Origin of the sequence: Rhodococcus sp. 05-2254-6 (genome assembly GCF_002258565.1) — a bacterium.
Lineage (GTDB): Bacteria > Actinomycetota > Actinomycetes > Mycobacteriales > Mycobacteriaceae > Rhodococcoides.
In genome coordinates, this window is record NZ_NOZF01000174.1 from 9,148 (window position 1) to 100,793 (window position 91,646).

83 protein-coding genes are annotated in these 91,646 nt (G+C 65.7%); 52 read left to right on the forward strand and 31 right to left on the reverse strand.

The features are described 5' to 3' along the window. Positions 1-307: hypothetical protein (locus CH256_RS28385; RefSeq protein WP_218829157.1), on the reverse strand; the 307-nt coding region annotated here is incomplete at its 3' end. A 161-nt stretch (positions 308-468) separates the two neighbouring features. On the opposite strand from CH256_RS28385, the gene rfbD reads away from it, so the two are divergent. From rfbD to CH256_RS23685, 3 genes are read left to right on the forward strand one after another with little or no spacing between them, the layout of a single operon-like run. Further along, complete coding sequence (rfbD, locus tag CH256_RS23675) at positions 469-1,323, forward strand: dTDP-4-dehydrorhamnose reductase (RefSeq protein WP_094670823.1); 855 nt, start codon at positions 469-471, stop codon at positions 1,321-1,323. A gap of 34 nt (positions 1,324-1,357) precedes the next feature. Then, positions 1,358-2,269 carry a glycosyltransferase family 2 protein gene (locus CH256_RS23680; RefSeq protein ID WP_094642323.1) on the forward strand — a complete coding sequence of 304 codons (912 nt, stop codon included), beginning with the start codon at positions 1,358-1,360 and terminating at the stop codon, positions 2,267-2,269. After that, entirely contained in the window at positions 2,259-3,353 is a 1,095-nt protein-coding gene (locus tag CH256_RS23685) for a sugar phosphate nucleotidyltransferase (RefSeq protein ID WP_094670825.1), read from the forward strand. The genes CH256_RS23680 and CH256_RS23685 overlap by 11 nt, the downstream gene beginning before the upstream one ends. A 12-nt stretch (positions 3,354-3,365) precedes the next feature. Here CH256_RS23685 and CH256_RS23690 read toward each other — a convergent pair whose 3' ends face one another. The 3 genes from CH256_RS23690 to cofD form a co-directional block, all read right to left on the reverse strand. After that, positions 3,366-3,827, reverse strand: a complete 462-nt coding sequence (locus tag CH256_RS23690; protein WP_094642495.1) for an NUDIX hydrolase — start codon at positions 3,825-3,827, stop codon at positions 3,366-3,368. A gap of 91 nt (positions 3,828-3,918) precedes the next feature. Continuing rightward, positions 3,919-5,298: a coenzyme F420-0:L-glutamate ligase gene (locus tag CH256_RS23695; RefSeq protein ID WP_094670827.1), complete on the reverse strand. Its 1,380-nt coding sequence runs from the start codon at positions 5,296-5,298 to the stop codon at positions 3,919-3,921. Then, positions 5,295-6,269: a 2-phospho-L-lactate transferase gene (gene cofD / locus CH256_RS23700; RefSeq protein ID WP_094670829.1), complete on the reverse strand. Its 975-nt coding sequence runs from the start codon at positions 6,267-6,269 to the stop codon at positions 5,295-5,297. The genes CH256_RS23695 and cofD overlap by 4 nt, the downstream gene beginning before the upstream one ends. Before the next feature lie 732 nt (positions 6,270-7,001). Here cofD and CH256_RS23705 point away from each other — a divergent pair. Next, positions 7,002-7,235: a WhiB family transcriptional regulator gene (locus CH256_RS23705; protein WP_027496498.1), complete on the forward strand. Its 234-nt coding sequence runs from the start codon at positions 7,002-7,004 to the stop codon at positions 7,233-7,235. A gap of 42 nt (positions 7,236-7,277) precedes the next feature. On the opposite strand, the gene CH256_RS23710 is transcribed toward CH256_RS23705, so the two are convergent. Continuing rightward, positions 7,278-7,757 carry a metallopeptidase family protein gene (locus tag CH256_RS23710; RefSeq protein ID WP_094642321.1) on the reverse strand — a complete coding sequence of 160 codons (480 nt, stop codon included), beginning with the start codon at positions 7,755-7,757 and terminating at the stop codon, positions 7,278-7,280. A gap of 72 nt (positions 7,758-7,829) precedes the next feature. Here CH256_RS23710 and CH256_RS23715 point away from each other — a divergent pair, with 72 nt between their 5' ends. From CH256_RS23715 to secA, 14 genes are all read left to right on the forward strand, one after another. Then, positions 7,830-8,240 (forward strand): DUF3499 domain-containing protein, encoded by a 411-nt coding sequence (locus CH256_RS23715; RefSeq protein ID WP_176460497.1) that lies wholly within the window; start codon positions 7,830-7,832, stop codon positions 8,238-8,240. Between the two features lie 195 nt (positions 8,241-8,435). Next, complete coding sequence (locus CH256_RS23720) at positions 8,436-9,818, forward strand: phosphomannomutase/phosphoglucomutase (protein WP_068045741.1); 1,383 nt, start codon at positions 8,436-8,438, stop codon at positions 9,816-9,818. A 72-nt stretch (positions 9,819-9,890) separates the two neighbouring features. Continuing rightward, positions 9,891-11,033 carry a tobH protein gene (locus tag CH256_RS23725; RefSeq protein WP_068045700.1) on the forward strand — a complete coding sequence of 381 codons (1,143 nt, stop codon included), beginning with the start codon at positions 9,891-9,893 and terminating at the stop codon, positions 11,031-11,033. Continuing rightward, entirely contained in the window at positions 11,033-12,262 is a 1,230-nt protein-coding gene (gene manA, locus CH256_RS23730) for a mannose-6-phosphate isomerase, class I (protein WP_094642319.1), read from the forward strand. The genes CH256_RS23725 and manA overlap by 1 nt, the downstream gene beginning before the upstream one ends. Positions 12,263-12,421: 159 nt before the next feature. Beyond that, a complete protein-coding gene (locus CH256_RS23735; RefSeq protein ID WP_094670870.1) occupies positions 12,422-13,939 on the forward strand; it encodes an amino acid permease in 1,518 nt (505 codons plus the stop codon). Positions 13,940-14,208: 269 nt separating this feature from the next. Beyond that, the gene (locus tag CH256_RS23740; protein WP_082898577.1) at positions 14,209-15,312 is read left to right on the forward strand and encodes an alkane 1-monooxygenase; all 1,104 of its coding nucleotides are present in this window, start codon (positions 14,209-14,211) and stop codon (positions 15,310-15,312) included. Positions 15,313-15,436: 124 nt separating this feature from the next. After that, positions 15,437-16,921: an adenosylhomocysteinase gene (gene ahcY, locus CH256_RS23745; protein WP_068045695.1), complete on the forward strand. Its 1,485-nt coding sequence runs from the start codon at positions 15,437-15,439 to the stop codon at positions 16,919-16,921. 11 nt (positions 16,922-16,932) lie between these two features. Then, entirely contained in the window at positions 16,933-17,598 is a 666-nt protein-coding gene (locus tag CH256_RS23750) for a dTMP kinase (RefSeq protein ID WP_068045693.1), read from the forward strand. Between the two features lie 4 nt (positions 17,599-17,602). Then, entirely contained in the window at positions 17,603-18,280 is a 678-nt protein-coding gene (mtrA, locus tag CH256_RS23755; protein WP_027496508.1) for an MtrAB system response regulator MtrA, read from the forward strand. Further along, positions 18,277-19,962, forward strand: coding sequence for an MtrAB system histidine kinase MtrB (mtrB, locus tag CH256_RS23760; RefSeq protein ID WP_068045690.1), 1,686 nt, complete (start codon positions 18,277-18,279; stop codon positions 19,960-19,962). Before mtrA ends, mtrB begins: the two co-directional genes overlap by 4 nt. Next, positions 19,959-21,737 (forward strand): MtrAB system accessory lipoprotein LpqB, encoded by a 1,779-nt coding sequence (gene lpqB / locus CH256_RS23765; RefSeq protein ID WP_373454865.1) that lies wholly within the window; start codon positions 19,959-19,961, stop codon positions 21,735-21,737. Before mtrB ends, lpqB begins: the two co-directional genes overlap by 4 nt. 47 nt (positions 21,738-21,784) lie before the next feature. Next, positions 21,785-22,468 carry a ComF family protein gene (locus CH256_RS23770; protein ID WP_094670832.1) on the forward strand — a complete coding sequence of 228 codons (684 nt, stop codon included), beginning with the start codon at positions 21,785-21,787 and terminating at the stop codon, positions 22,466-22,468. Positions 22,469-22,668: 200 nt separating this feature from the next. Continuing rightward, the gene (gene hpf, locus CH256_RS23775; RefSeq protein ID WP_068045673.1) at positions 22,669-23,337 is read left to right on the forward strand and encodes a ribosome hibernation-promoting factor, HPF/YfiA family; all 669 of its coding nucleotides are present in this window, start codon (positions 22,669-22,671) and stop codon (positions 23,335-23,337) included. A gap of 307 nt (positions 23,338-23,644) precedes the next feature. Continuing rightward, positions 23,645-26,581, forward strand: coding sequence for a preprotein translocase subunit SecA (secA, locus tag CH256_RS23780; RefSeq protein WP_094670834.1), 2,937 nt, complete (start codon positions 23,645-23,647; stop codon positions 26,579-26,581). Between the two features lie 37 nt (positions 26,582-26,618). Here secA and CH256_RS23785 read toward each other — a convergent pair whose 3' ends face one another. Further along, entirely contained in the window at positions 26,619-27,194 is a 576-nt protein-coding gene (locus CH256_RS23785; protein WP_143536659.1) for an Rv3235 family protein, read from the reverse strand. 185 nt (positions 27,195-27,379) lie between these two features. On the opposite strand from CH256_RS23785, the gene CH256_RS23790 reads away from it, so the two are divergent. The 5 genes from CH256_RS23790 (at position 27,380) to CH256_RS23810 (ending at position 33,385) form a co-directional block, all read left to right on the forward strand. Next, positions 27,380-28,825, forward strand: a complete 1,446-nt coding sequence (locus tag CH256_RS23790; protein ID WP_068045666.1) for a WS/DGAT/MGAT family O-acyltransferase — start codon at positions 27,380-27,382, stop codon at positions 28,823-28,825. Positions 28,826-28,836: 11 nt separating this feature from the next. Next, positions 28,837-29,361 carry a DUF6912 family protein gene (locus tag CH256_RS23795; protein WP_068045663.1) on the forward strand — a complete coding sequence of 175 codons (525 nt, stop codon included), beginning with the start codon at positions 28,837-28,839 and terminating at the stop codon, positions 29,359-29,361. A 124-nt stretch (positions 29,362-29,485) separates the two neighbouring features. After that, positions 29,486-30,601, forward strand: a complete 1,116-nt coding sequence (locus tag CH256_RS23800; RefSeq protein ID WP_094642485.1) for a ferredoxin reductase — start codon at positions 29,486-29,488, stop codon at positions 30,599-30,601. Between the two features lie 108 nt (positions 30,602-30,709). Then, positions 30,710-32,011, forward strand: coding sequence for a fatty acid desaturase family protein (locus CH256_RS23805; RefSeq protein ID WP_068045660.1), 1,302 nt, complete (start codon positions 30,710-30,712; stop codon positions 32,009-32,011). Between the two features lie 123 nt (positions 32,012-32,134). After that, positions 32,135-33,385: a fatty acid desaturase family protein gene (locus CH256_RS23810; RefSeq protein ID WP_094670836.1), complete on the forward strand. Its 1,251-nt coding sequence runs from the start codon at positions 32,135-32,137 to the stop codon at positions 33,383-33,385. Between the two features lie 51 nt (positions 33,386-33,436). Here CH256_RS23810 and rsgA read toward each other — a convergent pair whose 3' ends face one another. Genes rsgA through ybaK form a run of 3 tightly spaced genes read right to left on the reverse strand, consistent with a single transcriptional unit; the run spans position 33,437 to position 36,237 of the window. Beyond that, positions 33,437-34,471, reverse strand: coding sequence for a ribosome small subunit-dependent GTPase A (gene rsgA / locus CH256_RS23815; protein ID WP_068045653.1), 1,035 nt, complete (start codon positions 34,469-34,471; stop codon positions 33,437-33,439). Beyond that, a complete protein-coding gene (aroA, locus tag CH256_RS23820) occupies positions 34,423-35,739 on the reverse strand; it encodes a 3-phosphoshikimate 1-carboxyvinyltransferase (protein WP_094670838.1) in 1,317 nt (438 codons plus the stop codon). The genes rsgA and aroA overlap by 49 nt, the downstream gene beginning before the upstream one ends. 6 nt (positions 35,740-35,745) lie before the next feature. Next, positions 35,746-36,237, reverse strand: coding sequence for a Cys-tRNA(Pro) deacylase (ybaK, locus tag CH256_RS23825; protein ID WP_094642310.1), 492 nt, complete (start codon positions 36,235-36,237; stop codon positions 35,746-35,748). 90 nt (positions 36,238-36,327) lie between these two features. Here ybaK and CH256_RS23830 point away from each other — a divergent pair, with 90 nt between their 5' ends. After that, positions 36,328-37,110: a sigma-70 family RNA polymerase sigma factor gene (locus CH256_RS23830; RefSeq protein WP_094642309.1), complete on the forward strand. Its 783-nt coding sequence runs from the start codon at positions 36,328-36,330 to the stop codon at positions 37,108-37,110. After that, positions 37,107-37,415: a mycothiol system anti-sigma-R factor gene (gene rsrA / locus CH256_RS23835; protein ID WP_255183292.1), complete on the forward strand. Its 309-nt coding sequence runs from the start codon at positions 37,107-37,109 to the stop codon at positions 37,413-37,415. Before CH256_RS23830 ends, rsrA begins: the two co-directional genes overlap by 4 nt. A gap of 76 nt (positions 37,416-37,491) precedes the next feature. Here the strand turns inward: rsrA and CH256_RS29055 are convergent, their stop codons facing one another. Continuing rightward, the gene (locus tag CH256_RS29055) at positions 37,492-37,566 is read right to left on the reverse strand and encodes a 50S ribosomal protein bL37 (protein ID WP_370878772.1); all 75 of its coding nucleotides are present in this window, start codon (positions 37,564-37,566) and stop codon (positions 37,492-37,494) included. 119 nt (positions 37,567-37,685) lie between these two features. On the opposite strand from CH256_RS29055, the gene CH256_RS23840 reads away from it, so the two are divergent. Both CH256_RS23840 and CH256_RS23845 read left to right on the forward strand, forming a co-directional pair. Further along, positions 37,686-37,901, forward strand: coding sequence for a biotin/lipoyl-binding carrier protein (locus CH256_RS23840; RefSeq protein ID WP_008717734.1), 216 nt, complete (start codon positions 37,686-37,688; stop codon positions 37,899-37,901). Between the two features lie 21 nt (positions 37,902-37,922). Further along, positions 37,923-39,401 carry a sensor histidine kinase gene (locus CH256_RS23845; protein WP_068045643.1) on the forward strand — a complete coding sequence of 493 codons (1,479 nt, stop codon included), beginning with the start codon at positions 37,923-37,925 and terminating at the stop codon, positions 39,399-39,401. 130 nt (positions 39,402-39,531) lie between these two features. Here the strand turns inward: CH256_RS23845 and CH256_RS23850 are convergent, their stop codons facing one another. Further along, positions 39,532-39,786 carry a WhiB family transcriptional regulator gene (locus CH256_RS23850; protein WP_032366305.1) on the reverse strand — a complete coding sequence of 85 codons (255 nt, stop codon included), beginning with the start codon at positions 39,784-39,786 and terminating at the stop codon, positions 39,532-39,534. A gap of 264 nt (positions 39,787-40,050) precedes the next feature. After that, positions 40,051-41,004: a diacylglycerol/lipid kinase family protein gene (locus tag CH256_RS23855; protein ID WP_094670872.1), complete on the reverse strand. Its 954-nt coding sequence runs from the start codon at positions 41,002-41,004 to the stop codon at positions 40,051-40,053. A 155-nt stretch (positions 41,005-41,159) separates the two neighbouring features. Here CH256_RS23855 and CH256_RS23860 point away from each other — a divergent pair, with 155 nt between their 5' ends. Continuing rightward, the gene (locus CH256_RS23860) at positions 41,160-41,588 is read left to right on the forward strand and encodes a hypothetical protein (RefSeq protein WP_068045638.1); all 429 of its coding nucleotides are present in this window, start codon (positions 41,160-41,162) and stop codon (positions 41,586-41,588) included. Positions 41,589-41,597: 9 nt separating this feature from the next. Here CH256_RS23860 and CH256_RS23865 read toward each other — a convergent pair whose 3' ends face one another. Together CH256_RS23865 and CH256_RS23870 are read right to left on the reverse strand one after the other, a co-directional pair. After that, positions 41,598-42,074, reverse strand: a complete 477-nt coding sequence (locus tag CH256_RS23865; protein ID WP_068045635.1) for a GNAT family N-acetyltransferase — start codon at positions 42,072-42,074, stop codon at positions 41,598-41,600. After that, positions 42,071-42,712: an acid phosphatase gene (locus CH256_RS23870; protein WP_068045632.1), complete on the reverse strand. Its 642-nt coding sequence runs from the start codon at positions 42,710-42,712 to the stop codon at positions 42,071-42,073. The genes CH256_RS23865 and CH256_RS23870 overlap by 4 nt, the downstream gene beginning before the upstream one ends. A gap of 181 nt (positions 42,713-42,893) precedes the next feature. On the opposite strand from CH256_RS23870, the gene CH256_RS23875 reads away from it, so the two are divergent. Together CH256_RS23875 and CH256_RS23880 are read left to right on the forward strand one after the other, a co-directional pair. Next, positions 42,894-44,360 (forward strand): DHA2 family efflux MFS transporter permease subunit, encoded by a 1,467-nt coding sequence (locus CH256_RS23875; RefSeq protein WP_094670874.1) that lies wholly within the window; start codon positions 42,894-42,896, stop codon positions 44,358-44,360. A 59-nt stretch (positions 44,361-44,419) separates the two neighbouring features. After that, the gene (locus CH256_RS23880) at positions 44,420-45,214 is read left to right on the forward strand and encodes a ParA family protein (protein WP_094670840.1); all 795 of its coding nucleotides are present in this window, start codon (positions 44,420-44,422) and stop codon (positions 45,212-45,214) included. Between the two features lie 21 nt (positions 45,215-45,235). On the opposite strand, the gene CH256_RS23885 is transcribed toward CH256_RS23880, so the two are convergent. Further along, positions 45,236-46,480, reverse strand: coding sequence for an Rv3212 family protein (locus CH256_RS23885; protein ID WP_094670842.1), 1,245 nt, complete (start codon positions 46,478-46,480; stop codon positions 45,236-45,238). A 9-nt stretch (positions 46,481-46,489) separates the two neighbouring features. Continuing rightward, entirely contained in the window at positions 46,490-48,163 is a 1,674-nt protein-coding gene (locus CH256_RS23890) for a DEAD/DEAH box helicase (RefSeq protein ID WP_094670876.1), read from the reverse strand. 286 nt (positions 48,164-48,449) lie between these two features. Here CH256_RS23890 and CH256_RS23895 point away from each other — a divergent pair, with 286 nt between their 5' ends. Both CH256_RS23895 and CH256_RS23900 read left to right on the forward strand, forming a co-directional pair. Next, positions 48,450-49,181, forward strand: a complete 732-nt coding sequence (locus CH256_RS23895) for a ferritin-like fold-containing protein (RefSeq protein WP_179272204.1) — start codon at positions 48,450-48,452, stop codon at positions 49,179-49,181. A 106-nt stretch (positions 49,182-49,287) separates the two neighbouring features. Further along, positions 49,288-49,515 (forward strand): DUF3107 domain-containing protein, encoded by a 228-nt coding sequence (locus tag CH256_RS23900; RefSeq protein ID WP_179272205.1) that lies wholly within the window; start codon positions 49,288-49,290, stop codon positions 49,513-49,515. A 73-nt stretch (positions 49,516-49,588) separates the two neighbouring features. Here CH256_RS23900 and CH256_RS23905 read toward each other — a convergent pair whose 3' ends face one another. Continuing rightward, on the reverse strand, positions 49,589-50,242 hold the full coding sequence (locus tag CH256_RS23905; protein ID WP_068046045.1) for a TetR/AcrR family transcriptional regulator: 654 nt from the start codon (positions 50,240-50,242) through the stop codon (positions 49,589-49,591). A 396-nt stretch (positions 50,243-50,638) separates the two neighbouring features. On the opposite strand from CH256_RS23905, the gene CH256_RS23910 reads away from it, so the two are divergent. From CH256_RS23910 to CH256_RS23920, 3 genes are all read left to right on the forward strand, one after another. Next, complete coding sequence (locus CH256_RS23910) at positions 50,639-51,622, forward strand: DUF3152 domain-containing protein (RefSeq protein WP_094642481.1); 984 nt, start codon at positions 50,639-50,641, stop codon at positions 51,620-51,622. Positions 51,623-51,712: 90 nt separating this feature from the next. Next, positions 51,713-52,879, forward strand: coding sequence for an adenylyltransferase/sulfurtransferase MoeZ (gene moeZ / locus CH256_RS23915; RefSeq protein WP_068046038.1), 1,167 nt, complete (start codon positions 51,713-51,715; stop codon positions 52,877-52,879). A 58-nt stretch (positions 52,880-52,937) separates the two neighbouring features. Further along, positions 52,938-53,792, forward strand: a complete 855-nt coding sequence (locus CH256_RS23920; protein ID WP_068046053.1) for a TIGR02569 family protein — start codon at positions 52,938-52,940, stop codon at positions 53,790-53,792. Here CH256_RS23920 and CH256_RS23925 read toward each other — a convergent pair. Beyond that, positions 53,782-54,471: a FadR/GntR family transcriptional regulator gene (locus CH256_RS23925; protein ID WP_068046035.1), complete on the reverse strand. Its 690-nt coding sequence runs from the start codon at positions 54,469-54,471 to the stop codon at positions 53,782-53,784. The genes CH256_RS23920 and CH256_RS23925 overlap by 11 nt on opposite strands. A gap of 81 nt (positions 54,472-54,552) precedes the next feature. On the opposite strand from CH256_RS23925, the gene CH256_RS23930 reads away from it, so the two are divergent. The 6 genes from CH256_RS23930 (at position 54,553) to CH256_RS23955 (ending at position 62,424) form a co-directional block, all read left to right on the forward strand. After that, a complete protein-coding gene (locus tag CH256_RS23930) occupies positions 54,553-55,794 on the forward strand; it encodes an MFS transporter (RefSeq protein WP_094642480.1) in 1,242 nt (413 codons plus the stop codon). 237 nt (positions 55,795-56,031) lie between these two features. After that, positions 56,032-57,423 carry a nitrate/nitrite transporter gene (locus tag CH256_RS23935; protein WP_094642478.1) on the forward strand — a complete coding sequence of 464 codons (1,392 nt, stop codon included), beginning with the start codon at positions 56,032-56,034 and terminating at the stop codon, positions 57,421-57,423. 61 nt (positions 57,424-57,484) lie between these two features. Beyond that, the gene (gene nirB / locus CH256_RS23940) at positions 57,485-59,980 is read left to right on the forward strand and encodes a nitrite reductase large subunit NirB (protein WP_094670846.1); all 2,496 of its coding nucleotides are present in this window, start codon (positions 57,485-57,487) and stop codon (positions 59,978-59,980) included. Positions 59,981-60,101: 121 nt separating this feature from the next. Then, on the forward strand, positions 60,102-60,494 hold the full coding sequence (gene nirD / locus CH256_RS23945) for a nitrite reductase small subunit NirD (protein WP_094642301.1): 393 nt from the start codon (positions 60,102-60,104) through the stop codon (positions 60,492-60,494). Between the two features lie 20 nt (positions 60,495-60,514). Next, complete coding sequence (locus CH256_RS23950) at positions 60,515-61,696, forward strand: uroporphyrinogen-III synthase (protein ID WP_255183303.1); 1,182 nt, start codon at positions 60,515-60,517, stop codon at positions 61,694-61,696. Further along, the gene (locus CH256_RS23955) at positions 61,696-62,424 is read left to right on the forward strand and encodes a sirohydrochlorin chelatase (protein ID WP_094670848.1); all 729 of its coding nucleotides are present in this window, start codon (positions 61,696-61,698) and stop codon (positions 62,422-62,424) included. The genes CH256_RS23950 and CH256_RS23955 overlap by 1 nt, the downstream gene beginning before the upstream one ends. On the opposite strand, the gene CH256_RS23960 is transcribed toward CH256_RS23955, so the two are convergent. From CH256_RS23960 to CH256_RS23985, 6 genes are read right to left on the reverse strand one after another with little or no spacing between them, the layout of a single operon-like run. Then, entirely contained in the window at positions 62,378-64,156 is a 1,779-nt protein-coding gene (locus tag CH256_RS23960; RefSeq protein ID WP_256989529.1) for an NTP transferase domain-containing protein, read from the reverse strand. The genes CH256_RS23955 and CH256_RS23960 overlap by 47 nt on opposite strands. A 13-nt stretch (positions 64,157-64,169) precedes the next feature. Beyond that, positions 64,170-64,616 (reverse strand): PaaI family thioesterase, encoded by a 447-nt coding sequence (locus CH256_RS23965; protein ID WP_256989530.1) that lies wholly within the window; start codon positions 64,614-64,616, stop codon positions 64,170-64,172. Beyond that, positions 64,613-64,954 (reverse strand): MGMT family protein, encoded by a 342-nt coding sequence (locus CH256_RS23970; RefSeq protein WP_068046009.1) that lies wholly within the window; start codon positions 64,952-64,954, stop codon positions 64,613-64,615. The genes CH256_RS23965 and CH256_RS23970 overlap by 4 nt, the downstream gene beginning before the upstream one ends. Further along, positions 64,955-65,731: an alpha/beta hydrolase gene (locus tag CH256_RS23975; RefSeq protein WP_094670880.1), complete on the reverse strand. Its 777-nt coding sequence runs from the start codon at positions 65,729-65,731 to the stop codon at positions 64,955-64,957. 23 nt (positions 65,732-65,754) lie between these two features. Beyond that, positions 65,755-66,531, reverse strand: coding sequence for an ABC transporter permease (locus CH256_RS23980; RefSeq protein WP_094670850.1), 777 nt, complete (start codon positions 66,529-66,531; stop codon positions 65,755-65,757). Next, positions 66,528-67,259 carry an ABC transporter ATP-binding protein gene (locus tag CH256_RS23985; RefSeq protein WP_094670852.1) on the reverse strand — a complete coding sequence of 244 codons (732 nt, stop codon included), beginning with the start codon at positions 67,257-67,259 and terminating at the stop codon, positions 66,528-66,530. Before CH256_RS23985 ends, CH256_RS23980 begins: the two co-directional genes overlap by 4 nt. Positions 67,260-67,395: 136 nt before the next feature. On the opposite strand from CH256_RS23985, the gene CH256_RS23990 reads away from it, so the two are divergent. The 4 genes from CH256_RS23990 (at position 67,396) to CH256_RS24005 (ending at position 75,952) form a co-directional block, all read left to right on the forward strand. Continuing rightward, positions 67,396-68,517 carry a sensor histidine kinase gene (locus CH256_RS23990; RefSeq protein ID WP_179272208.1) on the forward strand — a complete coding sequence of 374 codons (1,122 nt, stop codon included), beginning with the start codon at positions 67,396-67,398 and terminating at the stop codon, positions 68,515-68,517. Continuing rightward, complete coding sequence (locus tag CH256_RS23995) at positions 68,514-69,158, forward strand: response regulator (protein ID WP_094670856.1); 645 nt, start codon at positions 68,514-68,516, stop codon at positions 69,156-69,158. The genes CH256_RS23990 and CH256_RS23995 overlap by 4 nt, the downstream gene beginning before the upstream one ends. A 63-nt stretch (positions 69,159-69,221) precedes the next feature. Next, positions 69,222-72,539 carry an ATP-dependent helicase gene (locus tag CH256_RS24000; RefSeq protein WP_094670858.1) on the forward strand — a complete coding sequence of 1,106 codons (3,318 nt, stop codon included), beginning with the start codon at positions 69,222-69,224 and terminating at the stop codon, positions 72,537-72,539. Continuing rightward, positions 72,536-75,952 (forward strand): ATP-dependent helicase, encoded by a 3,417-nt coding sequence (locus CH256_RS24005; protein ID WP_094670860.1) that lies wholly within the window; start codon positions 72,536-72,538, stop codon positions 75,950-75,952. The genes CH256_RS24000 and CH256_RS24005 overlap by 4 nt, the downstream gene beginning before the upstream one ends. On the opposite strand, the gene CH256_RS24010 is transcribed toward CH256_RS24005, so the two are convergent. Then, on the reverse strand, positions 75,915-76,301 hold the full coding sequence (locus CH256_RS24010; RefSeq protein WP_094670882.1) for a DoxX family protein: 387 nt from the start codon (positions 76,299-76,301) through the stop codon (positions 75,915-75,917). The genes CH256_RS24005 and CH256_RS24010 overlap by 38 nt on opposite strands. A 105-nt stretch (positions 76,302-76,406) precedes the next feature. Here CH256_RS24010 and CH256_RS24015 point away from each other — a divergent pair, with 105 nt between their 5' ends. Together CH256_RS24015 and nudC are read left to right on the forward strand one after the other, a co-directional pair. Next, positions 76,407-77,474: a potassium channel family protein gene (locus tag CH256_RS24015; protein ID WP_094670884.1), complete on the forward strand. Its 1,068-nt coding sequence runs from the start codon at positions 76,407-76,409 to the stop codon at positions 77,472-77,474. Between the two features lie 24 nt (positions 77,475-77,498). Next, the gene (gene nudC, locus CH256_RS24020; RefSeq protein WP_094670886.1) at positions 77,499-78,401 is read left to right on the forward strand and encodes an NAD(+) diphosphatase; all 903 of its coding nucleotides are present in this window, start codon (positions 77,499-77,501) and stop codon (positions 78,399-78,401) included. Positions 78,402-78,408: 7 nt separating this feature from the next. Here nudC and CH256_RS24025 read toward each other — a convergent pair whose 3' ends face one another. Next, positions 78,409-78,678, reverse strand: coding sequence for a mycoredoxin (locus tag CH256_RS24025; protein WP_032398313.1), 270 nt, complete (start codon positions 78,676-78,678; stop codon positions 78,409-78,411). Between the two features lie 116 nt (positions 78,679-78,794). Here CH256_RS24025 and CH256_RS24030 point away from each other — a divergent pair, with 116 nt between their 5' ends. From CH256_RS24030 to CH256_RS24040, 3 genes are all read left to right on the forward strand, one after another. Beyond that, entirely contained in the window at positions 78,795-80,909 is a 2,115-nt protein-coding gene (locus CH256_RS24030; protein WP_373454866.1) for an ATP-dependent DNA helicase UvrD2, read from the forward strand. A 144-nt stretch (positions 80,910-81,053) separates the two neighbouring features. Then, the gene (locus CH256_RS27835; RefSeq protein ID WP_068045974.1) at positions 81,054-81,359 is read left to right on the forward strand and encodes a hypothetical protein; all 306 of its coding nucleotides are present in this window, start codon (positions 81,054-81,056) and stop codon (positions 81,357-81,359) included. A gap of 153 nt (positions 81,360-81,512) precedes the next feature. Then, a complete protein-coding gene (locus CH256_RS24040; protein ID WP_068045970.1) occupies positions 81,513-81,833 on the forward strand; it encodes a WhiB family transcriptional regulator in 321 nt (106 codons plus the stop codon). Positions 81,834-81,867: 34 nt separating this feature from the next. On the opposite strand, the gene CH256_RS24045 is transcribed toward CH256_RS24040, so the two are convergent. From CH256_RS24045 to CH256_RS24055, 3 genes are all read right to left on the reverse strand, one after another. Continuing rightward, complete coding sequence (locus CH256_RS24045; RefSeq protein WP_068045967.1) at positions 81,868-83,178, reverse strand: ABC1 kinase family protein; 1,311 nt, start codon at positions 83,176-83,178, stop codon at positions 81,868-81,870. Between the two features lie 91 nt (positions 83,179-83,269). Beyond that, positions 83,270-84,163, reverse strand: a complete 894-nt coding sequence (locus CH256_RS24050; protein ID WP_094670862.1) for a hypothetical protein — start codon at positions 84,161-84,163, stop codon at positions 83,270-83,272. Positions 84,164-84,285: 122 nt separating this feature from the next. Then, the gene (locus CH256_RS24055) at positions 84,286-85,683 is read right to left on the reverse strand and encodes a zinc-dependent metalloprotease (protein ID WP_094670864.1); all 1,398 of its coding nucleotides are present in this window, start codon (positions 85,681-85,683) and stop codon (positions 84,286-84,288) included. A gap of 146 nt (positions 85,684-85,829) precedes the next feature. Between CH256_RS24055 and CH256_RS24060 the strand changes: the two genes are divergently transcribed. Next, the gene (locus CH256_RS24060; RefSeq protein WP_094642292.1) at positions 85,830-86,855 is read left to right on the forward strand and encodes a YlbL family protein; all 1,026 of its coding nucleotides are present in this window, start codon (positions 85,830-85,832) and stop codon (positions 86,853-86,855) included. Between the two features lie 13 nt (positions 86,856-86,868). On the opposite strand, the gene CH256_RS24065 is transcribed toward CH256_RS24060, so the two are convergent. Next, a complete protein-coding gene (locus CH256_RS24065) occupies positions 86,869-87,447 on the reverse strand; it encodes a PPA1309 family protein (protein WP_176460511.1) in 579 nt (192 codons plus the stop codon). A 276-nt stretch (positions 87,448-87,723) separates the two neighbouring features. On the opposite strand from CH256_RS24065, the gene CH256_RS24070 reads away from it, so the two are divergent. After that, on the forward strand, positions 87,724-90,684 hold the full coding sequence (locus CH256_RS24070; protein WP_176460494.1) for a UPF0182 family protein: 2,961 nt from the start codon (positions 87,724-87,726) through the stop codon (positions 90,682-90,684). A gap of 147 nt (positions 90,685-90,831) precedes the next feature. On the opposite strand, the gene CH256_RS24075 is transcribed toward CH256_RS24070, so the two are convergent. Further along, positions 90,832-91,395 carry a transglycosylase family protein gene (locus CH256_RS24075; RefSeq protein ID WP_094670866.1) on the reverse strand — a complete coding sequence of 188 codons (564 nt, stop codon included), beginning with the start codon at positions 91,393-91,395 and terminating at the stop codon, positions 90,832-90,834. Positions 91,396-91,646: the final 251 nt, after the last annotated feature.

Here is a 91,646-nt window from a genome sequence, read left to right on the forward strand (position 1 = left end):
ATCGAGAACACTGCGACCGCGACGTGGGTCGCGGGCCATCGGGTACTGCCGACGCGAGGGCCCCTGCCGCCGGATCCGGGTCGCTCGACGCCACCGCGAGGGCTTCGCCGATCGGGACGACGCGATCTGGTCGCGCGTTCGCTGGGAGCGCCATGTCTGCGTTCTCCGGTGCGGCGTTCTTCGCGGTGTTCGTCGTCGACGTATCGGTGGGCGGCGCCCTCGCGCTCGCTGGAGCGTCCCGAGGTGCGCGCTCGGGGATCGTCGGATCGCCGGGGAGCGCTCCGCCTCGGCGGGGGAGTGCGCTCACCTCCGGGCGTGCCTGGATCTCGTGGCACCGTGACGACCCTCTCTCGTTTCCGGCCGGCCTGAAACCCGCCTACTTCGTTGTTCTCCCCCCGCCGTTCGAAGGTTACTTGTCACCGGTCGCTGCCTCGCCGAAGCGAACGCGGCGTGCCACACTTGGCAACCGTGAATGCGATCGTGGTGACCGGTGCACACGGCCAGTTGGGCCGCCGAGTGATGTCTCTGGCCGCCGAACGAGGTGACGGAGTCGAGGTGGTCGGATATTCGTCCGCCGACCTGGACATCACCGACCCCGACGCCGTGAACGCCGCGGTGAGCGCGGGGGCAACGGTGATCAACTGCGCTGCCTACACCGCCGTCGACGCCGCCGAGACCGACGAGGACCGGGCGTCGGCGGTCAACGCGAACGGCCCTCGAAATCTCGCGCGCGCCTGCGGGCGTGTCGGAGCCCGGTTGATCCACGTCTCCACCGATTATGTGTTCGACGGCACAGCAACCGAACCGTACGAGGTCGATGCGAAGACCGCACCGCAGTCGGCGTACGGACGCACCAAGCTCGCAGGCGAGCTCGCTGTGCACGAGGAGCTGCCCGAGGCCGTGGTCGTGCGGACCGCCTGGGTTTACGACAACACGGGCAAGAATTTCGTGACCACGATGCGCCGACTCGAAGGCGAGCGCGAAACGATCTCCGTGGTGAACGATCAGATCGGTTCGCCCACGTTCGCCCTGGATCTGGCGTCGGGCCTGCTCGAGATCGAAGCCGACCCTGCTGTGCGCGGACGAACGCTGCACTTCACCAATGCGGGGCAGGCCAGCTGGTTCGACCTCGCACGCGCGGTGTTCGCGGGGATCGGTGCCGATCCCGAGCGAGTCGAGCCGTGCTCGAGCGCCGAGTACGTGGTTCCGGCCCCTCGGCCCGCGTACTCGGTGCTCTCACCGACGGCGTGGGTCGATGCCGGCCTGACCCCTGCGCGGCCGTGGTCGGATGCGTTGACAGCAGCCTTGACGCAGTCGACATGAGGGTTCGACGCGAGATCGGGCTAGTCTTGCCCGCGTGAGTTCCGAGCTGGCCGTGGTGACGGTGACCTATTCACCCGGCGAATACCTTGACCAGTTCCTGACGTCTCTACGTGAGGCGACGACGCGTCCCCTTCGGGTGATCATGGCGGACAACGGCTCGGTCGACGGCGCGCCCGAGGCAGCGGAGGTCGCGTTCGAGGAAGCAGAGTTGCTGCGAACCGGCGCGAACATCGGCTACGGCGCAGCGGTCAATCGCGCGGTGGCCGAGATCGACCCCGACATCGAGTTCGTCGTCGTGGCCAATCCGGACGTGCGGTGGCATCCCGGATCGCTCGACGGTCTGCTCGACGCAGCGGCGCGGTGGCCACGGGCGGGTGCCCTCGGACCGCTCATTCGCGAGCCGGACGGCTCGCGGTACCCGTCGGCACGGTCGGTACCCGATCTCACGTCCGGTGCGGGCCACGCGGTGCTCGGCAAGCTCTGGCCGACGAACCCGTGGACTCGGCGGTATCGCCAGGAGAACGAGACCGTCAGCGAGCGGCCGGTGGGGTGGCTGTCGGGATCCTGTCTGCTGCTGCGGCGTTCGGCGTTCGATTCGATCGGCGGATTCGACTCGCGCTACTTCATGTACATGGAGGACGTGGATCTCGGCGACCGTCTGGGCAGAGCGGGCTGGCACAACGTCTACGTTCCCGACGTCGAGGTGACCCACTCGAAAGGCCATGCGGCAGGACGGCATCCGGAAGTGATGTTGCCCGCACATCACACCAGTGCGTACCGCTTCCAGGCCGATCGACACGACCGAACGTGGCAGGCTCCCTTACGATGGGCCCTGCGTGGCGGTCTCGGTCTTCGTTCGAAGATCGTTGTGGCCTCGGCGCTTCGGGCGCGAGCAGTTGACGGACGAGAATCGGACGAGAGAACAGAGGCTGGACATGCCGGATAGTCCCACATCGGTCGCCGCACGTACCGACGCAGTCATTCTGGTCGGCGGCAAGGGAACTCGGCTCCGGCCGCTGACACTCTCGGCACCCAAGCCGATGCTCCCCACCGCAGGCCTGCCGTTCCTCACGCACCTGCTGGCGCGCATCAAGGCCGCGGGTATCGAGCACGTCGTCCTCGGAACGTCGTTCAAAGCCGAAGTGTTCGAGCAGCATTTCGGGGACGGGTCCTCGATGGGCATCGACCTCGAGTACGTCTTCGAGACCGAGCCGCTGGGTACCGGTGGCGGCATCAGGAACGTACTTCCGCACCTGCGCGCGGACAACGTCATGGTCTTCAACGGCGACGTCCTCGGCGGCACCGATCTGACCGCGGTCCTCGACACGCACCGGAACACCGATGCCGATGTCACGTTGCACCTGGTTCGTGTCGGCGACCCGCGCGCGTTCGGCTGCGTGCCGACCGACGAATCCGGCCGAGTGACAGCGTTTCTCGAAAAGACGCAGGATCCGCCGACCGATCAGATCAACGCCGGGTGCTACGTCTTCAAGCGCGAGATCATCGAGTCCATTCCGGCCGGCCGTCCGGTGTCGGTGGAGCGAGAAGTGTTCCCGGCCTTGCTCGCCGAGGGCAAGAAGGTCTACGGACACGTCGACAGTGCGTACTGGCGCGACATGGGAACACCCGAGGACTTCGTCAAGGGCTCGGCCGATCTGGTTCGCGGCATCGCGCCGTCGCCTGCGCTGCACGGGGACCGCGGCGAATCGCTGGTACATCCGAGCGCGGGAGTGGCACCGGGCGCACTGCTGATCGGTGGAACCGTCGTCGGACGCGGTGCCGAGATCGGAGCGGGTGCCCGCCTCGACGGAGCCGTCGTGTTCGACGGTGCCGTCGTCGAAGCGGGTGCCGTCGTCGAGCGATCGATTCTCGGCTTCGGTGCTCGTATCGGACCCCGCGCTCTGGTGCGCGACGCGGTCATCGGCGACGGTGCCGACATCGGAGCCCGCTGCGAGTTGCTCCGCGGCGCGCGCGTGTGGCCAGGCGTCAAGTTGCCCGACGGTGGAGTCCGCTTCTCCACCGACGTCTGACCCAGGCGGTCCCTACCGGCGACGCGCGGCGAGCGAGACGAGGTGGTCGATCGTCTCGCGCTCCGCGTCGTCGGGCAGAGCATCGACCGGCCACCAGCGCAGATCCGTCGATTCCTCGCTGCGGACTGCTCGCGCTCCGTCCGGGGCCCGGACCAGGAACCTCAGGTCGAGGTGCCGCGTCGGCTTACCGAGCGAGCAGGTGATCGGATGTGTGTGCGCGGAGAGCATGATCGGGTCGACCGTCAGATCGGCGATCCCGGATTCCTCGGTGGCCTCCCGTAGCGCTGCGTCGACAACCGTGCTGTCCGACGGTTCGCAGTGGCCGCCGAGTTGAATCCACCGACCGACCTTCGGATGCAGGGTCAGCAGCACATGGGTACCCGACGTGTCGAGCACCAACGAGGACGCGGTGAAATGGCCGGCCTCGTTGGCCCGCAGGCAGGCGTCCGGGTTGCTGTCGAGAAACGCCAGCATCGTGTGTCGAAGCGACTCGTCGTTCGAATCGGAGGGTGCCCATCGGTCGAGTGTCGTGGCGACCGAGTGCCACAGTGTGGACGCCGACACGTCAGAGCTCCACCAGTGACGACCCGGGAACCACCCGATCCCGGACGGTCAGCGATTCGCTGGGATGCCCGATTGCGATGGCTCCCATGGCTTTCCAATCCGCGCGCAGGCCCAGTTCGGCGCGCACGGTATCGGCGGCGAAGATGGTGGAACCGATCCAGCAGCTGCCCAGTTCACGCACCGCGAGGGCGACGAGCAACCCCTGCACGGCCGCACCGACAGCCACGGTGAACATCGTGTCCTCCGCGGTTCGACGCCTCTCGTCGGGGTACGAGTGCGCGCCGTCGGGCACGCAGAACGGGATCACGATTTCCGGGGCGTCGAACAAGATGTCGCCGCGGCTCAGTCTCGCCGCGATCCGCTCCTCGCTCAGCCCGTCGCCGGCCAGGTCGGCTCGCCATTGCTCACGCATCGTCTCGAGCAGTCGACGCCGGACGGCAGGGGTTCTGACCCAGACGAATCGAACCGGACGGGTGTGGTGCGGGGCCGGGGCGGTGAGGGCATCGGCAACGGCCGCTCGAACGGCGTCGGGATCGACCGGTTCGTCGGTGAACGACCGCACCGAGCGTCGGCGCAGCAGCGCCTCGCGTCGACCGCGATCGAGTGCCTCGGCGGTACCGAGCCAGAACAGGTCGTCCTCGCCGCCGCGCAGAAGCGTCGCCGCGGTGGAACCGTCGTCGACGGGGGTCAGTCCGCGCACGACCGCGATCGGAACTCCGCCGAGCTTTCCCTTCACCAGATCGCCTGCGGCCGCGAGCTCGTCGGCGATCGCGACCTCGGTGACCACGAGCTCGTTTCCCTGACCGTCCTCGGCTCCGGCATACGCGTGGACGACGCCCAGGCCCGCCGCACCGATGGCGGCGTCGGTCTGGCCGATCCGCCACGCCCGTCCCATCGTGTCGGTGACGACCACGGCGACCGTCACCCCCAGCAGTGCGCCGAGGGCAGTGCGGAGCGCGGCGGCACTGGCGTCGGGGTTCTCGGGCAGCAGTGCCAGTTCGCCTCCGTCGACGTTGGAGCCGTCGATTCCCGACGCGGCCTGCACGATGCCGAGTCGGTTCTCGGTGATGAGGGTTCGGCCCTTGCGTGCGACGATGCGCACTGCTTCCTGTTCCACGAGGACTCTGCGGGCGGCGTCTCGCTCGTCCGCATCGCGAGGTGCCTGCACAAGACGGCCCTCGACCTTCGAGATGATCTTGCTGGTGACGATCAGGATGTCTCCGTCACGCAACCACGGCGCTCGGTCCGCAACGGTCGCGGCCAGATCGTCGCCCGGCCGGAACTCGGGGAGGCCGGTCACCGGCAGTATCTCGATCGAGCCGCCCGGAGCGTGATCCTCGGGTGCCGACGGGAGCGAGTCGGTATCGCGAGTGTCGGTCACAGGTCGAGTCCGGCTGCGCGCAGAGCGGTTCGGGCCATGACCGCTGTGGTCTCGGGGTCGGTCATCAGCAACGGAACCGACTGCACGTCCACCCCGTCGACGACCGCCGTATCGGTGGTATGCACCAGCCATGCGTCGAGAATGCCGGTACCGCTTCGGCTTCCGTAGTGACGGCCCACCGCCTGCGCCGTGGTCTCCACTCCGATGACGGACAGGCACTCGTCGGCCATGCCGCGCAACGGCTTACCGTCGACGACGGGGGAGAGGCCGACCACTTTGGCGGCCGTCGTGCGAAGCGCCCCGCGGATACCCGGCACCGCGAGGATCGCACCGACGCTCACCACCGGGTTGGACGGAGCGAGGACGACGGCGTCGGCCTCGGCGATCGCCTCGACGACTCCCGCTGCCGGAGTTGCCTGTTCGGCTCCGATGTTGGCGAAGCTGTGGGTCGGAATCTGTGCGCGGTACCGAACCCACCACTCCTGGAAGTGAATTGCGCGCTGCTGCTCCCCGGTCGGGTCGTCCGGATCGGTGACGACGACATGGGTCTCGGAGCGGTCGTCGGTGACGGGCAGGAGCCGAACTCCGGGTTGCCAACGGTTGCACAGCGCTTCGGTGACGGCGGACAGCGGAAAGCCGGTGCGCAGCATACGACTGCGGATCAGGTGTGTGGCGATGTCGCGGTCGCCGAGTCCGAACCAGTCGGGATCGGCACCGTAGGCTGCCAACTCGTCCCGAGCGTTCCAGGTCTCCGCGATGCGCCCCCAGCCTCGCTCGGTGTCGATTCCTCCGCCGAGGGTGTACATGCACGTGTCGAGATCCGGGCAGATGCGAAGACCGTGCATCCACACGTCGTCACCGACGTTGACCACAGCGGTGATCTCGTGCTCGGGCTCGTCGCCGAACAAGGTTTTCAGGCCCTGCAGAAACCGAGCGCCACCGACGCCACCGACCAGAACAGTAACTTTCACAACACGCGAGCCTAGTGGGGTTGCGGTGGTGCGGGGTGAGCGCCCACCCGTGGGCCGACGTCCGCGGGGACCGTTTGTGACCGGGAGAACCGATGCGACACGCACGGGACGGGCTTCGATCCGGGGAGAGCGCCGATTTCGGGCATGTGATGGTATTGGATTTGTGCGATCGGCTTGACCGCGACACACCTGGACGTGTCTAATCACAGGTATGTCATTCAGTGTTCGCAACACGAGTTCGATTGCAGCGAACCTGGTTTCGAACACTCGTTCCCTTCCTGTTCGTCCCTGACTGGACGTCGAGTAGAGGTCGAGAGTCGGATCGGCACGTTGGACCAGCTCGATCGAATACCGGCGCGGGGCAAGGTATTCGAGAACACGAGGACCGAAAGTATCTGCGCTACCACAGGTGAGGAGGCGGAAGCGATGTATGACCAGCACGTGACACGTGATCAGCGGGGCGGACCCACTGCACATCTCAGCGCTGTCGACGACGCGCCGCAAACCGAGTCCGGCATCGGCGCAGATTCGAGCGTCTCGATCGACGCGGGTTCTGCGTACGTCGGCCGAACGGACGAGTCCGACAACGACGTCGATGTCGTCGACGCCGAACTGGACTCGGATTCCGACACAGAACTCGATTCCGATTCCGACATCGACTCGATGCCGTTCGTCGCCGAGTCGGTTCCCCCGGCCAAGCCGTTCCTCAGTCTCGTCGCGGGTTTCGACGAGATGTTCGAGGAGATCGAGGATCAGTGGCAGGAGCGCGCTCTGTGTGCGCAGACCGATCCCGAGGCCTTCTTCCCGGAGAAGGGTGGCTCCACCCGCGAGGCGAAGCGCATCTGCCTCGGCTGTGAGGTCAAGGACGAGTGCCTCGAGTACGCGCTCGCCAACGACGAGCGGTTCGGTATCTGGGGCGGGTTGTCCGAGCGCGAGCGTCGCAGGCTCAAGCGCGGAATCGGCTGAGCGGTTCCGTTCGGTCTCGGTGATCGGAACCGCACGGATCGTTCATACCCCGGCCGGGTCGACCTCGTCGGGGTCGATGCCGAGGTACGTGGCCACTTGCTCCACCAGAACCTCGAACAACAGATCTTCCAAGTCCTCCGGGTGCTTCGCCCGCCGCTCGAGCGGCCGCCGGAACAGCACCACCCTGGCACGTGTCGTCTCTCCGCGCTTGTCGATGCCTGCTGGTACCAGTCGCGAGAGCGGTACCGGACCCTCTGCCACCACCTCGGGTGGCCACGTCACCGATTCCGGGTCCAACGCCCTGATCTTGGGTACCTCGTCCACGGCGATGTCGAGCTTCGAGAGCTTCTCGTGCCATCGATGATCGATCCGCGCGAACGCTTCGAGTACCAGCCGGTCGAACTTCTCCGCTCGTGAGCGCCTGGCCGGGATGTCCTCGGGCAGAACCGGTCCGCGGACGCCGCGTCCGTGCCGGGCCACGGACCGAGAGGTGATCCTGCGCGCGGATGAGAATCGAGGCATAGGGGGAGGTTATCGCGCTCGTCCGGTGTGTCGGTCGTTCGGTCGGTTGCACCCACCGGATACTCTGCACTCGTGAGATCACTGCGTGGCTGCTGCAGGCCTGGTTGCAACCGTTCTGCCGTTGCGACGCTCACATACGTCTACTCCGATTCCACCGCGGTCGTCGGGCCGCTGGCCACAGTCGACGAACCGCATTCCTGGGATCTGTGCGAGGTGCACGCGTCGACCACCACCGCTCCCAAGGGCTGGGAACTGGTGCGCTACGAAGGCGGCTACTCGACGTCGAGCCCCGACGAGGACGACCTGACGGCTCTGGCCGAGGCCGTCCGCGAGGCCGGCCGCGGCGATCGCGTCCGGTCCGAGGACCGCGAGAGCTCCGACCGCTCGAGCTCACGGCCGTCCGACACCGAACGCCGATCCGCTCCGGCCGTCCGAACGGGCAGGCGCGGGCACCTTCGAGTTCTTCCCGACCCCACGTCCTGAGCAGCCCGAGCACACCGAGTGTGGTGTGCGTCGGTCCGACTGGCCGGTCCGTCTGCCGTCTGGCAAGGTTCGACGAGCAGGACCGAAACGGACAGCTGCGGTATGCCGATACTCGGTGTGGATCGCACCGCTACCGACGCTCGATTCCGACGCCGATGTGCGGCGTCGTCAAGAACGATCACCAGGAGAATCTTCGTGGCCCGAACCGCAGAGTCCGTCAACGCCGTCATCAAGGCCTACGACGTCCGTGGCGTCGTAGGTGAACAGATCGACGAGGCGTTCGTGCGTGACGTCGGTGCATCGTTCGCGCGACTGGTTCGCGACGAGGTAGGGGCCGCGCGCTCGGTCGTCATCGGCCACGACATGCGTGATTCCTCGCCCGCACTGTCACGGGCGTTCGCCGACGGCGTCACCGCTCAGGGCCTCGACGTGATGCACATCGGGCTGGCGTCGACCGACCAGCTCTACTTCGCCTCCGGCATGCTCGATTGCCCGGGAGCGATGTTCACCGCCAGTCACAATCCGGCGAAGTACAACGGGATCAAGCTCTGCCGCGCCGGTGCCAAGCCAGTGGGCCAGGACACCGGCCTGGCCACGGTCAAAGCCGAATTGGTGGACGGGGTACCGGAGTTCGACGGGCCGTCCGGAACAGCGACATCGCGAGATGTGCTCGACGAATACGCGCAGTTCGTCCGAGACCTGGTCGATCTGTCGGGAATCGGATCCATGAAGATCGCCGTCGACGCCGGAAACGGAATGGGCGGTCACACGGTGCCCGCGGTGTTCGGGCCGTTGCCGGTGACGATCGAGCCGCTGTTCTTCGAGCTCGACGGCAGCTTTCCCAATCACGAGGCAAATCCGCTCGATCCGGCGAACCTGGTGGATCTGCAGCGTTTCGTCGTCGAGACCGGTGCCGACATCGGACTCGCCTTCGACGGCGACGCGGATCGGTGCTTCGTCGTCGACGAGAAGGGCGACCCGGTCTCGCCGTCCGCAGTCACCTGCCTGGTGGCCGAGCGGGAACTGGCCAAGGAACCGGGCGCGGTGGTCATCCACAATCTGATCACCTCACGCGCGGTTCCGGAATTGGTCACCGAGCTCGGTGGCACACCGGTTCGTACCCGAGTGGGGCACTCCTTCATCAAGCAGCAGATGGCCGACACCGGGGCGATCTTCGGCGGTGAGCACTCCGCGCACTACTACTTCCGTGACTTCTGGGGTGCAGACTCCGGCATGCTCGCCGCGCTGCACGTTCTCGCCGCACTCGGGGCACAGGACCGTCCGCTGTCGGAAATGATGGCCAGCTACGAGACCTACAGTGCATCGGGCGAGATCAACTCGACCGTCGACGACGCCGCCGAACGCACCGAGGCGGTCCTGGCGGCATTTGCCGATCGGACTGCAGGCATCGACCGACTCGATGGGGTGACGGTCGATCTTGCCGACGGTGCCTGGTTCAACCTCCGAGCCTCGAACACCGAACCACTGCTGCGGCTGAACGTCGAAGCACGCACCGAAGCGGACGTCGATGCGCTTTCGACAGAGATATTGAGCATCGTTCGCGCCGGACTGGAATAGTGGTTACCGAGGGTTCATGAGTGGGTATACAGCGGTTTCGCGCAGGGTGACGTAAGGGGAGGTGTCGCAGCCATGACGGCAGTGTCGTCTCTGGTCGATCTCGACGATTCGGATGCTCTCATCGCAGCCGATCGTGAGGGCTCCTTGCGTAGCGCAGCGCTGGCGGGCGCGCAGGTGCGCGCCGTCGCGACCGCGGTCGACGAGTCGGTCCTGGAGCGGTTGGCCGATCTGCGTCCCCGAAGTGTGGTGATCGTGACCGGCGACGGGCGGAGCAGCCGGGCGGCGTCGCTGCTCGTCGCCGCGCTCGGTGATCGCCTCGGGGTGCCCTTGGTCCGAAGCACCGGAACCCCGCCGTGGATCGGCCCACTCGATGTGGTGGTGGTGGCGGGCGACGACGCCGGGGATCCGCGACTGGCCGAGTCGGTGGACGCGGCAGCCCGGCGTGGGGCCGAAGTCGTCGTGGTCGCCCCGGAGGAGGGGCCCTTGCGCGCCGTCCGGGGAGCCAGAGTCATGTGGCTTCCGCCGCGAATCGCAGTTCGTGACCACAATGCTCTGATGCGCTACCTCGCGGCCTTCGTGGCCGTACTCGGGGCGGTTGCCGGCGGATCGTGGAAGACGTTGCTGCCCAATTTGTCTCGACTTGCGGATCTGCTCGACGCGGAAGCGGTACGAAACAGCCCGTCCAACGAGATGTTCCACAATCCGGCCAAGGCCCTCGCAAGTGGGTTGAACGGTCGGCGGGTGGTGCTGACCGGGGCCAGTCCCGCCGCAGTGGAGGTGGCTCGGCACGGCAGCGAGGTGCTGCTGCGGGTGGCGGGTGTCGTCGTCGGTGCGGGGGAGTTGGGCGACGTCATTGCCGCGTCCATCCGGGCGTCGGTTGTCGAATCGTCGCGCACACCACAGACATTCGACTCGTTCTTTCACGACGAGCAGCTCGACGGGCCGCCACCGGCGTTGCCGATGCGCGTCGTCGTCGTGGCCTCGGACGCCGATCGGGCGATGACCGAACGACGAATTGCCGGTGTTCCGGAATCGGAGTTGTTGCTCGCCGATTCGAGTGAAGCGCTGTTCGGCGGCGACCGCGCGAGATCCGAATTCGACAACCCCGCTCCGGCACCGGATCCGGATAGACTCTCGGTGCTCGACACGATGTCCGTGTTGGCGACGCGGTTGGACACCACTGCCGCGTATCTGCTGTTGATGGGCGGTAGCTAGTGCAGCTCTTGCGAGGCGCGGTTCGGTCCTACGCATGGGGTTCGCGAACAGCACTGGCTCGGATTCAAGGCCGGCCGGTGCCGTCCGATCATCCCGAGGCCGAGATCTGGCTCGGAGCTCATCCGGCCGACTCCGCGCACGTGGTGCACGAGGGTGGCAGTACGCCACTGCTCACGCTGATCGACGGAGATCCGGGTACTCACCTGGGCGGCTCCGCGCAGCATTTCGAGTCTCGTCTGCCGTATCTGCTGAAACTGCTTGCCGCAGAAGAGCCGTTGTCTCTGCAGGCGCATCCAAGCAGTGCTCAGGCCCGTGAAGGCTTCGCTCGCGAGAATGCCGCGGGTGTCCCCATCGATTCACCGGTACGGAACTACCGGGATCCGAACCACAAGCCCGAACTGATCGTCGCGCTCACGGAGTTCGAGGCGTTGGCGGGCTTCCGGCGGCCCACCGACACCGTCGAACTGCTCGACGCGTTGGCCGTCCCCGCCTTGGGCGGGTATCGAACCCTGCTGGCCGCTCAGCCCGATGCTTCCGGTCTGCGCACGGTGTTCACCTCGTGGATCACGTTGCCGGGGCAGGCATTGGACGACATTCTGCCTGCGGTCGCCCAGGGGTGCATCGACTATCTTTCCGGTCCCGCACGCTCGGACGGTGGACGATTCGCCGCCGAGGCCAGAACTCTGCTCGAGCTGGGGGAGTCGTATCCCGGTGACGCCGGAGTGCTCGCGGCGCTGCTGCTCAATCGGGTTACGTTGACTCCCGGCCAGGGCCTGTACCTCGACGCCGGAAACCTGCATGCGTACCTGCGCGGGACGGGCGTGGAGATCATGGCGAACTCCGACAACGTGTTGCGCGGAGGACTGACACCCAAGCACGTCGATGTCCCGGAACTGCTGCGCGTGTTGGATTTCGAGCCGGCCGATCTTTCTCCCATCACCCCGGGTGCCGACGATCGACCGACCTACCTGTATTCCACGCCTGCACCCGAATTCGCGCTGAGCCGGACTGCGGTGGCGGCGGGGGAGACGGTCGCCGTGCCCGGCTCCGGCCCGAGAATCCTGCTGTGCACGAGTGGCACCGTCGTGGCCGCCACGAAGGGCACCCAGTTCGGGCTGACGGTGCCGCAGGGCAGCTCTGCCTGGATACCCGCTGCAGACGAATCCGTCACCGTGACCGCCGAGTCGGGCGAGGCCGAGGTCTTCGTGGCCTCCGTCGGACGCGTCTAGATCGGGCAATTCGGTCATCGTTGCGCCGCTTGCGGTTTCGGACTGCGTAATTGTGCGAACGGTCCGCCCGGAGGCAATAGTCTGATGCCACAGTGAATCGAAGTGACGGATGAGTTCGGTGATCCGTCGACAGATGTGAAGTGGCGATACGGAGACCCGATGACCAGAGCAGACCGGCCCGAGAAGACCCCACGCACGACGGGTTGGTTCCGGACCAAATCGATCGAGCAGTCGATCCAGGACACCGACGAACCGGACACCAAGCTCCGGAAAGAACTCGGATCCTGGGATCTGACCGTGTTCGGTGTCGCCGTCGCCGTCGGTGCCGGCATCTTCACCCTGACCGCGCGGACCGCCGGAAACGTTGCGGGACCGGCAGTGTCGTTGGCCTTCGTGCTCGCGGCCATCGCCTGCGGCCTCGCGGCGCTGTGTTACGCGGAGTTCGCGTCGACGGTGCCCGTGGCCGGAAGCGCGTACACGTTCTCGTACGCGGCGTTCGGTGAGTTCATCGCCTGGATCATCGGATGGGATCTCATCCTCGAGTTCGGCCTCGCAGCCGCGGTGGTGGCGAAGGCGTGGTCGCTCTATCTGGGCGATCTGCTCGGTACGGCCGCTCCGGTGCTCGAGATCGGTTCACTGAACTTCGATTGGGGTGCACTGCTGATCGTGGTGGTCCTGACGGTGCTCATCGCATCGGGCACCAAGTTGTCCTCGCGGGTGTCGCTGGTCATCACCGCGATCAAGGTGATCGTCGTGCTGTTCGTCGTCGTACTCGGAGCCTTCTACATCAAGGTCGCCAACTACGACCCCTACATTCCGCCGTCGGAAGCGGGATCCACCGGCGAGGGACTGCATCAATCTCTGCTCTCGTACGTCACCGGCGCAGGAGGCAGCACGTTCGGGTGGTACGGACTGCTGGCCGCGGCGTCCCTGGTGTTCTTCGCATTCATCGGATTCGACGTGGTGGCGACGACCGCCGAAGAGACCAAGGAACCGCAGAAGGCACTTCCCCGCGGAATCCTCGGATCGCTTGCGATCGTCACCGTGCTGTACGTGGCCGTCACTCTGGTTCTGACCGGGATGGTCAAGTACACGGATCTGGCCGGTGACAGTTCCACGCTGGCGACGGCATTCGAACTGAACGGGCTGACCTGGGCCAAGAACATCATCTCGTTCGGCGCACTCGCCGGTCTGACGACCGTGGTGATGGTGTTGATGCTCGGGCAGACCCGGGTGCTGTTCGCGATGTCGCGAGACGGACTGGTGCCGCGTGCATTGGCACACACCGGAAAGAAGGGCACGCCGGTCCGGACGACGATTCTGGTCGGTGTCATCGTCGGCCTGCTCGCCGCTTTCGTTCCGCTCGGCACGCTGGAGGAGATGGTGAACATCGGCACGTTGTTCGCGTTCGTGCTGGTCTCTGCCGGGGTTCTGGTACTACGCCGAACTCGACCCGACCTCGAGCGTGGTTTCCGCGTTCCCTGGGTTCCCCTTGTGCCGATCCTCGCGGTCCTCGCGTGCCTGTGGTTGATGCTGAACCTGTCGGTCGAAACATGGCTGCGCTTCCTGGTCTGGATGGCCGCCGGTGTCGTCATCTACGTCGTGTACAGCAGGCGGCACTCGGTGATGGGACTGCGGGAAACCGAGAAGGCTCGTACCGACAGGTCGGGGAACTGACCCCGGCATCGGCGACGCGGATATACCGACTCACGTCCCAACCAGGGACTTTCCGCGCAATTTAGATAGCGTCACATCAAACCGCTGGAATGTTATACCCTCGAAAACAGACTTGGAGGACTCAAAAAGTTCGATGAGAGGGTGTTGCAACAGTGAGTGTGGACGGCCGAATTCCTTCGTTGGAGGGTTCGGGTGTCGCTTTCGGGGGGCGGGATTCGAAGGCCAGTGAGCGGTCGGTTCGCTGGCAGGACAACAAGCGATATCTATGGATGCTGGGGCTGCTGGCCCCGGCGTCGGCATTGCTGCCGTCGCAGTTGGTCTACTGGACGGGCATACCGCTGTTCTGGTGGAGCGGCGTGCTGGTGTTCTTCGTGATCATTCCGGTGATCGACGTGATCGCAGGCGAGGACGGGCACAATCCGGACGCTTCGGCCAGTGAAAAGCTGCAGAACGACCGGTACTACCGGTGGTGTACGTACCTCTTCCTGCCCGTTCAGTTCGTCGGGCTCTTCGTCGCCTGCTGGATGTGGGCGTACGGCGATCTGAGCGTGGTGGACAAGATCGGCCTCGCGGTCACAGTCGGTCTGGTGGCAGGTACCGGCATCAACGCGGCCCACGAACTGGGCCACCGCATCGAGCAGCACGAGCGGTGGCTGGCCAAGATCGCCCTGTCTCAGACGCTGTACGGACACTTCTTCGTCGAACACAATCGCGGACACCACGTTCGAGTAGCGACGCCCGACGACCCCGCGAGCGCACGACTGGGCGAGAGCGTGTGGAGCTTCGTGCCGCGCAGCACGATTCTCGGCCTCGGCTCCGCATGGAAGCTCGAGTCGCAGCGACTTCGGCGCAAAGGCCGCTCGGTCGCAAGCCCGACCAATGCCCTGCTGCACACGTGGCTGCTCAGCCTGGTGCTGTTCGGCACGCTGTTGATCGTGTTCGGCTGGTCCATCGCGCCGTACCTGCTGTTGCAGGCCGTCGTCGGATTCGTGCTGCTCGAGATGGTGAACTACGTGGAGCACTACGCCCTGCTCCGGGAAACCAACGATCGCGGCAGATACGTTCGGTGCTCGCCCCGCCACAGCTGGAACAGCGACAGGATCTGCACCAACATATTTCTGTACCACTTGCAGCGACACAGCGACCACCACGCCAATCCGGGCAAGCGTTACCAGACCCTGCTCTCCTACGACGAGGCTCCGCAGCTCCCTGCCGGCTACGCCTCGATGGTGATGCTCGCCGCAATTCCGCCGCTGTGGCGTCGGGTCATGGATCCGCGGGTACTGGCGCACTACCAGGGAGATATCACCCGAGCGAACATCCTGCCCCGCAAACGGGCTCGAATCCTGGCGCGAGCCGGACGAAACGGATAGCGCGGGTTCTCGACAATCGGTCGCAGGCGACAGGCTCCACCTCTGCACTTCCGGGCAGTCGAAGCCCGAAGCGTGCGGACCCGATAGCCTGGACGGCAGACACTCAGTCAACAGGAGAGGCAAGATGACGACCTCAGTTACGTCAGGATCGGCACTCACCGTGGAACACCGCGGTGGAATCGACTTCAAGGTCGCGGACCTGTCCCTCGCGGAATTCGGCCGCAAGGAAATTCGGCTCGCCGAGCACGAGATGCCCGGTCTGATCGCGCTGCGTCGCGAATACGCCGACGTACAGCCGCTCAAGGGAGCGCGAGTTTCGGGATCGCTGCACATGACCGTGCAGACCGCGGTGCTGATCGAGACGTTGGTTGCGCTCGGAGCCGAGGTGCGGTGGGCGTCGTGCAACATCTTCTCCACCCAGGATCACGCAGCAGCGGCCGTCGTCGTCGGCCCGTACGGCACCGTCGAGGAGCCCAAGGGCGTCCCGGTGTTCGCGTGGAAGGGCGAGAGCCTCGAAGAGTACTGGTGGGCGGCAGAGCAGATGCTCACCTGGCCCGATCAGCCCGCCAACATGATTCTCGACGACGGTGGCGACGCCACGATGCTGGTACTGCGCGGCGCGCAGTTCGAGAAGGCAGGCGTGGTTCCGCCGACCGACGACGATCACGATTCGGACGAGTACAAGGTGTTCCTCGGCCTGCTGCGTCGTTCGCTCGAGGCATCGAAGTCCAAGTGGACCGAGGTTGCCGAGTCCGTGCAGGGCGTCACCGAGGAGACCACCACCGGCGTGCTGCGGCTGTACCAGTTCGCAGCTGCGGGTGAGCTCACGTTCCCCGCCATCAACGTCAACGACTCCGTCACCAAGAGCAAGTTCGACAACAAGTACGGCACCCGCCACTCGCTGATCGACGGCATCAACCGCGGCACCGACGTCCTCATCGGTGGCAAGGCCGTTCTGGTCTGTGGCTACGGCGACGTGGGCAAGGGCTGCGCCGAGGCGCTCAAGGGTCAAGGTGCACGTGTGACCGTCACCGAGGCCGACCCGATCAACGCCCTGCAGGCGCTCATGGACGGCTTCGACGTGCGCACGGTCGAGGAGTTCATCGAGCAGGCCGACATCGTGATCACCTCGACGGGCAACCTGTCGATCATCACGTTCGAGCACATGCGCAAGATGAAGCACCAGGCCATCCTGGGCAACATCGGCCACTTCGACAACGAGATCGACATGGCCGGTCTGGAGAAGGCCCCCGATGTCACGCGGATCAACATCAAGCCGCAGGTCGACGAGTACCAGTTCAAGGACGGGCACTCGATCATCGTGCTGTCCGAGGGGCGTCTGCTCAATCTCGGCAACGCCACGGGCCACCCGTCGTTCGTCATGAGCAACAGCTTCTCCAACCAGGTCATCGCTCAGATCGAGCTGTGGACCAAGCCGGACGAGTACGACAACGAGGTCTACCGCCTGCCCAAGCACCTGGACGAGAAGGTCGCACGAATCCACGTCGAAGCGCTCGGCGGCTCGATCACCAAGCTCACCAAGGAGCAGGCCGAGTACATCGGCGTCGACGTCGAGGGCCCGTACAAGCCCGAGCACTACCGCTACTGACCGCACCGTCAGTGGGAAAACTGTTCGTCATCGAAGGAGTCGACGGAGCGGGCAAGAACACGCTCGCCCGTCGGCTCGTTTCGGCGTGGGAACGCCAGGGCCTGTCGGTCGAGCGCATCGGGTTTCCCCGGTACGACCGGTCGGTGCACGCCGATCTGGCGGCCGAGGCGTTGCACGGCGAGCACGGTGACACCGCGGGCAGCGTGCACGCGATGGCCCTGTTGTTCGCGCTCGATCGCCGGGACGCGGGCGACGAGATCCGAAAGTTGCTCTCGGACAACGACATCGTTCTCCTCGATCGGTACGTGGCATCCAATGCCGCCTACACCGCGGCTCGGCTGGAGCAGTCCGCGGACGGCGAGGCCGTCGAATGGATCAGGTCGCTCGAATTCGACCGATTCGCCGTGCCCGTTCCCGATGTCCAGATTCTGCTCGACGTCCCGGTGGCGCTCGCCGCCGAGCGTGCGGCGGCCCGTGAGAGTGCGGATGTCGCTCGAACCCGGGACGCCTACGAGAGGGACGGCTCATTGCAGAGCCGAACCTCGGCTGCGTACGGCAGGCTCGCTGCTTCGCACTGGGTGTCACCGTGGCGAGTCGTCACCGCCGACGTCGATCCCGATCGACTCGCCGCCGACATGTTCAATCAGCCATCAGGCGTTCGGAAAGTGACACCATAGGACCATGAAGCCTCGGATTCTGGTTGTGGACGACGATTCGGCTCTGGCGGAGATGCTCACCATCGTGTTGCGCGGTGAGGGGTTCGAGCCTTTCGTGGTCGGCGACGGTACCCAAGCACTGGCGGCCGTGCGCGAGAACCGGCCGGATCTGGTGCTGCTGGATCTGATGCTTCCCGGCATGAACGGCATCGACGTCTGCCGCGTCCTGCGTGCCGACTCGGGCGTGCCGATCGTCATGCTGACGGCCAAGACCGACACCGTCGATGTCGTACTGGGTCTCGAGTCCGGTGCGGACGACTACATCATGAAGCCCTTCAAGCCGAAGGAACTGGTCGCTCGTGTTCGTGCGCGCTTGCGCAGGACCGAGGACGAACCCGCCGAACTGCTGTCCATCGCGGACATCGTCATCGACGTGCCCGCCCACAAGGTCAGTCGCGGTGACGAACTCGTCTCCCTCACCCCGCTCGAATTCGATCTGCTGGTGGCACTGGCGCGCAAGCCACGTCAGGTGTTCACCCGAGAGGTGTTGCTCGAACAGGTCTGGGGCTACCGCCACGCAGCCGACACCCGGTTGGTCAACGTGCACGTGCAGCGTCTGCGCGCCAAGGTCGAGAAGGATCCGGAGAACCCCGAGGTGGTGTTGACCGTGAGGGGGGTCGGCTACAAGGCCGGACCGCCGTGATCCGTTTCTCCCATTCTCGGCGGCGAATCAACGGCAAGTTCTCTCCCGTACTGCGTTGGTTTCGTTCGCTGAGTACGTCGCTGGGCCATGCCTGGCGTCGATCACTGCAGCTGCGCGTCGTCGTGTCGACGCTGACCCTGTCCCTGGTGGTCATCCTCATCCTCGGGGTGGTGTTGACCTCTCAGATCACCGATCGGCTGCTCGAAGCGAAGCTGTCCGCCGCCACCGAGGAACTCGACCGCTCACGGACCACCGTCGAGGGCAACCTCGCCGGAGCCGACGATTCGAGCGGGCTCGCGACGCGCCTCGAACGGGCCAGGGCGGCGCTGACCAACCAGGATCTGGACGCCGCGTCGACCACCGGGTCTGCGGGATCGTTCGATCCGGTCCTGATCGTGGAAGGCGACGCCACCCGCGCGGAGGCCTCGGTGGGCCCGGTCGATCAGATCCCGAACAGCCTGCGCGACTTCGTCAAGAAGGGCCTGATCAGTTCGCAGTACGCGACGGTGACCGACAGTGACGGCGGGTACTCCGGCTCGGCGCTGATCATGGGATCGCCCACCGGATCCGACATCTCGGCCCTGCAGCTCTATCTCATCTTTCCGTTGGCCAGCGAGGATCGCACGCTCTCGCTCGTACGCGGCACGTTGTTCATCGGCGCAGTGGTGCTGTTGGTGCTGCTCGCGGCGATCGCGATGCTCGTCGCACGTCAGGTGGTTCTGCCCATTCGTTCGGCGTCGAGGATCGCGGTGCGGTTCGCCGACGGCAGGCTCAAGGAGCGCATGCCGGTCCGCGGCGAGGACGACATGGCCAGACTCGCGATGTCCTTCAACGAGATGGCCGAGAGTCTCTCCAAACAGATCACCCAGCTAGAGGAATTCGGTAACCTCCAGCGCCGATTCACCTCCGACGTCAGCCACGAACTGCGCACCCCGCTGACCACCGTCCGGATGGCCGCAGACCTCATCCACGACGCCAGCGACGACCTGGAGCCTGCACTCAAGCGATCCTCGGAGCTGCTGGTCAACGAGCTCGATCGGTTCGAGACCCTGCTCGGTGACCTGCTCGAGATCAGCCGCCACGACGCGGGCGTGGCCGAGCTGGCCGCCGAACAACTCGACCTGCGGATGTGCGCCCGGGCGGCAGTGTCGACCGTGCGGCACCTGGCGCGCGAGACCGGCACCGAAGTGATCGTCGACATGCCCGAGACGGCAGTCATCGCCGAGGTCGACCCCCGACGGGTGGAACGGATTCTGCGCAATCTGCTGGCCAACGCACTCGACCACGGCGAAGGCAAGCCGGTCCTGCTGCGGCTACGCTCGGATGCCGATGCGGCAGCATTCGTCGTGCGCGATCAGGGAGTCGGTCTGCGACCAGGCGAAGAGAAGCTGGTGTTCAACCGGTTCTGGCGCTCGGATCCCTCCCGCGTTCGACGGTCCGGGGGCACCGGCCTGGGGCTGGCGATCAGCGTCGAGGACGCCCGCTTGCACGACGGTAAGCTCGAGGCGTGGGGAGCACTGGGCGAAGGCGCATGCTTCCGACTCACTCTGCCGCTCGTGCGCGGGCACAAGGTGATCGGATCCCCACTGCCCCTCAAACCCAGCACCAAGAAGTTCGCACAAGGACAACCGATTCCCGCGATCACCGCAGCCAAGACAGCCACGTCGGAGCCCGCGACGTGATCTTCTCGTGCCGTCGCACCCGGGTGCTGGCGATGTGCGCGCTCGTCGTCGCCCTCGTGGGCGGCTGCGCCAGCCTGCCCGAGTCGTCCAGCCCCCAGGCCATCGGCACCCTGACCGCCGGTGCCGTGCCCACCAGCGCCCCGGCCCCCGAGCCGGGACGTGAGCCCGATCGACTGCTGGACGACTTCTTCGAGGCCAGCGCCGTCTCGGCCAACAGACACCAGGCCGCCCGGCAGTTTCTCACCGAGGAGGCGTCGGGAACCTGGGACGACGGCGCGCGGACGGTCGTGGCGGATCGAATCGACACCCTGTCCGGTCCACGAACCGCAGATACCGCGCAGTTCACGATCCGCTCGGCGACGGCCGGGATGCTGGCCTCGGGCGGCGAGTACCAGGCCGGATCGGACACCTTCGACGCTGCGATCGAGATGGCACGGGTGGACGGTCAGTGGCGGATCTCGAAACTGCCGCCCGGTGTCGTCATCGATCGATCCGCGTTTCTGAACACTTATCAGCAGCGATCGCTCTACTTCGTCGATCCGCTCGGTGGCGTACTCGTGCCCGATGTGCGGTGGACCAGCGGATCTCAGGACCAGCTCGCCAACCAGCTCGTACAGCTGCTCATCGACGGCCCCAAGTCCGCGCTGTCCGCTGCGGTGAGCAACGAACTGTCCGACGACGTGAGTATTCGCGGGCCCATCACCAAGGCCGATGGTCAGACCTCACAGGTGGGGGTGGGACTCGGTGGTATCAGAATCGATTTCGGCGGCCTGCAGAACAAAGGTGATCGCGATCGCGAACTGCTTGCCGCGCAAGTGATCTGGACCCTGGCCTCGGCCGAGGTGGCCGGGCCCTACGTGCTGCTCGCCGACGGTCAACCGATCGACACGACCAAGCCCGACGGGTGGACGACCGCAGGCGTGGACTCGTTCGATCCGCTGGGCAGTACCGGCGACGGTGTCGGACTGCACGCACTCGCGTCCGGCACATTGCTTCGCGTCGACGAGGCGGAGACCACGCCCGCTCCCGGGTACTTCGGGCAGGCCCGCAATCTGCGCTCGGTGGCCCTGTCCAACGACGGCACGCTCGTGGCAGGAGTTGCGGACACCGGACGGCCCGCCCCTGCGCCGTCGAGCACGCTCATGGTCGGCAGCTACGACGGCGGCGCGTTTCCCGTGGCCGAGGGACAATCGATCACTCGACCCACCTGGGGAGCCGACGACAACGCAGCCTGGGCGGTGATCGACGGCACCAACGTCATCCGGGCCGCCCGCGATCCTTCCACCGGCCAGGTGTCGGTGGTACCCGTCGAGGCCACCGCCGTCACGACACTCGGCAACCGGATCACCGAACTGCGACTGGCCCGCGACGGCGTGCGAGCTGCGCTCATCGTCGACGGCGTCGTGTACGTGGCAACGGTGGTGCGCGAGCCCTCGGGTGTGTACTCCCTCACCGAGCCGAGGGCCGTGGCCATCGGACTCGGTAGCGACGCCACGAGTTTGGACTGGAGCACCGGCGACACCATCGTGATCGCGCGGGTCGCGACCGACTCCCCGGTGGTCCAGGTGAGCGTCGACGGATCCCGGATGGATCCGTTGCCGTCACGCAACCTGACCACCCCGGTGTTGGCGGTCGATGCCTCGCCGGAAACGGAGTACGTGGCAGATGCACGGGCCGTGTTCGCCCTCAACAACTCCGATCCGGTCGGCGACCGGTACTGGCGTGAGGTCACCGGTCTGGCCGGCGTGAAAGCTGTGCCCATTCTGCCCGGCTGACGTCGGTCGCAGATCTCTGTCGGTGGGCCGGGGCAGACTCCGCATCCATGCGGACGCTCCTCGATCTGGTTCTGCCCCTCGAGTGCGCCGGGTGCGGTGTGCCGGGGGAGCACTGGTGCGGAGGGTGTTCTCTGGCCCTGTTCGTCCCGCCCGTTGCCGTTCGGCCACGAGTCGATCCCGGTGTGCCCTGCTGGTCCCTGGGTACGTACAGCGGGCCGCGCCGCAGTGGTGTGATCGCGCTGAAGGAGCGAGGTCGGCGGTCGGTGGCCCGGCCTTTCGGGCGAGCGCTCGCCGAGGCCGTCGGACATCTACGCGACGCGGGTGAGATCGATCCACCGGAGCTGAGTTCGCTGATTCTGATCTGCGCGCCCTCTCGGGCTCGTGCGGCGCGGGCTCGTGGAGGCGATCCCGTTCTGCGATGCGCTCGAATCGCCGCCGAGCAGTTGGCACCCGAGCGTGTGCTCGTTCCCGAGTTGCTCCGCATGACCGGTGGAGTACGTGATTCGGTCGGACTGTCGGCGGGACAACGACAGCACAACGTGGCAGGGCGGATCGAGGCCGTCGGGCTGGCTCGTTCGCACGCCGACGCACGCGTGACGCCATCGGCGGAATTCACCGTTCTGCTGATCGACGACGTCGTCACCACCGGTGCCACGTTGGCCGAATGTGCAAGAGTGCTAACCGATTTCGGAGTCCCGGTAGCCGGAGCGCTGGTGGTGGCGAGTGCGTGACGGCGGAGGGGAAGGACACGCCGACAACCAATTCGGGGTGAACGGTGGCACACGAGTCGATGACCGACTAACGTCGCGGACACGCACCGACTGGACCAGATGTGAGGTGATGCCCCGGACTTTGATGCCGGAAGGTTCCCCATTCGGCATGCACACTTGCCGCGTCCAACAGTGGGCGTGGCCGATATCGGGAGGTACGCGTGACGACCCCTTCACAAGCCTCGGTTTTCTTCGACGAGAAGCCCTCGGAAGAACCCGCCAAGAGCAATGCGGACGTCGTGGTCAAGGGCCGCAACGTCGAGATACCGGATCACTTCCGGATATACGTCTCCGAGAAACTGGCTCGCCTCGAGCGCTTCGATCCCTCCATCTACCTGTTCGACGTCGAACTGCAGCACGAACGAAATCGCCGCCAGGCCAAGGCATGTCAACGCGTGGAGATCACCGCGAAGGGCAAGGGCCCGGTCGTTCGAGCCGAAGCGTGCGCCGACAGTTTCTATGCCGCACTCGAAGCGGTGACGTCGAAACTCGAGAGCAGACTCCGACGCACCAAGGACCGTCGCAAGGTTCACTACGGCGAGAAGCGGCCCGTGTCCGTCGCCGAGGCCACTGCCGAACTCGCTGAGGACGACACGCTGGCACTCGACCCCGACACGAAACTCGACACCTTCGAGGACGACCAGAGCGGCCCGGGGCACATCGTGCGGACGAAGACCCACTCGGCCGCACCGATGAGCGTCGACGACGCACTGTACGAAATGGAACTCGTGGGCCACGATTTCTTCCTGTTCCACGACAGCGCAACCGATCGCCCCTCGGTCGTGTACCGACGGCACGCCTTCGATTACGGCTTGATCAGACTCACCTGACCGGACCGATCGGGACGGTTCGACACGTTCGCCGTCCGTGAAATCTTTTCACCGCTGCAGGCTCGACGCCGGAGACTCGATCCCCACGTCGAGCCTGCAGTGCTGTGTCGGTGTTGTCCGAATGGCCGACCGGCGATCTCCGACGACCGATAGTCGGGCTGCCGGGTTCACAGCGACACCGCCTACCATGGACGCGTTCGGGTTACCCGCCGCGCAGATGTCGTGGTGACGAACCCGTGAGCTCGTGCAGTATGCAGTGTTGTTAGTACCAGTACCCGTGAACCGAGGATCGAGGACGAGAAAGCCCGTGCCGTCGCTGTCGTTTTCCAAGCTGCTCCGTGTCGGTGAAGGTCGCATGGTCAAGCGGCTCAAGAGCATCGCCGACCACGTCTCGACCCTGTCTTCGGACGTCGAGAGCCTCTCCGACGACGAACTGCGCGGCAAGACCGCGGAGTTCAAGGAGCGGTACTCCGCAGGCGAGACCCTGGATCAGCTCCTGCCCGAGGCCTTCGCCGTGGCCCGTGAGGCGTCCTGGAGAGTGCTGTCGCAGCGGCACTTCGACGTGCAGGTCATGGGCGGTGCCGCTCTGCACTTCGGCAACATCGCCGAGATGAAGACCGGTGAGGGCAAGACACTGACGTGTGTTCTCCCGGCTTACCTCAATGCCATCTCCGGCGAGGGTGTGCACGTGGTGACGGTCAACGACTACCTCGCCAAGCGCGACTCGGAGTGGATGGGCCGCGTGCACCGCTTCCTCGGTCTCTCGGTCGACGTGATCCTCTCCGGCATGACCCCGGTGGAACGCCGCGCCGCGTACGCCGCGGACATCACTTACGGCACCAACAACGAGTTCGGTTTCGACTACCTGCGCGACAACATGACGCACTCGCTCGACGACCTCGTGCAGCGCGGCCACAACTTCGCCGTCGTCGACGAGGTCGACTCCATCCTCATCGACGAGGCCCGTACGCCGCTGATCATCTCGGGACCGGCCGATGCGTCGAGCAAGTGGTACGGCGAGTTCGCCCGTATCGCGCCGATGCTCAAGGTCGACACCCACTACGAGGTCGACATCCGCAAGCGGACCATCGGTGTGCACGAGGCAGGCGTCGAACTGGTCGAGGATCAGCTCGGCATCGACAATCTGTACGAGGCCGCCAACTCACCGCTGGTGAACTACCTCAACAACGCGATCAAGGCCAAAGAGCTCTACACCAAGGACAAGGACTACATCGTTCGCGACGGCGAGGTCATCATCGTCGACGAGTTCACCGGCCGCATCCTGGTGGGACGCCGCTACAACGAGGGCATGCACCAGGCGATCGAGGCCAAGGAGAAGGTGGAGATCAAGGCCGAGAACCAGACTCTGGCCACGATCACGCTGCAGAACTACTTCCGCCTCTACGACAAGCTCTCCGGCATGACCGGTACCGCCGAGACCGAGGCGGCCGAGCTCCACCAGATCTACGGTCTGGGCGTCATTCCGATTCCGACGAACCGTCCGATGGTTCGAGTGGACAACGGCGACCTGATCTACAAGACCGAAGAGGCCAAGTTCGACGCGGTCGTCGACGACGTCGTCGAGCGGCACGGCAAGGGCCAGCCGGTCCTCATCGGCACGACGAGCGTCGAGCGCTCGGAGTACCTGTCGAAGCAGTTCACCAAGCGCGGCGTCGCACACAACGTGTTGAACGCGAAGTTCCACGAGCAGGAAGCGACGATCATCGCCGAGGCGGGCCGGCAGGGCGCGGTGACCGTCGCGACCAACATGGCCGGTCGTGGTACCGACGTCGTGCTCGGCGGCAACCCGGACATCCTCGCCGACCTGAAGCTCCGGAAACAGGGCTTGGACCCGGTCGAGACCCCCGAGGAATACGAGGCCGCATGGGAGCCTGCGCTGGAAGAGGTCAAGGCGCAGGTCAAGGCCGATGCCGATACCGTGCGCGAGGCCGGTGGGCTGTACGTCCTCGGTACCGAACGGCACGATTCGCGCCGCATCGACAACCAGCTGCGAGGCCGCTCCGGTCGTCAGGGTGACCCGGGCGAATCGCGTTTCTACCTCTCTCTCGGCGACGAGTTGATGCGTCGATTCAACGGCGGCGCACTCGAATCGATCATGACTCGGCTCAACCTGCCCGACGACGTCCCGATCGAAGCCAAGATGGTGTCCAAGGCCATCAAGAGTGCTCAGACGCAGGTGGAGCAGCAGAACTTCGAGATCCGCAAGAACGTTCTCAAGTACGACGAGGTGATGAACCAGCAGCGCACCGTCATCTACGAGGAGCGCCGCCGCATCCTCGAAGGTGCGGACATGGAGGGCCAGGTCGAGGGCATGATCACCGACGTGATCACCGCCTACGTCGACGGTGCCACCGTCGAGGGCTACGTCGAGGACTGGGATCTGGAACAGCTCTGGACCGCGCTGAAGACTCTCTACCCGGTGGGAATCGACCACAAGGTCCTCTCCGGCGAGAACGAGGACGGCGAGAAGGGCGACCTGACCCGCGACGAATTGCGTGAGGCGCTGCTCGAGGACGCGCGATCGGCGTACGCCAAGCGCGAGGCCGAGATCGACGGTATCGCCGGCGAGAACGGAATGCGCGAACTCGAGCGTCGAGTTCTGCTGTCGGTTCTCGACCGCAAGTGGCGCGAGCACCTCTACGAGATGGACTACCTCAAGGAAGGCATCGGCCTGCGCGCGATGGCGCAGCGCGACCCGCTGGTCGAATACCAGCGTGAGGGCTACGACATGTTCCAGGGCATGCTCGACGGCCTGAAGGAGGAGTCGGTCGGCTTCCTGTTCAACCTGCAGGTCGAGGCCACACCGGCTCCGGCAGGTCCGGCAGCCTCTGCAGGTCTCGCAGTGGCTCCTGGACTGTCCTCTCCGGTGGGCTCCGGCCGCCCGGCAGCGACACCCGCCGCAGCACCTGCACCGACGGCACCTGCACCGACGGCACCTGCACCGACGGCACCTGCACCGACGGCTCCCGCACCCACCGCTCCGGCACCTGCTGCTCCTGCGGTGCCCTCGGCGCTGCGGGCGAAGGGTCTCGACGAGCAGGAAGACCAGAGACTGACCTTCTCCGGTCCGGCCGAGGGCGGCGGCACTGCCGTTCGTCGATCCGGGCCGACCCCGCCCGGCAGCGAGTCCGCGGCCGAGGGCACCCGCCGCGAGCGTCGCGAGGCGGCGAGAACTCAGAGCAAGGCCCCCAAGAAGGCAGCTCGCTCCAAGCGCAAGAGGTAGTACACGACGGTCGCGTCGCCGCGGGGCGACGCGACCCTCACCCCACTCGCAACGACGTGACCGTCCACCCGGGGCGGCGCGGGTCGATGGCGAGCTCGATTCGGCCCGCGAAGGCGAACATACGTGGGCCGCGAGTGTACGAGCCGAAGATCTCCGCCGAGACATCCGACTGATACGCCACATGAACTCGACGCACTGCGGCGAAACCGAGTCGCCTTCCTGGCGGTGGGTTTCGCACTATGGTCCGCACCAGGTCGATCATCGAGGCGGTGAACAACGGCGACAGCTGGTCTGCGCTGCGTCGACGATCGATCACCTCGATCATCATGCGCATCGCCCGGTCGGCACTCGAGCGCGCATCGGCGGGCACCGTCGGCCGGCCGGGAGGCTCGATGCGCCGTCGAGAACGGCTGCTGCGCACGGAGGGTCGGTGTCGGGCGGGCGGCGAATCGGTGATCGCCGCTGGATCCCACGTGTGCACGGCACCGGAGCTGAGCGGCGGCTCGAACGGAGCGGCACGCGAGAGAAAGCAATGATGTTCGGCGCGGAGTTGCGAGCCCGGGGCCGAGGTGTCCGCGATGTGCGGCGGGTCGTTCGATTCGATGACGCTCACACCGACATTGACGGTCCGAGCGCGCGTTCGGTTCCCGTCGAAACCCGGGAACAACACGCGACACGGTCCTCGAACGACCCCGAGACCGACATTCGTCCGCCACGTACTCTAGGTTCGAGCACACTGCGCGCTCGGCCACAGGAATCGGCGCGTACTTCACGCGAGGACGGGGACTGGAACACGCGATGGCGACCAGGCTGACAGCGCAGGATGCGTCGTTCTATTTTCTCGAGGCCAGTAGCAGCCCGATGCACCTCGGGTCGCTCGCCATCTTCCGGACTCCGCGCAGTGGATTCAGCTACGACCGTCTGCTGTCGTTGGTCGAGCAACGCCTGGCATTGGTTCCCCGGTACCGGCAGAAGGTGCGTGAGGTCGCCTTCGGGCTGGCCAGGCCGGTGTGGGTCGACGACGCGGATTTCGACATCACCTACCACATCCGCCGTTCGGCACTACCCAAGCCGGGTTCGGACGATCAGCTGCACGATCTGATCGCGCGGCTGACCTCGCGCCCACTCGATCGCACCCGTCCGCTGTGGGAGATGTACCTGGTCGAGGGGTTGTCGAAGAATCGTTTCGCCGTCTTCACCAAGTCTCACTCGGCGCTGGTCGACGGTGAACACGCGCTCGACGTCGGTCAGGTCATACTCGATGCCAGCAAGAATCCGCCGCCGATGGCCGAGGAACTCTGGATGCCCGCGCGCGAGCCCAAGGATTCGGCGTTGGTCATCGATGCTCTCACCGACTTGGTGGTACGTCCGGGGGAGAGCGTCGAGGCACTGCGCGGCGCGGTCCACGGCGCTGCCGGTGTCGCGGGTGGGGCCCTGCGGGCCGCAGCGAAGGTCGCGGCCGTGCTGCGCACCGCGACCCAGAGCGCGCCGTCGAGTCCGCTGAACGCCCCGATCTCGCGAAACCGCAGATTCGCGGTGGCCAAGACCGAGCTCGCCGACTATCGCAGAGTGCACAACAGGTTCGGCTGCTCGATCAACGACGTGGTGCTTGCTGTCGTCACCGGGGCACTGCGCAATTGGTTGCTCTCCCGAGGCGAGCCCGTCACGGCGTCCTCCACGGTGCGGGCCATGGTGCCCATGTCGGTGTACGTTTCGGTCGATCGGGTCGGTTTCGGAGATGCGGCCGATCGGCCGATCGATGCGACCGAGGAAGATCGCAGCGAGGTCTCGTCGTTTCTCGTCGACCTGCCCGTCGGTGAATCCAATGCCGTGGTGCGCCTCTCGCACATTGCGCACGCCACCGAGGCCCACTCCAAGCAGAGTCGCGGCGTCACCGCTCAGACCTTGATGCGGATCTCCGGATTCGCGCCTGCGAGCCTGCACGCGATGGGCGCGCGAGCGGGTAGTCGGCTGTCCCAGCGGGTGTTCAATCTGATCGTCACCAATGCCCCCGGACCACAGTTCCCGCTGTATGTGGGCGGTGCGCGCATGCTCGAGATGTATCCGGTGTCGCCGCTGTTCGAGAACCAGGCGATGAGCATCGGGCTGACGTCCTACGACGGCTACGTGTTCTTCGGGCTCAATGCAGATCGAGGTGCCATGCCCGATGTGGACGTCGTCACGGCGCTCCTGCACGAGGCGCTGGAAGAGTTGGTCGACGCGAGTAACGAATCGAGAGTGTGAGGTCTTCTGTCATGCGTGTCTACGTTCCGGCGACGCTGGAGTTCTTGAAAGTGCTGTCGGCGGAGGGCGAGTTCAGCCCGGTCTCGCGCACGGCCTTCGCGGTGACACCGACACTGCGTGAGGCCTATTCGTCCGGCGACGACGAGGAGCTCTCCGAGGTGGCGATGGGGGAGGCCGCCCGGGCCTCTCTGCGTTTGATCGCCGCAGCAGTCGACGACGAGACCGACACCGGGACAGTCGCCGAAGGGGTGGTGTACCGGAGGGCGGTGATCGCGGCCGATGTCGACGATCCCACTCTGCGTCCCGATCTGGACGACGCCGTCGTCCGCCTCAAAGAGCCGTTGCGGATGGATCAGGTCGCGTCGGTCCACGTCGATCTCGAAGGTGCCGAATCGGCGGTCGCCAAGGCCGTCGCCGCGGTCGATGCCGCGGACATGGGAGACGAGGATGCGGAGTTCGTGCTGGGAGATGCCGAGGATCACACGCTCGCGTGGTACGCCCCGCAAGAGTTGTCGTTTCTGCTCGAACTGCTGTGATTCCGTCGTGTTCGTTCGCGCACGATTCACACCGACACAGGTGTTCCCGAACCCGAACCTACGGTAGCGTAACCTCGATGACCGCAAGCGGTTCAGTATCTCGATCGAGGGGATGGAACACCCGATGGATCTGAAGAAGTGGCTGGAGGCTCCGGCGGCCGGAGTATCGGCCCCCAAGCGTCCGAGACTGAACATGGTGCGTGGTGCCTTCACCCGCATCACCACCCCCTTGTTGCCCGACGACTACCTTCATCTCGCGAATCCTCTGTGGTCGGCACGCGAACTCCGCGGCCGCATCGTGCGAGTGGAGAAGGAGACCGCCACGGCGGTGACCCTGGTGATTCAGCCGGGTTGGGGCTTCAATTTCGACTACCGGCCCGGTCAGTACATCGGGATCGGGTTGCACCTCGGCGGGCGATGGCACTGGCGGTCGTACTCGTTGACCTCCCCGCCGAACTGGGAAGACAAGCTGATCTCCATCACCGTCAAGGCGATGCCGGAAGGCTTCCTCTCCTCGCATCTGGTCGGCGGTGTGCCGCAGGGGACCATCGTTCGGCTGGCCGCCCCGAAGGGCAATTTCGCGCTGCCCGTGCCGCCGCCGAACAAGATCCTGTTCGTCACGGCCGGTAGCGGCATCACCCCGATCATCTCGATGCTGCGGGCCTTGGATCGCCACGGCGACATGCCCGACACCGTGCACATCCACTCGGCACCGACCGAGGACGAAGTCATGTTCGCGGCCGAGATCGCTGCGCTCGAGAAATCGCATCCGAACTTCACCTCGCATGTGCAGCTGACACGATCGGACGGCAAGTTCGCACTCGCCTCGCTCGACGAGCTCTACCCCGACTGGCGCACGCGCGACACCTGGGCGTGTGGACCGGCAGCACTGCTCGAGGAGATCGAGAAGACCTGGAAGCGAGAGGGAATCGAGGACCGGCTTCATCTGGAGCGGTTCGAGATCTCGCGCGCCGATACCTCCGGTGCCGGCGGCACCGTCACGTTCTCCAAGTCGGACAAGAAGACCACTGTCGACGGCGCGACCAGTCTGCTCGAAGCAGGCGAGAACGTCGGAGTTCAGATGCCGTTCGGCTGCCGGATGGGTATCTGCCAGACATGTGTGGTGCCGTTGACTTCAGGGCATGTCATCGACCTGCGTTCCGGTAAGGAACACAGCGAGGGCGACCGCGTCCAGACGTGCATTTCCGCAGCTGCGGGCGACTGCACATTGGAACTGTAGGTCTGTTTCTCGCACACTGCCTTCTCAGACTGTTCGGTTACGCTTACGTAGGTTGCCCACGTCGAAACCCGATATTTCGGGCACTGCACTCAACTGTTGGAGGACCCGGTGGCCATCACCGACATCAAAGAGTTCGCTCATCTCAGCGAAGCGGACATGGAAGCGTTCGGTCGCGAACTGGATTCGATTCGTCGAGACGTCGAAGACAGCCGTGGCGAGCGCGATGCCGCATACATCCGTCGGACCATCAGACTGCAGAGGTTGCTGGAGCTCGGCGGCCGCGCGGTGCTGCTCGGCAGCAAGTATCGGCCGGCGTGGATCGCCGGCACAGCGATGCTCAGTGTCGCCAAGATCATCGAGAACATGGAGCTCGGTCACAATGTGATGCACGGGCAATGGGACTGGATGAACGATCCGGAGATCCATTCCACCTCGTGGGAGTGGGACCAGACCGGGCCGTCCGAGCAGTGGAAGCGAGCCCACAACTACTCGCACCACACCTACACCAACATCGTCGGCATGGACGACGACATCGGCTTCGGCATTCTGCGCATGACCCGTGACGAGCCGTGGAAGCCGATCAATCTCGTTCAGCCGCTTGCCAACATCGTGCTGGCCACCACCTTCGAGTGGGGCATCGCGCTGCACGATTACGACGCGCAGAAGCAGCTGGACGGCGAGGACCAGAAGGGTCTGCTGAAGTCTCCGGCGAGCCGAGCCTTCGCGCGCAAGATCGCCAAGCAGGTCGGCAAGGATTTCGTCCTGTTCCCAGCACTGTCCGGCCCGGCCTGGAAGTCCACGTTGACCGCCAACGCGACGGCCAACCTGGTCCGTAATCTGTGGGCCTACGCGGTGATCTTCTGCGGTCACTTCCCCGACGGCGCCGAGAAGTTCACGATCGGGCAGTTCGAGACCGAGACACGCCCCGAGTGGTACCTGCGTCAGATGCTGGGTAGTGCCAATTTCGAGGCCGGTCCGGTCATGGCCTTCATGAGCGGCAACCTCTGCTACCAGATCGAGCACCACATGTTCCCGGATCTGCCGAGCAACAGGTACTCGGAGATCGCCGAGAAGGTGCACGCTCTGTGCGAGAAGTACGATCTGCCGTACACCACAGGATCACTCGGCAAGCAGTACTTGCTGGCGCTGCGGACCATCCACAAGCTGTCGCTGCCCGACTCGTGGCTGCGCGCCACGTCCGACAACGCTCCCGAGACGTCGTCCGAGCGACGATGGCGGGAGGGCGATTCGCCTACCGTCCACGCGCTTCGAATCGATCCGCTCACCGGGCAGCGCCGAGGTCTGCGTTCGGCAATGCAAGAGGCACGCGTGAGCTTGCGCAACGCCAAGAAGGAAGCCAAGCGTCAGGCCAAGAGCCTGCGTCGCTCGGGTGACCGCGTTTCGTTGTGAATCGTCACACAGATTTCCGCCACTAACCTACGGAACCGTAACTTACGATACGGTAGGTGACGGAATTGCACATGGCCTGATAACGCGAGCTGTGTGTTCACGACTGCCAGGAGGTTGTATCCCATGGCGATTACGGACGTCAAAGAATACGCGCATCTGACCGATGCCGACATCGAGGCGTTGGGCCACGAGCTCGACTCCATCCGACGTGACATCGAAGCGTCCCGCGGCGAACGCGATGCCCGGTACGTCAAGAACACGATCCGCCTGCAGCGATCCCTCGACATCGGTGGCCGGGCCGTGCTTTTCGCCAGCCGCAAGCGTCCCGCTTGGCTGGTCGGCACCGCCATGCTCGGGGTCGCGAAGATCATCGAGAACATGGAGCTCGGCCACAACGTCATGCACGGCCAGTGGGACTGGATGAACGACCCGGAGATCCACTCCACGTCGTGGGAGTGGGACAACACGGGCCCGTCGGCTCACTGGAAGCAGACGCACAACTACATCCACCACAAGTACACCAACGTGCTCGGCATGGACGACGACGTCGGCTACGGTCTGCTCCGCGTCACCCGCGATCAGCGGTGGAAGCCCTTCAACATCGGCAACCCCGTCTACAACCTGCTGCTGCAGTTGTTCTTCGAGTACGGAGTGGCGCTTCAGCACCTCGAACTGGGCAAGGTCGCCAAGGGTCGAGTGCCCCGCGAGGAATTCGAGCAGAAGCGGCGCGAGGTGCTCGAGAAGGTCGGCAAGCAGATCGGCAAGGACTACATCCTGCACCCGTTGCTGACCGGACCTGCCTGGAAGAGCACGTTGACGGCGAACATCGTCGCCAACATGATCCGCAACGTGTGGACCAACACCGTCATCTTCTGTGGCCACTTCCCGGACGGTGCGGAGAAGTTCACCAAGTCCGACATGGAGGGTGAGACGCAGGGGCAGTGGTACCTGCGTCAGATGCTCGGCAGCGCGAACTTCAATGCCGGTCCCGTCATGGAGTTCATGAGCGGCAACCTCTGCTACCAGATCGAGCACCACCTGTTCCCGGACCTCCCCAGCAACCGCCTGCGGGAGATCAAGGTTCGGGTGCTCGAACTGGCGGAGAAGTACGACCTGCCGTACACGACCGGTTCGATCGTTCACCAGTACTTCCTGTCCTGGAGAACCATCGCGAAGCTGTCGCTGCCGAACAAGTACCTGAGGGCGACCAGCGACGACGCCCCCGAGACTGCGTCCGAGCGTAAGTGGGCCGACGCGCCGGCGGGCCTGTTCACCGTCGATCCCGAAACCGGCAAGCGTCGTGGTTTGCGCACCGCCATCGCAGAAACGAAGAAGCGCAAGGGAATTCGCAGGCTGGTCGGTAAGGCCGCGTAAGTCCTGCACCGAATTGGAGCCTGGTGGCAACCGACCCCGAGCGGGTGGTTGCTACCAGGCTTCGTTCGTTCGAACGGCTTCGAGCAGGAGGCGCACCGCAGCAACACGTCGAGCTGCGTCTCCGGTGAGGGAGTCGAGGGCGCACTCGGGATCGGCGGGCGGGCCGAGGTGCGTGCATCCTCGGGGGCAGTTCTCGATCGTGTCGGCCAGGTCGGAGAACGCTGCGACGACGTTTTCGGGGGAGATGTGCGCCAGTCCGAACGACCGGATCCCGGGAGTATCCACCACCCAGCCGCCGCCGGGAAGCGGTAGCGCCACCGACTGTGTCGAGGTGTGGCGGCCCTTGCCGACGCCCGAAACCACCCCCGTGGCGCGATAGGCGTCGGGCACCAGCCGGTTGACGAGCGTGGACTTTCCGACGCCCGAGTGTCCGATGAGCGCGGTCACCGAGTTCGTCAGCATCGAGGTCAGCTCCGTGAGGTCCTCGGACTGGCCCGCCAGCACCACCGGTACGTCGAGATCGGAAAAGGCGGCGGTGAATTCTTCGGGGTCGGCCAGATCGCTCTTGGTCAGGCACAGAACGGGTTCGAGTCCGCCGACGTACGCCGCCACGAGTGCTCGTTCGACGAAGCCGGTGCGAGGAGGTGGATCGGCGAGCGCGGCGACGATGAGCAGCCGGTCGGCATTGGCCACCACGACGCGCTCGAACGGGTCGGTGTCGTCCGCGGTGCGACGCAACACCGTCCGCCGCTCGGCCACGCGCACGATGCGAGCCAGAGTGTCGACCTTGCCCGACAGATCTCCGACGATACCGACCTCGTCTCCCACCACGATCGGAGTTCGGCCCAGCTCGCGGGCGCGCATCGTCACGACCGGCCGTGCCGGGTCACCGTCGAGCACGCATCCCCAGCGGCCGCGGTCGACGGACACGACCATGCCTGCTTCTGCGTCGTTGTGCTCGGGTCGAGTCTTGGTCCGTGGTCGCGAACTCTTGCCCGGTCGGATCCGAACGTCGGACTCGTCGTACCGGCGCGCGGTCAGGAGCCGACCCCGCTCGGTGTCGGTGCGGACAGCATTGCGTCCCACAGCGTTTCGAAACCGGGGAGCGTCTTGGCGGTGGTGCTGATGTCGTCCACCTCGACCCCGGGTACCCGCAAGCCGACGATCGCGCCTGCGGTCGCCATGCGGTGGTCGGCGTAGGAGTGCCAGACGCCTGCGTGCAGCGGTGCCGGATCGATTCGGATGCCGTCGTCGGTCTCGACGGCGCGTCCGCCGAGTCGGACGATCTCGGTTGTCAGTGCAGCGAGTCGGTCGGTCTCGTGGCCACGTAGATGGGCGATGCCACGCAGAATCGACGGCCCCTCGGCCAGTGCGGCGAGCGCCGCGACCGTAGGGGTCAGTTCGCCGATATCGTGGAGATCGAAATCGATGCCCCGCAACGTATCCGGGCCCTCGACGGTCAGGATGCCTGCGGTCAGGTCGACTCGAGCGCCCATCAGGGTGAGTATCTCGCGGAATGCATCGCCGGGCTGAGTGGTCGATTCGGGCCAATTCGGCACGCGCACTCTGCCTTTCGTCACCACCGCTGCAGCAAGGAAGGGGGTGGCGTTGGACAGGTCCGGCTCGATGGCCCAGTCGATCGGCGCGACCGGGCCTGGGTGCACCCGCCAGGTGTTCGCGTCACCACCGGACTCGGGGGTATCGACTCGCACGCCCGCACGCCGCAACATCTCCACGGTCATGTCGATGTGCGGCATCGACGGAACGGGCTTGCCGATGTGGTGGATTTCGATTCCCTCGTCGAAGGCCGCAGCGGAGAGCATCAGACCGGAGACGAACTGCGAAGAGCCCGAGGCGTCGATCTCGACCGATCCGCCGCGCAGCGAACCGGTGCCACGCATCGTGAACGGCAGCGCGCTGCCGTCGATCTCGGCCCCCACCGCGCGCAGAGCGTCGAGGATCGTGTCGAGCGGTCGGATACGTGCCTGCTCGTCGCCGTCGAACGACACTTCGCCTGCGGCGAGCGCAGCCAGGGGTGGCACGAAGCGCATGACGGTACCTGCCAGCCCGCAGTCGACGGCTCCGCCGTGCAGCGGTGCCGGAGTCACCCGCAACGACGTCCTGTCGTCCTCCGCGGCCTCGATATCGATGCCCAAGGTTGTCAGGGCGTCGATCATGAGATCGGTGTCACGGCTGCGCAGGGCACCGGTGATCGTCGACGAGCCGGTGGCGAGCGAGGCGATGATCAGTGCGCGATTGGTGATCGACTTCGATCCGGGCAGAGTGACTGTCGCGTCGACGGGTGCGACGGCGGCGGGGGCTGTCCAATTGCTCACCCGTCCATCTTCTCTCATTCGGGATCAGCGCGCGGCGATGGGCGCGGATGTAGCGGCTGTGAGCCGGACGAGATCGGCCGGTGCGAGTTCGATCTCGAGTCCGCGCCGACCTCCACTGCACAGAATCGTCTCGAAACCGAGGGCCGAGACGTCGATCACGGTGGGCAGGGATTTGCGTTGGCCGAGAGGTGAGATACCGCCGAAGACGTACCCGGAGGAGCGCTCGGCGGCAGTCCTGTCGGCCATCGTGATCTTTCTGGTGGACAGCGCGGCGGCCGCGGCCTTGAGCGAGAGCGTCGTCGTCACCGGGACGATCGCCACCGCCAGCGAGCGATCCGCTCGTTCGACGACGAGAGTCTTGAAGACCTGTTCGGGCCGAACGCCGAGTCGTTCGACGAGTATCTGTGCCGCCTCCTCGCCGTAGGACTGCGCCCGTGCGTCGTGGTCGTACGAATGCACGGTGTGCGCCACTTTTCGTGCGGTGAGCAGCGCGAGAGCAGGTGTGGACGCAGCCATTCACGGGACTCTAGCGATCGGGCGGGAACACGGCGGCACGACGCCGTGTTGTGCAACAACAGATACGAATGCAGGTGGAAGGAATGACGAATGGCAGTGCTGACCGCGGGACGTCCCCTCGCGCTGAAGGGGGTGATCTCTTCGCAGAAGTCGACTTCGGGCGCGGTAGCCTGGGCGGTGGAAGCTATCGAAGGGATCAGCGTGACAGAAGCCAGCAATCCCGTCGCTGACGTGGACGACGAGAAGGCGATCGCGGAGCGCAGAGCTGCCGAGACCGAGGCGCAGTTGACCGAGCGCTTCGAGCGCGACGCGCTGCCGATGCTCGATCAGCTCTACGGCGCAGCTCTGCGTATGACGCGCAACCCCGCCGACGCCGAGGATCTGGTTCAGGAGACGTTCGTGAAGGCCTACTCGGCTTTCCGGTCGTTCCGTGAGGGCACGAACCTCAAGGCGTGGCTGTACCGAATTCTCACCAACACCTACATCAACTCCTACCGCAAGAAGCAGCGTCAGCCCGCTCAGTACCCGACCGACGAGATCAGTGACTGGCAGCTCGCCGCCACCGCCGAACACACGTCGACGGGGCTGCGTTCCGCCGAGGTCGAGGCTCTGGACGCGTTGCCGGACGACGACATCAAGGCGGCGCTGCAGTCTCTTCCCGAAGAATTTCGGATGGCTGTCTACTACGCCGACGTCGAGGGGTTCCCGTACAAGGAGATCGCCGAGATCATGGGCACTCCCATCGGCACGGTGATGTCGCGTCTGCACCGCGGACGCAAGCAGCTGCGGGGCCTGCTGGCAGGGGTTGCACGCGAGCGTGGTTTCAACCGGGACGGCGCAGTCGACCGGCACGAGCAGGAGGTAGTCCAGTGACGGGCACCGGAAAGATCGACGGCGGGAACGACGGCGACGCACAGTTCGAGCGCCTCGACTGCTCGGCGGTGATCGCGGACGTGTGGGTGATGCTCGACAACGAATGCGACGAAGCGAGCCGATCCCGTCTGCAGAAGCACATCGACGAATGCGGATCGTGCTTCGAGGCCTACGGAATCGAAGAGAAGGTCAAGCGGCTGATCTCACGCAAGTGCGGGGGAGACCAGGCACCGGCCGGGTTGCGCGAACGACTCAGCGTCGAAATTCGACGAACCGTGCTGATCCGCCAGACGGACTCCGAGTAGTCGCAGTTCCTACTCACAAACGACGAGGGGCCGAGAAGCAGTCGCTTCTCGGCCCCTCGCGGCTTGTGGCAAACCGTCAGCTGTTGGGACGTTTGCCGTGGTTGGCCTTGTTGCCCTTACGAGCACGCTTCTTACGTCCACGCTTTCCCATGATGGGCTCCTCTCGTTTGTTCACTACAGTCTCCCACGTGTGATTGGCTTACTGTGACGGGCCTGGTCTCATATGGGTGTCCAGCGCAGTTCGTGGTGACGTGAGAGAGGGGTTCGCCGATGTCCGAGGACGTTCGCGCGGAAATGGTGTCCACTGTGTTTCAGGTGGTCGTGGCGCGAGGCGATGCCGTCGAGGTCGGTGACACCCTCGTGATCCTGGAATCGATGAAGATGGAAATTCCGGTGCTGGCCGAGACCGCAGGGACGGTCACGTCGGTGGACGTCGCGGTGGGCGACGTCATTCAGCAGGGCGACCTCATCGCCGTCGTGTCCTGAGCAACGATCACGTGAGATCTCGTGTCGACCCTCAGTGACCTTCTGGCCGAGCACACCGACCTCCCCGGTGTTGCGGTGGACCATCTCCAACGCGTCGTAGGCGAGTGGCAGCTGCTGGCCGACCTCTCGTTCGCCGATGTGCTGCTGTGGGTCGGCACGGACGACGTCTCCAGTGGGACTGCCGACGTGCTGTGTGTGGCCCAGTGCCGGCCGACGACCGCGCCCACGGTCTTCACTCACGACATCGTGGGAACGACGATCTCCGAATCCGAGCACCCCGATGTGATGGTCGCGCTGCAGCAGCGGAAGATCGTGCACGGAGGCGTGGTGACGCGAACCGAGAGCATCCCGGTGCGTTGCGGAGAGCACGTCATCGCGGTGCTGACCCGCGATACCAATCCCGCGCAGCTTCGACCGCCGAGCGCCCTCGAGGTGGCGTATCGAGAATGCGCCGACGACCTGTGTCTGATGATCAGCGAAGGCACGTTTCCCACCCCCGAAGAGCGCACCGATGTGAACTCGTCCCCCCGTGCAGGCGACGGATTCATTCGCGTCGACACCGAGGGGCTGGTGGACTACGCCAGTCCCAACGCCCTCTCGGCGTACCACCGGATGGGATTGACGACCGAGCTGTCCGGCCGGGATCTGGCGTCGGTCACGCGGTCGCTGGTCACCGACCCTTTCGACTCGCAGGAAGTGGCCGATCACATCAGGTCGTCGCTCAACGGCAACGTGGGACATCGGATGGAGGTCGATGCCCGCGGTGCCACAGTTCTCGTGCGCACGCTGGCCCTGCAGCCGCGCGGAAGGTCTGCCGGGGCGGCCGTGTTGATCCGCGACGTCACCGAGGTCAAGCGCCGCGATCGTGCTCTGCTCAGCAAGGACGCGACCATCCGGGAGATCCACCATCGGGTGAAGAACAACTTGCAGACGGTGGCGGCGCTGCTCCGACTTCAGTCGCGCCGACTCGAGAACGAGGAAGCGCGCACGGCGTTGTCCGAGTCGGTCCGTCGAGTCACGTCCATTGCACTCGTGCACGAAATGCTGTCGATGTCGGTGGACGAGGAAGTGGACCTCGACGAGATCGTCGATCGATTGGTGCCGATCATGCTGGATATAGCCACGGTCAATCCGAGGGTGCGAGTGGTGCGCGAGGGCAAACTCGGAGTCTTCTCGGCCGAACGCGCGACGCCCTTGGTGATGGTGCTCACAGAGCTGGTGCAGAACGCGATGGAGCATGGATTCGACGCCGGGTCGGCCGGTGTCGTCCGAATCGGAGCCGACCGGTCCGCGAAATGGCTGGATGTGGTCATCCACGACGACGGGCGCGGTCTGCCCACCGGGTTCTCTCTGGAACGTTCGGACGGCCTCGGACTGCAGATCGTGCGCACTCTGGTCTCGGTGGAGCTGAACGGATCGCTGGGTCTGCATCCCGCGGCGGGTGGGGGAACCGACGCGATGCTGAGGGTTCCTCTGGGACGGCGTGTGCCCAGGCCCTGATGCACGTTCGGTGAACAGTGCGTAACGGGCTCTTCGACCGCCAGAGGGACGCTGGAGGCCCGTGGAACGCAGAAAGCCCGGTATCCGCTACAGCGGATACCGGGCCTCGAGCGTGTGCTGGTTTCGCGTCCTAGACGGAGCTGCGTGCGCGCGTACGTGCGTTGCGTCGCTTGAGTGCACGGCGCTCGTCTTCACTCATTGCGCCCCATACTCCTGCGTCCTGGCCGGATTCGAGTGCCCAGGACAGGCATTCAGCGGTGACGGGGCACCGAGTACAGACGACTTTGGCATCGGCGATCTGCGCGAGCGCCGGACCACTGTTTCCCACCGGGAAAAATAGTTCCGGATCTTCATCGCGACAAATAGCCTTGTGGCGCCAGTCCATCCTCTGCTCCTTACCGGGCGCCGTAGCGCCGTTTCGTTTCTCTTCTGTTCACGAGTGGGTAACCAATGTTTCCGCACTGTTGCTTGTGAATGCTTTCACGAACTCAGGTGAAGTCAAGGGGTACGCGCGTGACCGTGGTCAAGCTCACTCTGTTAGGCTCGCTTTAGCCTTCTGCGCTCCTTTGTACCCCGAGTGAACAGATTTCGCTCGTGATTTCACAGAAAGTGCGCTCTGCGCCTCAGTGTGGCTCGGCACACGATGCCCTCACATGCTCGGCGCAACCACCTGCAGCGCGTCGGGAGTGGAGAAGAACTCGGCCTCGGTGCGTTCGCCCAGGTAGTCGCCGTCCATCTGCAAACCGACCGGTTCTGTGGAGGAAATTCGGACGCTCGGTACATCGTCGATGCGAATCAGCTTGCGAGACTTCGGTTCTGCGCCTTTGGCAAGCAGCTGGCGAGAGACCCGCAACGTCGGGAACAACGCAGTCGAGCGCATACCGAACACTCCGAGACCCGAATCGAAACCGGTACCCGGATTGGTGTGCACCGGCCTCTGGTTCAAATAAGTCCACGGACTCGAATTCGACACGAACGCATAGTGGACTCCCTCGAACGGATCCCGACCCGGAACCTCCACCGTCAACCGAGCCGGCTGCCGCTTGTGCTTGAAGAACTCCTGCACAGCCGACCGCAGATACCGCGTCGCAGACACCGGCTTGCCGTCCTTACGGCCGGCATCGATCGCCCGACACACATCGGCATCCAGACCCATACCCGCGTTGAAGGTGAACCAGCGATTGTCGCAATGCCCCAACCCGATCGTCCGCCGCGCCCGTGCATCGAGCAGCCCGATCAACTGATTCGTCGCCGCCACCGGATCGGCCTCGATACCCAACGAACGAGCGAACACATTCGCACTGCCGCCAGGAACGACCGCGATCGGCGGAATCACACCGATCGTCACCGCCTGCATCGACGTCGGCAACGGCACCCCGAGCAAACCGTTGATCACCTCGTTGACCGTCCCGTCACCACCGTGAACGATCACCAACCCCATCCCGTCCTCACGGGCACCCCGAGCCAGCTCCGACGCATGATCACGATGAGTCGTCTGCGCAACCGTCACCCGCACCCGACTCGACAACGCATGAGCCAACAGATCCCGAGCCGCAGCAGTCGTAGAAGTCGCATTGGGATTGACGATCAGCAGCGCACGCACGAGCAATGACACTAACCGGGTCGTTCCGCACGCTCCACTCCGGTCACCTGGGTCGTTCCGCAAGCTCCACTCCCGCCCCTGGGTCGTTCCGCAGGCTCCACTCCCGCCCCTGGGTCGTTCCGCAGGCTCCACTCCCGGTTGCCTAGGCTGGTCGCGTGTCCACCTCACCCGAGAACCTCACCCCGCCGGCCACGTTTCGATCCGCCGGGGCGCTCGTCGCGGCGCAGGGCGTGGCGTCGTTGGTGGCCGCGATCGTCCTACTCGTCCGAGCGTTCTCCGGAGAGGGAGAGAACGCAGTGGCCAACGGGTACGGCACCGCCGGGTGGTTCGGTGTCCTGGGCATCGGAGTCGGCGCCGCAGGCGTTGCCCTGGTCCTCGGAAAACGCTGGGGACGATCCATCGCCACGGTCGTACAGCTGTTGCTGCTGCCCGTCGTGTGGTCGCTGTTGACCGGATCGCACCAGACCGTCTACGGCGTCGCCCTAGGAGTCGTGGTCGTCGGCGTGCTCGTCTTGCTGTTCAGCCCGCCGTCCTCTCGGTGGATGGCCGCCGAATACAGCGACGTCGACGACGACCTCCGCTGACGTAGTCGTTCAACGCGCCTGGATGGCCAACTCGGACAATGCATCCTCGGTCAGGCGGAACGTCGTCCATTCGTCCTGGGGATCTGCCCCGAGCGACCGGTAGAAGCCGATCGACGGGGTGTTCCAGTCCAGAACCGACCAGGCCAACCGCGTGTACTGCCGGTCGACGCATTCGGCGGCCAATGCGGCGAGCAGTGCAGTTCCGAAGCCTTCTCCCCGCGCGGCGGGTTGCACGTAGAGATCCTCCAGATAGATTCCGTTGACTCCGTCCCACGTGGAGAAGTTCAGGAACCACAACGCGCATCCCACCACCGTCCCCTCGTGCTCGGCGACGTGTGCGAACACCGACGGCTGCGCTCCGAACAGAGCGGCGCGAAGCTGCTCGTCTCGAACGGTGCACAGCGAGGACGACTTCTCGTAGGCGGCGAGTTCGTGCACGAGAGCGGTGACGGCGGGAACATCGGCCTCGGTGGCGCGGCGAATCATCCTGGGTTTCCTTTCGGTGCCGTGGCGGCGGTGAGGATCGACGGGTGCACGTTGTGCGCGACGAGCTGGCGGAACGAATGCTCGAAGCCGAGCAACGAGTACGCGGCGGGCGAGAGGGCGAAGCGTTTGCCCTCGGTGATGGGGGCCTCGGTCCAGCCGGCGATCAGTGCGCGCGAGAAGTGGCCGTGACCGACCAACACGACGTCGCGGCCGCTCAACAGCGGCAGGACGACCGAGAGCACCATGTCGACGCGTACGGCGATGTCACCGATGGACTCACCACCCGGACATGGATGCGTCCAGACGGTCCAGTGCGGCACAGTTTCGTGGATCTGCGTCGACGTGATGCCTTCGTATTCTCCGTAGTCCCACTCCGACAACGCATCCCACTCCCGATCGACCTCCAGGCCTGCGAGCTCGGCGGTTCGACGTGCGCGCTCTCGCGGGCTCGTGATCACCAGAGGATCGCGCAGGTTCAGTAATCGGAGCAGCGATCCGGCCTCGACGGCCTGTTGCTCGCCGACGCTGGTGAGGGGGACGTCGGTGTTACCGGTGTGCTTGCCGGCCAGAGCCCATTCGGTCTCGCCGTGCCGGAGTAGAACGACTCTGCCTGCCTCGACGCCGCCGTGTGTGGTCATGGAACGATCATGCCTGCCCGCGTGATGTGGCCCTTGTCATAGTCGACCTGCGGATGTGTCCGATTTGTCGATTGAGTACAGACCTACCGGCCGGTTACTCTCGTTCCGAATCGTCACTGCCATGGGCGACGCAGCTCTGTCCGTCGTGCCGCACAGCTCCTTCTCATCGACTTGGAGAACCATGACCGACCTGCAGAAGCCCGCGTCGCCCGATTCTCCGGAGAAGCTCGACGGCGCGTTGCTGAAGATCGCCGGGGTCGTCGTGCTCGGGGCCATCATGTCGATACTCGACGTCACCGTCGTCAGCGTCGCGCTCCGGACCTTCACCGACGTCTTCGAGACCACCTACGCCAATGCCGCGTGGACGATGACGGGCTACACGCTCGCCCTGGCCACCGTCATACCGCTGACGGGGTGGGCTGCCGATCGGTTCGGAACCAAGCGCCTCTACATCACGGCGCTGGTGCTGTTCGTCCTCGGTTCGGTGCTGTGCAGCTTCGCGTGGGACATCACCTCGCTCATCGTCTTCCGAGTGCTGCAGGGCCTCGGCGGAGGCATGCTGATGCCACTGGGCATGACGATCATGACGCGCGCCGCAGGCCCGGAGCGGATCGGGCGCGTGATGGCCGTGCTCGGTGTCCCGATGCTCATCGGGCCCATCGCGGGGCCGATCCTCGGAGGCTGGCTGATCGAGGCGGCGAGTTGGCACTGGATCTTCCTCATCAATCTGCCGATCGGCATCCTCGCTCTGATCGCGGCCGTGCTGATCTTCCCCAAGGACAACCCGACTCCGTCCGAGTCCTTCGATTTCCGCGGCATGCTGATGCTCTCGCCCGGCCTCGCACTGTTCCTCTACGGCGCGTCCTCGGTCGTCGAAACCGAAACCGTTCTCGCGGTGAAGGTGCTGGTCCCGGTCATCGTCGGACTCGTGTTGATCGTTCTGTTCGTGTTCCATGCACTGCGCGTGCAGCATCCCCTGATCGATCTACGGCTGTTCCGGAACAGGTCGCTCACCGTGGCCGTGATCACCACGACGCTCTTCATGGTCGCCTTCATGGGCGCGGGTCTGCTGTTCCCGAGCTATTTCCTGCTTCGTGGAGAAACGACGTTGACTGCCGGGCTGCTGCTCGCACCACAGGGCATCGGCGCGATGATCGCGATGCCGATCGCCGGAGTGATCGCCGACAAGTTCGGTCCCGGCAGGATCGTGCTGGTGGGGATGGTGCTCATCACCGCAGGGATGGCGGTGTTCACTCGGGTCGGCACCGACACCTCGTACACCTTGCTGATCGGTGCACTGTTCGTCATGGGACTCGGACTCGGTTCGACGATGATGCCGATCATGACGGCTGCGCTGCAGACGTTGACCGACGAGACGGTTGCGCGGGGCTCGACGTTGATGAACATCGTCCAGCAAGCGGCCGGGTCGATAGGTACCGCACTGATGTCGGTGGTGCTGACCGCTCAGCAGAAGCCCGCACTGACCGCAACCAGCCAGATCGAGGCCTTCGACATCTCGGCCAGGGCCTTCGGGACCACCTTCATGGTCGCGTTGGTTCTGATCGTCGTCACGTTCGTTCCCGCCTTCTTCCTGCCCCGGACGAAGCACGTGACCGAGCGGTCCGCGGCACCGATCTCGCTGCACTGACGCGCCCGAGAGATGCCGAACCCTCGCTCATCGGCTCGATGTAAGCAAGGATCAGGGCCGTGACGACAATTCTCGCGGTTGCGAATCAGAAGGGCGGCGTCGCCAAGACCACCACGGTGGCTTCGCTCGCGGCGGCGCTGCATGCTCTCGATCGACGAGTCCTGGTGGTCGACCTCGACCCGCAGGGCTGTCTGACGTTCTCTCTCGGACACAATCCCGACAAGCTCGATTCCTCGGTGCACGAGGTGCTGACCGGGGATGCGAAGGTCGAGGACGTGCTGATCGAGACTGCGGAAGGAATCGTTCTGCTTCCGGCGACGATCGATCTCGCAGGTGCGGAAGCCCTGCTGCTGATGCGCGCGGGTCGTGAGTTCGCGCTCAAGCGTGCACTCGCGCCGATCCTCGCGGACTTCGATGTCGTCGTCATCGATTGTCCGCCGTCGTTGGGGGTGCTGACCCTCAACGGCCTCACCGCCGCACAGTCGGTGCTCGTGCCCCTGCAGTGCGAGACTCTCGCTCATCGCGGGGTCGGGCAGTTGTTGCGAACGGTGTCCGAGGTGCAACAGATCACCAACCCCGATCTGACGCTGCTCGGTGCCCTTCCCACACTGTTCGACGCCCGCACCACGCACAGCAGGGATGTGCTCGGCGACGTCTCGGACCGCTACTCGTTGCCGGTTCTAGCACCGCCGATTCCGCGGACCGTACGCTTCGCCGAGGCCAGTGCCTCGGGCGCGACGGTACTCTCGGGACGAAAGAACAAGGGCGCACAGGCCTATCGAGAACTTGCCGAGAATCTGCTGGCGTACTGGGACGGTCAAGCCGATCTGAAGACCTATGATCCGGCGGAGTAGAACGAAGCCCGTGCCGGCGGGTCAGCCGAGAGCGACCACGTCGGAACCGCGTTGCTCGACGACCACATCGCCGATCACCGACATCTGTATCGGGCCGTCGTAATCGCCTCGGTCGACCGGAATGTCGGCCACCCTGACACCGGTGGAGAGATCGACCACCGAGATGCCGTCGGGCACCGGTAACAGGAGTCGGCCTGCCATGACCGCTCCACTTCCGAGGGCTCCGGGGACGGTCCAGAGAGGGCTCAGGTTGTTGGAATCGAACGCCTGGACCCCCGTGCCGGTGAACCAGGTGAGAGCCGAACCTGCCTTCGTCGCAGGAAGATCCGGGGTAGGGGAGGAGCCGGTCGGAAGAGTGAATTCGGACAGTTTCGCGGCCGCGTCGTCGTAGAGTCCTACCCGGTCGGGCGCGCCGTTTTCCGCTGGAATGTACAGCGCGACAACGCTGCCCGTGATCGCGATGATCTGCCCGGCAGTGGGTGCGTCGGATCGGGGGACGAGTTCCGGTACCACCGTCGACCCGTACTCCTCAGGTTTACCGGCGTCCTTGGGCGCAGGATTCATCAGCGACAATCGGGCAGCGGTCTCTCCCGGGCACTGTTCGAGCACAGCCGTCCGCGAGTTCGTCGACGCCGAGGACAGCAGCGTGCACCCGGTTCGCGGCTGACTACCCGGATTGACCGGGGCATCGACTCGACCGTATTCGAGGGTGCGCACCATGTCCGACCGCCACAGCTCCATGCGCGTGTCGCCCCTCGACGTCACGTAGGTGCCATCGGAGGACAGGCGGACCGCATCGTCGGCGTCGGAAGTGCGCTGCGCCTTGCGCTCTCCGGTCGGCCCGTCGAGTTCGGTGACCTGAGAGCAACCGCGGTCGTCGCGGTAGACCGTGACCGCGGTGTTCCACGACGAGACCACCGAGCAGAGCGGGAGATCTCTCGAGTACGACCAGGATGGCTCTCCTGACCGTGGATCGCGGCCGAGGACGGAGCCCCCGTCCGCCGTCACGACCGTGGACCCGGTGACGACAGGGAGTGGGGTTCGCGTCGAATCCGTCGCTGCACTCGGCGCACGCCACAGTTCGGTGAGCGCAGTGGGCACCGCGAGCGCGGGCTCGGCCTGAGCCAGCGGCTCCTCGGCCGGGATCGATGTGGTTCCGCGAGCATCACCGGTGAACCAGGCGATGCTCGCGGCAACCACTACCACCACCGCGATGACGGCGGCGACGACGAGGTCGGTTCTCGTCCTTCGTTCTGGAGCCAGCACGGCGGGAGATTACTCCGACGCGCTCGCAGTCGAGGGTCCGGCGTCGGCGGACGATCCACTGGGGCGACGACGCCTGCGGCGGCGCGGCGCAGTCTTGGTGACCGTGTCCGCGGACGCCGCATCGGACGTATCCGACTGTTCGGCAACCGATTTCGTTGCCGGTGCGGAATCGTTCTGCGCAACGCTGGTTGCGGCGGTGTTGTCGCCGTCCTGCCCTGCGCGGGTGCGACGCCGACTGCGTGAGCGGCGCGGCTTGGTAGCCGAAGACGCGTCGGCCGCAGGCGCTGCCGTCGCCTCGCCGTCGTCCGCCTTCTCCGGGGCGCGCGAGGGTGCCTTGCGTACCGTGCCGGTGGCGTCGGTGGCGATACCGAGGTCGGTGAACAGGTGCGGCGAGCTCGAGTAGGTCTCGACCGGATCCGGCATGCCGAGATCGAGCGCCTTGTCGATCAGCTGCCAACGGGGGATGTCGTCCCAGTCGACCAGGGTGACCGCGATGCCGGTGCGCCCGGCACGGCCGGTGCGGCCGATGCGGTGCACGTAGGTCTTCTCGTCCTCGGGGCACTGGTAGTTGATGACGTGGGTGACGTCGTCGATGTCGATACCGCGGGCCGCGACGTCGGTCGCCACCAGAACGTCGATCTTGCCCGTCCGGAACGACTTGAGGGCCTTCTCGCGCTGGACCTGGCCGAGGTCACCGTGCACGGCACCGACCGAGTATCCGCGCTCGGCCAGCTCGTCGGCGACCTTCTGGGCGGTGCGCTTGGTGCGGGTGAACACCATGGTCGCGCCGCGACCCTCGGCCTTGAGAACTTTGGCGACCATCTCGACCTTGTCGAGGGCGTGGGCCCGGTAGACGTGCTGGGCGGTGCGGTCGTGGACGGCCGAGGACTCCGCCTCTTCGGCGCGGATGTGCGTCGGCTGAGTCAGGAACGTCCGGGCCAGAGTGATGATGGGGCCGGGCATCGTCGCCGAGAACAGCATCGTCTGACGCTTGTCGGGAACCATGCCGAGGATGCGCTCGATGTCGGGGAGGAACCCGAGGTCGAGCATCTCGTCGGCCTCGTCGAGGACCAGGACTCCGACCTTGCCGAGGATCAGGTGGTTCTGCTTGGCGAGGTCGAGCAGTCGGCCCGGGGTGCCGACGACGACGTCGACGCCGTTCTGCAACGCGCTGATCTGCGCCTCGTACGGACGGCCACCGTAGATGGAGAGCACCTTGACGGGGCCGTTCGCGCCGCTGAGGTACTTGGATGCGTTCTCGAGGTCGGAGCTGACCTGAACGCACAGTTCACGGGTCGGCACGATCACCAGGGCGCGGGGAGTGCCGTCGAGCGGGGAGGTACCGGAGTTGTCCGTGGCGAGTCGGTGCAGCAGAGGCACACCGAAGCCGAACGTCTTGCCCATTCCGGTGCGTGCCTGACCGATGAGGTCGTCGCCCGCGATGGCGAGCGGCAGCGTCAACTCCTGGATGGCGAACGTCCGCTCGATTCCCATCTCGGAGAGCGCGCGAACGATGGTGGGGTCAACGTTCAGTTCGGCGAAAGTGGGGGGTACGTGCTTGTCGTCCAGCTGCGCCGACAGCGTGGTGTCGCCGGTGTCGGATTCTTGGTCGATGACTATCTTGCTCAGGGGACTGGCCTTCCTCGTGGTCGAACGTGCGCACGAGGAAGGGCATAGGCCTATTGCCGGCCGAAGTCGATGCCCTCGATCCGATGTGATGTCGCCGTCAGCCTCAGCGCGGCCGCGAACTGCGATGTCCGCTGCGGCGAAGCTGTCGAGGCGACCCGGATCAGGTGCGCACACATTATCGATGACCGTCGTGTGCTTCTTCGGTCCGTTTCATCGGTCCGCGAGTGACGATCGAGCACCATGGTAGCTTGCCGAACGGAATTCTCCATTGTCGGCAGGTCACGGTAGGTCCAGCGCGCGCCGCGACGAGGCGTCGGGCACCGGACTACGATTGCCAGCCATGGGAGCCCATTCGTCGGAGCCGTCGTCCGCAGTTTCACCCACCACTGTCGTCGAGTCGCCCGAGTCGGATCGAGTCGAGCCGTCGATCGCGCACGATCACCCCGGTATTCCGGATCTGTTCGCGGTGCTCGCGTACGGCGAGATTTCCGCGTTCTATCGCCTGGCGGACGACGCTCGAATGGCTCCGTCGATGGAGGGTCGCGTCGCGCTCGCGAGCATGGCGGCTGCGGAGATGAGCCACTTCGAGACGTTGCAGAGAGCCTTGTCCGATCGTGGTCTCGACGTCTACGCCTCGATGGACCCGTTCGTTCGCGCCCTGGACGAGTACCACGAGTCGACGACGCCGTCGACGTGGTTGGAGTCGTTGGTCAAGGCGTACGTGGGCGACGGCATCGCGGCCGATTTCTACCGGCAGATCGCGCACAGTCTCACCCCCGACGTGGCCGAGATCGTCCGCGACGTGCTGGCCGAGACCGGGCACTCGGAATTCGTGGTGCACGAGGTGTCCGATCGGGTTCGTGCGAGCTCGCAGGAGAAGGCGCGATTGATGCTGTGGGGTCGTCGTCTGCTCGGTGAGGCAATCACCCAGGCGCAGTTCGTGCTCGCTCGCCGTGAGTCGCTGACCGATCTCGTCATCACCGCATCGGGAGACCTCAACGGTGTCGTCGCACTGTTCGATCGCATGCAGGAACAACACGCGGAACGGATGTCCTCACTCGGCCTCGACTGACCGCACAGGACTGTGTTCGCTGACAGCACAGGGCGTCGGGCGTCTGGCTCGACGCCGCTGCACTAGCCTGGCGTGAGCAGAGTTGTCGAGAGTTCGGAGGTTGACCGTGGAGGTCAAGATCGGTGTTTCGGAGAGTTCCCGTGAGCTCGTCGTGAACAGCACGCAGTCCCCGGCCGAGGTCGAAGCGCTCGTATCGACCGCCTTCGCCGGTAAGGACGGAGTGCTGGCGTTGGAGGACGAGAAGGGACGCAAGTTCTTGATCCAGTCTTCCAAGGTGTCGTACGTCGAGATCGGTCCGTCCGATTCTCGGAAGGTCGGATTCGCGACCGCCTGAGACTGCTCGGAACGCAGAACACGCCCCTCACTCGATGCGAGTGAGGGGCGTGTCGAGTTTGCGGGTTGCGAGGCTACGGTGCCTGCAGGGGAACGTGCGACAGACCGCCCCAGGCCAGCGAAACCGTGGTGTCGACGGCGTCTTCCTTCGAGATCGGCCGGTCGGCTTCGAGCCAGTACCGAGCAGTGAACTGACTGGCACCGACCAGGCCTACGGCCAGTACGCGAGCTCGATAGGGATCGAGTCCGGAATCGTGGGCAACGAGGTCGAAGACGGCATCGACGCACGCTTCGGTTGCCTGCTCGACGCGTGCATTGACCTGCGGGTCGCCCATCAGATCGGATTCGAAGACCAGGCGGAATCCCTGTGTATCGGTGTCGACGAAGTCGTAGAACGCCAGCACCGCGGCACGAACTCGTTGCTTGTTGTCCGTGGTCGAGCGCAGAGCCTGTCGTACTCCTGCGATCAGGGTGTCGACGTAACTCTGCAGCACCGCCAGATACAGCTCGAGTTTTCCGGGAAAGTGCTGATACAGGACCGGCTTACTGACGCCCGCGCATTCGGCGATCTCGTCCATTCCGGATGCGTGGTACCCACGGGTCACGAATATCTCGCTCGCCGCAGCGAGCAGTTGCGCCCGACGGGCATCGCGAGGCAGCCGTGCGCCGCGCCGATTGCCGGTGGTGGCCGGCCGGTCCGAAGACCTCCGGTCGTCGAGATCTGTCATCAATTATGTTCCCATCCGCGTCGACAGCTGCGCTCGTCTTGGTTCGACAACGAACGGTCCGGCATGAACTTCCGGCGGGTGGCCGTCGGTTCGGACCGCTCGTAGCGCAGATCACGGGCAACGATACTCGTGGCGGCCGGCACCCACGGGATCCTGGGGGACCGTTGCGGAAAGTGGGCGATACCGGAACATGTCGAGCGGTTTGTTCGTACGATGTTTTCGTACCGAAAACCCGATAGTTCCATTCCCGGTATCGGCGTGCCGAGCAGCGGGCGGTGAGGATTGTGAGATCGTGTTCGAGTGACTGACCGAGGCGGGCCGCGTATCCGCGGTGGTGTGCAGTCGGACGGCGTCGACGACGGTTACGACGATCGCACGGACGATTTCCCACGCAGCGTGGGCAGTCGCGGGTCGCATCAACCGCTCCGCGCGCAGTGGGATCCGACGCAACGCGAGGTCAAGCTGCGCAGTCGTCGACCGGATCGTGACATCAGGAAGCAGAGCAAGCTCGGAAAGTTCGCGTCCACGTACGGCTGGCGGGCGTACGCGGTGCCGATTCTGATCGTGGTGACCGCGCTCGTCGTGTTCGATGCCGTGCGGACCGGTGACCCCGTCACCGGCACCGCAGCGCAATCCACCAACGCCGATCCCGGATTCGGCACCTTGAGTTCGGATACGACGTCGGGTACCGGAATCATCGGCGTTCCGCCGCAGGCCGACGGTAACTTCGCAGCGTCGATATCGTCGGGTGAACTACCCGACGGTGGTCCGTTCGCGGTTGAGGGGGCCGGAACGTGGCACACCGTGCCGGGGACAACGGAGCAGGTGGGTCAGGGGACCGAGCGGGTGTTCACCTACACGGTCGAGGTCGAGGACGGCGTGGACACGGTCGGGTTCGGCGGCGACGAGTCGTTCGGCCGCTTGGTGGATCAGACCCTCGCCAACCCCAAGAGTTGGACCAACGATCCACGGTTCGGATTCCGTCGCATCGATCAGGGCGATCCCGACTTCAGAATCTCGCTGACGTCGCAGATGTCGATCCGGCAGGCCTGCGGTTACGACATTCAGCTCGAGGTCTCCTGCTACAACCCCGGCATCGAGCGAGTGGTGCTCAACGAGCCGAGGTGGGTGCGTGGGGCGATCTCGTTCCAGGGCGACATCGGCTCGTACCGCCAGTACCAGATCAATCACGAGGTCGGCCACGCGATCGGCTACCAGCAGCACCAACCGTGCGAGACCGACGGTGGGCTCGCTCCGGTGATGATGCAGCAGACATTCGGAACGAACAACGACGACATCGCGCGACTGGACCCAGCGGGCGTCGTTCCGATGGACGGCAAGACATGCCGATTCAATCCGTGGCCCTACCCGCGAGGCTGATCGGCTGGAACTCGGACAGGCTGAGTTAGATTCGAACGTATCGCGCCGGGTCACCGGCCGCCGTGTCGAGTCGAGGAGCGTCGCTGCGTCGTGGTCCATCTACCCCCGCTGGTCGAACCCGCAGGCGAACTGTCGCCCGAGGACGTCGCCCGGTACAGCCGGCACCTGATCATTCCCAGTGTGGGAACCGACGGTCAGAAGCGACTGCGCAACGCCCGCGTGCTCGTCGTCGGTGCCGGGGGACTGGGCTCACCCGCACTGCTGTACCTCGCGGCCGCCGGTGTCGGGACTCTGGGCGTCGTGGAATTCGACGACGTCGAACTGTCGAACCTGCAACGGCAGATCATCCACGGCCGGTCCGACGTGGGTCGCCCGAAGGCCGACAGCGCGAGAGACTCGATTCTCGAACTCAACGACGGCGTCGAGGTGACGCTGCACCGTGTTCGACTCGACTCGTCGAACGCACTCGAGCTCTTTCGGCAGTACGACCTCGTGCTCGACGGGACCGACAACTTCGCCACCCGATACCTCGTCAACGACGCGGCCGCGCTGGTCGGGATCCCCTATGTATGGGGTTCGATCTACCGGTTCGAGGGGCAGGTGTCGGTGTTCTGGGATCGAGCCCCCGGCGACGCAGGTATCAACTATCGCGACCTGTACCCCGAGGCTCCACCGCCCGGCATGGTGCCCTCGTGTGCCGAAGGTGGGGTGCTGGGGGTGCTGTGCGCGTCGATCGGGTCGATCATGGTCACCGAGGCGATCAAGCTGATCACCGGACTCGGCGAGACGTTGCTGGGTCGGTTGATGATCTACGACGCACTGGCGATGAGCTATCGAACCGTCGGTCTGACTCGGGACCCGCATCGAACGCCGATCACCGAGCTGATCGATTACGAGGCATTCTGCGGAGTGGTGCCGGCCGCCGAGTCCACCGGCGAATCGGTCACTCCGGCGGAGCTGCACGCAATGATGCAGTCCGGTCGCGAGATCGCCCTCATCGACGTGCGTGAGCCGGTGGAGTGGGACATCGTCCGCATCGACGGTGCGCGCTCGATTCCCAAGGGTCGAATCCTGTCGGGGGCGGCGATGTCGGATCTACCGCAGCACATCCCCATCGTGCTCTACTGCAAAACCGGCATCAGGTCCGCCGAGGTGCTCTCCGCCCTCGTGGCAGCCGGTTTCTCGGACGCCGCCCATCTGCACGGCGGAATAGTGGAGTGGGCCCAGCAGATCGATCCTGGTTTGCCCATGTACTGATGTGTCGCGTGTGCGCGTCGTCCGCAGCGGCACCGCGATCGGCGGTAGCGTGGCGCTCGTGAGCTCTGTCGAACCTCCTCAGCACGTGATCTCTACGTTCGGGCTGCGCGATGTCGAGCCTGCACCACTCGGTGCGGATTGGGACGGTGGATGGCGTCTGGGCGACGTCGTCCTGTCCCCGGTGGCAGACCATGCCCGCGCCGCATGGTCGGCCAAGGTGCGCGAGACATTGACCGTGGACGGGGTCCGTCTCGCCCGACCGGTCCGGTCGACCGACGGCCGATACGTCGTGTCGGGCTGGCGCGCAGACACGTTCGTCGCCGGCGAACCGGAGCCTCGTCACGACGAGGTGGTCTCGTTGTCGATGCGGTTGCACGCGGCGACCGCGCAACTCGAGCGACCGCGATTTCTGGTTCAGCCTCCCGTGGCCCCGTGGGCCGACGTGGATGTTTTCGTTGCTGCCGACAGAGCTGCTTGGGAAGCGGTCCCGCTGCGCTCTGCTCGCGGCGCCGGCGCACCCGAGCCGTCGTCCAGTGATGGCAAGAGCAGCCTGGAATTGGTCAAACAGCTTGCGACACTACGCAAGCCCGTCGAGTCACCGGACCAGTTGGTACACGGTGATCTGTTCGGAACGGTCTTGTTCTCGGGTAGCGAGGCACCAGGGATCAGCGACATCACCCCGTACTGGCGTCCTGCGCCCTGGGCTGCCGGGGTGGCCGTGGTGGACGCCCTTTCCTGGGGTGACGCGGACGACGGTCTGGTCAACCGCTGGGACGATCTACCGGAATGGCCGCAGATGTTGCTGCGCGCGTTGATGTTTCGTCTCGCGGTGCACGCGCTTCATCCGCGTTCGACGTCCGAGGCGTTCCCCGGCTTGGCGCGAACGGCGGATCTGGTACGCCTTATTCTCTGACTTCCGCTGCGCGAGCCGGTGATTCGGAGAGTTCGTGGAACAGTGATCGAGCGGCCTGCATCGCGCGGGCCGCGTCACCGGCGATCACCGCCTCCACGAGCGCCGTGTGTTCGTCGATGTAATCGTCGTCGTGCTCGATGGCGTGGTGGCGCATGGCGTCGTGGATCACCGGTAGCAGCGAATCGTAGAACTCCAGATAGATGGCGTTGTGGCTGGCCGCGACGATGGCGCGGTGCAGGCGTGCGTCGATCCGAACTGCATCGGCCAACGGAGTTTCGTCGGACCACGCCGCGTTGCGATCGGCCAGCGCGCCGAGCATGGCACGGATGTCGTCGTCGTCGCGTCGGTCGGCCGCAAGAGCCGCCGCAGTGACTTCCAAGGTTTCGCGTAGTTCGGTGACATCGCGGTGCCTGGCGTCCGAGAAGTACTTTCCCAGGGTTCCGCCGAGGTCGGAGCACGTCATGACGAAGGTGCCCGAACCCTGCCTGCGTTCGACCATGCCGGCGTGCACGAGTGCCTGCACGGCCTCGCGCACAGTGTTGCGCCCGGTGCCGGTGATCTCGCACAGTTCGGGTTCGGTGGGGATGCGGGTACCCACCGGCCATCGCTGCGACGTGATCTCTTCGCGCAGCTGAGCGGTGACCTGGGAGATCAGGCTCGATCGCTGGACCTGCCGCACGTGGACTCCTCATGCCGGGGACGTTGCAGCGTCGATAGTACTGCTTTGCACCCGATGATCCGGTCATCCTATGATTACGCGGTGAGTGCGCCCACCGCCCCCGATACCCGCCTCGTCGGTACCTCGCTCGTGCGTGGTCGAGTACTCGTCTTCTCCGCGATCGTGGTGTCCGCGCTGACTCTGCGCGCCGCCGTCACCTCGATCAGCCCGCTGTTCGGCAGAATCGGCACCGACCTCCAGTTCGGCACCACCGTCATCGGCATCGTCGGCATGTTGCCTCCGGCGATGTTCGCCGTCTTCGGCCTGGCCACGCCGCTTCTCGCCAAGCGCACCGGCCTGGAGCGGGCAGCTCTGCTGGCGATGGCGCTGACCACGATCGGTATGGCCACTCGTGCGTTCGCGCCGAACACCGAGTCTCTGCTCGCGCTGTCCGCGATCGCTCTCGCGGGCATGGGCATCGGAAACGTCGTCATCCCGCCGTTGGTCAAGCGGTATTTCTCCGAGCGGCTCGCCGTCGTCAGCACCATCTACATCTGCGCCATGCAGGTCAGCACCATGGTTCCGCCGCTGCTGGCCGTCCCCATCGCCGACGCGCACGGTTGGCGCATCTCCATCGGGATCTGGGCCGTCGTCGGCCTGGCCGCCGCGCTGCCGTGGCTCGGTGTCGTCATCGCCCGACGCGGCCGCGACGAGAAGGACGTCTCCGGTGAGGCCGGGTCGGCGTCGGTCCACGCATCGCCGAGCGGCCGAATCCACCGGTCCTCTCTGGCGTGGGGGATGGTGATGATGTTCGCAATGACCTCCCTGATCACCTACTCCATGCTCACCTGGTTGCCGACGCTCCTCATCGATGCGGGGATCGGAGAAGGCTTGGCCGGTGCGTCGGTGGCGGCGTTCGGAGCGATGGGACTGATCACGTCGCTGGCCGCGCCGACGCTCTGTGCGCGCGTGCGCAATCCGTACGGCATCGTGATGGTTGCCGCGGCGTGCTACCTCGGCGGGTTCGCGGGCCTGCACTGGTCTCCGACTGCCGGTACGGTCGCGTGGGTGTGCTTGGTCGGGCTGGGCACGATGACGTTCCCGATGTCGCTGACGCTGATCAACCTCAGGACGCGCACGGCCGTCGGCTCGTCCTCGCTCTCGGGATTCACCCAGGGGCTGGGTTACGTGGTGTCCTCGACCGGTCCGATTCTGTTCGGTCTGCTGCACACCGAGTCCGGGGGCTGGGGACTGCCGTTGGTTCTGTTGACCGGATGTGTAGCGGTTCTGCTGGTCGGAGGATTTCTGTGCTGCCGACCGAGGATGCTCGAAGACACCTGGTGACGTTCGGTGCGCGTTGACGCTTCAGCTCACGTCGGTGCTCGATGGCACGTGAGACCAAGTTAATCAACGAGTCATCGCGCGCAGCGCCGCTGCAACATGGCTTTCCTATGTTCGGTTCACACACCGATCAGGAGGCCACACGTGACCAGCCTTTCTCGCAGCGCTTCGGCAGATGCCGGCTCAGCCACCACGGCGACTGTTCCACCCGGAACAGTTCCCGTCTCCGTCAACCATCACATCGCGCACTGGAATTCCGAGGACGTCGAGGCCTGGGAGGCCGGCGGCAAGCAGATCGCCAAGCGCAATCTGATCTGGTCGGTCATCGCCGAGCACGTCGGATTCTCGATCTGGTCGATCTGGTCGGTGATGGTGCTGTTCATGCCGTTGTCGGTCTACGGCATCGACGCGGCGGGCAAGTTCTTCCTGGTGGCCGTCCCCACCCTCGTCGGCGCGATCCTGCGCATTCCGTACACCTTCGCCACGGCCAAGTTCGGTGGCCGTAACTGGACCATCTTCAGTGCTCTGGTGCTCCTGATCCCCACCGTGCTGACCATGTACTTCATGCTCAACCCGGCGTCGTACACCACCTACATCATCGTTGCGGCGTTCGCCGGACTCGGCGGCGGTAACTTCGCATCCTCGATGACGAACATCAACGCGTTCTATCCGCAACGCGAGAAGGGGTGGGCGCTCGGCTTGAATGCGGGCGGCGGCAACATCGGTGTGCCCGTCATCCAGCTCATCGGCCTGTTGGTCATCGCCACCATCGGCAACACCGCCCCCGAGATCGTGTGCGCCGTCTATCTCGTCTTCATCGCGCTTGCCGCCGTCGGTGCCGCGCTGTACATGGACAACCTGGACAACCAGAAGACCAACGGACGCTCCATGATCGACGTGCTGAAGTTTTCGGACTCGTGGTGGATCGCCTTCCTGTACATCGGCACGTTCGGGTCGTTCATCGGCTTCAGCTTCGCGTTCGGGCAGGTCCTGCAGATCAACTTCCTCGCCGGACTCACCGACGGAGCACCGGCGACTCCCGCTCAACAGGCGCAGGCATCGCTGCAGGCCGCTCAGATCGCGTTCATCGGACCGTTGCTGGGATCGCTGTCGCGTCCGTTCGGCGGCAAGCTCGCCGACAAGATCGGTGGCGGCAAGATCACCCTCTACACGTTCGTGGCCATGACGTTCGCCACCGGGATTCTGGTTGCGGCCAGTACCTGGGACGATTCGACTCCCGGCGCGGCCAGCGGCACCGTGATGGTGCTCTTCGTCGTCGGATTCATCGCACTCTTCCTGCTCTCGGGCCTCGGAAACGGATCGGTGTACAAGATGATCCCCGCCATCTTCGCTGCGAAATCCGCTCAGCTTCAGGGCATGACCGTCGACGAGCAACAGCACTGGTCGCGCAAGATGTCCGGTGCGCTCATCGGTATCGCCGGCGCGATCGGCGCTCTCGGCGGCGTGGGAATCAACCTGGTGCTGCGGGCGTCGTACTCGGGCACCGCGAAGTCCGCGACCACCGCGTTCTGGGTGTTCCTCGCCTTCTACATCGTCTGCGCGATCGTGACCTGGGCGATCTACCTGCGCAAGACCAATTCCGCCGACGCCGACGCACCGGTAGCAGTCTGAGGATCCATCACCGGCGAGAACGAAACACACTGCACGGCAACGTAGATCGGAAGGACCCGCAATGAAGAACGCGGTAGTGGTAGGTCACGGGATGGTCGGACACCGATTCGTCGAAGCGTTGCGTGCGCGTGACGAGGCGGCCGAGTGGAAGGTCACGGTGCTGTGCGAGGAGGCACTGGCGGCGTACGACAGGGTGGGACTGTCGTCCTACGTCGGTGCCTGGGACCACAAGGAACTCGCTCTGGCGGGCAACGACTATCCCGGTGACACCCTCGTCGAGATGCGCACCGGAGTACGTGCCGATCGCATCGACCGCGACCACCGCACCGTCGTGACCTCGGCGGGGGACACGGTCGAGTACGACGCTCTGGTCCTCGCCACCGGCTCCTACCCGTTCGTGCCGCCGATCACCGGACACGACCTGCCCGCGTGTTTCGTCTACCGAACCCTCGACGACCTGGACAAGATCCGTGCCCGCGCCGACGCCGCAGGACCGGGAGCCGTCGGTGTGGTGGTCGGCGGTGGCCTCCTCGGTCTCGAAGCGGCGAATGCGCTGAAGAAGATGGGCATGACCCCGCACGTCATCGAGTTCGCTCCACGATTGATGCCGCTGCAGGTGGACGAGGGTGGCGGCGCGCTGTTGGCGCGCCTGGTCACCGAACTCGGGTTGAACGTCCATGTGGGAGTGGGCACGTCGTCGATCTCCGAGAACGACAGCGCCGGTCTGACGGTCGAGTTGAGCGACGGCAGCACCATCGACGCCGCGCTGCTGGTGTTCTCCGCCGGTGTGCGTCCCCAGGATCGGCTGGCACGTGAGAGTGGCCTCGAGGTGGGTGAGCGCGGCGGCATCATGGTCGACATCGGCTGCAGTACCTCCGACCCTGCCGTCTATGCGATCGGCGAATGCGCTGCGGTCGAGGGTCGGTGCTACGGACTGGTCGCTCCCGGGTATTCGACGGCGGAGGTCGTGGCCGACCGATTGCTCGGCGGCGCAGCGCAATTCCCGGGTGCCGACATGTCCACCAAGCTCAAGCTGATGGGCGTCGACGTCGCGAGCTTCGGCGACGCGATGGCGGCAACGCCGGGCGCTCTCGAAGTGGTGTTCAGCGATGCCCCCAAAGGCACGTACGCCAAGCTCGTCGTCACCGACGACGCGAAGACCCTGCTCGGCGGCATCCTCGTCGGCGACGCTTCCGCGTACTCGCTGTTGCGGCCACTGGTCGGTCGCGAGTTGCCCGGCGATCCGGGCGCTCTGATCTCACCTGCCGCCGAGCAGGTCGGCATCGGTGCACTGCCCGACGACGCCGAGATCTGCTCGTGCAACGGTGTGAGCAAGGGTGCCATCTGCTCCGCGATAGCCGACGGAGCCTGCGACCTGGCGGCCGTGAAGAGCTGCACCACCGCGGGTACCACCTGTGGCGGATGCCTGCCCTCGATCAAGTCGTTGCTCGCCGCGTCCGGTGTGGTCCTCTCGAAGTCGTTGTGCGAGCACTTCACTCAGTCCAGGGCCGAGCTGTACGAGATCGTTCGGGCCACGAACACCCGCACCTTCTCGTCGCTGATCGCCAAGTACGGCTCGGGAACCGGCTGCGACATCTGCAAGCCTGTCGTCGCGTCGATTCTCGCGTCGACGTCCTCCGACCACATTCTCGACGGCGAGCAGGCGTCGTTGCAGGACACCAACGATCACTTCCTGGCCAACATCCAGAAGAACGGCACCTACTCGGTGGTGCCCCGGATGCCGGGCGGTGAATGCACTCCGGAACAGCTCATCGTCATCGGCGAGGTCGCTCGCGATTTCGGGCTCTACACGAAGGTGACCGGAGGGCAGCGCATCGACATGTTCGGTGCCCGCGTCGAGCAGTTGCCGGCGATCTGGAAGCGCCTCGTCGACGCCGGGATGGAGTCGGGCCAGGCGTACGGGAAGTCGCTGCGGACGGTCAAGAGCTGCGTCGGATCGAGTTGGTGCCGTTACGGCGTCCAGGATTCGGTGGGGATGGCCGTCGATCTGGAGAACCGCTATCGAGGTCTGCGGTCGCCGCACAAGATCAAGTTCGGCGTCTCGGGCTGCGCTCGCGAATGCGCCGAGGCCCGCGGCAAGGACGTCGGGATCATCGCGACCGAGGGTGGTTGGAACCTCTACGTAGGCGGTAACGGAGGTCAGTCGCCCAAGCACGCGCAGTTGCTCGCGTCCAACCTCGACGATGCCACCCTGGTCAGCTACATCGACCGTTACCTCATGTTCTACGTGCGTACAGCCGACCGGCTGCAGCGCACGGCACCGTGGCTCGAATCGCTCGACGGGGGACTGGACCACCTCAGAGCCGTCGTGTGCGAGGACAGTCTCGGCATCGGTGCCGAACTCGAAGCCGACATGGAACGCCACGTCGCCGGCTACAAGGACGAGTGGGCCGGCGTGCTCGAAGACGACGAGAAGCTCGGTCGGTTCGTCTCCTTCGTCAATGCTCCGGACGAGTCCGACCCCACCATCGCGTTCGACGAGTCCGGCGCGCGCAAGGTGCCCGTGCTGATGGGAATGCCACGAGTGGGCGCGTGAGCCGATACGGGAGCTGACAACCGGCAGGTCACGAGACTGAGTGCATGTGCACAGACGAGTAATCGCGACTTAACGGCCAAGAAACACAAGCAACGTGGAATAGCTGATCAGGAGGTACGCCATGACTGTCATCGATTCGTCAGCAGTGAAGTCACCATCAGCGGTACCGAACGACATCGCTCGTGATTGGACCCCGGCCTGCACGCTCGACGCGCTGATTCCGGGGCGCGGAGTGGCGGTGCTCCTGCGAGGAGGCACCCAGGCGGCGCTGTTTCTGCTCGACGACGGACGACTGTTCGCGGTGGGCAACATCGATCCGTACGGGCGTGCAGCAGTGATGTCACGCGGACTGGTGGGAGACCGAGGGGGCGAACCCACCGTCGCATCGCCGTTGCTCAAGCAGGTTTTCTCGCTGGCCGACGGCCGCTGCCTCGATGACCCGCAGGTCACCCTCGGATCGTTCGAGGTCTCCTGCGTCGAGGGCGTCGTGTTGGTCCGCGGCGGATCTACGTGAGCGAAATCGCAGGGGCTGCAATGCCTCTGGTCGGGTTCACCGTCGGGATCACCGCATCGCGTCGAGCCGAGGAGTTCGCGACTCTGCTCGAGCGGCGCGGGGCCACCGTGATGCATGCCCCCGCTATTCGCATCATCCCACTGGCCGACGACGCCGAGCTCGAACGCGTCACCGCCGCCGTCATCGCTGATCCACCGGAAATCACCGTGGCCACAACAGGAATCGGATTTCGTGGCTGGGTCGAGGCAGCGGACGGGTGGGGGCAGGCAGAAGAACTGGGTCGCGCACTCGGTGCGTCCCGTCTGCTCGCTCGCGGTCCGAAGGCGAAAGGGGCCATCCGAGCAGCCGATCTACGCGAGGAGTGGTCGCCCGCCTCGGAATCCTCGGCGGAGGTACTCGAACATCTGTTGGCCGAAGGGGTGGAGGGCAAACGCATCGCCGTGCAGCTGCACGGCGCGACCACCGAATGGGAGCCGGTCCCCGATTTCTGCGAGGTGTTGCGCTGCGCGGGAGCCGAGGTGGTTCCGGTGCCGGTCTACCGCTGGACAGCGCCCGACGACCAGAGCCCGATGGACCGCATGATCGAAGCCGTCATCGTCGGTGATCTCGATGCCCTCAGCTTCACCTCGGCACCGGCGGTGGCGTCGATGCTGATGCGCGCCGACGAGAACGGTGTGCTCGAACCTTTGCTGCAGTCGATGCGATCGAGGGTGCTGCCGGTGTGCGTCGGGCCGGTGACGGCCGCGCCCCTCGAACAGCTGAACGTGGCCACCACACAGCCGACACGGGCGCGTCTGGGGGCACTCGCGCGGCACATCGCCGAAGAACTGCCGAGGCGCACCGGTCGTCTGCATGCGGGCGGACACGTGGTCAGTGTCCGCGGTAAGTGCGTGGTGGTCGACGGTGAAGTTCGACCGGTGTCCCCAGCAGGCATGGCGTTGATGAAGACATTGGCTCGCAATCCAGGACGCGTCGTCTCCCGCGAGGACCTGTTGGCGTCCCTGCCCGGCGGAGGGGGCGACACCCACGCAGTGGAAACGGCGATGACCAGACTCAGGTCCTCGCTGGGTGCGCCGAAAGCAATTCAGACCGTGGTCAAGCGTGGCTATCGCATCGCACTCGATCACATCGAGACCGAAACGGACTGCGATTCCGAAGAACCGGCTGATCGAGTGGCCGTCGTAGAAGGGGGAAAGTACTGATGACACCGACTCTTGTTCTGGTTGCACACGGCACCCGAAACCCCCGTGGTGTCGAAATGGTCGCCGCACTCGCCGATGCCGTGTCGACTCAGATCGGTACAACGCGCGTGGCATTCGTCGACGTACTCGGGCCGTCACCGGCCGAGGTGCTGCGCGACACCGCCGGGCCCGCGGTCGTGGTTCCCGCTTTCCTCGCGTCGGGCTACCACGTGCACACCGATGTGCCGCGAGAGATCGCCGACAGCGCCCACACGTCGGTCGCCGTCACCCGTGCGCTCGGACCCGACCCGGTGCTGGCCGAGGTCATGATCGACCGACTACGTGACGCCGGGTGGCGCTCGGGCGATCCGATCGTGCTCGCTGCCGCAGGATCGTCCGATGCTCGTGCGTTGGAAGAACACCGGCGCGCGGCGGCGATGTTGGCCGATGTCGCCCGAGTCCCGGTACGCATCGGCTACGTCGCCACCAGTACCCCCACCGTGTCCGACGCGGTGTCGACCCTGCGAGAAGCCGGGCACTCACGTGTGTTCGTGGCGTCGTATCTGTTGGCGCGCGGCCTCTTTCACAACCGTCTCGCCGACGCCGGAGCCGACGGCGTCGGTGCACCGCTCGGAGTGCATGCCGCGATCGTCGATCTCGTGGTCGCGCGCTACCGCGAGGGTGTTCGATCTCTCGGTGAAACTAGTGGTGCGGCAACGGAAGAATTGTCACCGGCTCGTCGGCGCTGACCTTGGCCGGGATCACAGCCAGTGCGTCGCGGCCGACGAGGTGAGCCAGGTGCGCCGTGCGGACCCGGGTATCTGCCCGCCACCGTGTGCCGTCCGCGGTGACCGGGACGATGCGAGGCGTCGAGGATCGAACCTCGGCAGCATTGGACAACAGGCCGATCCGCGATGGGACCGTTCTCCCGGTCAGGGCATCGACGATCGCGGGCGCGGCGAGCATCGCGGTACCGACGGCCGCCAGCGGATTGCCCGGTAGGCCGAGTACCACTGTGCCGTCGGGCAACGCCGCGGTGATCTGAGAACCGCCGGGACGCATGCGCATTCGCCCGACGACGGTCTCGGCATCGATGCCGGCGAGGGTCCCGCGGAGCTGATCGGCAGCCCCGCCTCCGGTCGCCCCGACGACGATGATCACGTCCACGTCCCGAGTGCGGGTCAGCACGTCTCGAAACCCCGTCGCAGAATCCTCGAGCAGCGTCACATCGACGACGGTGATGCCGCAGTGCGCCAGGTACTCCGGCAACACCGACCCGAGCACGTCCCTGGTCTCGCCGGGAGCGAGTGGCCCGGTGGATCGAATCTCGTTTCCGCTGATGACTACTCGTCCGCGTACCGGACCGCGCACCGCCACCTCGAACACCTCTGCACTGGCGGCGAGCGATCGTACGGCCGCATCGATCGGGGTGCCGGCTGCGACCAGTTCGGTACCGGGCAGCCAGTCCTCACCGCGTCGACGCGTGTCGTCGGACTGCGGTGCCGTCGGGATGCGTCGAGCCGATCCGTCGGACTCGCGGGTGATGTGCTCGTCGCGCACCACCGATGTCGCTCCGCGCGGAAGCGCTGCGCCCGTCGCGATGCGCACCGCCGTTCCTTCGATGAGTGGGGCGATGTCGGAGGTGCCGGCATACGCGATGTCGGACCGGAGGGTCCACGGATCGGTGCCGCACACGGCGTAGCCGTCCATCGCGGAGATGTCTACTGCCGGCAGCGCGGTTCGGGAGACGAGGGGTTCCGCCAGTACGGTTCCGGCACTGTCCTGCAGGGGAATTCGACGGATCGGCAACGCAGGGAGTCGGCTCCGAACGCGTTCGAGTGCGTCGCTCACCTCGAGCGTCTCCGGCTGTTGTGCGGCCAGACGGGCGGCGAGAAGATCGGCGGGGGTGTCGCAGTCCTCGACACCGGACACCGCGATCACCAGATGATCGGCAGGAAGGATCGTGCGCATCGGCGCGCCCTCCACCGAATCCAGCTGTGCCAGCGCGGAACGCAACGCGGCGTGCCGCCAGACTCCCAGCAGGAATTGGGTACGACCCGCACTGTCGCGGGCGAAGACGGCGTCGGTCTGCGAGCGCGATACGGCACCGATCAGCGACTCGACCGTCGCGGCGTCGAGAAAGGGTAGATCCGACGCGATGACCACCACCAGATCTGCAGTGCCTTCCGCACGGTCGTCGAGTGATCGCAGGCCCGCGGCGAGTGCAGCGACCGGGCCGCCGCCCACGGGCGACTCGCGAGTCTGCACCACGTGATCGGGCACTCCGGTACGGGTCGGACCCACCAGAACCGTTCTGCGACAACTCGTTACCGCGTCCAGGGCGATGTCGACCATACGGCGCCCGCCGACGGTCATGGCAGGTTTGTCGACCTCGTGCGGCGCAGCGGGGTTCTCGGGATCTGCCATCCTCGACCCTCGACCGCCGGCGAGGACGATCGCGTCGCAGACCGGTTGCGTCACGTTGCGAGCTCCGTCATGTCGGCAGCGGCACGTTCTGCAGGCGAACCTGCCCGCGTGCTATGACTTTTCCGCTGTCGGAGGCGGTGATCGTGACCAGCCACAGTTGTTGAACACGGCCCTGCTGCAACGGTTCTGCGACAACATCGACGCGGCCGCCCTTGCTGGCGCGGAGAAAGTCGGTGCCGTTGTGTACGCCGACTGCGAATTCACCGCGATCCTTGACCGCCTCACTGGCGCCGATGCTCGCTGCGCTCTCGACGGCAGTGGTGTAGACGCCGCCGTGGACGACCCCCCAGGGCGTGAAGTGCTCATCCGTCAACTCGATGTGCCCGGCCACCCTGGTGCCCGAGACCTCGTCGACGACGAGACCGGCGGAGGCCACGAAGCTGCTCGCCTTCGACAGCGCGAACTTCGCCGTGGGGCGTGGATCGAACTGCTCGAGTGCGTCCCTGATGTTCATTCTCCGAGATTAGTGGTCGGCGGCGGTGGCGGTGGGAGCGCCCCGAAGTCGAATCGAATCGAGCTCAGTGGCACGCGCCCGTCGTGGTTCGGAACGCCTTCGCTGCGCAGAGTCTCGAGCTGTCTCGAGGCCAGGTGCGGGGCGGGCCTTCCACTCGCGCCGAGGACTCGATGCCAGGGCAGGTCGGCGGAATCGGTGCGCATGATCCATCCGACGATGCGAGGACTCGACAGGTCGGCGGCGGCCGCGATGTCTCCGTAGGTGGCCACGAATCCAGGGGGGATCGACGCGACCAACGCGCGAACTCTCTCGACCTGGGCTTCGGTGATCGGGGCCATCTACAGCAGGGATCGCACCAGCTCGGCGACCTCGACCGGCTTGGCCTGGCCGACCATGTGATCGCAGTCCAGTTCGACCGTTCGCAGGTTGTCACCGAGCTTGTCTCGCAGCGCCGAGAGGAATTCCTCTGTGACATAGGGGGGTTCGACGCGCATGGCCCGCACCACGATGGTCGGGACATTCTCGGCGGGGACCACGATCGGACGTGCGAGCTCGCCCCACGTCGCGACGATGGCCGGAATCGACATTCGCCACGCGACCTTTCCGTCCTCGGCGGGGATCAGGTGATCGGCGACCTCACGGTCGAGCAATTCGGTGGGCACGTCCGCCCACGCCCCGTGGATCTTCTCCGAGCGCGCCTCGTCGGCGTCGGTGTAGTCGGGGGATTTCGCGGTCGCCTCGGCCACCTCGAGTAGCTCCTCCGGCGGCAGGGCGATCGCGGGATCGAGCAGAATCAGCGCCCGCACAGCCTCGGGGAACCTCTGCGCGAGGTGCACGGCCAACGCGCCGCCGTAGGAGTGGCCGAGGACCACGACCGGTCCACGCGCATGGGCGTCGAGCACGGCTTTGAGCGCAGTGACCTGCGCGTCGATGTCCCAGGGCGGTGTGGCCGGGGAATGCCCGTGGCCGATGAGGTCGGGTGCCAGAATCCTGGCCTCGGGAAGGTGGTTCTCGGCGAGGTCCCACCACCGGGCACCGTGTCCGGTGACACCGTGGACGGCGAGGATTTCGGGACCGTCTGCGGGTCCGAACGTGTGCAGATTCAACTCGGTCACGTCGACCACTATGCCGTATCGCGCTAGGACCAGCGAAACAACCGGATCGCGCAGGCGGTTCCGGCGATCACCGCGACCGCGAGTCCGATGGGTCCGCCGATGTCGACAGGCGTTCCGGCCCAGGCAGATCCCAACGCACTGACGGTGGCACCGAAGGGAAGTACCTCACCGACGGCGGCAACCGGACCGGGCAGATCCGCGACCGGGCCGAACAGCCCGCCGCTTGCACCGAGAACGAGGAACAGGGTCAGGCCGATCGCGACGGCCGAGTTCGCTGTGGGTGCGACGGCAGCCACGACGATCCCCAGCGAGTACATCGCCGCGGCACCGAGCACCAGAACGGCCGCAACCAGGATCGGGTTGTGGGGGGGCGTGATTCCGAAGAGCAGCGCGGCCGTGGACAGAGCGATGCCGATTCCGAGTGTCGCTTGGACGGCGCTGGTGATCACCTGCGCAGCCAGCACCTGCGTCGGTCGGATCGGTGTCGTCGACAGTCGCTTCAGTACGCCCGACTTGCGATAGAGCGCAAGAAAGCTCGGCATGTTCACGATTCCGATGACAGCGATGATCATGGTCAGGGCGAGCGGCAGTACGAACCGATCGAATGCGGTGATCGTGCCGGGCCCGACGATCTCCGTCGAGGTACCCGAGCCGTTCATCACCAGTACGAGAACCGGGAGGGCGATGGGAACGATCAGGCCTGCCGTGTCCCGGGTCACCATGCGCATTTCGGCCCGCACTAGTGCGCCGGTGGCGCGCAGGCCCGGACGAGGTGAAGCGTCGATCTCGTGTGCGGTCATGCCGAGCTCCGTTCGGTCAGCGTCAGGAATGCGTCCTCCAGGGTGGCTCGGTGGTCGCCCCCGAGGCCGGCGTCGGCGATCAGAGAATCCGGTGTGCCGGTGGCCACCACGGAGCCTCGATCGAGGACGGTGATGCGATCGCACAGGCGGTGTACCTCGTCCATGTGATGGCTGATCAGCAGGATGGTGACGCCGTCTGCGCGGAGGTCCTCGATCAGTCGCCACACGGTGCGTCGTGCATCCGGGTCGAGTCCGGTGGTGAGCTCGTCGAGCAGGACCACCCGAGGGGAACCGACCAGGGCGAGGACGACCGACAACCGTTGTTGCTGGCCTCCGGACAACCGTTCGTAGCGCACCCGGCGGTGCTCGTGCAGGCCGACAGCACGGACGAGAGCGTCTCCATCGGCAGGTCGACGGTGGAAGGAGGCGAACAGATCGACCAGTTCGGCAACGGTGAGCGCGGTGTGCAGGTCGTTGGACTGCAGCTGTACTCCCAGCACGGAGCGCACTCGATCGCGGTCGGTGAAGGGGTCGAGTCCCAGAACTCGTACGGCACCGGAGCTCGGCCTGCGAAGGCCCGCAACGGTTTCGACGAGGGTCGTCTTGTCGGCACCGTTGCGCCCGAGCAGGCCGTGCGTCTCGCCTTCGGCGACAGTGAGGCGCACGCCTGCCACGGCGGTCCGTCCCCGATACCGCTGGGTGATGTCTCGAACGTCGATCGCTGCCATCCGATGCTCCCTTCTCGATGGTCTCGATCTCGACGCTAGATCGGCCGTGGCCTGTGCACAGGTGCCGATGGTCACCGATGGTGATCGTGACTTTCGGCAGGGGTGTGCGGACGAAACGGGCGATAAAGTCGACAGAATGAGGCGCCTCGGACCCGACGTTCTGGCCGGTGCGTTCGTGTCTGCGCTCGCGGTCGTGATGGGCGCTCTCGTCGTCTTCGATCGGTCGATCGCCGACGGTCTCGCGGTTCCGCTGTGGGTCTGGGCCTCGCTGTTCGCGGCCTTCTTGGTGGCCCAGACCACGGGCATGTGGTGGGAAGACCGGTTGCCGGATCGTCTCGTGCGCGCGTGCTTCGGCGTGCAGGTGGTGCTGGCACCGATTCTGGTGCTGACCGCCCCGACGGCAAGCTGGTTGCCCATCCTGCTGGTCTTCACCTCGACGTTCGCCGTGTATCGGGTGACCGGTCTCTCGGTGGCGGTCGTCGTTGCGGTTTACACCTGCTGCGTGGGGGTGTCGGTTGCGATCCGGGGTGGACGGATCTCGGAGATCGCGCTGATCACGTCGATCTACGGGGCGCTGCAGGTGGCCAGTGCGTTGTCGGTGACCGCACAGCTGCGACAGGCTCGGCTGCGTCGGGAACTGGCGGTCGCGCACGCCGAACTACGCACCGCCAGTGCGCTGTTGGACGATTCCTCCCGTGCCGACGAGCGATTGCGCATCGCGCGAGAGTTGCACGACGTGCTCGGTCATCAGCTCACCGCACTGAGTCTCGAACTCGAGGTGGCGTCCCACCGGGTACCCGAGCCTGCGCGCGAGCACGTCCTTCGGGCGCAATCCATCGCACGCGACCTGCTCGGCGACGTTCGGTCGACCGTCGGCGAGGTGCGCGCCAGGACTCCGGTGCTGGGGGAGTCGCTCGATCGTCTGGTTGCCCGGCTACCCCAACCGGTCGTGCATCTGACGGTCGACCCCGAGATCAGGGTCGACGAGGCTCGCGCGGTGGCTGTGGTCCGCTGCGTGCAGGAGATGATCACCAACACCATTCGCCATGCGAATGCCGACGAGATGTGGATCGAGGTACGCGCGGATCCGACCGGTGCGCTGTCGGTCTCGGTGCGCGACGACGGCCGGGCGACGGCCGATTTCGAGCCGGGGCACGGGCTGCAAGGAATCCGAGAGCGCATCGAAGGACTGGGCGGCACGGTCACGTTTTCGGTCGATCGAGGGTTCGCGGTCCATGCGACGGTGCCCGCACCGTGATCAGGGTCTTGATCGTCGACGACCACACTCTGGTTCGGCAGGGTATCCGCAGCCTGCTCGACCTGGCCCCCGACATCGAGGTGACCGATGAGGCGGACGACGGTGCCGCTGCGGTCGCGTCGATCGAACTCGATCCTCCCGATGTGGTGTTGCTCGACCTGCGCATGCCGCGGTTCGACGGACTGTGGACGCTACGGGCTTTGCAGGACAGAGGAATTCGGGTTCCGGTCTTGGTTCTGACGACGTTCGACGACGACGAGTTGGTGCTCGGGGCGCTGCGTGCGGGCGCGAAGGGCTACCTGCTCAAGGACGTGACCTTCGAGCGGCTCGGCGGTGCCGTACGTGAACTCGCGGCCGGGCGCACCTTGGCGCAACCCGCCATCACCGAGAGACTGCTGGACGCTCTCCGGGCCGGGAAGCACGGCCCGAGCGACGTCGGAGTCGCCGACACACTCACCGCCCGCGAGATCGACGTCCTACGGCTCGTCGCAAGCGGATACACCAACAGATCGATAGCCGACGCACTGCATCTGGCCGAGGGAACCGTCAAGAACCACATGTCGTCGGCCATTCTCAAACTCGGTGCGAACGACAGAACGAGCGCAGTTCTGCGTGCGCTGCGGGACGGCCTGCTCGACTGACCGGGCCGGCGATCGGTCCGGGCGGCAGCCGATGTGTCGGTGGCTCGTGATTGCATCTGTGTCATGAGCTCGGACGGCAGACACGGCGCGACGGTCACACTCGTCCGTGCGCCCAAGGTGGCTCGCCCGGCACGTGAGTGGACCGGCTCGGCAGCGCGGCTGCTGTCCTCGACACCCGACTCGGCAGCAGAGGCCGCGACAGGTGCACCGCGATGGAATCCGTGGCAGATCCTGGGTGGTCCCGGCACGGGTAAGACCTCGCTCGTGGCCGATTACGCCGTCTCGCGCATCGTCACCGGTGATCCGGAGTCGGTGCTGGTGCTCACCCAGTCCAAGCGGGCGGCAACCGCGGTCCGCGAGGTCATCACCTCGGGTCTCTTCAGCGGCGACCACGCACTGCGGGCGACCCGTGAACCGTTGGTGCGCACGGTGCACTCCTACGCCTTCGCGGTGCTGCGGCTGCAGGCCTCGCTGTACGGCAATCCGCCGCCGCGATTGCTGACCGGTGCCGAGCAGGACGCCGTGGTGCGCGAGATGCTGCGCGGCGATCTCGGGGACGGAGCTCGAGACTGGCCGGAGCGGCTGCGTCCGGCACTGGGCACCGCGGGATTCGTCACTGCGGTGCGAGACATGATGCTCAGGTCCGCCGAACGCGGGATCGGACCGGAAGACCTCGTCAAACTGGGTCGCAAACACGGCAGACCCGAGTGGGTTGCCGTCGGGAGGTTCGCTGCCGGATACGAGCAGGCCATGTTGTTGCGCGGTGCCGTCGGAGTGGAAGCGGCCGGAGCCACGGCACCGGGTCTGGACGCCGCCGAGCTGATCGGTGCCGCGCTCATGGCGTTCGCCACCGATCCGGAATTGCTGCGCAGCGAACGCGCCCGTATCCGGCACCTCGTCGTCGACGACGCGCAGCACCTCGATCCGCAAGCGGCACAGCTGGTTCGGCTGATCGGAACCGACACCGAATCCACCGTCGTCGCCGGGGATCCCGATCAAGCCGTGTTCACCTTTCGCGGTGCCGACCCCTCTTTCGTGGCCGACCTGGTCGAGGTGGATTCGCCGCGTCGCGTGATGCTCACTCGCAATCACCGGTCCGTGCCCGAGGTCGCAGAGCTGACCGACATCATCGCCGGACGGTTGCCCGGGCTCGGTCGGCACCGCTGTCCCGAACCGGTGGGCACCGCGCGCTTCGGTGAACCTGCAGCGCGAGTGCACGTCGTGTCCTCGCCTGCCAAGGAGGCGGCGATCATCGCCGACGCCATGCGTCGTGCCCACCTGATCGACGGCATGCCGTGGTCCGAGATGGCGATCGTGGTGCGGTCCGTGCCGCGCACCCTCGCACCGTTGCGTCGGGCGCTGCACGGCGCAGGGGTGCCGATGATCACCCCGACCTCGGAGCTACCGCTGCATCGCCAGCACGGGGCCGTGGGTCTCCTGCTGGTGCTGCGTGCGATCTCCGACCCGAGCTTCGACGGTGAAGATGCACTCGCGCTGCTCTCCGGGCCGATCGGCGGGGCCGATCCGGTGGGTCTGCGGCGATTGCGCCGGGGCGTGCGCAGGCTCGAACTCGCATCGGGCGGCGAGCGCGACTCGGCCGAGCTGCTCAGAGTCGTACTCACCGACGACGCTCGGGGGAGCGCCGGGTGGATCGGCGGACTCTCGGATGTGGAGTCCGCCCCGTTGCGTCGAGCCCTCGGTGTCATTCGGAAGGCACGGGCGCTCGCCCGCACCGGCCGCGGTGTCGAGGACGTGCTGTGGGCGGCGTGGCAGGCATCGGGGCTCGAGCGGCGTTGGTCCACCGCGTCCGCCTGGGGTGGCTCGGCCGGTGCCCAGGCCGACCGCGACCTGGATGCGGTGGTGGCGCTGTTCGACGCGGCGGCAGCATACGTCGACAGGTTGCCGCGGGCTCAGATCGGTGGATTCCTCGATTACATTGCGCAGCAGGAGATTCCTACTCTGAACTCACACCGCGCCACGGTTCGGGCCGACGCGGTGACGCTGCTGAGCGCGCATTCTGCCGCGGGTCGGGAATGGGAGCTCGTCGCGGTCGCCGGGGTGCAGGAAGGCCTGTGGCCGGGGCTGCGGTCACGTGGCAGCCTGCTGGGCACCGACACCCTGGTCGACCTCGTATCCGGGAAGGTCGATGCAGCAGCGGCGCTCGACGGGCGACTGTCGAAGTCGGCACCGTTGCTCGCCGAGGAGCGCACGCTGTTTCTGGTGGCGTGCAGTCGCGCTCGATCGACCTTGCTCGTGACAGCCGTCGATTCCAGTACCGGAGATGCGGATCTGGTCCGATCGCGATTCGTGGACGAACTACGCGGCGTCGACGGCGGAGGCGAGTCGGATCTCGCACCCGGGACCCCCGTGCCGGAGACCGCGCACCGAGTGTTGGCGCTGCCCATGCTGGTGGCCGAACTCCGAAGTGTGGTGTGCGATCCGATTGTCGCCGAACAGGATCCGGACAAGCGTGCCCGAGCGGCCCGGCATCTGGCCACTCTCGCCGACGCCGGTGTCCGAGCCGCGCATCCCGACGAGTGGTTCGGAGTGGCAGGGCCGAGCACCGACGCGCCGCTGTGGCAGCTCGGCGACGGTCCGGTGCCGCTGTCGCCGTCGACGGTGGAACAACTCACCACCTGTCCGCTGCGGTGGATGCTCGAACGTCACGGCGGCAACGACGGCACCAACACCCATGCGGTCACCGGCACGCTCGTACACACTCTCGTCCAGGCGGTGGCGGGCCGAATACCGCCGGAGCAACTCCGGCGTGCGCTCGAAACAGCTTGGGATGCAGTGGACCTCGGATCGCAGTGGTTCTCACGGCACGAGCTCGACCGAACCGGGGCGATGCTCGAGACCTTCGAGACCTGGTTGCAGGGCAGTCGAGGCGAGCTCACCGAAGCCGGAGTCGAATTGCGCGTCGACGGCATACTCGACGCTCGGTCGGAGGACGAGCCGGCGGTGGCGTTGCGCGGCCGCATCGACCGACTCGAGCACGATCCGGACGGTCGGCCGGTGATCATCGACGTCAAGACGGCCAAGACCGTGATGTCCAAGGAGGATGCCCAGGGTCATCATCAGCTGGCCACCTACCAGGTCGCCGCGGCAGCCGGTGCCATCGAGGGCGAGCCTGCGGGCGAGCCCGGCGGAGCGCGGCTGGTGTTCGTGGCCAAGCCCCACAACAAGGACGGGGCAACGCAGCGTGTCCAGCAAGTGCCGACGCCGGAGAAACTCGAGGAGTGGCGAGACACCGTGCATCAGGCCGCATCGGCGACGCAGGGACCCACGTTCGAGGCGCGGATCAACGACGGCTGCAGGCACTGCCCGGTCAAGTCCAGTTGCCCTGCACACGAGACGGGAAGGCAGGTGACCGAGCAGTGACGACATCGACGAAGACACGGACCGGTTCGGTACGGGTGTCGCCGGTCGAGCTCGCCCGGGCGCTCGGGCAGAAGCATCCACCGACCGACGAACAAGCCGCGGTGATCGCAGCGCCGCCCGGCCCGACGCTCGTCGTCGCGGGGGCAGGTGCGGGCAAGACCGAGACCATGGCGGCCCGCGTGGTGTGGATGGTGGCCAACGGTTTCGTCGACCCCGACCAGGTTCTGGGGCTGACCTTCACTCGAAAAGCAGCACAGCAGTTGACCTCTCGAATCAGAGCTCGGCTGGCTCGGCTGGCCGGATCCGATCTGGTGCGCGCACTCGACCCCAGCCTGGCACTGCGCGAGCGAATCCTCGGTGCCGAGCCGGAAGTGAGCACCTACCACTCCTACGCGGGCCGACTGCTCACCGAGCACGGCTTGCTGCTGCCGATCGAACCGTCCGCGACTCTGCTCTCGGAAACCGAACTGTGGCAGCTGGCCCACCGTGTCGTCAGCACCTGGGACGGCGACCTGGACACCGACCGCAATCCCACGTCGGTGACCGAGGCCGTACTCGCACTCTCCGGTCAGCTGGCCGAGCATCTGGTCGATCCCGAGGATCTGCGCCATGCACACGTCGAGTTGGAGAAGCTGGTGCACACTCTCGGGCCGGGACCGCGACAACGTGGTGGCCCCACAAAGGAGTTGCTGAACATCCTCGACGCGCAACATCAACGAATCGGGTTGCTGCCGTTGGTGGAACGGCTGGCGCAGACGCTGCGGCGCGAGGGCGCACTGGATTTCGGCTCGCAGATGTCGATGGCGGCTCGGGTCGCCGCCGAGCATGCCGAGGTGGGAATCGCCGAACGGCAGAGATTCCGGCTCGTGTTGCTCGACGAGTACCAGGACACCGGGCATGCCCAACGCGTCCTGCTGTCGTCGCTGTTCGGTTCCGGCAGCGATCCGCAGTTGGCCCTGACCGCCGTCGGTGACCCGATGCAGTCGATCTACGGGTGGCGCGGCGCATCGGCAGCAAACCTGCCTCGGTTCGCCACCGATTTCCCCAAGGCCGACGGCAGCCCGGCACCCCGGCTCGAGCTGCTCACCAGCTGGCGAAATCCGCCCGAGGCATTGACGCTGGCCAACCTGATCACCGACCCACTGCGCCGCGTCGGGGTGCCGGTGCCGACCCTGCGGGCCCGCCCGGGTGCGGTTCCCGGTGATGTCCGACTGGCCGTCACCGATACCGTTGTGGGCGAACGGGAGTGGATCGCCGACCGGATCGCGGGGGAGTACCGCGCTGCCCTCGAACAGGATCGCACGCCGCCCACCGCCGCGGTTCTGGTGCGCCGCAACGCCGACGCCGAGCCGATCGCGGAGGTACTGCGCAGCCGCGGGTTGCCGGTGGAGGTCGTGGGGCTCGGTGGATTGCTGCACGTTCCCGAGGTGGCCGACATCATTGCGATGCTGCGTTTGGTAGCCGACCCCACTGCCGGTAGCTCGGCGATGCGCATCCTCACCGGCTCTCGGTGGCAGATCGGACCGACGGATCTGCGGGCACTCTCGCAGCGCGCCCGAGAACTCGAGATCCGCGGCGCCTACGGCACCGCAGGTCGCGTCGACGACCCGGAGGCACTCGATGCTGCCCTCGGTAGCGCCCTACCCGGCGAGCAGTCGGAGCAGGCCGGTCTGGCCGACGCGATTGCCGATCCCGGTCCGGCCGAGCGGTACTCGGAGGTGGGGCATCGCCGGATCGTCGCCCTGGCAGGTGAACTGCACCTGCTGCGCGACCGAATCGGTCAGCCGCTGACGGAATTGGTCGGCGACATAGAACGGATCATGGGGATCGGCGTCGAAGCTCAGGCCCGCACACCGATCAGCACCGACGGCGCGGTCGGTCGTGAACATCTCGACGAATTCGCCCATGTGGTAGCCGATTACGCCGACAACCCGACTGCCACGGTCACCGGATTCCTGTCGTTCCTGGCCGCTGCGGAGACGGTCGAGGACGGCCTCGCCCCCGGTGAGGTCGACGTCGCCCCTCATCGTGTGCAGGTGCTCACCGTCCATTCCGCGAAAGGCCTCGAATGGGAAGTGGTGGCTGTCCCGCACGTGGCGAAGGGCGTGTTCCCGTCCGCGAACGCATCCTCGACCTGGCTCGGGGCGATGGCCGAGTTGCCGCCGTCGTTACGCGGTGACCGTGCACTCGACGGCGAGGGCTCGGAAGGCGTTCCGGTCCTCGAACTCGACCGACTCCACAATCGCAAGGACCTCGAGGACGCCGTCAAGAGTCACAAGGATGCGCTGGCGAGGCGTCGACTCGCCGAGGATCGCCGACTGTTCTACGTGGCACTCACCCGAACCGAACGGGTGCTGCTGGTATCCGCGCATCACTGGGACGAGACCGCCACGAAGCCGCGTGGGCCGTCGGAGTTTCTCGCCGAGTTGCACACGCACATCGAGCAATTCGCCGACACCGCGGTGATCGAGCAGTGGGCACCCGCCCCGGAGGATGGGGCGTCGAACCCGCTCGGGGCCGTACCGCACACCGCGTCCTGGCCACGCGATCCACTCGGCTCCAGGCGCGGAGCGATCGAGAGCGGTGCGCAGGAAGTGCTGCGCGCGCTGGCAGATATCTCGGCCACACCGAGCGAAGAGCGTGACGGTATCCAGGATCGAACCCGGGAGGACCCCGAGAACTGGGCCGCGGACGTCGACACTCTGCTGGCCGAGCGGGCCGCACGATCGGTCGCGGGAGTGGACGTGGCTCTTCCCGGCAACCTGTCGGTGACACAGCTGGTCGACCTCGCGGCGGACCCCGATGCGTTGGCCTCACGCCTGCGCAGGCCTCTGCCGTTCCCGCCGAACCCGTTGGCGCGCAGAGGAACCGCGTTTCACGCCTGGATCGAGCGCCGTTTCGGCGCGACCCGATTGCTCGATCTCGACGAACTGCCGGGCTCGGCCGACACCGGAGCCTCGGCCGACGTCGACCTCGAAACCCTCCAGCAGGCGTTTCTCGAATCGGACTGGTCGCTCCGCAGCCCCGTCGAAGTGGAGGTGCCGTTCGAGACCTCCGTGGCGGGAACGGTACTGCGAGGACGCATCGACGCCGTGTTCGCGGACGCGGACGGCGGCTGGACCGTTGTCGACTGGAAGACGGGCGCAGAGCCGACGGCGTCGGAACGGCGGGCGGTAGCGATGCAGCTCGCGGCCTACCGGTTGGCGTGGGCCGAGCTGATGTCCATCGGGCGCGCCGAACCGGTACCGCTCGACCGAGTGCGCGCAGCGTTCCACTACGTGCGCAGCGGTCACACCATTTCGCCCGAGAACCTGCCGGACGCAACGGAATTGGCCCAGCTTCTGGAAGGCCGGGCCGGGCCCGAGCAGCCAGAGCCTACGGTGCGTTCCGACGAGCCTTCAGAGCCTCGGTGACCAGCGGAATCTGCAGCGGCAGCCGGGCGATCATCGCTGCTTTGAGAGCAGGTGAGGTCTTCGGACTCTGCACGTACTTCCACGCGAGGTTGATGTTGGCGGGGAAGACCACGACGAACAGCGCGGCCGCGAGTGCACCGCCCAGTCGACGAGTCCGTGGTGCGGCCAGCGTTGCGGCCACGGCGAGTTCGGCCACACCCGAGACCTGCGTGTAGGTCCGCGCCGAGCCGGGCAATGCCGTCGGTACCTGGGCATCGAAGAACTTCGGCGTGGCGAAGTGCAGAACTCCGGCTCCGGCGAGCAGTCCCGCGAGGCGCAGTGCGGCTGCCTGACTCGATCTCTGTGTCATGCCCATACCGTGCCACACCCAGCGTCGTCGGCACGGAAGCCTGGCATGGGGTTACGCTGCGTGCCGTGAATGATCTCGACATCGGTGAGTACCTCGGCGGGCGACGTGGCAGGTAGGTTGCGAGCGCGCTTGGGTGACAGCGGCGCGCTGACCGACAAGCCCGACTTCGCCCTCGTGGGAGTGCTCCGGGTACCCGAACTGGAATCGAGTCCTTGGCGCGCCATCTACAAGCGAGTTCTGATGGCGCTGGGCATCCTGTTCTTGGCGGCGTTCGTCGTCTATCTCGATCGCGACGGGTACAGCGACAACCAGAACGGCGAATTGTCCTTCCTGGACGCCTTCTACTACGCAACCGTGTCGCTGTCGACGACGGGATACGGCGATATCGCACCGATGAGCCCGTCGGCTCGACTGGTCAACATCCTGGTCATCACACCCCTCCGGGTCCTATTCCTCATTCTGTTGGTCGGTACCACGCTGTCGGTTCTCACCGAGCGGTCCCGGCAGGCATTCAAAATTCAGCGATGGAGACGCAGCGTGCGCAATCACACCGTGGTCATCGGTTTCGGCACCAAGGGCCGTACCGCAGTCGACGCGATGCTCGGAGACGGCGTGTCGGCGTCCGACATCGTGGTCGTCGACACCGATCAGATGGTGCTCGACACCGCATCGGCCATGGGCTTGGTCACGGTCCACGGTTCGGCGACCAAGTCCGACGTGCTCAGACTCACCGGTGCCCAGCACGCGTCGGCGATCATCGTGGCGACCAATCGAGACGACACCGCAGTGCTGGTGACTCTGACCGCCCGAGAGATCGCTCCCAAAGCCAAGATCGTCGCAGCCATCAGGGAAGCGGAGAACACGCACCTGCTGCGTCAGTCCGGTGCCGATTCGGTTGTCGTCTCGTCCGAGACCGCGGGACGTCTGCTCGGTATCGCCACGTCGACTCCGTCCGTCGTGGAGATGATCGAGGATCTGTTGACGCCGGAGGCAGGCTTCGCGATCGCGGAGCGCGAAGTCGAGCGTGACGAGGTGGGCGGGTCTCCGCGGCACCTGACCGACATCGTTCTCGGGGTGGTGCGGGGCGGCAAACTGTTCCGAGTCGGTACTCCGGAAGTCGATGCGGTCGAGGCCTCCGACCGACTGCTCTACATCCGTCGCGTCGGCGACTAGTCACGGCCAAGTAGGGTCGTGCGCGTGCCGAAATTCCAACTCGCTCACCCCCCTCGACTGTCCCGATCGCCACTGAACAGGGCAGAAGAACTGCGCCGAGACACCGCAGCGTTGGCAGCGGGTTGGCCGACTGCTCGCATCCTGAACGTGGACGGCAGAGGCCGATTCCCGGTTGACGAGAACGGCCTGGTGTTCGGCTCTGCCGCGGATCTCGCTACCGAGCCGACGGCCGATGCGGTGTTCCTCGGAATTCACGGCGATCGGCATCTGTGGGCCCGACGGGTGGAGGTCGTGGCGGGCACGGTCGGCGACCTGCGCACCGACGGCGATCGACTCGACAGCGCCGCGTTGTCGACGGTGACCGGAGCCCTGGCGATCCTCAATTGGCATGCGAGCGCGCAATTCAGCTCACTCGACGGCGCGCCGTCCGTTCCGTCGAGCGCAGGCTGGTCGCGAACGAGCACGTCCACCGGTCACGAGGAATTCCCGCGTACCGATCCGGCGGTGATCTGTCTCGTTCACGACGGCGGCGACCGAGTGTTGCTGGCGCGGGCACCCGCGTGGCCCGAGCGTCGTTTCTCGGTGCTCGCGGGCTTCGTCGAGGCCGGTGAGTCGCTGGAAACCTGTGTCACACGGGAGATCAGAGAAGAAGTGGGCCTGGACGTGTCCGGTATCGAGTATCTGGGCAGCCAGCCGTGGCCGTTTCCGCGATCGGTGATGATCGGGTTCTCCGCCGTCGCCGACCCGGAGCAACCGCTGCACTTTCAGGACGGCGAGATCGCCGAGGCCCACTGGTTCGATCGGGCAGAAGTTCTCGCCGCGCTCGAGCTGGGCGACTGGGGATCGGATTCGACCTCCCGGTTGCTTCTGCCAGGCTCGATCTCCATCGCACGGGGAATGCTCGAGGCGTGGGCGGCGACGGCCTGACGTCCGATCAGAGCGACAGCGCGCGCTTGACCTCGGCCAGAGTGGGGTTCGTGGCCGTCGAGCCGTCGGCGAAGAGCACGGTCGGCACCACATGGTTGCCGTTGTTGACGCTGCCGACGAAGTCGGCCGACTCCGGGTTCTGCTCGATGTCGATCTCGGCGTACTCGATTCCGGCCTGGTCGAGCTGGGTCTTGAGCCTGCGGCAGTAACCGCACCACGTGGTGGAGTAGACGGTCAGCGCGGCCGGGGTCTGCGGGGTGTTCTCGGTAGTGGTCACGTGAACAGTCAACAGGAGCGCAGGCGCGATTGTTCCGGCCGACACCTGCATCGGCCGTCGGCCACCCGGTTCGGCCCCGGGTGGAACTGTCGGTACGCACTGACACAATGGTCCTCATGGCTGACGACGCGATGACCGCCGGACTCGATCCGGAGCAATCCGCGGCGGTACTGGCTCCCCGTGGCCCGGTCTGCGTTCTGGCGGGTGCGGGCACGGGAAAGACACGTACGATCACCCGACGCATCGCCCACCTCGTCTCTGCCGGGCATGTGTCCTCGGGGCAGGTGCTGGCGGTCACGTTCACCGCGCGCGCGGCCGGCGAGATGCGTGGCCGTCTGCGCGAGCTCGGCGTCGGGGGAGACGGTCCTCCGGTGCAGGCTCGTACGTTTCACGCCGCGGCCATGCGCCAGCTCAAGTACTTCTGGCCTCAGGTGGTCGGCGACACCGGCTGGCAGCTGCTCGACCGCAAGTTCACCGTCGTCTCGCAGGCGGCGAACCGCGCCGGGGTGTCGACGTCGACGGACGCCATCCGAGATCTCGCGGGAGAGATCGAGTGGGCCAAGGGATCGTTGGTCGCACCCGAGGACTATCCGCGCATCGCGGCGAGCAATCGCCGTGACGTTCCGATGGACGCGACCAAGGTCGCCGCCGTGTACGCAGGTTACGAGGAGCTCAAGTCGCGCGGCGGTGACGGCATGTTGCTCGACTTCGACGACCTCCTGCTGCACACGGCCGCTGCGCTGGAAGAACATTCGTCGGTGGCCGACGAGTTCCGTGAGCGCTACCGCTGCTTCGTCGTCGACGAGTACCAGGACGTCACTCCGTTGCAGCAACGGGTGCTCGACGCCTGGGTGGGCGAGCGTGACGATCTCACCGTCGTCGGCGACGCGAACCAGACCATCTATTCCTTCACCGGGGCATCTCCGCGGTATCTCCTCGACTTCTCACGGAAGTACCCCGAGGCCACCGTGGTTCGGCTCGAGCGCGACTACCGTTCCACGCCCGAGGTGGTGTCACTGGCCAATCGCGTGATCGGTGCCGCTCGCGGTCGCATCGCCGGCACCCGACTGCAGTTGATCGGTCAGCGTCAGCCGGGACCCGAGCCGGAGTTCTTCGAGTACGACGACGAGCCTGCGGAAGCCGACGGTGTGGCGCGTGCGGTCAAGCGATTGATCTCGAAGGGCGTCGAGCCGGCCGAGATCGCGATTCTGTACCGCATCAACGCGCAGTCGGAGGCACACGAGCAGGCGTTGACCGAGCTGAAGATCCCTTACCAGGTGCGCGGCGGCGAGGGGTTCTTCACCAGGCCCGAGGTGCGGCAGGGAGTCAACGCGTTGCGGCAGGCAGGCGGTCGTGACGATCTGCCCGACGGCGCGCAGGCCGGCGAGGGACTGCCGGCTCTGGTGCGAGCGGTGTTGGCCCCGCTCGGCCTGACGGCAACCGAGCCGACCGGTGCACAGGCCCGCGAGAAGTGGGCATCTCTCGGCGGTCTGGTGCAGCTCACCGAAGAACTTCTGGTGCACGATCCGGAACTGACTCTCGAGAAGTTGTTGGGGGAGCTCGCCGCGCGCGCCGAGGCGCGGCACCCACCGACCGTCCAGGGCGTGACCCTTGCGTCGCTGCATGCGGCGAAGGGGCTCGAGTGGGATGCGGTGTTCATCGTCGGTCTCGCCGACGGCACTCTGCCGATCTCGCACGCGATCGGAAACGATCCCAGTGCCAACAACGAGGCGGCCGTCGAGGAGGAACGCAGGCTGCTCTACGTCGGTGTCACCCGCGCCCGTGTCCACCTGCATCTGTCCTGGGCGCTCGCCCGCAACGAGGGTGGACGCAAATCGCGGCGGCGGTCGAGGTTTCTCAACGGTCTGATCCCCGAGGACTCCCCCGCCTCGCGTATCGCCGCGCCTGCTGCCAAGAAGTCCGGGCCCAAGTGTCGGTTGTGCGGGAAGCCGTTGATCGGTACGTCCGCGACCATGCTGGGTCGGTGCGACAGTTGTCCGTCGAACGTCGACATCGCCCTGCTCGACGCGCTGAAGTCGTGGCGATTGGACAAGTCCCGCGAACTGAAGGTGCCCGCGTACGTGGTGTTCAGCGACAACACGCTGACGGCCATCGCGGAGCAGCAACCGCAGGACGAGCGTGGGTTGGTCGCGATTCCGGGAATCGGCGCCAAGAAGTTGGAGCGGTTCGGCGAAGAAGTTCTCACCGTGGTGCGAGCCTCGGACACGTGACGCGGAGGTCCGAAAATTTCCGCAAAACCGCAGGTAGAAAATAACTTGTGCAGATATCGGCAGGGGGCTTAGTCTGTTTCACGTGCCGCGGGAGATCGCGCACTGTCCAATCCGCCGACGAGACCAGAACAGGAGCTGAAGAAAATGATCAACACATTGCACGCCGCCGTTGCCCACGCAACCGTCGCGTTCAGCCCTGTCCTCGGCACGGCACCGTTCGGAGTTGCCCCCCTCGGCACTCATGCCGCCGCCGCAGGCTCTGTTGCGCAGACGTGGATTCGTTCCTCTGCTTTCGGCCCCATCCAGGAGTCCGCATATGCGGACTCGGTGTCGAATTCCGCCCAGGTCGCCCTGGCACCAGGAGCGAAAGCAGTTGCTCAGGCAGCTCGACGTCATCGCGCACCACGTGCGTCCGTGCTCGACAGCAGACACCGACTTCACTGTCGGTAGACGCTTCGACAAGCCCCACCAGGCCACGGACCCGCACTCGCGGACCGTGGCCTTTCTCGTTCAGGTAGTTCCTCTATCCGAGCGTGAGGCCGACTGGTTCGCATCACCCCTCGAACCGATAACGACGCCGCACGAAAAGTAGAGGAGACCGACGTGTCAACCGCCACGATCCGGACGACATGCCGACCAGAGTCCGAAAGTGCCTACGCTGCACAGTATTCGACCGAATCGGTCGAACTGGCCTTGTCGGTGCCCTGCCGAGCGGCGAACCCCGACATGTGGTTCGCCGACACCCCTGCCGAACTCGAGCAGGCCAAGGCGCTGTGCGCCCAATGCCCCATCCGGCGTACCTGCCTGAGCGCGGCCCTCGACCGCGCCGAGCCGTGGGGCGTCTGGGGCGGCGAGATCCTCGAGCAGGGTGTCGTCATCGCCCGCAAGCGTCCCCGGGGACGGCCACGCAAGAACGCAGCATGACGCCCGAGACCGGTGCCCGGTTTCGCCGAACGAATCAGTCGGTGAAGCCGGGCATCCACTCGGTGAGGATCGCCATGTACGGCGCGTAGGCGTCGAGTTGGGCACAGATTCCGACCAGCCCGCCCAGCACGCGAAAGATCATCACGTATTCCGCAGGCATGTTCAGTGCCCGAACGGTGCGGAACTGCGCACTGTTGAAATCTGCAGCGGTGCCCGCGGCCTTCTGCAGCCAGGCCCGGGTGAAGTGGAACGATTCGGTGTGAATCGGATCGGTGAAGGGACGCAGATAGTCTTCGATCTCCTTCTCTGTCACCGTTCGGCCCGGCACCACGAAGCCGCTCTCCGTGAACAACACCACGAGCTCGTCGAACTTCTCGTCGCGGGCGAGCGAGACCATACGACCCAGGACGGGCGGGAGACCGTCGGGCATCGGAGCGCACGCACCGAAGTCGATGACACCCATGCGTCCGTCGTCGAGCATCATGAAGTTGCCCGGATGAGGGTCGGCGTGCAGCAACTTCGCGCGCGCCGGGGACACGAATGCGAACAACGCGAGCAGTTCGCCCGCCCGGTTACGTTCCTCGGCCGTCCCGTTCGCGATCACATCGGCCAACGGCCTGCCGGTCATCCATTCGCTGACAACGACTTTGGGAGCACTGGCGACGATCTTGGGAATCGCGAACTGCGAGTCGCCTGCGAATTCCTTGCTGAAGGCACGTTGGTTCGCGGCCTCGATACGGTAATCCAGCTCGTCCTCGGTACGGGCCGTCAATTCTTCGAGCACCGGCTTGACGTCCGTGCCCGCGAGCACCGTGCTGAACAGGTTCGCGAACCGCGACAGCGTCTTGAGGTCGGAGCGCAGTGCGTCGTCCGCGCCGGGGTACTGGATCTTGACCGCGACATCGCGTCCGTCGGCCCAGGTTGCGCGGTGCACCTGTCCGATGCTCGCCGACGCGATCGCAGTGTCGTCGAAATCGAGGAAACGTGACCGCCACGCAGTTCCGAGTTGCTGGTCCAACACCCGATGCACGGTCTTCGCGGGCATGGGCGGGCCCTGCGCCTGCAGTTTGGTCAACGCCTCGCGGTACGGCTCCGAATACTCCTCCGGAACGGCCGCTTCCATCACCGAGAGCATCTGCCCGAGCTTCATGGCACCGCCCTTGAGTTCCCCGAGAACGGAGAAGAGCTGTTCGGCTGCCTTCGCGGCCATGTCCGCATCGATTTCGTCACGATTGCCGCCGGCGAGCTTCTTGCCGAACCCCATGGCGGCACGACCGGCCATCCCGAGGGGAATGCTGGCCAGTTTTGCAGTACGAGTCGATCCACGGCGCGGTATGTCAGACACAGCTCCATCATGGCTGAACCTTCCGACAATTGCTCGGACCGCCCCGCGCCGACCCCATCGGTCGTGGTGAGCTCGCTATAAGCGCGTGTGGTCAGTGCCAGCAATCGCAGTGAGGATGCTTGGACCACAGGCGTTTGTGCACGGTGGTTCCGGTTGCTGCGAAGTCCAGTTCCATGGTGCAGTCGGCGGTCTCGGGAAGCGCGGCGTCGGAACGGCCGATGAGGTTCTCCAACTGAGCGAACGCGAACGCTGCCGTGGCCAACACCGTCGCGCTGCTGGCCTGGCCGACCGTGCCGAGCAGTTGAGCGGACAGATGCGGCCACTCGGGCTCGAAGTCGCATCGCGTCAGATCTGCGCACCGCAGGCAACTCGTCCGACCGGGCAACACGAAAGGACCGACGATGCCCTTTCCGTCTCGCAGTCGCACCTGCAGATGTGGGATGCGCAGCCGCACCAGGTCGGTCACCAGTCGAGGTTCGGCAACCAGATCGTCGGCGAGCATCACGACGTCGTAGTTCCACGATCTCACCACCGAATGCGGATAGCGCGTCGGAGTCAGACTCGTTCGACTCACCGTGACACCGGTTCGACTCAGACCGGAGGCCAACGCGTCCGAGATCGGACCCCGCCCCACGAGGTGGACGGTCTTCACCGTCCCCGATCCGGCCTGCGACGCATGCGGCGAGGCGTCGGGCACCACGGGTTCTCTCGTGCCGTGCATCAGCAACCCGGAGTCCTCCAATTCGCCGAGCATCGCCGAGGTCCGATTGGCCGACAGTCCCAATGTCATTGCGTGACAGACGATATGAGGTCTGGAATGACCCGCGGCCAGCAGCCGGAGTATTTCGAGTATCGAGCCCGGTTCGGCACCGGGAGGTGGCGTGACGACGACGCTGGTCTCGGGATTCCAACCCAACTGAACGGTGCCGTCTCGACGCGGCAGAATTGCCACTGCAGGATCGAGTCGAACGGTCGGTGTGATCATGAGACACACTCTGACAGCGCCGACAACGAAGAACGCCCGCTCAGGGCACGTTATCCACAGGGTGGAAGTGCCTCCGAGCAGGCGTTCGACGGTCTCGATCGAAGTGGCGCGAACCCGACGGGTCAGGGTGTGGATGAACCCTTCTCGGGGTCTCCGTCGGTGCCCTCGTCGTCGCCTTCCGCGGCGCGTTCGGCCGCTTCGGCGCGCTCCTTGGCCTCCATCGCCTCGAGCTGCGCGATCGGGTCGTCGAAGCTCGACGTTCCACCGCCGACCACGCGGTCGATGAACGCCGCGGGGTTGTCCAGGTCCGAGGAATCCGGCAGAAGATCGGGGTGTGCCCACACACCGTCGCGTCCCTCGACGTCGGCTGCGGCGAGGAGCTGACGCCACAGCTCGGCGGCCTCGCGAACCTTGCGGGGTCGCAGTTCCAGGCCGACCAGCGTCGCGAAGGTCTGTTCGGCGGGGCCTCCCGACGCCCGGCGGCGTCGGATCGTTTCGCCGAGTGCGACGGCACCGGGCAGGCGGTCGCCCAGAGCTGCTGCAACCACTGTCTCGACCCATCCTTCGACCAGGGCGAGCAGTGTCTCGAGACGCTCGAGAGCGTGCTTCTGCTCCGGCGTCGTCTGTGGCTCGAAAGCACCCTGCTGCAGGATCGCCTCGATCTTCGACGGGTCGGTCAACGCGGACGGGTCGAGTCCTGCGGCGGCCTCCTCGATGGCCGAGAAGTCCATCCTGATCCCCCGCGCGTACTCCTCGACGGTGGCCAGAACCCGTTGCCGCAACCACGGAACGTGGCTGTACAGCCGCTGGTGGGCGGCTTCGCGTGCGGCGAGGAACACCAACACCTCACGGTCGGGCTGCTCGAGTCCCTCACTGAACGACGAGATGGCAGACGGCAGCAACGCCGCTGTTCCCGACGGTCCGAGGGGCAGGCCGATGTCGGTGGAGGTCAGCACCTCCTTGGACAGCTGGCCGAGTGCTTGGCCGAGCTGCGAGCCGAACGCCATCCCGCCCATCTGCGTCAGCATGCCCATCATCGGACCTGCCATCTGCTGCGCTTCGGCGGGCAGGCCGGAGGTCCACATGCCCGAGATCTGCTCGGCGACCGGGTCGCACAAGCGCTTCCATGTGTCGATCGTGTTGTCGAGCCAATCGACCGGTGTCCATGCAACGGTCTTCGTAGCACCGGCCGGCAATGTCGTCGCCCCGTCCAGCCACAGTTCGGCCAGGTGTGCGGCGTCGGTGATGGCCTCACGTTCGCCTGCCGACACCGGGCTGAAATCGCCCATCTGCTGACGTGCGAGCTGTTTGGCGAGGTCGTAGTTCACCGGCCCCGACCCGGTTCCGCCCGCAGCTCCCATGCCGCTGAGCATCTGGCCGAACTGGGTGAGCATCTGGCCCAGCTGTGCGGGGTCGAATCCCTCGCCGCCGAAGCCGAAACCGGCAGGGTTGCCCGAGCCGTCCGGATCCTTCTTCTTGTCCGGGTCTTCGTCGGAGGCACCGAAACCAAAATTGCTCATGACTCAACGGTACAAGCCCGACGAACGTAGAGAGTGGTGGATCGTCACGCTGACGGCGAACAGTCCGAGCCGTGAGAAGTCGGCGCGGACGTACTCGGTAGGGGCGGTCTGCACCGTCGACCGTATTCGGATCTAGTGTCTACGGAGTGAACCGAAGGATCGCCACTCTTGTCGCTGCGCTGGTACCTGTGGTGGTGCTGGGCGTCACGGGCTCGGTCGTCACCGTTCCGTTCGCCGCTCTCGGCCCCGGCCCGACGTACAACACTCTCGGTGACGTCGACGGGGTACCCGTGGTGCAGATCGACGGAACCGAGGTCGACCCCACCGCGGGCCACTTGAACATGACGACCGTGGCCGTGCGCGATCAGCTCAATCTGTTCGAGGCACTCGGCTTCTGGGCCAGCGGCAGGCAGGGACTCGTTCCGCGCGAGGAGGTCTACCCGCCGGACATGTCGAAGGAAGAAGTGCAGGAGGGCAATCAGGCGGACTTCGAGGAGTCGGAGTCCAGCGCCGAACTCGCCGCGCTGCATCATCTGGATCTGCCGGTGACGCTCGCGGTGGCGAGTGTGGCCGATGACGGGCCCGCTGCCGGCGTGCTGAACGTGGGGGACACGCTCGTCTCGGTCGACGGAGCCCCTGTTTCCACGGCGTCCGCGGTCCGCGAGGCGGTCAGCTCCAGGGCCCCGGGTAGTTCCATCGATATCGAGTACGTCCGGGACGGCACGACGCGGACGGATTCGGTGGTGCTCGAAGCCCGGCCCGACGACGACGCGTTGGGATACCTCGGCGTCACGCCCGAGGAGCAGCCGGACGTGCCGTTCGACGTGACGTTCAACCTTGCCGACGTCGGTGGACCGTCGGCCGGACTGATGTTCAGCCTGGCCGTGGTCGACAAGCTCAGTCCCGGTGAGCTGAGCAACGGAGAGTTCGTCGCGGGGACGGGGACCATCGACGCCGAAGGCACGGTCGGCCCCATCGGCGGCATTCCGTACAAACTGATCGCCGCCCGTGAAGCCGGAGCCACCACGTTCCTGGTACCGGATGCGAACTGCGGTGAGGCGCAACAGAACGTCCCCGACGGCCTCAGGCTGGTGCGTGTCGAATCGTTGGACGGTGCAATCGACTCGCTGCAGGCGATTGGCTCCGGCGGCGACGTGCCGTCCTGCAGCTGACCCAGCCCTGTCGCTAGTCGTCGTCGACGGCGTCGAACGTGGCGTAGAGACCGTGCACGACGTTGGGGGCCAGGTCCTCCGCGATGCGAAGGTCGATGGGTGCGAATGGATCGGCGTCCTCGTCCGGGTGCAACTGCAGAAGAGTCAGGGACGGACCGTCCTTGAGGACCGCGACGATCAATCGCGCATCTCGTTTCTCGGGGTGGTTCTCGGCAGCCGAGCGAGCGGCCTGGTCGGCCGCATCGGGATCGGCGAGCAGCGGGATCAAGGCATCGTCGAGGGTCGATTCGGCTGCCGGGGGAAGAACTACGATCTCTTGGACCAAGGCGCATCCGACGACACCCTCGGGCCACGTGGAGGTGGCCAGGAACTCGTCCAGGGCGGGGGAGCCGCCGGTGATGTCCTCGGGTAGCGAATGTTGTTGGATCGGAGTCAGGGCAGCGCCGTCGGCCAAATCGTCGAGCAGTCCCGGCTCGGCTGCGGCGAGTGCGGCTGTGGGCACCAAGGCGAACATCTGGGGTGCCTGGTGCCATCCGCCGGCATCGACGAAGTCCGCCACCTCCCGCGCGCACCGCGCCAAGGCGTCGGCCACATCCTGTCCACCCGTCTCGGGGTCGAACTCGACACCGAAATCGTCTCGGCCGGGCAGTCCGTCGCTGTCGTTGCTCACCGCACTATCCTCGCATTCGGATGGTTCCTCGGATGCGAGGCTCCTGACCTGCGGTCCGCTGTGGCCGCGGTACGGGCGTCGCAGCCGTAGGATCAACGTACGTACAGTAGGGCGAAACGGACATGCGGCGCACGGCGAGTGCGCCGCCGAAGTCATCTGCGGCGCCGGTCGGCGTCGCCCGAAGTTGGAGTGTGGCTCGTGGGCATGAGGCCCCCCACCGGTATGCCGTCCTTGTCGCGGCGCAGCCGGATCTTGCTCGTATTGGCCTTGGTAGCAGCAGGTTTGCTACTCATCGGTCCCCGTCTGATCGACGTGTACACGAACTGGTTGTGGTTCGGCGAAGTCGACTTCCGCGGCGTGTACACCACCACTCTGCTGACGCGGTTGGTGATCTTCTTCGTCGTCGCCCTGGTTGTGGGACTCATCGTGTTCGCAGCTCTGGCGGTGGCGTACCGCAACCGTCCGGTGTTCGTGCCCGTCGCCGGGCCCAACGATCCGATCGCGCGATACCGCACCACGGTGATGAGCCGACTGCGCCTGTTCGGCATCGGAATTCCTGTGGTGTTCGGGTTCCTGTCCGGCATGATCGCCCAGACCAATTGGGCGACCGTGCAATTGTTCATCCACGGCGGCGACTTCGGCATAACCGACCCGCAGTTCAATCTGGATGTCGGTTTCTACTCGTTCGACCTCCCGTTCTACCGGTTCATCCTCAACTGGCTGTTCGTCGCCGTCCTGGTTGCCTTCTTCGCGAACCTGGTGACGCAGTACGTGTTCGGTGGAATTCGTCTCGCCGGGCGCGAGGGTGCACTCACTCGCGCAGCGCGGATTCAACTCGCGGTTCTGGCCGGTACTTTCGTCCTGCTGAAGGCCATCGCGTACTGGTTCGATCGGTACACGCTGCTGTCGAGCAGTCGCAAGGAGCCGACGTTCACCGGTGCCAGCTTCACCGACATCAACGCGGTGTTGCCGGCCAAACTGATCCTGCTGGCAATCGCCGTCATCTGTGCGATCGCCTTCTTTGCAGCGATATTCCTGCGTGATCTCCGTATCCCGGCGTTGGCCACGGCTTTGTTGGTGCTGTCGTCGATCCTCATCGGTGCCGTCTGGCCGTTGGTGATGGAACAGTTCTCGGTGCGCCCGAACGCGGCGGACAAGGAGAGCACGTACATCGAGCGGAACATCGCGGCAACCAGGGACGCGTACGGCTTGAACGACGACGTGGTCACCTATCGGGACTATTCCGGTGAAGCGGCATTGAGCCCCGGCGAGGTGGCGTCCGAGTCGGCCACGATGTCCAACATTCGTTTGCTCGACCCCAACATCCTCGCGCCCACCTTCACCCAGCAGCGTCAGATCCGTAACTTCTACGGGTTCCCCGACACGCTGGCCGTCGACCGGTACCCGGATGCGGACGGCAACCTGCGCGACTACGTTGTTGCAGCCCGCGAGATCTCACCGCAGACGCTCGACGCGAACCAGCGGGACTGGATCAACCGCCACACCGTGTTCACACACGGAAACGGCTTCGTCGCAGCGCCGGCCAACTCCGTCGACGAGGCCGTCGCAGACGAGTCCAGCGGCGGACGCGGTGGTTACCCGAACTACCAGGTCAACTGGATCGAGAACGATTCCGAGGGCACCATCCGCAAGGACGGACCCGGCGACCTGGATCAGCCGCGCATCTACTTCGGCCCGGTCATCGCCAACTCCGATGCCGACTACTCGATCGTCGGTTCCACCGGCGAGCCCCGCGAGTACGACACCGACAGCAAGAGTTACACCTACACCGGTGCCGCAGGCGTCGACGTCGGTAACTTCTTCAATCGACTCGTGTTCGCCAGCAAGTACGCCGAGCGCAACATCTTGTTCTCGAGCGTGATCGGGGACGAGTCGAAGATCCTGTTCAACCGTGACCCCCGCGACCGCGTACAGAAGGTCGCACCGTGGTTGACCACGGATGGATCGACCTACCCGGCGATCGTCGAGGGCAAGCTCGTCTGGATCATCGACGGGTACACCACGTTGGACAACTTCCCGTACGCCCAGCGCATGTCGCTCGAGGACGCCACTGCCGACAGCATCGAGTCGACGACGACACGTGCGCTGCCGAGCCGAGAGGTGTCTTACATCCGAAACTCGGTGAAGGCCACCGTCGATGCCTACGACGGCACCGTCAAGCTCTACGAGCAGGACGAGAACGATCCGGTTCTCAAGGCATGGGAAGGCGTGTTCCCGGGAACCGTCATCCCGAAGGACCAGGTGTCCGACGAACTGCGCGATCACTTCCGCTACCCGGAAGACCTGTTCAAGGTCCAGCGTGAACTGCTGACCAAGTACCACGTCAACGATCCGCGAGAGTTCTTCACCAACAACGCGTTCTGGGAGGTTCCCACCGACCCGACCGCAGAGAACACCGCGGCCAAGCAGCCGCCGTACTACGTCGTCGCATCCGATATCTCGAACCAGGAGAATCAGGCGTCGTTCCAGCTGACCAGTGCGTTGGTCGGTTACCGCCGAGAGGTGTTGGGCGCGTACGTCAGTGCGGATTCCGATCCGGAGAACTACGGCAAGATCACCGTGTTGAGATTGCCGACGGATACATCCACGCAGGGTCCGAATCAGGTACAGAACCAGATGACGACCACGACCGACGTGTCCGAGAGTCTCGGTATCGTGCGCCGAGAGAACACCGTGGAGTTCGGAAACCTGCTGACCCTCCCGGTCGGCGACGGCGGATTGATCTACGTGGAACCGGTGTACGCCTCTCGTACCAACGAGGCGTCGGCGTATCCGCAGTTGATTCGAGTGTTGGTTTCCTACGAGGGTCGCGTCGGATACGCAGCGACGCTGCCCGAAGCGATCGAGCAGGTCTTCGGAGCGGGTGCCGGACGCACTGTCACCGCACCCGGTGAGACCGACGGAACCGCGCAGCCCGGTGCCGTGCCGGAGACCGCACCGTCCGACGGTGGCACGCCTGCGGCAACTCCGGCGCCGGCCACCGGCGGTTCGACGACCAGGGATGCGGCCGTGTCCGAATTGAATTCGGCACTCGCGGCTGTGCGCACTGCGCAGCAGAGCGGAAATCTCGCGGAGCTCGGTACTGCGTTGGAGGATCTGCAGACCGCCGTCGATACCTACAACCAGGCAGGTAACTGATCGGTAGGGCCACGGCCCGCTGACCGAGCGAAAGAGCCGCCTCACCGAATGGTGAGGCGGCTCTTTCGTCGTTCGTCACCTGGCTCGTTCACGCGGTACAGCGGTACAACGCCTAGGTGAGTGGCAGTTCGACGAACTGCCGGGTGATCAGCGTCCGATGGGCGCGAGCACCGGGGCGTTGGCAGCAACGAAGTGCTGGAACTGCGTGCTCAAGCCGTACTGGTCGGCCAGCTTGGACGCCGCGTCGAACGCGCCCTGTGCAGCCTGCGTGGCCGCTGCGGCCTCGGGAGCCACGGCCGGTGCCGGTGCCGGTGCGGGAGCCGGCTGCGGTGTCGGTGCGGGAGCTACCTCGGGCGCGGGAGCGGAGGCACCCTTGCTCAGCTGCTGACCGCACACGGGCCATGCGCCCGGTCCCTGGGTCTGAAGGGTGTTCTCCGCAACGCGGATCTGCTCGGCCTTTGATGCGTTGGCCGGTGATCCGGATCCGCCGTTGGCCGTCCAGGTGCTCTGCGAGAACTGCAGGCCACCGTAGTAGCCGTTTCCGGTGTTGATGCTCCAGTTGCCACCGCTCTCGCACTGTGCGACCGCGTCCCAGTTGTTCGGGGCTGCGCTGGCGGTTCCGGCGGAGACGCCGAGGGGAATTGCTACAGCGGCACCTGCGATGACGGCCAATCCGAGTGCGCGCTTGCCAACATTGTTCAGTGTGGTCATTCGGGGTGAATCCTCTCCGCGCTCGACTGGCGCGACTGGCCTGCAATCACCTCGCCGGTGTGGATGGCGATGGGTGACCAGGCGCTTCGTATCGTCGCGGCTCTGCCCCCGTACGTCTTGGGGACCACACCCGCGGGGCAGAGCGAAAGGAGCGGCGGGGTGGTGCAGGCCCAGCGGTTTAGGGCCGTCCGTGAAGGTAGTCGAGGATCCGTTCACCGTCACTGAGCCGGAATGGGATAGTCGATGTCCAC

Bases quoted from the DNA above. Each gene is read 5' to 3' on its own strand.
- CH256_RS23685 (WP_094670825.1), top strand. From the start codon at position 2,259: ATGCCGGATAGTCCCACATCGGTCGCCGCACGTACCGACGCAGTCATT.
- CH256_RS23690 (WP_094642495.1), bottom strand. From the start codon at position 3,827: ATGCTGGCGTTTCTCGACAGCAACCCGGACGCCTGCCTGCGGGCCAAC.
- CH256_RS23705 (WP_027496498.1), top strand. From the start codon at position 7,002: ATGTTCGAGGAGATCGAGGATCAGTGGCAGGAGCGCGCTCTGTGTGCG.
- CH256_RS23710 (WP_094642321.1), bottom strand. From the start codon at position 7,757: ATGCCTCGATTCTCATCCGCGCGCAGGATCACCTCTCGGTCCGTGGCC.
- CH256_RS23725 (WP_068045700.1), top strand. From the start codon at position 9,891: ATGACGGCAGTGTCGTCTCTGGTCGATCTCGACGATTCGGATGCTCTC.
- CH256_RS23735 (WP_094670870.1), top strand. From the start codon at position 12,422: ATGACCAGAGCAGACCGGCCCGAGAAGACCCCACGCACGACGGGTTGG.
- CH256_RS23740 (WP_082898577.1), top strand. From the start codon at position 14,209: ATGCTGGGGCTGCTGGCCCCGGCGTCGGCATTGCTGCCGTCGCAGTTG.
- ahcY (WP_068045695.1), top strand. From the start codon at position 15,437: ATGACGACCTCAGTTACGTCAGGATCGGCACTCACCGTGGAACACCGC.
- mtrA (WP_027496508.1), top strand. From the start codon at position 17,603: ATGAAGCCTCGGATTCTGGTTGTGGACGACGATTCGGCTCTGGCGGAG.
- CH256_RS23770 (WP_094670832.1), top strand. From the start codon at position 21,785: ATGCGGACGCTCCTCGATCTGGTTCTGCCCCTCGAGTGCGCCGGGTGC.
- CH256_RS23790 (WP_068045666.1), top strand. From the start codon at position 27,380: ATGGCGACCAGGCTGACAGCGCAGGATGCGTCGTTCTATTTTCTCGAG.
- CH256_RS23795 (WP_068045663.1), top strand. From the start codon at position 28,837: ATGCGTGTCTACGTTCCGGCGACGCTGGAGTTCTTGAAAGTGCTGTCG.
- CH256_RS23800 (WP_094642485.1), top strand. From the start codon at position 29,486: ATGGATCTGAAGAAGTGGCTGGAGGCTCCGGCGGCCGGAGTATCGGCC.
- CH256_RS23810 (WP_094670836.1), top strand. From the start codon at position 32,135: ATGGCGATTACGGACGTCAAAGAATACGCGCATCTGACCGATGCCGAC.
- aroA (WP_094670838.1), bottom strand. From the start codon at position 35,739: ATGAGAGAAGATGGACGGGTGAGCAATTGGACAGCCCCCGCCGCCGTC.
- ybaK (WP_094642310.1), bottom strand. From the start codon at position 36,237: ATGGCTGCGTCCACACCTGCTCTCGCGCTGCTCACCGCACGAAAAGTG.
- CH256_RS23830 (WP_094642309.1), top strand. From the start codon at position 36,328: ATGGCAGTGCTGACCGCGGGACGTCCCCTCGCGCTGAAGGGGGTGATC.
- CH256_RS23840 (WP_008717734.1), top strand. From the start codon at position 37,686: ATGTCCGAGGACGTTCGCGCGGAAATGGTGTCCACTGTGTTTCAGGTG.
- CH256_RS23850 (WP_032366305.1), bottom strand. From the start codon at position 39,786: ATGGACTGGCGCCACAAGGCTATTTGTCGCGATGAAGATCCGGAACTA.
- CH256_RS23865 (WP_068045635.1), bottom strand. From the start codon at position 42,074: ATGATTCGCCGCGCCACCGAGGCCGATGTTCCCGCCGTCACCGCTCTC.
- CH256_RS23870 (WP_068045632.1), bottom strand. From the start codon at position 42,712: ATGACCACACACGGCGGCGTCGAGGCAGGCAGAGTCGTTCTACTCCGG.
- CH256_RS23875 (WP_094670874.1), top strand. From the start codon at position 42,894: ATGACCGACCTGCAGAAGCCCGCGTCGCCCGATTCTCCGGAGAAGCTC.
- CH256_RS23895 (WP_179272204.1), top strand. From the start codon at position 48,450: ATGGGAGCCCATTCGTCGGAGCCGTCGTCCGCAGTTTCACCCACCACT.
- CH256_RS23905 (WP_068046045.1), bottom strand. From the start codon at position 50,242: ATGACAGATCTCGACGACCGGAGGTCTTCGGACCGGCCGGCCACCACC.
- nirB (WP_094670846.1), top strand. From the start codon at position 57,485: ATGAAGAACGCGGTAGTGGTAGGTCACGGGATGGTCGGACACCGATTC.
- nirD (WP_094642301.1), top strand. From the start codon at position 60,102: ATGACTGTCATCGATTCGTCAGCAGTGAAGTCACCATCAGCGGTACCG.
- CH256_RS23950 (WP_255183303.1), top strand. From the start codon at position 60,515: ATGCCTCTGGTCGGGTTCACCGTCGGGATCACCGCATCGCGTCGAGCC.
- CH256_RS23955 (WP_094670848.1), top strand. From the start codon at position 61,696: ATGACACCGACTCTTGTTCTGGTTGCACACGGCACCCGAAACCCCCGT.
- CH256_RS23965 (WP_256989530.1), bottom strand. From the start codon at position 64,616: ATGAACATCAGGGACGCACTCGAGCAGTTCGATCCACGCCCCACGGCG.
- CH256_RS23970 (WP_068046009.1), bottom strand. From the start codon at position 64,954: ATGGCCCCGATCACCGAAGCCCAGGTCGAGAGAGTTCGCGCGTTGGTC.
- CH256_RS23980 (WP_094670850.1), bottom strand. From the start codon at position 66,531: ATGACCGCACACGAGATCGACGCTTCACCTCGTCCGGGCCTGCGCGCC.
- CH256_RS23985 (WP_094670852.1), bottom strand. From the start codon at position 67,259: ATGGCAGCGATCGACGTTCGAGACATCACCCAGCGGTATCGGGGACGG.
- CH256_RS23990 (WP_179272208.1), top strand. From the start codon at position 67,396: ATGAGGCGCCTCGGACCCGACGTTCTGGCCGGTGCGTTCGTGTCTGCG.
- CH256_RS24000 (WP_094670858.1), top strand. From the start codon at position 69,222: ATGAGCTCGGACGGCAGACACGGCGCGACGGTCACACTCGTCCGTGCG.
- CH256_RS24010 (WP_094670882.1), bottom strand. From the start codon at position 76,301: ATGACACAGAGATCGAGTCAGGCAGCCGCACTGCGCCTCGCGGGACTG.
- CH256_RS24030 (WP_373454866.1), top strand. From the start codon at position 78,795: ATGGCTGACGACGCGATGACCGCCGGACTCGATCCGGAGCAATCCGCG.
- CH256_RS27835 (WP_068045974.1), top strand. From the start codon at position 81,054: ATGATCAACACATTGCACGCCGCCGTTGCCCACGCAACCGTCGCGTTC.
- CH256_RS24050 (WP_094670862.1), bottom strand. From the start codon at position 84,163: ATGATCACACCGACCGTTCGACTCGATCCTGCAGTGGCAATTCTGCCG.
- CH256_RS24055 (WP_094670864.1), bottom strand. From the start codon at position 85,683: ATGAGCAATTTTGGTTTCGGTGCCTCCGACGAAGACCCGGACAAGAAG.
- CH256_RS24075 (WP_094670866.1), bottom strand. From the start codon at position 91,395: ATGACCACACTGAACAATGTTGGCAAGCGCGCACTCGGATTGGCCGTC.